At 54.1% G+C, this 115,343-nt stretch carries 108 protein-coding genes and 1 pseudogene (2 of these 109 only partly in view); 42 read left to right on the forward strand and 67 right to left on the reverse strand.

Features of this window, described 5'->3' with window-relative positions:
• The 5 genes from rpoC to tuf form a co-directional block, all read left to right on the forward strand.
• Positions 1-3,770 carry the 3' portion of a DNA-directed RNA polymerase subunit beta' gene (gene rpoC / locus SIL79_RS08080; protein WP_039034636.1) on the forward strand. It extends 442 nt beyond the left edge of the window, so only the last 3,770 of its 4,212 coding nucleotides appear in the window; its start codon lies beyond the left edge, outside the window; its stop codon occupies positions 3,768-3,770.
• 178 nt (positions 3,771-3,948) lie between these two features.
• Positions 3,949-4,323, forward strand: coding sequence for a 30S ribosomal protein S12 (rpsL, locus tag SIL79_RS08085; RefSeq protein ID WP_039034652.1), 375 nt, complete (start codon positions 3,949-3,951; stop codon positions 4,321-4,323).
• Between the two features lie 76 nt (positions 4,324-4,399).
• Positions 4,400-4,870: a 30S ribosomal protein S7 gene (rpsG, locus tag SIL79_RS08090; protein ID WP_025012041.1), complete on the forward strand. Its 471-nt coding sequence runs from the start codon at positions 4,400-4,402 to the stop codon at positions 4,868-4,870.
• 72 nt (positions 4,871-4,942) lie between these two features.
• A complete protein-coding gene (gene fusA, locus SIL79_RS08095) occupies positions 4,943-7,039 on the forward strand; it encodes an elongation factor G (protein ID WP_039034637.1) in 2,097 nt (698 codons plus the stop codon).
• Between the two features lie 80 nt (positions 7,040-7,119).
• Positions 7,120-8,304 (forward strand): elongation factor Tu, encoded by a 1,185-nt coding sequence (gene tuf / locus SIL79_RS08100; protein ID WP_233962833.1) that lies wholly within the window; start codon positions 7,120-7,122, stop codon positions 8,302-8,304.
• A gap of 148 nt (positions 8,305-8,452) precedes the next feature.
• Here tuf and SIL79_RS08105 read toward each other — a convergent pair whose 3' ends face one another.
• Positions 8,453-9,442, reverse strand: a complete 990-nt coding sequence (locus tag SIL79_RS08105; protein ID WP_233962834.1) for a hypothetical protein — start codon at positions 9,440-9,442, stop codon at positions 8,453-8,455.
• Between the two features lie 290 nt (positions 9,443-9,732).
• Here SIL79_RS08105 and SIL79_RS08110 point away from each other — a divergent pair, with 290 nt between their 5' ends.
• Positions 9,733-10,290 (forward strand): hypothetical protein, encoded by a 558-nt coding sequence (locus SIL79_RS08110; RefSeq protein WP_233962835.1) that lies wholly within the window; start codon positions 9,733-9,735, stop codon positions 10,288-10,290.
• A complete protein-coding gene (locus SIL79_RS08115) occupies positions 10,247-10,786 on the forward strand; it encodes a hypothetical protein (RefSeq protein WP_233962836.1) in 540 nt (179 codons plus the stop codon). The genes SIL79_RS08110 and SIL79_RS08115 overlap by 44 nt, the downstream gene beginning before the upstream one ends.
• Position 10,787: 1 nt before the next feature.
• Here SIL79_RS08115 and SIL79_RS08120 read toward each other — a convergent pair whose 3' ends face one another.
• From SIL79_RS08120 to exaC, 3 genes are all read right to left on the reverse strand, one after another.
• Entirely contained in the window at positions 10,788-11,252 is a 465-nt protein-coding gene (locus SIL79_RS08120; RefSeq protein ID WP_233962838.1) for a tRNA (cytidine(34)-2'-O)-methyltransferase, read from the reverse strand.
• Positions 11,253-11,383: 131 nt separating this feature from the next.
• Positions 11,384-14,248 carry a TonB-dependent receptor plug domain-containing protein gene (locus SIL79_RS08125; RefSeq protein ID WP_083399802.1) on the reverse strand — a complete coding sequence of 955 codons (2,865 nt, stop codon included), beginning with the start codon at positions 14,246-14,248 and terminating at the stop codon, positions 11,384-11,386.
• A 196-nt stretch (positions 14,249-14,444) separates the two neighbouring features.
• Entirely contained in the window at positions 14,445-15,965 is a 1,521-nt protein-coding gene (gene exaC / locus SIL79_RS08130) for an acetaldehyde dehydrogenase ExaC (protein WP_233962839.1), read from the reverse strand.
• 247 nt (positions 15,966-16,212) lie between these two features.
• On the opposite strand from exaC, the gene SIL79_RS08135 reads away from it, so the two are divergent.
• The 5 genes from SIL79_RS08135 (at position 16,213) to SIL79_RS08155 (ending at position 23,042) form a co-directional block, all read left to right on the forward strand.
• Positions 16,213-18,015: a sigma-54-dependent Fis family transcriptional regulator gene (locus tag SIL79_RS08135; RefSeq protein ID WP_233962840.1), complete on the forward strand. Its 1,803-nt coding sequence runs from the start codon at positions 16,213-16,215 to the stop codon at positions 18,013-18,015.
• Positions 18,016-18,223: 208 nt separating this feature from the next.
• A complete protein-coding gene (acuI, locus tag SIL79_RS08140; protein WP_039034720.1) occupies positions 18,224-19,207 on the forward strand; it encodes an acrylyl-CoA reductase (NADPH) in 984 nt (327 codons plus the stop codon).
• Positions 19,208-19,630: 423 nt separating this feature from the next.
• Positions 19,631-21,151 carry a flavocytochrome c gene (locus SIL79_RS08145; protein WP_319619119.1) on the forward strand — a complete coding sequence of 507 codons (1,521 nt, stop codon included), beginning with the start codon at positions 19,631-19,633 and terminating at the stop codon, positions 21,149-21,151.
• 26 nt (positions 21,152-21,177) lie between these two features.
• On the forward strand, positions 21,178-21,531 hold the full coding sequence (locus SIL79_RS08150; RefSeq protein ID WP_039034718.1) for a cytochrome c3 family protein: 354 nt from the start codon (positions 21,178-21,180) through the stop codon (positions 21,529-21,531).
• 266 nt (positions 21,532-21,797) lie between these two features.
• The gene (locus SIL79_RS08155; RefSeq protein WP_233962842.1) at positions 21,798-23,042 is read left to right on the forward strand and encodes a cupin domain-containing protein; all 1,245 of its coding nucleotides are present in this window, start codon (positions 21,798-21,800) and stop codon (positions 23,040-23,042) included.
• Positions 23,043-23,080: 38 nt separating this feature from the next.
• Here SIL79_RS08155 and SIL79_RS08160 read toward each other — a convergent pair whose 3' ends face one another.
• Positions 23,081-23,947, reverse strand: a complete 867-nt coding sequence (locus SIL79_RS08160) for a LysR family transcriptional regulator (RefSeq protein WP_162206587.1) — start codon at positions 23,945-23,947, stop codon at positions 23,081-23,083.
• A gap of 122 nt (positions 23,948-24,069) precedes the next feature.
• Between SIL79_RS08160 and SIL79_RS08165 the strand changes: the two genes are divergently transcribed.
• From SIL79_RS08165 to SIL79_RS08180, 4 genes are all read left to right on the forward strand, one after another.
• Positions 24,070-24,744 (forward strand): TetR/AcrR family transcriptional regulator, encoded by a 675-nt coding sequence (locus SIL79_RS08165; protein ID WP_039034716.1) that lies wholly within the window; start codon positions 24,070-24,072, stop codon positions 24,742-24,744.
• Between the two features lie 407 nt (positions 24,745-25,151).
• Positions 25,152-25,442, forward strand: a complete 291-nt coding sequence (locus SIL79_RS08170; protein ID WP_039034715.1) for an ArsR/SmtB family transcription factor — start codon at positions 25,152-25,154, stop codon at positions 25,440-25,442.
• A gap of 64 nt (positions 25,443-25,506) precedes the next feature.
• A complete protein-coding gene (locus SIL79_RS08175; protein WP_071476355.1) occupies positions 25,507-25,761 on the forward strand; it encodes a thioredoxin family protein in 255 nt (84 codons plus the stop codon).
• A 117-nt stretch (positions 25,762-25,878) separates the two neighbouring features.
• Positions 25,879-26,883, forward strand: a complete 1,005-nt coding sequence (locus SIL79_RS08180) for a permease (protein WP_162206588.1) — start codon at positions 25,879-25,881, stop codon at positions 26,881-26,883.
• A gap of 272 nt (positions 26,884-27,155) precedes the next feature.
• Here SIL79_RS08180 and SIL79_RS08185 read toward each other — a convergent pair whose 3' ends face one another.
• Both SIL79_RS08185 and SIL79_RS08190 read right to left on the reverse strand, forming a co-directional pair.
• Positions 27,156-28,523 (reverse strand): ATP-binding protein, encoded by a 1,368-nt coding sequence (locus SIL79_RS08185; RefSeq protein WP_039034711.1) that lies wholly within the window; start codon positions 28,521-28,523, stop codon positions 27,156-27,158.
• Positions 28,523-29,209, reverse strand: a complete 687-nt coding sequence (locus tag SIL79_RS08190) for a response regulator (RefSeq protein ID WP_039034710.1) — start codon at positions 29,207-29,209, stop codon at positions 28,523-28,525. Before SIL79_RS08190 ends, SIL79_RS08185 begins: the two co-directional genes overlap by 1 nt.
• 208 nt (positions 29,210-29,417) lie before the next feature.
• Here SIL79_RS08190 and SIL79_RS08195 point away from each other — a divergent pair, with 208 nt between their 5' ends.
• Genes SIL79_RS08195 through SIL79_RS08205 form a run of 3 tightly spaced genes read left to right on the forward strand, consistent with a single transcriptional unit; the run spans position 29,418 to position 31,222 of the window.
• Positions 29,418-29,963: a Spy/CpxP family protein refolding chaperone gene (locus tag SIL79_RS08195; RefSeq protein WP_071476356.1), complete on the forward strand. Its 546-nt coding sequence runs from the start codon at positions 29,418-29,420 to the stop codon at positions 29,961-29,963.
• 45 nt (positions 29,964-30,008) lie between these two features.
• A complete protein-coding gene (fieF, locus tag SIL79_RS08200; RefSeq protein ID WP_100143371.1) occupies positions 30,009-30,878 on the forward strand; it encodes a cation efflux pump FieF in 870 nt (289 codons plus the stop codon).
• A gap of 11 nt (positions 30,879-30,889) precedes the next feature.
• A complete protein-coding gene (locus tag SIL79_RS08205; protein WP_233962843.1) occupies positions 30,890-31,222 on the forward strand; it encodes a hypothetical protein in 333 nt (110 codons plus the stop codon).
• Between the two features lie 51 nt (positions 31,223-31,273).
• On the opposite strand, the gene glnG is transcribed toward SIL79_RS08205, so the two are convergent.
• From glnG to SIL79_RS08245, 8 genes are all read right to left on the reverse strand, one after another.
• Positions 31,274-32,677, reverse strand: a complete 1,404-nt coding sequence (gene glnG / locus SIL79_RS08210) for a nitrogen regulation protein NR(I) (protein ID WP_093983933.1) — start codon at positions 32,675-32,677, stop codon at positions 31,274-31,276.
• Between the two features lie 16 nt (positions 32,678-32,693).
• Entirely contained in the window at positions 32,694-33,752 is a 1,059-nt protein-coding gene (gene glnL / locus SIL79_RS08215) for a nitrogen regulation protein NR(II) (RefSeq protein WP_039034706.1), read from the reverse strand.
• Positions 33,753-33,867: 115 nt separating this feature from the next.
• A complete protein-coding gene (locus SIL79_RS08220; RefSeq protein WP_039034705.1) occupies positions 33,868-34,413 on the reverse strand; it encodes a DUF4124 domain-containing protein in 546 nt (181 codons plus the stop codon).
• Positions 34,414-34,484: 71 nt separating this feature from the next.
• Positions 34,485-35,642 carry an iron-containing alcohol dehydrogenase gene (locus tag SIL79_RS08225; RefSeq protein ID WP_319619120.1) on the reverse strand — a complete coding sequence of 386 codons (1,158 nt, stop codon included), beginning with the start codon at positions 35,640-35,642 and terminating at the stop codon, positions 34,485-34,487.
• Between the two features lie 12 nt (positions 35,643-35,654).
• On the reverse strand, positions 35,655-37,634 hold the full coding sequence (locus tag SIL79_RS08230; protein ID WP_319619121.1) for an FUSC family protein: 1,980 nt from the start codon (positions 37,632-37,634) through the stop codon (positions 35,655-35,657).
• A gap of 106 nt (positions 37,635-37,740) precedes the next feature.
• Positions 37,741-38,973, reverse strand: coding sequence for a cyanate transporter (locus SIL79_RS08235; protein WP_071476361.1), 1,233 nt, complete (start codon positions 38,971-38,973; stop codon positions 37,741-37,743).
• A 90-nt stretch (positions 38,974-39,063) separates the two neighbouring features.
• Positions 39,064-39,921 (reverse strand): DMT family transporter, encoded by an 858-nt coding sequence (locus tag SIL79_RS08240; protein ID WP_071476362.1) that lies wholly within the window; start codon positions 39,919-39,921, stop codon positions 39,064-39,066.
• A gap of 122 nt (positions 39,922-40,043) precedes the next feature.
• The gene (locus SIL79_RS08245) at positions 40,044-41,090 is read right to left on the reverse strand and encodes a toxin-antitoxin system YwqK family antitoxin (protein ID WP_319619122.1); all 1,047 of its coding nucleotides are present in this window, start codon (positions 41,088-41,090) and stop codon (positions 40,044-40,046) included.
• A gap of 236 nt (positions 41,091-41,326) precedes the next feature.
• Between SIL79_RS08245 and SIL79_RS08250 the strand changes: the two genes are divergently transcribed.
• Together SIL79_RS08250 and SIL79_RS08255 are read left to right on the forward strand one after the other, a co-directional pair.
• Positions 41,327-42,250 carry a C-GCAxxG-C-C family (seleno)protein gene (locus SIL79_RS08250; RefSeq protein ID WP_039034699.1) on the forward strand — a complete coding sequence of 308 codons (924 nt, stop codon included), beginning with the start codon at positions 41,327-41,329 and terminating at the stop codon, positions 42,248-42,250.
• A 9-nt stretch (positions 42,251-42,259) separates the two neighbouring features.
• On the forward strand, positions 42,260-42,757 hold the full coding sequence (locus tag SIL79_RS08255; RefSeq protein ID WP_039034698.1) for a hypothetical protein: 498 nt from the start codon (positions 42,260-42,262) through the stop codon (positions 42,755-42,757).
• A gap of 104 nt (positions 42,758-42,861) precedes the next feature.
• Here the strand turns inward: SIL79_RS08255 and glnA are convergent, their stop codons facing one another.
• Positions 42,862-44,271, reverse strand: a complete 1,410-nt coding sequence (gene glnA, locus SIL79_RS08260) for a glutamate--ammonia ligase (RefSeq protein WP_039034697.1) — start codon at positions 44,269-44,271, stop codon at positions 42,862-42,864.
• Positions 44,272-44,728: 457 nt separating this feature from the next.
• On the opposite strand from glnA, the gene typA reads away from it, so the two are divergent.
• Entirely contained in the window at positions 44,729-46,540 is a 1,812-nt protein-coding gene (gene typA / locus SIL79_RS08265; protein WP_039034696.1) for a translational GTPase TypA, read from the forward strand.
• Positions 46,541-46,625: 85 nt separating this feature from the next.
• On the opposite strand, the gene SIL79_RS08270 is transcribed toward typA, so the two are convergent.
• Positions 46,626-47,630, reverse strand: coding sequence for a helix-turn-helix domain-containing protein (locus SIL79_RS08270; protein WP_144361449.1), 1,005 nt, complete (start codon positions 47,628-47,630; stop codon positions 46,626-46,628).
• Positions 47,631-47,768: 138 nt separating this feature from the next.
• Here SIL79_RS08270 and SIL79_RS08275 point away from each other — a divergent pair.
• The 3 genes and pseudogenes from SIL79_RS08275 (at position 47,769) to SIL79_RS08285 (ending at position 50,153) form a co-directional block, all read left to right on the forward strand.
• Positions 47,769-48,532 (forward strand): annotated as a pseudogene (locus tag SIL79_RS08275) (SDR family NAD(P)-dependent oxidoreductase).
• Between the two features lie 43 nt (positions 48,533-48,575).
• Complete coding sequence (locus SIL79_RS08280) at positions 48,576-49,082, forward strand: 2,4'-dihydroxyacetophenone dioxygenase family protein (protein WP_039034693.1); 507 nt, start codon at positions 48,576-48,578, stop codon at positions 49,080-49,082.
• A 9-nt stretch (positions 49,083-49,091) separates the two neighbouring features.
• Positions 49,092-50,153 (forward strand): zinc-binding dehydrogenase, encoded by a 1,062-nt coding sequence (locus SIL79_RS08285; RefSeq protein WP_233962849.1) that lies wholly within the window; start codon positions 49,092-49,094, stop codon positions 50,151-50,153.
• 165 nt (positions 50,154-50,318) lie between these two features.
• Here the strand turns inward: SIL79_RS08285 and SIL79_RS08290 are convergent, their stop codons facing one another.
• The 7 genes from SIL79_RS08290 to SIL79_RS08320 all read right to left on the reverse strand — a co-directional run bounded on the left by SIL79_RS08290 (position 50,319) and on the right by SIL79_RS08320 (position 57,148).
• Positions 50,319-52,559, reverse strand: coding sequence for a xanthine dehydrogenase family protein molybdopterin-binding subunit (locus SIL79_RS08290; RefSeq protein ID WP_233962851.1), 2,241 nt, complete (start codon positions 52,557-52,559; stop codon positions 50,319-50,321).
• On the reverse strand, positions 52,556-53,011 hold the full coding sequence (locus tag SIL79_RS08295; protein ID WP_071476368.1) for a (2Fe-2S)-binding protein: 456 nt from the start codon (positions 53,009-53,011) through the stop codon (positions 52,556-52,558). The genes SIL79_RS08290 and SIL79_RS08295 overlap by 4 nt, the downstream gene beginning before the upstream one ends.
• 3 nt (positions 53,012-53,014) lie before the next feature.
• Complete coding sequence (locus SIL79_RS08300) at positions 53,015-53,659, reverse strand: NTP transferase domain-containing protein (protein ID WP_319619123.1); 645 nt, start codon at positions 53,657-53,659, stop codon at positions 53,015-53,017.
• Positions 53,656-54,708 carry an XdhC family protein gene (locus SIL79_RS08305; protein WP_319619124.1) on the reverse strand — a complete coding sequence of 351 codons (1,053 nt, stop codon included), beginning with the start codon at positions 54,706-54,708 and terminating at the stop codon, positions 53,656-53,658. Before SIL79_RS08305 ends, SIL79_RS08300 begins: the two co-directional genes overlap by 4 nt.
• 153 nt (positions 54,709-54,861) lie before the next feature.
• On the reverse strand, positions 54,862-56,076 hold the full coding sequence (locus tag SIL79_RS08310) for a 4Fe-4S binding protein (RefSeq protein WP_319619964.1): 1,215 nt from the start codon (positions 56,074-56,076) through the stop codon (positions 54,862-54,864).
• Between the two features lie 182 nt (positions 56,077-56,258).
• Positions 56,259-56,909: a DUF2959 domain-containing protein gene (locus tag SIL79_RS08315; RefSeq protein ID WP_039034687.1), complete on the reverse strand. Its 651-nt coding sequence runs from the start codon at positions 56,907-56,909 to the stop codon at positions 56,259-56,261.
• Between the two features lie 20 nt (positions 56,910-56,929).
• Positions 56,930-57,148 carry a hypothetical protein gene (locus SIL79_RS08320; RefSeq protein ID WP_028780047.1) on the reverse strand — a complete coding sequence of 73 codons (219 nt, stop codon included), beginning with the start codon at positions 57,146-57,148 and terminating at the stop codon, positions 56,930-56,932.
• A 221-nt stretch (positions 57,149-57,369) separates the two neighbouring features.
• Between SIL79_RS08320 and SIL79_RS08325 the strand changes: the two genes are divergently transcribed.
• The 5 genes from SIL79_RS08325 (at position 57,370) to SIL79_RS08345 (ending at position 60,871) form a co-directional block, all read left to right on the forward strand.
• A complete protein-coding gene (locus SIL79_RS08325) occupies positions 57,370-58,218 on the forward strand; it encodes a virulence factor BrkB family protein (protein WP_319619965.1) in 849 nt (282 codons plus the stop codon).
• Complete coding sequence (locus tag SIL79_RS08330; protein ID WP_319619125.1) at positions 58,169-59,161, forward strand: alpha/beta fold hydrolase; 993 nt, start codon at positions 58,169-58,171, stop codon at positions 59,159-59,161. Before SIL79_RS08325 ends, SIL79_RS08330 begins: the two co-directional genes overlap by 50 nt.
• The gene (gene dtd, locus SIL79_RS08335; RefSeq protein ID WP_319619126.1) at positions 59,158-59,595 is read left to right on the forward strand and encodes a D-aminoacyl-tRNA deacylase; all 438 of its coding nucleotides are present in this window, start codon (positions 59,158-59,160) and stop codon (positions 59,593-59,595) included. The genes SIL79_RS08330 and dtd overlap by 4 nt, the downstream gene beginning before the upstream one ends.
• 1 nt (position 59,596) lies before the next feature.
• A complete protein-coding gene (locus SIL79_RS08340) occupies positions 59,597-60,067 on the forward strand; it encodes a thioesterase domain-containing protein (protein ID WP_319619127.1) in 471 nt (156 codons plus the stop codon).
• Positions 60,068-60,277: 210 nt separating this feature from the next.
• Positions 60,278-60,871: an FMN-dependent NADH-azoreductase gene (locus SIL79_RS08345; RefSeq protein ID WP_100143384.1), complete on the forward strand. Its 594-nt coding sequence runs from the start codon at positions 60,278-60,280 to the stop codon at positions 60,869-60,871.
• Between the two features lie 55 nt (positions 60,872-60,926).
• Here the strand turns inward: SIL79_RS08345 and SIL79_RS08350 are convergent, their stop codons facing one another.
• On the reverse strand, positions 60,927-61,109 hold the full coding sequence (locus SIL79_RS08350; RefSeq protein WP_144361442.1) for a hypothetical protein: 183 nt from the start codon (positions 61,107-61,109) through the stop codon (positions 60,927-60,929).
• Positions 61,110-61,114: 5 nt separating this feature from the next.
• Entirely contained in the window at positions 61,115-61,435 is a 321-nt protein-coding gene (locus SIL79_RS08355; RefSeq protein ID WP_039034686.1) for a rhodanese-like domain-containing protein, read from the reverse strand.
• A 146-nt stretch (positions 61,436-61,581) separates the two neighbouring features.
• On the opposite strand from SIL79_RS08355, the gene SIL79_RS08360 reads away from it, so the two are divergent.
• A complete protein-coding gene (locus SIL79_RS08360) occupies positions 61,582-62,709 on the forward strand; it encodes an HD-GYP domain-containing protein (RefSeq protein WP_233962859.1) in 1,128 nt (375 codons plus the stop codon).
• An 81-nt stretch (positions 62,710-62,790) separates the two neighbouring features.
• Here the strand turns inward: SIL79_RS08360 and SIL79_RS08365 are convergent, their stop codons facing one another.
• The 24 genes from SIL79_RS08365 to SIL79_RS08480 form a co-directional block, all read right to left on the reverse strand.
• Positions 62,791-64,023: a beta-ketoacyl-ACP synthase gene (locus SIL79_RS08365; protein ID WP_144361440.1), complete on the reverse strand. Its 1,233-nt coding sequence runs from the start codon at positions 64,021-64,023 to the stop codon at positions 62,791-62,793.
• Positions 64,020-64,745, reverse strand: a complete 726-nt coding sequence (locus SIL79_RS08370; RefSeq protein ID WP_039034684.1) for a 3-ketoacyl-ACP reductase FabG2 — start codon at positions 64,743-64,745, stop codon at positions 64,020-64,022. The genes SIL79_RS08365 and SIL79_RS08370 overlap by 4 nt, the downstream gene beginning before the upstream one ends.
• Positions 64,742-65,233: an ApeP family dehydratase gene (locus SIL79_RS08375; RefSeq protein WP_039034683.1), complete on the reverse strand. Its 492-nt coding sequence runs from the start codon at positions 65,231-65,233 to the stop codon at positions 64,742-64,744. The genes SIL79_RS08370 and SIL79_RS08375 overlap by 4 nt, the downstream gene beginning before the upstream one ends.
• Positions 65,230-66,420: a beta-ketoacyl-[acyl-carrier-protein] synthase family protein gene (locus SIL79_RS08380; protein ID WP_039034682.1), complete on the reverse strand. Its 1,191-nt coding sequence runs from the start codon at positions 66,418-66,420 to the stop codon at positions 65,230-65,232. Before SIL79_RS08380 ends, SIL79_RS08375 begins: the two co-directional genes overlap by 4 nt.
• 31 nt (positions 66,421-66,451) lie before the next feature.
• Entirely contained in the window at positions 66,452-67,135 is a 684-nt protein-coding gene (locus SIL79_RS08385) for a DUF3261 domain-containing protein (RefSeq protein ID WP_319619129.1), read from the reverse strand.
• Positions 67,132-68,388: an NAD(P)/FAD-dependent oxidoreductase gene (locus tag SIL79_RS08390; protein WP_233962863.1), complete on the reverse strand. Its 1,257-nt coding sequence runs from the start codon at positions 68,386-68,388 to the stop codon at positions 67,132-67,134. The genes SIL79_RS08385 and SIL79_RS08390 overlap by 4 nt, the downstream gene beginning before the upstream one ends.
• Positions 68,385-70,742: an MMPL family transporter gene (locus SIL79_RS08395; RefSeq protein WP_319619130.1), complete on the reverse strand. Its 2,358-nt coding sequence runs from the start codon at positions 70,740-70,742 to the stop codon at positions 68,385-68,387. The genes SIL79_RS08390 and SIL79_RS08395 overlap by 4 nt, the downstream gene beginning before the upstream one ends.
• Positions 70,742-71,593, reverse strand: a complete 852-nt coding sequence (locus SIL79_RS08400; protein ID WP_319619132.1) for a LolA family protein — start codon at positions 71,591-71,593, stop codon at positions 70,742-70,744. The genes SIL79_RS08395 and SIL79_RS08400 overlap by 1 nt, the downstream gene beginning before the upstream one ends.
• Positions 71,590-72,027 carry an acyl-CoA thioesterase gene (locus SIL79_RS08405; RefSeq protein WP_039034678.1) on the reverse strand — a complete coding sequence of 146 codons (438 nt, stop codon included), beginning with the start codon at positions 72,025-72,027 and terminating at the stop codon, positions 71,590-71,592. The genes SIL79_RS08400 and SIL79_RS08405 overlap by 4 nt, the downstream gene beginning before the upstream one ends.
• A complete protein-coding gene (locus SIL79_RS08410) occupies positions 72,024-73,577 on the reverse strand; it encodes an HAL/PAL/TAL family ammonia-lyase (RefSeq protein ID WP_144361434.1) in 1,554 nt (517 codons plus the stop codon). The genes SIL79_RS08405 and SIL79_RS08410 overlap by 4 nt, the downstream gene beginning before the upstream one ends.
• Positions 73,574-75,286 (reverse strand): glycosyltransferase family 2 protein, encoded by a 1,713-nt coding sequence (locus SIL79_RS08415; protein ID WP_319619133.1) that lies wholly within the window; start codon positions 75,284-75,286, stop codon positions 73,574-73,576. The genes SIL79_RS08410 and SIL79_RS08415 overlap by 4 nt, the downstream gene beginning before the upstream one ends.
• The gene (locus SIL79_RS08420) at positions 75,283-75,645 is read right to left on the reverse strand and encodes an ApeI family dehydratase (RefSeq protein ID WP_144361432.1); all 363 of its coding nucleotides are present in this window, start codon (positions 75,643-75,645) and stop codon (positions 75,283-75,285) included. The genes SIL79_RS08415 and SIL79_RS08420 overlap by 4 nt, the downstream gene beginning before the upstream one ends.
• Complete coding sequence (locus SIL79_RS08425; protein ID WP_319619134.1) at positions 75,638-77,008, reverse strand: AMP-binding protein; 1,371 nt, start codon at positions 77,006-77,008, stop codon at positions 75,638-75,640. Before SIL79_RS08425 ends, SIL79_RS08420 begins: the two co-directional genes overlap by 8 nt.
• A gap of 10 nt (positions 77,009-77,018) precedes the next feature.
• On the reverse strand, positions 77,019-77,567 hold the full coding sequence (locus SIL79_RS08430; RefSeq protein WP_221049985.1) for a COG4648 family protein: 549 nt from the start codon (positions 77,565-77,567) through the stop codon (positions 77,019-77,021).
• A complete protein-coding gene (locus SIL79_RS08435) occupies positions 77,567-77,815 on the reverse strand; it encodes an acyl carrier protein (protein ID WP_039034673.1) in 249 nt (82 codons plus the stop codon). Before SIL79_RS08435 ends, SIL79_RS08430 begins: the two co-directional genes overlap by 1 nt.
• 9 nt (positions 77,816-77,824) lie before the next feature.
• Entirely contained in the window at positions 77,825-78,079 is a 255-nt protein-coding gene (locus tag SIL79_RS08440; protein ID WP_025010130.1) for a phosphopantetheine-binding protein, read from the reverse strand.
• A complete protein-coding gene (locus SIL79_RS08445) occupies positions 78,066-78,863 on the reverse strand; it encodes a lysophospholipid acyltransferase family protein (protein ID WP_319619135.1) in 798 nt (265 codons plus the stop codon). The genes SIL79_RS08440 and SIL79_RS08445 overlap by 14 nt, the downstream gene beginning before the upstream one ends.
• Positions 78,860-79,588 (reverse strand): beta-ketoacyl synthase chain length factor, encoded by a 729-nt coding sequence (locus tag SIL79_RS08450; protein WP_319619136.1) that lies wholly within the window; start codon positions 79,586-79,588, stop codon positions 78,860-78,862. The genes SIL79_RS08445 and SIL79_RS08450 overlap by 4 nt, the downstream gene beginning before the upstream one ends.
• A gap of 244 nt (positions 79,589-79,832) precedes the next feature.
• Positions 79,833-80,699, reverse strand: a complete 867-nt coding sequence (locus SIL79_RS08455; protein ID WP_039034670.1) for a DUF3014 domain-containing protein — start codon at positions 80,697-80,699, stop codon at positions 79,833-79,835.
• A 188-nt stretch (positions 80,700-80,887) separates the two neighbouring features.
• On the reverse strand, positions 80,888-82,963 hold the full coding sequence (gene recG, locus SIL79_RS08460; protein ID WP_039034669.1) for an ATP-dependent DNA helicase RecG: 2,076 nt from the start codon (positions 82,961-82,963) through the stop codon (positions 80,888-80,890).
• Between the two features lie 172 nt (positions 82,964-83,135).
• Positions 83,136-83,375 carry a YrhK family protein gene (locus SIL79_RS08465; protein WP_039034668.1) on the reverse strand — a complete coding sequence of 80 codons (240 nt, stop codon included), beginning with the start codon at positions 83,373-83,375 and terminating at the stop codon, positions 83,136-83,138.
• Positions 83,376-83,551: 176 nt separating this feature from the next.
• Positions 83,552-84,157, reverse strand: coding sequence for a hypothetical protein (locus SIL79_RS08470; RefSeq protein WP_319619137.1), 606 nt, complete (start codon positions 84,155-84,157; stop codon positions 83,552-83,554).
• Between the two features lie 45 nt (positions 84,158-84,202).
• Entirely contained in the window at positions 84,203-84,571 is a 369-nt protein-coding gene (locus tag SIL79_RS08475) for a nuclear transport factor 2 family protein (RefSeq protein WP_319619138.1), read from the reverse strand.
• A 45-nt stretch (positions 84,572-84,616) separates the two neighbouring features.
• Positions 84,617-85,084 (reverse strand): hypothetical protein, encoded by a 468-nt coding sequence (locus SIL79_RS08480; protein WP_319619139.1) that lies wholly within the window; start codon positions 85,082-85,084, stop codon positions 84,617-84,619.
• Positions 85,085-85,645: 561 nt separating this feature from the next.
• Between SIL79_RS08480 and SIL79_RS08485 the strand changes: the two genes are divergently transcribed.
• Complete coding sequence (locus SIL79_RS08485; RefSeq protein ID WP_039034665.1) at positions 85,646-86,167, forward strand: DUF3332 domain-containing protein; 522 nt, start codon at positions 85,646-85,648, stop codon at positions 86,165-86,167.
• Between the two features lie 149 nt (positions 86,168-86,316).
• On the opposite strand, the gene SIL79_RS08490 is transcribed toward SIL79_RS08485, so the two are convergent.
• From SIL79_RS08490 to gmk, 7 genes are all read right to left on the reverse strand, one after another.
• Positions 86,317-87,246, reverse strand: a complete 930-nt coding sequence (locus SIL79_RS08490) for a calcium/sodium antiporter (RefSeq protein ID WP_039034664.1) — start codon at positions 87,244-87,246, stop codon at positions 86,317-86,319.
• A 168-nt stretch (positions 87,247-87,414) separates the two neighbouring features.
• Complete coding sequence (locus SIL79_RS08495) at positions 87,415-89,070, reverse strand: AMP-binding protein (RefSeq protein WP_319619140.1); 1,656 nt, start codon at positions 89,068-89,070, stop codon at positions 87,415-87,417.
• Positions 89,071-89,229: 159 nt separating this feature from the next.
• A complete protein-coding gene (gene trmH, locus SIL79_RS08500) occupies positions 89,230-89,922 on the reverse strand; it encodes a tRNA (guanosine(18)-2'-O)-methyltransferase TrmH (protein WP_039034662.1) in 693 nt (230 codons plus the stop codon).
• 57 nt (positions 89,923-89,979) lie between these two features.
• A complete protein-coding gene (locus tag SIL79_RS08505; RefSeq protein WP_025888534.1) occupies positions 89,980-90,363 on the reverse strand; it encodes a RidA family protein in 384 nt (127 codons plus the stop codon).
• 22 nt (positions 90,364-90,385) lie between these two features.
• Entirely contained in the window at positions 90,386-92,494 is a 2,109-nt protein-coding gene (spoT, locus tag SIL79_RS08510) for a bifunctional GTP diphosphokinase/guanosine-3',5'-bis pyrophosphate 3'-pyrophosphohydrolase (protein WP_039034661.1), read from the reverse strand.
• 25 nt (positions 92,495-92,519) lie between these two features.
• Positions 92,520-92,801, reverse strand: a complete 282-nt coding sequence (rpoZ, locus tag SIL79_RS08515; RefSeq protein ID WP_025010112.1) for a DNA-directed RNA polymerase subunit omega — start codon at positions 92,799-92,801, stop codon at positions 92,520-92,522.
• 59 nt (positions 92,802-92,860) lie between these two features.
• The gene (gene gmk / locus SIL79_RS08520) at positions 92,861-93,484 is read right to left on the reverse strand and encodes a guanylate kinase (RefSeq protein WP_039034660.1); all 624 of its coding nucleotides are present in this window, start codon (positions 93,482-93,484) and stop codon (positions 92,861-92,863) included.
• A 223-nt stretch (positions 93,485-93,707) separates the two neighbouring features.
• On the opposite strand from gmk, the gene SIL79_RS08525 reads away from it, so the two are divergent.
• The 3 genes from SIL79_RS08525 (at position 93,708) to SIL79_RS08535 (ending at position 97,110) form a co-directional block, all read left to right on the forward strand.
• Positions 93,708-95,006: a hypothetical protein gene (locus SIL79_RS08525; protein WP_144361423.1), complete on the forward strand. Its 1,299-nt coding sequence runs from the start codon at positions 93,708-93,710 to the stop codon at positions 95,004-95,006.
• A 111-nt stretch (positions 95,007-95,117) separates the two neighbouring features.
• Positions 95,118-96,053, forward strand: coding sequence for an NTP transferase domain-containing protein (locus tag SIL79_RS08530; protein WP_251767297.1), 936 nt, complete (start codon positions 95,118-95,120; stop codon positions 96,051-96,053).
• The gene (locus SIL79_RS08535; protein ID WP_162206603.1) at positions 96,046-97,110 is read left to right on the forward strand and encodes a phosphotransferase enzyme family protein; all 1,065 of its coding nucleotides are present in this window, start codon (positions 96,046-96,048) and stop codon (positions 97,108-97,110) included. Before SIL79_RS08530 ends, SIL79_RS08535 begins: the two co-directional genes overlap by 8 nt.
• Positions 97,111-97,366: 256 nt before the next feature.
• Here the strand turns inward: SIL79_RS08535 and SIL79_RS08540 are convergent, their stop codons facing one another.
• On the reverse strand, positions 97,367-98,467 hold the full coding sequence (locus SIL79_RS08540; RefSeq protein ID WP_319619141.1) for a DNA cytosine methyltransferase: 1,101 nt from the start codon (positions 98,465-98,467) through the stop codon (positions 97,367-97,369).
• Positions 98,468-98,717: 250 nt separating this feature from the next.
• Between SIL79_RS08540 and SIL79_RS08545 the strand changes: the two genes are divergently transcribed.
• Positions 98,718-99,683 (forward strand): HNH endonuclease, encoded by a 966-nt coding sequence (locus SIL79_RS08545; protein WP_319619142.1) that lies wholly within the window; start codon positions 98,718-98,720, stop codon positions 99,681-99,683.
• A 58-nt stretch (positions 99,684-99,741) separates the two neighbouring features.
• The gene (locus tag SIL79_RS08550) at positions 99,742-100,227 is read left to right on the forward strand and encodes a very short patch repair endonuclease (protein ID WP_145839371.1); all 486 of its coding nucleotides are present in this window, start codon (positions 99,742-99,744) and stop codon (positions 100,225-100,227) included.
• 516 nt (positions 100,228-100,743) lie between these two features.
• Here SIL79_RS08550 and SIL79_RS08555 read toward each other — a convergent pair.
• Positions 100,744-101,637 carry a LysR family transcriptional regulator gene (locus tag SIL79_RS08555; protein ID WP_319619143.1) on the reverse strand — a complete coding sequence of 298 codons (894 nt, stop codon included), beginning with the start codon at positions 101,635-101,637 and terminating at the stop codon, positions 100,744-100,746.
• A gap of 173 nt (positions 101,638-101,810) precedes the next feature.
• On the opposite strand from SIL79_RS08555, the gene SIL79_RS08560 reads away from it, so the two are divergent.
• From SIL79_RS08560 to SIL79_RS08580, 5 genes are all read left to right on the forward strand, one after another.
• On the forward strand, positions 101,811-102,326 hold the full coding sequence (locus SIL79_RS08560; protein WP_243883852.1) for a DMT family transporter: 516 nt from the start codon (positions 101,811-101,813) through the stop codon (positions 102,324-102,326).
• 91 nt (positions 102,327-102,417) lie between these two features.
• Positions 102,418-102,852 carry a DMT family transporter gene (locus SIL79_RS08565; protein WP_319619145.1) on the forward strand — a complete coding sequence of 145 codons (435 nt, stop codon included), beginning with the start codon at positions 102,418-102,420 and terminating at the stop codon, positions 102,850-102,852.
• Positions 102,853-102,912: 60 nt separating this feature from the next.
• Positions 102,913-103,605 carry a pyrimidine 5'-nucleotidase gene (yjjG, locus tag SIL79_RS08570; RefSeq protein WP_319619146.1) on the forward strand — a complete coding sequence of 231 codons (693 nt, stop codon included), beginning with the start codon at positions 102,913-102,915 and terminating at the stop codon, positions 103,603-103,605.
• A gap of 220 nt (positions 103,606-103,825) precedes the next feature.
• Entirely contained in the window at positions 103,826-105,994 is a 2,169-nt protein-coding gene (locus tag SIL79_RS08575; RefSeq protein ID WP_319619147.1) for a TonB-dependent receptor plug domain-containing protein, read from the forward strand.
• A gap of 2 nt (positions 105,995-105,996) precedes the next feature.
• The gene (locus tag SIL79_RS08580; RefSeq protein WP_039034653.1) at positions 105,997-106,458 is read left to right on the forward strand and encodes a TlpA family protein disulfide reductase; all 462 of its coding nucleotides are present in this window, start codon (positions 105,997-105,999) and stop codon (positions 106,456-106,458) included.
• 158 nt (positions 106,459-106,616) lie between these two features.
• Here the strand turns inward: SIL79_RS08580 and SIL79_RS08585 are convergent, their stop codons facing one another.
• The 8 genes from SIL79_RS08585 to SIL79_RS08620 form a co-directional block, all read right to left on the reverse strand.
• On the reverse strand, positions 106,617-107,558 hold the full coding sequence (locus SIL79_RS08585; RefSeq protein WP_039035750.1) for an alpha/beta hydrolase: 942 nt from the start codon (positions 107,556-107,558) through the stop codon (positions 106,617-106,619).
• Between the two features lie 25 nt (positions 107,559-107,583).
• A complete protein-coding gene (gene caiE / locus SIL79_RS08590) occupies positions 107,584-108,174 on the reverse strand; it encodes a carnitine operon protein CaiE (RefSeq protein ID WP_039035751.1) in 591 nt (196 codons plus the stop codon).
• Between the two features lie 65 nt (positions 108,175-108,239).
• A complete protein-coding gene (gene caiD / locus SIL79_RS08595) occupies positions 108,240-109,025 on the reverse strand; it encodes a crotonobetainyl-CoA hydratase (RefSeq protein ID WP_025010097.1) in 786 nt (261 codons plus the stop codon).
• Positions 109,026-109,258: 233 nt separating this feature from the next.
• Positions 109,259-110,815, reverse strand: a complete 1,557-nt coding sequence (gene caiC / locus SIL79_RS08600; RefSeq protein WP_319619148.1) for a crotonobetaine/carnitine-CoA ligase — start codon at positions 110,813-110,815, stop codon at positions 109,259-109,261.
• Positions 110,816-110,895: 80 nt separating this feature from the next.
• The gene (gene caiB / locus SIL79_RS08605) at positions 110,896-112,122 is read right to left on the reverse strand and encodes an L-carnitine CoA-transferase (protein WP_039035753.1); all 1,227 of its coding nucleotides are present in this window, start codon (positions 112,120-112,122) and stop codon (positions 110,896-110,898) included.
• 116 nt (positions 112,123-112,238) lie between these two features.
• The gene (gene caiA, locus SIL79_RS08610; RefSeq protein WP_039035754.1) at positions 112,239-113,381 is read right to left on the reverse strand and encodes a crotonobetainyl-CoA dehydrogenase; all 1,143 of its coding nucleotides are present in this window, start codon (positions 113,379-113,381) and stop codon (positions 112,239-112,241) included.
• Positions 113,382-113,443: 62 nt separating this feature from the next.
• Positions 113,444-114,964 carry an L-carnitine/gamma-butyrobetaine antiporter gene (gene caiT, locus SIL79_RS08615; protein ID WP_039035755.1) on the reverse strand — a complete coding sequence of 507 codons (1,521 nt, stop codon included), beginning with the start codon at positions 114,962-114,964 and terminating at the stop codon, positions 113,444-113,446.
• A gap of 128 nt (positions 114,965-115,092) precedes the next feature.
• Positions 115,093-115,343: the 3' end of a hypothetical protein gene (locus SIL79_RS08620; protein ID WP_143078393.1), read on the reverse strand. Its footprint extends 856 nt past the window's final position; the window shows 251 of its 1,107 coding nt (coding positions 857-1,107); the start codon falls outside the window, past its right edge; its stop codon occupies positions 115,093-115,095.

Genomic DNA, 115,343 nt, shown 5'->3' on the forward strand with positions numbered 1-115,343 from the left:
AGCCAGGCATGACCAGCCTGGAGCGCGGTCAAATGCTGACCGAAGAAACCTACCTGGATGCGCTGGAAGAGTATGGTGACGAGTTTGAAGCCAAGATGGGTGCCGAAGCGGTTCTGGAACTGCTGCGCGCTATCGATCTGGAGAAAGAAGTTGAGCAGATGCGCGAAGAGCTGCCATCTATTAACTCTGAGACCCGTCGCAAGAAAGTCACCAAGCGTTTGAAGCTGGTTGAGGCCTTCTACCATTCAGGCAACAAGCCAGAGTGGATGATCCTCAAGGTGCTGCCGGTTCTGCCACCTGATCTGCGTCCTCTGGTTCCACTGGACGGCGGTCGTTTCGCGACTTCAGATCTGAACGATCTGTATCGCCGCGTGATCAACCGTAACAACCGTTTGAAGCGTTTGCTGGATCTGGCCGCTCCGGATATCATAGTTCGCAACGAAAAGCGTATGCTGCAGGAATCTGTTGATGCCCTGCTGGATAACGGTCGTCGCGGTCGTGCCATTACCGGTTCCAACAAGCGTCCTCTGAAGTCCTTGGCCGATATGATCAAGGGTAAGCAAGGTCGTTTCCGTCAGAACCTGCTGGGTAAGCGTGTTGACTACTCAGGCCGTTCGGTAATTACCGTGGGCCCAACTCTGCGTCTGCACCAGTGTGGTCTACCGAAGAAAATGGCGCTGGAACTGTTCAAACCATTCATTTACGGCAAGCTGGAAGGTCGTGGCCTGGCCACTACCATCAAAGCCGCCAAGAAGATGGTTGAGCGTGAAGTTGCCGAGGTTTGGGACGTACTGGATGAAGTGATCCGCGAACACCCTGTGATGCTGAACCGTGCACCAACACTGCACCGTTTGGGTATCCAGGCGTTCGAACCTGTACTGATCGAAGGTAAAGCGATTCAACTGCACCCACTGGTGTGTGCGGCCTATAACGCCGACTTCGACGGTGACCAAATGGCGGTACACGTGCCTCTGACGCTGGAAGCCCAGCTGGAAGCCCGTGCGTTGATGATGTCAACCAATAACATTCTGTCACCTGCCAACGGTGAGCCGGTTATTACTCCTTCTCAGGACGTGGTACTGGGTCTGTACTACATGAGCCGTGAGCGCGTAAATGGCCGCGGTGAAGGTATGGCCTTTGAGTCTGTTGCCGAAGCCGAGAAAGCCTATCGCACAGGTGCCGCCGAGCTGCACGCCCGGGTTAAAGTTCGTATCACCGAAACTCATATCGATGAGAACGGTGAGCGCACCCAGCAGCGTCGCATTGTCGACACCACAGTAGGTCGTGCTCTGTTGTCATTGATCCTGCCAGCCGGTATGTCTTTTGATCTGGTTAACCAGAACATGGGCAAGAAGCAGATCTCCCGTTTGCTGAACACCTGCTACCGTCAGCTGGGTCTGAAAGATACCGTTATCTTTGCTGACCAACTGATGTACACAGGTTTCCAATACGCCACTATCTCAGGTGCCTCTGTCGGTATCAACGATATGGAAATCCCGGAAGCCAAGTACAAGCTGGTTGCCGACGCAGAAGCCGAAGTTCTGGAAATCCAGGAACAGTTCCAGTCTGGTCTGGTAACTGCCGGTGAGCGTTACAACAAGGTTATCGATATCTGGGCCAGCGCCAACGAGAAAGTCTCCAAGGCGATGATGGAAAACCTGTCTTCCGAAGTGGTTATCAACCGCGACGGTGAAGAAGAGAAACAGGCTTCTTTCAACAGCATCTACATGATGGCCGACTCAGGCGCTCGTGGTAGTGCCGCTCAGATCCGTCAGTTGGCGGGTATGCGTGGTCTGATGGCCAAGCCAGACGGCTCTATCATCGAAACGCCCATCGTGGCGAACTTCCGTGAAGGTCTGAACGTACTGCAGTACTTTATTTCAACCCACGGTGCTCGTAAGGGTCTGGCGGATACCGCACTTAAGACAGCAAACTCAGGTTACCTGACTCGTCGTCTGGTGGATGTTGCCCAGGATCTGGTCGTTATCGAAGATGACTGTGGTACTCACGAAGGTCTGATCATGAAACCGCTGATTGAAGGTGGTGACGTGGTTGAGCCACTGCGTGAGCGCGTACTGGGTCGTGTTGTTGCCGAGGATGTTTACTATCCTGGTTCCGACGAAGTCCTGGCGCCACGTAACACTTTGCTGGATGAGGCATGGTGTGACAAGCTGGAAGAGTACAGCGTTGACGAAGTTAAAGTTCGCTCTGTGATCTCCTGTGATACCGACTTCGGTGTTTGTGCCAAGTGTTATGGTCGCGACCTGGCCCGTGGTCACCTGATCAACCAAGGTGAAGCAATCGGTGTTGTTGCTGCTCAGTCAATCGGTGAGCCTGGTACACAGCTGACGATGCGTACCTTCCACATCGGTGGTGCGGCATCCAGGGCTTCTGCAGAAAACAACGTTCAGGTGAAGAACGCCGGTAACCTGAAGCTGCATAACGCCAAGTTCGTTAAGAACAGCGATGGCAAGTTGGTTATCGTATCGCGCTCGTCTGAGCTGGCGATTATCGATGAACTGGGCCGTGAGAAAGAGCGCTACAAAGTGCCTTACGGTACTGTGCTCGAAACGCTGGAAGGTGCCGAAGTTAACGCTGGCCAGACCATCGCTAACTGGGATCCACATACTCACCCAATCATCACTGAAGTGGCGGGTTATGTGAAGTTTGAGCAGATGATTGACGGTGTCACCATCTCGCGTCAAACCGACGAGCTGACCGGTCTGTCTTCCATCGTGGTATTGGATGTGGCCCAGCGCCCAAGCGCCGGCAAAGAAATGCGTCCAATGATCCGCTTGGTGGATGAAAACGGTAATGACCTGACTATTCCTGGTACCGACGTACCTGCGCAGTACTTCCTGCCCAGCAATGCGATCGTAAACCTGGAAGATAATGCTCAGATCAGCGTCGGTGATGCACTGGCTCGTATTCCTCAGGAATCGTCCAAGACACGCGATATTACCGGTGGTCTGCCAAGGGTTGCTGACCTGTTCGAAGCCCGTAAGCCGAAAGAGCCTGCGATTCTGGCTGAGATCAGCGGTACCATCTCCTTCGGTAAAGAGACCAAAGGTAAGCGTCGTCTGGTTATTACTCCTGCCGAGGGCGGTAACCCATACGAAGAGATGATCCCTAAGTGGCGTAACCTGAACGTGTTCGAAGGTGAAAAAGTCGAACGCGGTGAAGTGATCGCCGATGGTCCAGAGTCTGCTCACGATATTCTGCGTTTGCGCGGTATCCACAACGTAGCCAACTACATTGTGAATGAAGTACAGGACGTATATCGTCTGCAGGGTGTGAAGATTAACGACAAGCACATCGAGGTGATCATTCGCCAGATGCTGCGTAAGTGTCTGATCACTGAAGCCGGTGATTCTGAGTTCCTCGAAGGGGAGCAGGTTGAGGTGTCCCGCGTCAAGATCGCTAACCGCGAACTGGAAGAGCAGGGCAAGATTCCGGCCAAGTTCGAACGTGAACTGCTGGGTATCACCAAAGCCTCTCTGGCGACTGAGTCCTTCATCTCTGCGGCCTCGTTCCAGGAAACCACTCGCGTACTGACCGAAGCGGCAGTAGGTGGTAAGAGTGATAACCTGCGCGGTCTGAAAGAGAACGTGATCGTAGGTCGTCTGATCCCGGCTGGTACGGGTTATGCTTACCACAACAACCGTAACCAGGCTCGCGGTGAAGTAGCGACTGAAGCACCTAGCATCAGCGCCAGCGAAGCCGAACAGAACCTGGCCGATCTGTTGAACCTGGCTGGCAGTCAGGAATAAGTAGCATAGATGTTACAAAAGGCGCCGAAAGGCGCCTTTTTCATTGGAATACGCTGCAAAAGTTGGCTATTTCTTGACAGCCAAGCCTTACCTTTCTAAAATTCCGCGTCCCACTATTGTGGGATTAGATTTTTCACACCTTATTGTTGAGTTGAAATCAACTGATTCGGAGCTATACATGGCAACTGTAAACCAGTTGGTACGTAAGCCTCGCGCACCTAAAGTCGAAAAGACTAACGTGCCTGCGTTGAACGCGTGCCCACAAAAGCGTGGTGTTTGTACTCGTGTGTACACCACTACTCCAAAAAAACCTAACTCTGCACTACGTAAAGTAGCTCGTGTGCGTCTGACCAACGGTTTCGAAGTATCTTCGTACATCGGCGGTGAAGGCCACAACCTGCAGGAACACAGTGTAATCCTGATCCGTGGTGGTCGTGTTAAAGACTTACCTGGTGTGCGTTATCACACTGTTCGTGGCGCCCTGGACTGTGCTGGTGTGACTTCACGTCGCCAAGCTCGTTCTAAGTACGGTGCTAAGCGTCCTAAGTCTTAATGGTTTTCCGTTAAGTAAGGCCAAGCTAAATATAAATTCCAGTTTTGGAAATACCTGAAGCATACGGAGAATAGTTATGCCAAGACGTCGCGTAGTAGGACAACGTAAAATCCTACCTGATCCAAAGTTTCAAAGTGAGTTGCTGGCTAAGTTCATCAACGTCATTATGCAGGACGGCAAAAAGTCGACTGCTGAAAAAATTATCTACAAAGCACTGGATGTTGTCGCCGATAAGAAAGGCGAAGAGCATCTGGTTATCCTTGAAGCAGCCCTGGAAAACGTTCGCCCAGCGGTAGAGGTTAAGTCTCGCCGTGTTGGTGGTTCTACTTACCAGGTTCCATGTGAAGTTCGTCCAGTTCGTCGTAACGCACTGGCGATGCGCTGGTTGGTTGAAGCTGCTCGTAAGCGTGGTGAAAAATCTATGGCTCTGCGCCTGGCAGGTGAACTGCTGGACGCTTCCGAAAACAAAGGTACTGCCGTTAAGAAGCGCGAAGACGTGCATCGTATGGCAGAAGCCAACAAAGCGTTTGCTCATTACCGTTGGTAATATCGGGCGCGGGCTTGCCCGCGCTTTCTCTGACATTGCTAAGATTTTTATCTTAGTCAAGAGGGTATAATCGTGGCTCGTACAACTCCAATTGAGCGTTATCGCAACATAGGTATTTGTGCTCACGTTGACGCAGGTAAAACCACTACCACAGAGCGAGTCCTGTTCTATACAGGGGTAAACCACAAGATGGGTGAAACCCATGACGGTGCGTCTACCACTGACTGGATGGTTCAGGAGCAGGAGCGGGGTATTACTATTACCTCAGCGGCTGTTACCACGTTCTGGCGCGGTATGGATGCCCAGTTTACTGAGCATCGTATCAATATCATCGATACCCCAGGTCACGTCGATTTTACTATTGAGGTAGAGCGTTCTCTGCGCGTACTTGACGGTGCTGTAGTGGTCTTTTGTGGTTCTTCTGGTGTGGAACCTCAGTCTGAGACCGTATGGCGTCAGGCCGACAAGTATCATGTCCCCCGTCTGGTGTTCGTCAATAAGATGGACCGTGCCGGTGCCGACTTTGATCGCGTAGTAGGACAGATCCGTAACCGTCTCGGTGCAACTTGTGTGCCTATTCAATTGAATATTGGTGCAGAAGAAAACTTTAGCGGGGTTATCGATCTCATCAAGATGAAAGCCATCAACTGGAATGAAGAAGACCAGGGCCTGACTTTCACTCACGAAGAGATCCCAGAGCATTTGCTTGCCAAGGCAACCGAAATGCGCGAATACCTGGTAGAGAGTGCCGCAGAGGCTTCTGATGAGCTGATGGACAAATACCTTGAAGAAGGTGAGCTCACAGAAGAAGAGATCAAAAAAGCGCTTCGTCAACGTACTATCAACAACGAAATTGTGCTGGCTACCTGTGGTAGTGCCTTTAAAAATAAAGGCGTACAGGCAGTTCTCGATGCTGTTGTTGAATACCTTCCTGCTCCGGTTGATGTTCCTGCGATTAAGGGCATCGATGACAGAGAACAGGAAGTTGAGCGTGTTTCTGATGACAATGCACCTTTCTCTGCGTTGGCATTCAAAATCGCAACAGACCCATTTGTGGGTACTTTGACCTTTATCCGGGTTTACTCAGGTGTCCTGGAGTCAGGTTCAGCCGTTTACAACTCTGTAAAAGAGAAGCGTGAGCGTATCGGCCGTATCGTGCAGATGCACGCCAACGACCGTAAAGAACTGAAAGAAGTGCGCGCAGGTGATATAGCTGCTGCTATCGGCCTGAAAGATGTGACAACCGGTGACACCCTGTGTGACCCAGACCATAAGGTAATTCTGGAGCGGATGGAATTTCCCGAGCCGGTCATTACCATTGCTGTGGAACCTCGTTCCAAAGCCGACCAGGAAAAGATGGGCATTGCGCTGCAGAAGCTGGCAATGGAAGATCCTTCTTTCCGGGTTGAGACTGATGAGGAGTCGGGTCAGACTCTGATTTCAGGTATGGGTGAGCTACACTTGGACATTATCATCGACCGTATGCGCCGTGAGTTCAGCGTTGAATGTAACGTTGGTAAACCTCAGGTGGCTTATCGTGAAACTATCCGCAGTGCTGTGGAAGTGGAAGGTAAGTTTGTGCGTCAGTCTGGTGGTCGTGGTCAATTCGGTCATGTCTGGCTGAAACTGGAGCCTCGTGAAGAGGGTGCCGGTTATGAGTTTGTCAACGAAATCGTTGGTGGTGTCGTTCCTAGGGAATACATCCCTGCGGTTGACAAAGGGATCCAAGAACAGATGAAGAACGGTGTTGTCGCCGGCTTCCCTGTATTGGACGTGAAGGTCACTCTGTTCGATGGTTCATATCATGATGTGGACTCGAACGAAATGGCGTTCAAAGTTGCAGGTTCTATGGGCTTCAAGAAGGGGGCGCTGCAAGCTAACCCTGTGTTGCTCGAGCCTTGCATGAAGGTTGAAGTGACAACCCCAGAAGACTACATGGGTGACGTAGTAGGTGATCTGAACCGTCGTCGTGGTCTTATCGAAGGTATGGATGACGGCGTCGCCGGTATCAAGATTATTCGAGCTGTGGTACCTTTGGCTGAAATGTTTGGTTATGCAACAGATTTGCGCTCAGCGACTCAGGGCCGGGCTTCATACTCCATGGAGTTTTTGAAGTACTCTGAAGCGCCGCAAAACGTTGCTAAAGCAGTTATCGAAGCTCGTACCTGATTTAGGTAACGGCATTAACTGTTATTTTGATTGATGGTGTCCGGCAAAGCCGGACTCTTCTGAAAAGAAAGGAATATATCGTGTCTAAAGCTAAATTTGAACGTTCCAAGCCCCACGTTAACGTGGGCACCATTGGTCACGTTGACCATGGTAAAACCACTCTGACTGCTGCTATCTCAACTGTACTGTCTAAGACTTACGGTGGTGAGGCTCGTGACTTCGCAGCGATCGATAACGCTCCAGAAGAGCGTGAGCGCGGTATTACCATCAATACCTCTCACATCGAGTATGACACTCCAACTCGTCACTACGCTCACGTAGACTGCCCAGGTCACGCTGACTATGTTAAAAACATGATCACCGGTGCTGCCCAGATGGACGGCGCAATCCTGGTAGTAGCTTCTACTGACGGCCCAATGCCACAGACTCGTGAGCACATCCTGCTGTCTCGTCAGGTAGGCGTACCTTACATCATCGTATTCATGAACAAGTGTGACATGGTAGACGATGAAGAGCTGCTGGAACTGGTAGAGATGGAAGTTCGTGAACTGCTGTCTGAGTACGATTTCCCAGGTGATGACCTGCCAGTAATTCAGGGTTCAGCTCTGAAAGCTCTGGAAGGCGACGCTCAGTGGGAAGCCAAGATTGTTGAACTGGCTGAAGCACTGGATACATACATCCCTGAGCCAGAGCGTGATATCGATAAGCCATTCCTGCTGCCTATCGAAGACGTATTCTCAATCTCTGGTCGCGGTACTGTAGTAACAGGTCGTGTAGAGCGCGGTATCATCAAAGTTGGTGACGAAGTAGAAATCGTGGGTATCCACGACACTACCAAGACTACCTGTACTGGTGTAGAAATGTTCCGTAAGCTGCTGGACGAAGGTCGTGCCGGTGAGAACTGCGGTATCCTGCTGCGTGGTACCAAGCGTGATGAAGTAGAGCGTGGTCAAGTACTGGCTAAGCCTGGTTCAATCACTCCACACACCAAGTTCGAATCAGAAGTTTACGTACTGTCTAAAGAAGAAGGTGGTCGTCACACTCCATTCTTCAAAGGCTACCGTCCACAGTTCTACTTCCGTACAACTGACGTGACCGGTACTATCGAACTGCCAGAAGGCGTAGAGATGGTAATGCCAGGCGACAACATCAAGATGGTTGTTACTCTGATCTGCCCAATCGCGATGGACGAAGGTCTGCGCTTCGCAATCCGTGAAGGTGGCCGTACAGTTGGTGCTGGTGTTGTAGCCAAGATCATCGCTTAATTGCGAGATAGGTTACTTTGAAAAGGAAGCTTCGGCTTCCTTTTTTGTTTTATAACCAAGTTACTTACACGCTTTGCTTCCTTTTATGCGCCAACGCTTAATTAATCCGGGATAGAGGATTTCTGCCTTAAGCAAGCTGTACCTTCATTTAAGGGCTTACAGGGTTACGAGCCTGAATTGCACATAAATTCAACCTGCGCTTGTCGTGCACTAAAAACAGCTTGTTATCCATAAAGCTCACCTGAGCCTTGGATGGTTTGATGTCACCGAGACTTTGAACCTGGGTTAGTGCCAGTTCAAAGGCGCTTTGCTCCTCGGTCAGTGAATGGCACTCGAAACGATTGTTACCCTTGGTTCTTAACCACAACTGTGGCCCACAATTGCTGAAGCGGGCGCTGCCTGGCGCCAGACGGCGAGACGACTGCAATAGAAGATCTTTTTCCTGACCACTGCCGAGCATTTTGGAAAGCTTGCCCAAGAGGCTATCCGGCAGGCCATATTTGTATTCTGCCAATATAGTATCTTGAGTGCCTGGTGCCGATTGCCCCTGACAGAGGCAGAAAATCTGTTTGTCACAGACCTGGATCGCTTCAAGCCAGAGTGGGCTGCCTGGCTTTAAGGCGGTGAGCTCAGGTTCGTCCGGCTCCTTGTATCTGTTGACCAAGTGACAGTGATCGTCTTTGATAAATAGCCAGGAAATGGCTCGGCCCTTACGGGTATTGGGGGAACTCATTCGCAGTAGCAGTTGGTTGTCATCCAGCGGGCAAAGCTGCAATGGCAGAAAGTGGAAGTGTTGCTGCTCCACAGTCATGGAAAGCACGTCCGGATTGGCAAAGGGATAGTGCTGCGCCTGATCTTCTGCCGGTGACTGCCAGATCCAGAGCCCGGTTTCATCCACCAAGGTGAGTTGTTGATGCCAGAGGCAGACCTGGGGATGCCCCTTAAATTGAGTGAGATCCAGCAACAAGTCGGGGGAGTCGGCCTCGGTAGGCCAAATGGCCAGCAGCGGCTTACCCTCAGACTCATCCCACAGAGTTAACGCCAGTAGTTCTGGGGCCAGGAAGCGGGCAGCCTCCAGTAACCAGCCTTTGTGGTTGAAATCCCACTCTCTGATGATACGGCTCTTGAGTCTGTGCATGAGATCTCCGGCAATAACAGCATTGGCATTGATTGTCGCAGAAACTGTGCAATAGATCTGCTACGAAAACAGAAATTTATCGACCTGTTTATCGGGAAACTTTGATCTGTTCCAGGCGCTATTCGACTGTGGGACTTGGCGGAGTTCAAAAGCTCCCGGGCACTAACGCCCCGGGCATTAACTCATAGTCACGACAGCGGGTAGCAGTTTGCCGGCGCGCCAGGAAAGAGGCAAAAGGCGTTTTATGTCCTAAACTTCTTTATGCCTGCTACTCAGCCACAGAGATCCCCATGACAAATAACAAGCAGCTCGAAACGCCCACGACTCTGGATGTACTCGATTCGGCCCAATGGCTGCATATCTCGGAAACGGTAAAACTCTTGTTGTTGTCGATAGCCCAGATAGAGTTGACCCTGACTGACGGTGAACACAATGTCACCGGTTTAGGGAGTCTGTTTACCGACATGGCGGAGCAATTGCGTGAGGTGAATGCCTGGTTGGAAACTCAGGAGAATACTCCGGCCGAGATCCTTGATCACGGTCGCCATCTGGCCGGTAAGGTCAATGAAGGCATAGTAGCTTTTCAGTTCTATGATCGTCTGTCACAAAGGCTCAACCATGTGGTGACCGGGCTGGCGCTGACTGAAGAAGTTCTGCGGGATGAGCATAGTCGCACCTCGGAACATGCCTGGAAAATGTTACAGCGTACGATTAAGTCGACATACTCGCTGGACTGTGAACGCAAAATGTTTGATCTTGTGCTGCAGGGAATGCCACTACACGAGGCTTTGAGCCAGTATCAAGATGAACATCTCAAGCACAGCAACAACCATATCGAACTCTTCTGACTTTCTACGCCTGTTTATTATTTCCCTGGCTCTGGCCTGGCAACCCGCCTGGGCCGGCAAGGCCTCCTTTAGCCAATTCTGTGAAGCGCTCAATGGCCATTGGCAGGGGGATGGCGCCCAAAGGGGGCAAACCCCGAAGGAGCTCAGCCTGGATGCCATCTGCAGTAAAGATAAGCGACAGTTGTTACTCAGCGTCAGTGAGGGCGTGCGCCACCCCCTGAGTGAAACCTGGTGGTTTCGAGACCAAGATCCTAGTGTGGGGCTCTGGTACTTTGACGGTGTGACCGAAGAACGCTTTCAATCCTTCACCCTTTACCATCAGGGCGGCGGATTTTCCCTGCTGGGTGAAGGGCGGTCCGGTGGACGTCCGGCGCTGATCCAACTGCTATTCGAAGCCGACAATGACGGCTGGCTCTGGCGCCAGAATCTGCACTATCTGGATGAGGACTCGGATAGCTATCAAACCTACAGAGCCATCTCACTGCAACCTCGCTGATTTATATAGCGCCGCTGAAACCCTGTTGACGCCAAGCTTCATAGCTGATGATAGCCACTGCATTGGAAAGATTCAGGCTGCGGCTGGTGGGCACCATAGGGATCCTCAGTCTGTGCTCTGCAGCAATGCTTTGCAATATTTCCTGAGGCAGGCCGCGAGTCTCGGGGCCAAACAAGAGCACATCCCCTTGCCGATATTCGAGTTCAGAATGTGGCCGACTGCCCTTGGTGGTGCAAGCCAAAATGCGTTTGCCCGCCATGGCCGCGAGAAAACGCGGGAAATCCGGGTAGCGGTTTACTCGGGTCAGATCGCCATAATCCAGCCCGGCCCGGCGCAGTTTTTTCTCTTCCAGATCAAAGCCCAAAGGCTCTATCAGGTGTAGCTCGCAGCCGTTGTTGGCACAGAGACGGATAATGTTGCCGGTATTGGGGGCAATTTCGGGTTCATAGAGGGCGATGTGGAACACGGGTTGACCTTATTGCATGCAGATGCGGGCATTATACCATTCCGCTAAGGAGTGTACTCTCTCAGTGAGAATGCAAAGTCGCTAGAAAGTAAAAAAGCCCCTTAAGGGGCTTTTTCAGGCGAGGTAATTGCTTACATCTCGTATTTGACAGTCAGGTAATAGAAGCGACCTATGTTGTCATAGCTGGCGCTGCCGGTACCTGTACCAGTGGTGCTGCCTGGCAGGTCACGGTCGAATGCGTTGTCTATCCCGAGACCGAACTCCAGACCATTGTCCATGGTGTAGGTGGCATACAAGTCGGTAACACTGTATGAACCATAGCTCATGACATTGGAGTAAGGCACGTCATAGTCGGCGTTGAACTGCGGAGTATACAGATCTACCGAGTCCAGATAACGTGTCTTCCAGTTCAGGTTCCAGGCGTCGTAGCTGTAGTTCAGTACCAACTGACCTTGCCACTGTGCTTCACCTATCGTGCCGGCATACTCTTCATAATCGGAGGAATCATCCTGGAAGGGATATTCGTTGCGCTCGATTAGATAGGTACCCAGTAGGTTGGTGCGCAGGTCACCGCCAAATAGCGGGAAGTCATAACCGATTTCGAAGTCGACCCCTGAGGCTTCCTGCTTGGCTATATTCTGCACAATCTGAGTGATGTTAGTGATCTCGTGTGAGGTGGCGTCACGGGTGAGCAAATCACAGTATTGGTTGTTGACCCCTGTGGGGGAGTCGATACAGCGATTGATAATATCCTGAGCAGCGATATTGGCGATAGCATCTGTGATTTCAATGTTCCAGTAATCCACCGTCATCACCAGACCTTCAACGAATGAAGGCTGATAAACCAGACCGACAGTGTAGCTGTCAGACTCTTCAGGCTCCAACTGGTCATTACCACCGGAAACCCCTTCGAGGGTTGCGCTGTCATAGCTGGAATCGAAATCAGTTGGTACCCCGAGTGCGGCGCAGTTGGCAGCACGAATCGCTCGTTGCTCTGGAGTTACCTTGGCCAGTTCGCTGGTTTTACAGGTGTCATCAACATTGAAGAAGTTCTGACCTTGGGCACCATAGTATTCGCTGATGTTAGGGGCGCGCAGAGCGGTAGACAGAGTCGAACGCAGGCGCAGCGAATCTATGATGGTCCAGTCCAGACCCAACTTCCAACTGGTAGCATCGCCAATGGTGGAGTAGTCAGCGTAACGGACCGCGCCATCCAGAGTCAGGTTCTGGATACCAGGTAGGTCTTCCAGCAGCGGCACAGAGATCTCGGCATAGATTTCTTTGACATCGAAATCACCGCCTTCACTCTGCAGGGCGTTAAAGAAGGTGGCGCCGGTAGCGGCAAATGGATCTTCGTTGTTCTGACTCTTTTCCTTGCGGTATTCGATACCGGAAGCGAAACCTACCATACCGGCAGGCAGCTCAAACAGGGCAGAGTTGGACATAGAGCCGCCGATTACATACTGCTCGATTTTGAATTTACCTGTAGTGGTAGTACTGAACCAGTCGGCAGCTTCGCGGGTTACCGCTCCGTCACCAAACAGATTGACGGGCACACAACCTGCGGCCTGGGCATCTGTGTCACGACAGACAATTTCGCCGCTGACAGGATCGCGAATAGCATCTACAGACTGCTGGAAATTTTTATAGATCAAGTTGTTGTAATTGGTACGGGTCTGCTCTGTCTGACCATAGATGGCATAGGCTTCCATCTCCCAATCTTCCAGCACTATACCATTTAGACCGAGCACATACCTTTGGGTGGTACGCTCATCATCTTCGGTGCGGGGACCCAGATCCGACATAAAGCGGTTGACTACCACAGAGTCTGAGCCGACCTGATCCATCAAAGCGCCAAGTTCATCGGAAACGTAGGGGTTATCACGGGTTACTGTCGTATAGTCATCTCTGAAGAAGAAGAACGCCGGTTGCCCTGAAGTGGTGGCATTGGTTCGGCTCCACTTAGCCTCGAAATAACCGTTCAGGTTATCGGTAAAGTCATAGTTGGTCTTGAAGTTGATGGTGGTACGATCAAACTCGGGCTGCAGTTCTTCCCACTGACGCAGGTTGATATAGTCACAACCCTCACCGGCACATTTTATACCGTCCGTGATTTCACCTAGACCAATAGTTTTCGGAGTACCGTCCGGGTTGAAGCTATAATAACCCGGTGTTCCGCCATAGAAGCCAACAACACCGGCATTATTGATCCCCCAGTAACCGGCATTTGGCAGCAGCTGCTTAACAGTGCTGTCATCGATAGTATTATTGAGCTCGCTCCAAGAAACCGCTGTTTGGTCACGTTCCAGCATTCCGAGGCGATCTTGCTGTGAGTATTCGACCGAGATAGCCGCGTTACCGCGATCATTATCAAAGTTGGAACCATAGGCCAGACTGAAGCGCTGGTTATTGTAGTCGCTGTCATCGGCAATACCGGCGGCAGCAGAGGCTGAGAAGCCTTCAATCTTCTTCTTCATCTTGAAGTTAACAACACCGGTAACCGCATCGGCACCGTAAATCGCCGAGGCGCCACCAGTGATGATTTCAACACTATCGACCCATTCGGTTGGAATGGTGTTCACGTCGACAGAGGATGTGCCTGGGCTACTGGCCACATGACGCTTGCCATCGACCAGTACCAGGGTTCTGGCTGCGCCCATGCCACGCAGATCCAACAAGTTCAGACCGGCAGTACCGATAGAGCTTCCCGAGTTGGCCAGTGAGTAAGTGTTTGCCAGAGCTGGCAGTTCGTTGAGTGCTTCACCTATGTTAACGGCCCCTGTTTTAATCAGAGACTCGCCCGAAATAACGGTAACCGGGCTGGGGGCAATAGCGCCCTCACGCATAATGCGTGAACCTGTTACCTGGATTTTTTCAATCTGCTGCTCATTTTGTTCCTCTGCCATGGCCGGAGAGGCCACTGCCAGAGAAGCAAAACCCGTTGCTGCAAAAAGTGAAAAGCGAATGGCGTTCGCCAGCAATTTCTCTTTTAACATACCAACTCCCTATGAAATTGTTTAGATATTGTTATTTATGTTTCTTGTTGTAGCCAAACAATACTAGTATTTGTGAAAATCTCTTTCAATAGTTGATCTGTTGATATTCTTTGTATTCGCAAATGTTAATTTAATGTATTAGTTTTGTGCAATGAAAAGCCCGACAGAAGCCGGGCTTGTTTTGACTGTGTTTGATTTAGAAGAAACCCAAGGGACTGGTGGAGTAACTCACCAGCAGATTTTTGGTATTTTGGTAGTGAGACAGCATCATTTTGTGGGTCTCCCGGCCGATACCTGACTTCTTGTATCCTCCGAAAGCGGCATGTGCCGGATAGGCATGATAGCAGTTGATCCAGACTCGTCCTGCTTGGATCCCCCGCCCCATACGCTGTGCCCGATTCATATCCCGGGTCCAGACGCCGGCACCCAAACCATACTGAGTGTCGTTGGCAATGCTGAGTGCTTCTGCTTCATCTTTGAAGGTGGTTACAGCAACGACAGGGCCAAAGATCTCCTCCTGAAATACCCGCATCCGGTTATGGCCGCTGAGTATTGTCGGGGTAACATAATAGCCCTGACTCTGGGAACCCGGCAGGCTGTTGGCCTGACCGCCAAGCAGTACCTTGGCGCCTTCATTGCGGCCAATTTCCAGATAGCTGAGTATTTTATCAAACTGCTCCTGTGACGCTTGAGCGCCGACCTGAGTGTCGGTATCCAGCGGATCTCCCTGTTTGATACCCTGGGCTCTGGCGATGACCCGCTCGATAAATTTGTCGTAGATGGACTCCTGGATCAGTACCCGGCTGGGACAGGTGCAGACTTCACCCTGGTTGAAAAAGGCCAGCAACATGCCTTCGACGGCCTTATCCAGATAGTCGTCTTCCTGTTCCAGGACATCGGCGAAATAGATGTTGGGGGATTTCCCGCCCAGCTCAACGGTCGAGGGGATCAGTGACTCAGCGGCGCACTTGAGTATGTGGTAACCCACTTCGGTTGAACCCGTGAAAGCCAACTTGGCGATGCGTTTGCTGGTGGCCAGCGCTTGACCCGCCTCGGCGCCAAAGCCGTTGACGACATTAAGCACCCCGGCAGGCAGCAAATCTTGAATCTGCTCCAGCAGTACCATGATGGAAACCGGTGTCTGCTCCGCTGGCTTGAGTACGATACAGTTGCCGGCCGCCAGTGCCGGGGCTATCTTCCAGGCCGCCATTAAGAGTGGAAAGTTCCAGGGAATGATCTGCCCAACCACGCCCAAAGGTTCGGGAAAGTGATAGCTGACCGTGGTGGCATCAATATCGGCAGCGCTGCCTTCCTGCGCGCGAATACAGCCGGCAAAGTAACGGAAGTGGTCCACCAACAGGGGTAAATCGGCATTGAGGGTTTCCCTGACCGCCTTACCGTTTTCCCAGGTTTCGGCCACTGCCAGCATCTCCAACCTCTGCTCTACTCGATCGGCAATGCGCAGTAACAGATTGGCCCGTTCGGTGACTGAAGTCTTGCCCCAACTCTCTTTGGCGGCATGGGCCGCATCCAACGCCAACTCTATATCCCGGGCGTCAGAGCGGGCGGCCTGACAGAAGACTTCGCCGGTGACCGGGGTACGGTTATCAAAGTATTGTCCGCCAACCGGCGCGAGCCACTTTCCACCAATAAAATTGTCGTACTTATCCTTGAACTGCAGCAGGGCACCCTGAGTGCCGGGTTGGGCATAAATCATGGTGAGTTTCCTCGTCTTGTTGAAAGATTTTTCTTGTATTTATCTGTTCGGCCACAGCGGCCTTGGCTCAGGTAAACGCAAAGGCCGGGCCAGTGTGAGCCTGCTTGTTCATTTATTGTGCTAACAGTATGATGAAAAACTAAATTTGCGATTGCTGTATCTTGGCGTGGTGCCGGGTACTCGAGTTGTCTATCGCGTAAACTGTGGCAAAAAGGTACACACAGGTGTACCAGAATGGAGCAGGGCTATGACACTCAAGACCCATTCCCAATCCTGGTTATCGGCTTCCTGGCAACGTTGCCAGGGGGCCGGGCTCAATCCCGCCGCCATACCCGATGAACTCAGGCTCAATACTGCAGCCCTTGATGAGCGGTGCCAGCGCCATGGCCGGCTGCTGCAAGCCGTGGAGCACAGTGCACTGCCACTGTTCAATCAACTTATGGGGCGAACCCAGAGCCGGCTCATCCTCTCGGATCCTCAAGGTTTTGTGCTGCATCACTGGGGCGTGAGCCGCTACTCACAAAAGCTTGCCAATATTGCCCTGGATACCGGGGTCAACTGGCTGGAGCAATACAAGGGGACCAATGCCATAGCCGCGGCACTCAGCGAACGCCAGTGTGTTTCGGTTATCGGTGAGCAGCACTTTATCAAGAGCCACAGATTTATGAGTTGCACCGCCAGCCCGCTGTTCTCCCCGGACGGTGAGTTGCTGGGAGCCTTGGATATCACCAGTGAGCAGCAAATCCATACCCCAAAGACAGCCATTTTGGTGTCCAGTTTGGCGCAGCAGTTGGAGCTGGCCTTATTGTGCCGACTTCCCGGCGCTGCTGTTCGATTGGATCTGGCGCCGCAGCAGGCCCTGCTGCATTCAGGTTGGCAAGGCGTGTTGGTGCTCGACCTTGATGGACGGGTGCTGGGCGCCAACCCTATGGCAAGGCAACTACTCAAAGGCATCAACCTGGGCCAAATTCACCAGGCCTTGTCCCCTCAGGTATTGAGCCGGGGCAGCGGCCGCTTGCAGCAGGGATTGGTGTTCAGAACCCAGGCGTTGGAGCAGCCTCAACATACCAAGCCTGTGGTTCGAGCGAGCCAGAGCCGAGAAAGCCAGAGCAGAGAAAGCAGCGCTGCTTTTAAAGAACCCAGGTTGGATCAAGCCTGGCAGCAGGCGCGTAAGGTGTTGGTACGAAATATCCCTTTGCTGATCCTCGGGGAAACCGGAGTGGGCAAGGAGCAGTTTGTCAAACAGCTGCATGTGCAAAGTTCCAGGCATCAGCAGCCTTTTGTGGCGGTTAACTGCGCCGCGATCCCGGCGGAGCTGGTGGAATCAGAGCTGTTTGGTTATCAGGCGGGTGCCTTTACCGGAGCTTCCAGGCAGGGATATGTCGGCAAAATACGTCAGGCGCACCAGGGTTCCCTGTTTCTGGATGAAATCGGCGAGATGCCCCTGGCGGCCCAGAGCCGTTTGCTGAGGGTGTTGCAGGAGCGCGAGGTGGTGCCCATTGGCAGTAATCAGGCACATAGCGTCGACATTCAGGTGATTGCCGCCACTCATATGGACTTACCGGCATTGGTGCAGCAGGGGGCCTTTCGCGCCGATCTCTATTACCGGCTCAATGGTTTGCAGGTCACACTGCCTGCATTGCGCCAGCGAAGCGACCTGCGGCGTCTGATCCACAAATTGCACCAGCGCTATCGAGTTCGGCCCCAAAGCCTGTGTCCTTTGCTGGAGCAGCGATTGCTGCAATATCATTGGCCGGGAAACCTACGGGAGCTGGATAACCTGATGCAGGTAGCCTGTTTGATGGCCGAAGAGTTCCCTGAACTCAACTGGCAAACGCTGCCTGAAAGTCTGCAGCAGACCTTGGTGGCTACAGAAGAGACTGTGACCGATTTGGCGCCCGCGCCGGGCAACAATCTGCACTGCCAAATTCAGATGCAAATTCGCGACACCTGGCTGGCCTGCAATGGTAACGTCAGTGAAGCGGCACGCCGTTTGGGGATTAGCCGCAACACCCTATACCGTAAGCTTAAGGCGTTGGCGCTGAAGTAGTTTTAGATGTTGGTATTTTGTTAGTAAGCTCGCAGTGGTACAGTCAATGATTGAGGCCGAGGCAACAGATTTCGATTATTGAGTGTGAACCAAGCCGCGAAATAGCCCATGAGTTGCACGCCTCGACACTCTGCGAATTATCCGATGTCTCGCCGGTGGTTTTTCCACTAGTCTTGAATCCATATTTTCAACAGCAGGAGCGGTAATCATGTTTAAGGCACTGGTATTGACCCAAAACGATAAACGGACCCAAGCCCAGATAACCCAATTGGAGGACAGCGATCTGCCTGAGGGGGATGTCCTGGTCGATGTTGCCTACAGTTCGCTGAACTACAAAGACGGCCTTGCGGTGACCGGGCTTGGCAAGATTATTCGTCAATTCCCCATGGTACCGGGTATTGACTTTGCCGGTGTGGTGCGTGAGTCGGCCCATCCTGACTATCAGCCAGGCGATGAAGTGATCCTCACCGGCTGGGGCGTTGGTGAAAACCATTGGGGCGGTATGGCCGAGAGTGCCAGAGTCAAGGGTGACTGGCTGGTGCCTATGCCACTGGGTTGCACAGCCGCCAAGTCGATGATGATAGGCACCGCCGGCCTTACGGCCATGCTGTGTGTACAAGCGTTGCAGCAAGCTGGGATCAAACCGGAAGATGGCGAGGTGCTGGTAACCGGCGCCAGTGGTGGTGTCGGCTCGGTGGCCGTGACGCTGCTGGCTAAACTCGGCTTTAAGGTTGTCGCCAGCACAGGGCGCCTGGAGCAGAATGCGGCCTGGCTCAAGCAGCTTGGCGCCAGCGATTTAATTGAGCGCAGCGAGCTTGAGCAGGATGCCAAACCACTGGATAAGCAGCGCTGGGCCGCCGTAGTGGATACCGTAGGGAACAAGGTGCTGGCCAGCGCATTATCACAGCTGAATTATGCTGGGGTTGCCGCGATTTGCGGCCTGGCGGGTGGCTTTGCCCTGCCAACCACGGTAATGCCCTTTATTCTTCGTGGCGTCAGCCTACTGGGAATCGACTCGGTGCAGTGCCCGGCCGCCAAGCGCCGTGCTGCCTGGGAGCAGATAGTGGCTTTACTGCCTGAGAGTTACTATCAAGAGGCTTGCCATGAAATCACTCTGGAGCAGGTCCCCGAGGCCGCAGCGCAAATCGTTAAAGGTGAAATCAGCGGCCGCACTCTGATTAAAGTCGGCTGATCCTCGCCTAAAGGGGCCTCTGGGCCCCCAACAGTTTGTTGTGACTTGTCCTGAATACAGTTAGGCCCCAGCAATACGGCTTCAACCCAGCTTTTATGTTTATATTCCCTCTTATTGAGTCGGTGCTTGGTTAACCTTTGCCTTCGATTAGCTTTTGAGCTTGAGAAAGAGGCAAAGTCGTAGCGGTTTATCAGTCGCTCTCACTTCCCCCCTGATTTCATGCCTGTCTTGTGGGCTGCGGCGAAGTTTGGAAACCGTTCCAAAGAATGTCACTTGTCCGGCTTTACAGTTAAAACCCAAGCCAGATGTCATTTTTAAATGTTGCCCTTTTGTTTAAAAAGCAACTGACGCTTAACTCCCGTTTTGGAATTGATTCCACCCCTAAGATGCCAGTGTCGATTAAAACGAAAAAGGTGATGACAGATGAGCAAAGTAGATCTGCTGGGACGCCGTAACTTTATTAAGGGCGTTGGCGCCGCTGCCGGAGTTGCCGTGGCTGCTCCCGTATTGGCTGTATCGGAAAAAGCCACGGATGTGATTTGGGATAAAGAAGTTGAAGTGCTGATTATCGGTTCAGGGTTCGCCGGTTTGGCAGCGGCCATTGAGGCGACCCGCAAAGGCGCCAAAGATGTGCATATCTTTGAAAAAATGCCTTATTTCGGTGGTAACTCTGCTATTAACGGTGGCTTGTTCGCCGCGCCGGGTACACCTATGCAGCAACAGGAAGGTGTCAAGGACTCAGTAGAACAGATGGTTGCCGATCAGTTGAAATCGGGCAGGGGTATCGCCGATGAGGAACTGCTGCGTCATGTGGCTTCACACGCGGTGGAAGCCTTGCAGATGACCCTGGATGCCGGCGCCGAATACCATCCTTACCTGCAACAATTGGGGGGGCACTCGGTTGCCCGTACTTATCAAACCGCGGTCAGTTGCGGTGCAGGTATTACCCAGCCTTTGTATAAAGAGTGCCAGCGGATAGGAGTCAAGACCCATAACCGCTCCAAGTTTGAGGGCTTTGTCCTCGGCAAGGATGGTCGCATCGAAGGGGTGAAGATGCGTCAGGGTTATTACTTCGGCGAAGAGGACTCTGGCAAGTTGGTGTATATCAAGTCCAAGCGCGGTGTCTTGATGGCAACCGGTGGCTTTGCCCAGAATATTGGCCTGCGAATGGCGCAGGATCCGACTCTGACCCATGAAGTGGGTTGTACCAATACTCCCGGCGCCACAGGTGAAGGTATGTTGGAGATGTTCCGTCTCGGCGCTGTGCCTGTGCATCTGGCACATATTCAGTCCGGGCCCTGGGCCTCCCCCGATGAGGGCGGTTTTGGTTATGTCTCCAACTATTCCATCTTCAACTTCCCTCATTCAATAGCGATTAACCGCATGACAGGTAAGCGCTTTATGAATGAAATTGCCGACCGCAAGACCCGAGCCGATGCCGAGTTGGCCTGTCGCGACGAGAAGGGCAATCCGCTGCCACCTATCTTGATCACCAGCTACAAGGACTCCAAACAGCACCCCAATACCGCCAAGGTGCTCAAATACAATGTGGGTTGGAAGTTTGACTCACTGGAGGCTCTGGCCAAACACTTTGAGGTGCCTTTGAAACCGCTTAAGGCACAAATCGAAGAGTACAACCGCTACGTCAAGAGCGGTGAAGACAAGCAGTTTGGCAAGAACATGACCAAGGCAAAAGATAAGTATATTGAAGCGCCTTTCACTGTGGTGCGTCTGTGGCCCAAGGTGCACTACTGCCAGGGCGGAGTCCAGGTGAACACCAAGGCTGAAGTCAAAGACAGCCTCACAGGTAAGCCGGTTGCCGGACTCTATGCCGCAGGGGAAGTGTGTGGCGGCATCCACGGCGTTAGCCGCCTGGGAAGCTGCTCTATCCCCGAATGTATGGTGATGGGTATGACTGCGGCCCGCAGCATGATGCAAGCCTGAATTGAACGGTGAGAGAGGACTCAATAATGAAGAAAGCAAACTTAGTATGGGCACTGCTGTTGGCAGGGCTAACTTCGGTATCGGTTCATGCCGTTCAGCAGCGCGATTATCATAAGGCAGTGATAGGCAAGGATTGCAAGGTATGTCACGACCAAGGGCTTAAGCAGTACCCTTCAGATGGTGCCTGCCTTAAGTGCCACGATGTCGATGAGCTGGCAAAAAAGACAGCCCGCAGTGGTGAGGAAAGATGGCAAAATCCTCATGACAACTTGCATTATGGTAAAGATCTGCCTTGTGTTGAGTGTCATGGTGAACACCAGCCTAAAAAACCTCTGTGCAGTAATTGCCATACCTTTAAATACGATAAACATAAGGAATAATGAAAGGGGTTATATGCTGCCTCAAGTTTCCTCCACCGGCAGCGTGACCCGTAAATATCTTTGATTAAAACAGTCCCTGCAATGGCTGTTTTAATTCTATGATAGGCTCACTTGATCACAAGTGGGCCTTTTTTGTTTGCTGGCTCACAACTCTTTTTCATTCTGTTATCTTTTTTGTTGCCTGTGTTCAGACAACATTTTTGGAATGGATTCCAAGTATATGCTTTGCCTGATATTTACTCTAAATATAATTGAGGTTCCAGGTGATGAATAAGAAACTAATATTAATTTCATTGCTGATTTCCAATACAGCGATGGCGGAAAAATTACCGGATTTTTTGGCCCTGGCTGATATTGAAAATGCAAGTTTTGTTTGTTTGGGTGAAACGCCAGAGTATTCCAAACAAGATCAAAAGTATGTCGATATTCTCTGGGATGAAACCTTGCGTTATTTAAATGGCTTTGCCCAGGCGCTTACCAATGGCGAGCAAGCTCATTGCCTGAACTCGGATGAGGCTATTTACGACACCAGTGTCGGCGGGCAAAAGTTCTGCGTAATGGATCGCCGCGATATGCAGCTGATGGTGAAAAATATCTATCAGGTATTGCACAATCCCCAAAGTGCCAAAACTTGTTTCGGGGCTCGCCGTGATGTCAATTGGATCTACAGCCCAGGTGGGGAACTGGAGCAAAAATCCCCCGTGGCTCAGTGGGCGAAACGCATGAGCTTTAATGAATTCTTCAAGCAGAAAGTCACCAATAAACAGGTGCAAAAGCAGGGAAAAATCTTTACTGATAACTTCTATAAAATGGTCACAGGTGATGAGGTGAAGATGCCATCGGCTTTCCCCTATGACATCAGCGCCAACGCCTTGCCCAACCTGTGGGCCGCTGCCGGTTGGTTCCCCATGTATGCCGAAGAAAGCAAGCGCAATGACAAGAACTACAATAATGTTCGTGGCGGTTATGCTTATGCAGAGATCTTCGGTCACTGGGGACTACTGAGAATTGACAGCATCAATGGTGAGAAAGTCGGCGCCGAAGTAGGTATGACAGTACAGTCGGTCGATACTCTTTACCCGTTTCACAACCATGCCATTTCTGAAATGTACTACAACATGAGGCTGCCGGCTTGCACCAATCAGTTCAAGAGCCTGGCAATCAAAGCCGATTCACCTTTGTTGGAAACTGTAAAAGAGAATGACAAGATGCGCCGGGTCCGCTTCGATGCCGGGCAACCCAATGTCGATGCCATGTGGCTTTCCGGCAGCAGCGAACGCGATCCCCTGTTGTATTTTCACCAGAACACCATCCATGCCTTCGATGTTGATGGTAGCTGCGAAGCCAAGCCGGAAGAGAGAGCGATAGTCTCGGTTTGGGCCAGAAGCAATGCCCACGACAAACGCAATGACTATGGTACAACACTCTTGTGTGAATCAGCGCAGCAGCCGGGTACGCCGGCCAAAAAGGGCGAAACCATTCAGTGCGATCTGAGTAAGCTCAAGTGGTAGTTAATCAAGATGAAAGCCGGCATTAGCCGGCTTTCATCTTATTCTACGGTCGTGTTTCTGTTTTTGAGATTGGCCTTCAACAGGGCGATGAGTTGATCGCAGGCTTCAGTCTGGCTCTTCGGATTGAGATAGAGAGATTCATTGAACACGGGCAAGGGAGGGAGATCATGCTCTATGGGATCGAGGATCTGCATCTTGTCGTTGATCCTGAATTCGGCAATCGGGGCTATGCTCAAATCATTTTCAACCGCCATGCACAAGGCTTGGGGAGAGGGGGTGGAAAGCAGCACATTGATGGGTCGCATTGACAGTTGGTGGTTGGCAAACACCTGAGCTCTGATGGGGCAGTTTTCCGGGTAAAGTGCCATGGGAATCGTTTCTCGTTTATGGGCACTGCCGTTCTTGGCGGCAACCCAATGAAAACGCCGTTCGAACAGGAGCTCTCCCTGCACCGGAGGCTGCCAATGGGTCGCCACTATCAGGTCGAATTCCCCTTGATGCAACCGCTTATACAGATTGCCGCTGACATCTGTGTCTATGACCAACTCAATACAGGTGAACTCACGAACAAATTCCAGCAGGCAGTTGTCCAGATAATAGGTAATATAATCAGTGGGAACGCCGAGGCGAATCACTTCGCGATTCTGGCAGTCTTTCAGCTCATCCAAGGCTTGGGTGTTGAGTTGCATCATCTTATAGGCGTAGTTGAGCAGGGTATTGCCGGATTCGGTCAGCACTACGCCTCGATTGTCTCGGAGCAACAAGGGTTGGCCGACACTTTCTTCCAGCTTTTTGATCTGTAAGCTTAATGCTGACGGGGTGCGGCAGACTTTTTCTGCAGCCTTGGATAAATTGCCGCATTCGGCCACAGCAATAAAACTCTCGAGCAATTCTATTTTTAACATTGGCTATTGGCGTGACTCATAATGGTATCAGTATTACTCAATATCGCAGTCGCATAAAGCTTGTTACTATTTTATTGTGAAGTTGGGAGAGTTTGTATTTAAGCTTTGCTCAGGAGTGGCCAATGGGAAAATGGGAACGACGAGGAAACTTTTTGGTTGAAGTGGCGCAACGTTGTTTAAGAGGACAGAAGACTTTCGGTTTATGTCGTTCTCATCTTGTTGAAGCCAGTCAAATATCCAAAGGCACTGTATATAATCATTTCACTACAGAAGCCGATCTCATGGTGGCAGTGGCTTGCAGTGAATATGAGTATTGGCTCAAGCAGGCCAAACAGGATGAAATACAATATAAAGACCCTCTGGAAAGGTTTATATTTCATCATTGTCAGCGGCTCTATGAAGTATTGTCGACAAATAAATTTGTCATTGAGCGGATAATGCCAAATCAAGCCCTGTTGCTATTGGCGACCGAGTTTTATCGGCATGGCTGTGAAAGACGTTTCGATGAATATATGCAGTGGAATGCCAAGACTATTTCCGCTGTGGGAGAGGTGCCAGGATTCGATCGGGTCGAGCTGGTGATGAGTTATCTGCGTGGCGCCATGATCAATACCGACGATGCCTGCAAGGCCCACGACGACCCGCAGCTCTATTACCAGTTCAGTTATGCGCTGATCCATCTGATGGGGCACTCAGATAAGCGCAGTCCCTCCAAACAACAGTTTGCCGCCTGGCTAAGCCGCCAACCCCGGCTTGAAGATGAGCCTGAAGGTCTCAGGCGTGTGGTAAATGGATGACGACCTCGATCCACCTTGGATACGATTGCTGGTCTGAATATGGCCGTTGTTAGTAAGGCTTATTTCTACCCATGACCCCTTGGCCTCGGCGCAGTTATTTACCTGGGCATGGCAGTAGCGAATGGCGTTGCGCAGCAGATTTTCAATCGTCAGCGACTCAAGCTTTGGGGCTATGGACTGTTCCAGCTCTTCCGGTATCAGGAAGTTAAGTTCCTTTTGCTCATCTCCGACCATCCCCTTTTGGCGTGCCAGGGCTAGCGCCAGTTCGTCTTATGGTGCTTGGATTGCCCCTGTCCCCTGGTTTTTTATTGGCAATGACGTGTTTTATTTCATAACTCCCTTGCTAAAAAGTGAGTTTATCGATTCACTATGGCACACAATGTGTTCTGTGTTGTGGAAGAGAATTTGTGGAACAACTAACCAAAACTAAAGCCGATATTTTCAAGGCCTTGGGACATCCAACGCGTCTATGGATAGTTGAACAACTTGCTGATGGCGAAAAATGTGTATGTGAATTTGTAGAGGCACTTGATGTTGATTTTTCAACGGTTTCCAAGCATCTATCCATACTTCGTACTAGGGGCATTGTCGGTATGGAAAAGCGTGGGAAGCAGATCTTCTATCATCTAGCTATGCCGTGTTTGCTTCATTCACTCAATTGTATTGATTGTTTACAGGATCACCAAATTCAGAAGTAGATCGCATTCCCGAAGTGGTTTCTTACCTATCATTTGGCTAAACAACCAAATGATAGGTGGTGTTATGTTTAAAATCAAAGTGTTAGGGTCTGGCTGTACTAAATGCCAAAAGCTGGCTGAAACTTGTTCTGCTGTGGCGGATTCTTTAGAGCTTGATTATCAGCTAGTTAAAGTTACAGATGTCGAAGAAATTATGGAGTACGGTGTGATGTCGACTCCGGCTTTGGTTATAGATGAACAAGTTAAGTTGACAGGTCGTCTTGCCAGTCCTGCGGAGATCAAGGCGTTAATGCTGGCACACATTGAATCTTCAGTGTAGAGCATAGCCAAGCCGGAATAAGCGGCTTCTTCTCCGGCTTTCCATCTAAGCAAGGTGCGAATAAGTCCTCGCGACACCTTTCCTAATAATGTAGCCACAGCTCAATGGTGGTAAATCATGATGCACCTCTTTTCTGACCTGGCGACTTGGATAACTTTTGGATTGTTAGGCATTCCTCCAGAGACCAAGCTGGCTGACGCAATACACTTTTTTATTGAAGATACCACTAAGATTTTCGCGCTGTTGATCCTGATGATTTATGTCATCGCCTTGGTGAGAGCCTCACTTAATGTTGAACGTGTTCGGGATTATTTAGCGGGTAAAAATCGTTTTGTCGGTTATTTTCTGGGAGCAAGTTTTGGTGCGGTGACCCCCTTTTGCTCTTGTTCAAGTATTCCGGTGTTTCTAGGTTTCACCTCCGCAGGCATTCCTGTCGGCATCACTATGGCATTTCTTATTACTTCACCCTTAATTAATGAGGTCGCCATTCTGCTGTTGGTAAGCTTATTGGGGTGGAAGTTTACGATGATTTATGTAGGTGTAGGTCTGTCTGTGGGTATACTTGCAGGGGCTTTCCTGGATGCTGTTCGTGCTGAGCGTTGGCTACAGTCCTTTGCAGCCAAGGCGTTTGAAAGAGGGAAATTACAGGCGGGTGTATCTAATAATCAACAAGAAGCATCGGCCCCACTGATGACTTTATCGGAACGACATCAATTTGCCAAAAGTGAAACCAAAGCGATTTTTTCTCGGGTATGGAAATGGGTCATTATCGGCGTTGGGCTTGGCGCGGCACTTCATGGGTTTGTTCCGGATGGTTGGATTGAAACTCACTTGGGTGATGGTCAATGGTGGTCTGTGCCTGTTGCTGTGTTAATAGGTATTCCGCTTTATTCCAATGCGACTGGGGTTATTCCTATTATGGAAAGCCTCATCATCAATGGTCTTCCTATAGGGACAACATTGGCTTTTTGTATGGCCACAGTTGCCGCCAGCTTCCCCGAATTTATCTTGCTTAAGCAGGTGATGCAATGGCGTTTGTTAGCGATTGTTTTTACGATTTTACTGATGTCATTCACCCTTATAGGGTGGGTTTTCAACGCAATTGGTCCTATGTTGGTCTAGCTCCAATATTAAAATATTGACTAAAGTAACGCTGTGCTTTGTGCCATCTCTTTCAGAAGAGATGCTTTAGCGGGGGCGCAGTGCTTCACCTAGCGAGGAAGTGTTGCGACTGGCTTTTCAGGGGCGATTATGGGCCAGCCCCTCGTATTTTTGGCCTCCCTAATAATCAGTATCTGCAGAGATAGATGTTTAATGGTTATGCAGTCACATATCAACATGATTGAGCACAATGTATGCCGCCAATCCTCTTTGGAAGGTGAGCCCGAGGGGGCTCAGGCGTGTGGCAAATGGATGACGACCTCGAGCCCACCTTGGGCGCGATTGCTTGCCAGAATATGGCCACCGTGGGCTTGCACTGCGGCATCGGCAATGGCCAGCCCCAGACCCCAACCGCCACTCTCTCTTTCCCTGGCTGAATGCGGTCGATAGAAGGGCTTGAAAATAGCCTCCAACTCAGATTCCTCAATACCCGGGCCGTCGTCAGTAATGCTTATCTCTACCCATGGCCCCTTGGTCTCGGCGCAGATATTTACCTGGGCATGGCAGTAGCGAATGGCGTTGCGCAGCAGGTTTTCAATCGCCCGCGACAGCGGTCTTGGGTAGATGGGCAACTCCAGTTCTTCCGGTATCAGGATGCAGAGCTCTTTTTGTTGCTGTTCGGCTTCAAATTCGGCATCGTCCAGTACCTGGCTCAGTGATTCAGCCAAGCCTACTTTCAGTTTGTTGTCCTGTGCCTTGAGTTTCACCCGGGAAAGTTCCAGCAGCTCGGCAATCATTTTTTCCAGTTGGTCGGCCTCGTAGGCGATACGTTCGGCTTCATCTCCGGCCATACCCTTCTTGCGTGCCAGAGCCAGTGCCAATTGCAGTCTGGTCAACGGAGTTCGCAGCTCATGGGAGATGTCGCTTATCAGTCGCTGCTGATTATTGACCATGGTTTCGATGGCGGCCGCCATGCTGTTAAAGGCCTGGGCCAGTTCGCCGATTTCGTCGTGGCGTCCGGCAGTGGCATCGTCGACCCGGCTGTTCAATTGTCCCAGCGCCAGGGCGTTGGCGCTTTGTTTCAACGAACGCAGCGGCTTGCCCAGGTGCCAGGCCAACAAACCACAGAGCAACCCTGAAAGCAGAATCGCCAGCGACAATGTCAATAACTTGTGTTCAATAAAGAAAAAGAACCAGGGCATGGGGTGGTGATCCGGCAACCGGCCATAAAGGGCATAGGGAGTGCCGTTAACCTTAAAATCGAATGGGCCGAATATCAGTTCATCGCGAAACTGGTGTGAAATTGGCGCGTTGGCTTCCTCCGCCATCAACATAAAGCGGCGCATGCCTTTGGACACTCTGTGAGTGTTGATTATCTGTCCCTGCTCATTGACCAGATAGATGCGAATTGGCTTGCCTTCCATGCTGCGTCTGCGCTCCCAATGGTGCAGAAAGCGGCCATTCAACTTGGCCGGTTCCTGTTGCAGCTCATCGGCGACCTGAGACAAGACCTCCCGCAGTTTAGGCGGCATTGGGGCCCTGTCATGGTTTTGCTGCAGCAGCGGCAGCATGCCAACAGCAAGAATGATCAGGCTGCTGCAGAGCCAAAAGCCCAGCAGCAGTTTGATAAAGAGGCGATTGGGCAGGGAAAATGATTTCATCAGGGGATCCAGATATAACCTTTGCCACGTATGGTCTTGACCCTGGGGCGACCGTCGCTGCGTTCCGGCAGTTTCTTGCGTAGGTTGGAAAGGTGCATGTCCAGGCTGCGATCAAAGGGCATCAACTTTTTGCCCAGCACGGTTTCGCTAAGCTCATCTTTGCTGATCAGTTCGCCGGCCTGATTGGCCAGGGTATAGAGCAGGCTGAACTCAGTACCGGTCAGCAGCAGTAACTGTTCATTGCAATAGGCTTCCTGACGGGCAGAGTCCAGGCTGAGATCGCCTATGGTTTGAATACCGCTCTGGGGAATGTCCTGCGGGGTGATATTGGCACGGCGTATGATGGCGCGGATCCTGGCAACCAGTTCCCTGTCATTGAAAGGCTTGGGCAGATAGTCGTCTGCGCCTATCTCCAGGCCAACCACTCTGTCTATCTCATCGCCACGGGCGGTGAGCATAAGCACGGGGGTTTGTTTCTTGCCACGCAGCTCCCTGAGCACTTCGAAGCCGTTGAGCTTGGGCAGCATCACATCCAATAGGATCAGGTCGTAATCATTGGCAATCGCCAGTTCCAGGCCGCTCTGACCATCATGGGCCAGTGTCAGCTCAAAGCCTTCCAGCTCCAGCAATTGCCCCAAGAGTTCTGCCAGGCCCAGGTCATCGTCTATCAATAAAATCCGGCTCATTTATACGCCTCACACAATTTCTCTCTGCCGAGTATACCCGCTTTTGAGTCAACTGCGGTTTAGCTGTGTAAGTCTGGGTAAAGATACGGATCTTCAACCCGGATAACCAAGCTTTACAGTGCTTTACTCAGTTTGAACCCACACTTACACATAGAGGACTAGACTGGAAGACGTCAAATACTTCCCGACCGAGAACGAGGATATCCATATGAAGACTTCAATCAAAGCAAGCTTGCTGGCCCTGATCGCCGGCACCACTCTGATGGCTGGTGCGGTACAAGCCGGTGACGGCTACGGCGATTGTCCGCACCGTGACGGCGACCGTGGTTATCACCACATGAAGGGCGAGCGTGGCTACCATCACATGAAGGGTGAGCGCGGCTATCACCACCACATGAAAGGTGACAAGGGCCATTTTGGCATGTATGGCCTGCGAGGTCTGGATCTGACCGACGCCCAGAAAACAGAGATCCAGGCGTTGATGGAACAACACAGAAGCAGCATGTCACGTCCTGACAAGGAAACCCGAGCAGCACACAGAGCCGAAATGCAGGCACTGATGACCTCAGGCAACTTCGATGAAGCCAAGGCCAAAAAGATTATCGAGCAGCGTCAGCAAGTGCGTGAACAACATATGTTGGAGCGCATGAAGTTACACAATCAAATTTATAATTTGCTGACACCTGAACAGCAAGCGAAATTCAAAGAAGGTCCTTACCGTTGTGGTGATTGTTTCGGGCCAGCGGCAAATTAAATCTGCTACTATGGGCTCAGTGACTCCCGACCGCTGAGCCCTTGAATGACACCGACTTCCCGCTACGAGTTTTGGGTTAAATTGGCGAGCCGCGCCGCAGTGGCGACCGCGATTACCCTGATCCTGATAAAACTGGCTGCCTGGCTCTGGTCCGGGTCTGCCAGTATGTTGGCTTCCCTGACCGACTCCTTTGCCGATGCCCTGGCATCCATAGTTAACTTTATTGCCATTCGCTATGCCCTGGTCCCTGCCGATCAGGAGCACAGGTATGGTCACGGCAAGGCTGAGCCTCTGGCATCTTTGGCGCAATCGGCCTTTATTATGGGGACGGCATTCCTGCTGCTGTTTCACGGCGGCGAGCGCCTGGTCAATCCCATGCCTTTGACCCATGCCACTCTAGGTATTGTGGTATCCATTATCGCCATGGTGTTGACCTTGGCTTTGGTATTACTGCAAAAACGGGCCTTGGCGGCCACCAAGAGCACAGTGGTCGAAGCCGATGCCCTGCACTATAAGTCAGATCTGTTTCTCAATGGCGCCGTGCTGTTGGCGCTGATTTTGGCGCAATATGGCTGGTGGTGGGCTGACGGCCTGTTCGCGGTATTGATCGCCCTCTACATAGGTCAACAGGCCTGGTCGCTGGGGTATCGCTCGATTCAGGCCTTGCTCGATAGGGAGCTGGATGATGAAACCCGGCTGCGCATTCGGCAATTGGCCGAGCAGGATACTCAAGTGCGTGGCATTCATGACCTGCGTACCCGTCAGGCGGGCAAGACCACCTTTATTCAACTGCATCTGGAGTTGGACAAAGAGCTGAGCCTGCAACAGGCCCACGATATTGCCGTGGCCACAGGCGAGCGGATCCGCGCCGACTTTGACCATGCCGAGGTGATTATTCACCAGGATCCTGTGTAGCGGGCACTGTCATGGCATGGATGCAACAACAGAGGTTGAATCTCGAAGGGGGTGAGCTGCACTGTCGGTATTATCCATTAAGCAGTCGTCTGGAACTTGAATGGCAGGGGCAACAGTGTTTTTGTCAGCGCCTCTATGGTTTGCCAAGACGGCAAACCATAGTCTTGAATGGTCAATACTACCGGCTGGAGATCATCTCTTTACCTCTTTGGCGCGCCGAGTTGATTGCAGCCGATGGTTCCAGTTGGCTACTCTTGCCTGATCGCAGACGCAGGGGACTGATCCGTTGGGGCTATTCCCTGAGTTTGGCGGCACTGCGTCTGGCCGCCAAAATCCTCTCTTAATAACCTGCACCCTTGGGCTTATTTGGGTCATGTCCCCATCTTTATGAGGTTTCAGTCCATCGCCAGTTCTTTGAGCTTGCGGGTCAGGGTGTTGCGGCCCCATCCCAGGCGTTTGGCGGCTTCCTGTTTGTGGCCCTGGGTATGCTCCAGCGCGGTTTCCAGCAAGATGCGCTCAAACGCGGGTTGGATTTCGGTCAGCAGATCGCTCTCGCCCTGTGACAGGCGCATATCCAGCCACAATTTCAGGGCGTTTTGCCAATCCTGGGACGGGTTTGCACTGCCTTGAGGTGCCTTGGGCTCCTTGAACAGCTCAGGCGGCAGATCCTGAGGGATAATTTCCTGGCCTGAAGCCATCACGGTCAACCAGCGGCAGGTGTTTTCCAACTGGCGCACGTTGCCGGGCCAGGGTAGTTGCTGCAGCTTGGCAGCGGTTTCCGGGGTGAGTATTTTGGCCTCTACCCCTATCTCTTTGGCGGCACTGGCCAGGAAATGGCGTGCCAACTGCGGAATATCTTCCCGCCGCTGCGACAGCGGTGGCAGATGAACTCGAATCACGTTCAGGCGGTGGAACAAGTCTTCCCGAAAGCCCCCCTTGAGTACCAGTTGTTCCAGGTCCTGATGGGTTGCGGCAATAATCCTGACATCGACCTGCACCGGAGAGTGGCCGCCGACCCGATAGAATTGGCCATCGGCCAGTACCCGCAACAGCCGGGTCTGTACGTCCAGTGGCATATCGCCTATCTCATCGAGAAACAGAGTGCCGCCATTGGCCTGCTCAAACCGCCCCTGACGCACACTGGCGGCGCCGGTGAAGGCACCTTTTTCGTGGCCGAACAGCTCGGATTCGATCAGCTCCTTGGGGATGGCCGCCATATTGAGGGCGATAAAGGGTTTGTCTTTGCGTGGGCTGTGTTTGTGCAGTGCCCCGGCAACCAACTCTTTACCCGTACCGGACTGACCGTTGATCAGCACACTGATCGATGAGCGCGACAAACGGCCTATGGCGCGAAACACCTCCTGCATTGCGGGGGCTTCGCCGATGATCTCCGGTGCCTTGACCTGAGGCTCGGCCGCTGCAGGAGCCTGCTCTGTGGCATGGTTGAGCGCCCGCTCCACCAGGGCAATCGCCTCATCTATGTCGAAGGGCTTGGGCAGATACTCGAACGCCCCGGCCTGATAGGCGCTGACGGCACTGTCGAGATCGGAATGGGCCGTCATTATGATCACCGGGATATGGGGATAATGCAGGCCGATACGTTCCAGCAGGGTCAGGCCATCGGTCCCCGGCATGCGGATATCCGAGACTATGACCTTGGGCTGGGAGATTTCCAGCGCCTGCCACAGTGACTCGGCGGCGGCAAAGCTGGCGCAGCTGAGTTTGGCGCCTTGCAGTGCCCGTTCCAGTACCCAACGAATTGAACTGTCATCATCGAGGATCCAAACCTGTTCACTCATATTGTTTCCTCTCTTGTTAGCCGCTGTGGTTGTTGATCGGCAATGTCAGGCTGAACTCTGTGTGTCCCGGGGCCGAATCGCAGTCGATACGGCCGCCGTGCAGCCTGGCAATATTGTGGGCGATGGATAGCCCCAGGCCGTTACCGTCCTTACGGCCTGTCACCATGGGGTAAAACAGGGTATCCACCAGTTCCGGGGCGATACCCGGGCCGTTGTCTATGATTGACAGCACCAGCACCAACTTGTGTCTCTGGTTACCTATGGTGACCTGATGGGCGGTGCGGGTGCGGATCATGATATCGCCGCCCTGATGCTCCAAGGCTTGTACTGCATTTTGCACTATGTTGAGGATTGCCTGTTGCAGTTGATCTTCATCCATAGGCAAGTCTGGAATGGATGGATCGTAATCCTGACGCAGATGTATCTGTTGCGGCAGGGTCACACTCACCAGATTGATCACCTTTTGCAGCACCAGATGTATGTTCTGCAGCTTGTGCTGCGATGGTTTCTGTGGCCCCAGCAATCGGTCTACCAGGGCGCGCAGCCTGTCGGCCTGCTCTATGATGAGTGTGGTGAACTCCTTGAGCTGCGGCTCGCTAAGCTCGCGGGACAACAGCTGCGCCGCACCGCGCAGTCCACCCAGCGGGTTTTTGATCTCATGGGCCAGGTTGCGCACCAGATATTGGGCCGCCTGCTGCTGGGCATCCAGAGTCAACTGCTGGTGAATACGCCGCTGCTGATCCACCTGCCTGAGTTCCAACAGGCTCAAGGGCTTGAGCTGTTCTCCCTGCTCCAGAGGGATCAGTGTCATATCTACAGTGTGGTGCTGGCCATCCAGGCTGATGAGTTGGGCGGTATTGACCGTCAGCCCCTGACGTTCCAGCACTGCGCTTTGCAGCACCCTGGGTTCAACTCCTATGGCATGCAGATGCTCTGTCAGTACCTGCTCCTGCAACCTGTGGCGGGAGACGCCCAGCAACTGCTCGGCAGCGGCGTTGGCATAGCTGGGGAGCAGGTCACTGTCGATGACCAGAACGGCAGTTGCCAGATGATTGAGCAGGATATTTGTGTCCATAGAGTTTCCCATAGCAGGATTGCACCATAATGGTGCACCAATTCGGTGCAGGCCGCAAGCCAACAACTCTGTGGACTAACTCGAAATGCAAAGTAGCTAATTCATTGAAATAAAATTAGTTACTTGGCTTGGGGCCCTTCCCGGGAGCCGGGAAGGCGGGTTGCATCAGTCCGGCTTGGTGCAGAAAAATGGTTATGGGACTACTGGATGCAAGGACTTTGCCGTTTTGTTGCACCGCCTTGAGTTGCAGCGTGTGTTCGCCGCGGTCGATGTCCTTGAGCTGGAAGAGATTGCTGCGCTGAGCATCGCTGGTGGAGATGCCATCTATGTAGAGTTGCAGAAAATGACCCGATGCCAGCTCCGGCTCTACTTCTACCTGAACCTGAAAATCACCGGCGTTATCGCGAATGGTTTCTTCATGCTGTGGTGAAAGTATCTTCAACCCATAGCCGACCTGTTCCACTTCTATGGGATCGGGCAGAGCTTTAGGCGTTTCCAGGCTTATTTGATTCTGGGTCTTGTCGGTGAATTCCACTGCCTGGGCTTGGGGGGTGGGTTCATCACTGTAATGCACCTTGCCATCTTTATCGACCCACTTATAGACAGTCGCCTGGGCAACCAGCGACAGCAGTGCCAGGCTGATTATCATCAGAGTACGCATAAAGACTTCCCTTGTTATGCAGTTGTGAACTTGTTTCAGATTAGCCTGTTTATTGGCAAAAATCACTGCCTTTAAAGGCTGGCCTGAAAAACCTGTCGGCTCAGCTCAAGGTCGACCCGGCCGTCTTCCCCCAGTTGGGTCAGGCCCTGGCGCTCAAGGTTTTCCAGCAGCGGCGTTATGGCCTCGTGGCCTATGCCATAGTCACTGAGGTGAGTCTTGACTCCCATGGATTCAAAGAACAGCCGGGTTTGCTCTATGGCTGCATCTATGCGTTGTTCTTCGCTGCCGTCGATGAGTTGCCAGACCCGTTCGGCATACTGCAGCAGCTTGGCGTGTTTGGCGGCTTTTCTCAGGCGCAGCATGGCCGGCAGCAGTATGGCGAGGGTCACGGCATGATCCAGGCCGTGGCGCACCGTCAGTTCATGACCCAGCTTATGGGTCGACCAGTCTTGCGGAACACCGGCGCCGATCAGGCCGTTGAGCGCCATGGTGGCGCTGAACATGATATTGGCGCGCACCCGATAGTTTTCGGGCTCTGCCAGCGCCTTGGGGCCTTCCTCTATCAGAGTGAGCAGCAGGCCTTCGGCAAACCTGTCCTGTACCTTGGCGTCGACCGGGTAAGTCAGGTACTGCTCGGTCACGTGCACAAAGGCATCCACCACGCCGTTGGCAACCTGTGGTTGCGGCAGGCTGAAACTCAGTTGTGGTGCCAGCACAGAGAAGCGGGGAAACACCGAGGGATGACGAAAGGAGCGCTTGAGGCCAAGAGTGCTATTGCTGATCACCGCGCAGTTATTCATCTCTGAGCCCGTGGCCGGCAGGGTCAGCACAGTACCGAGCGGCAGAGCTTGGTCAATGTGGCGACCGTCGGTTTCCAGTATCTCCCAGGGCTCTCCCTGATAGGGCACGGCGGCGGCAATAAACTTGCCCGCATCTATGATGGAACCGCCGCCGATGGCGAGAATAAAGTCCAGCTTTTGTTGCCTTATCTGCTCTACCGCCTGTAACAGCTGGTGGTACTCGGGGTTGGGGCTAATGCCGCCGAACTCGGCGCAGACACGTTGACCCAATACTAGGCCGACTTGGGTCAGGGTGCCATTGCGTTTGGCGCTTTGGCCGCCGTAGAGCAAGAGCACTCTGGCATCATTGGGCACCAGAGTGTCCAACTGCTCCAGGCTGCTACGGCCAAAGAGCAGGCGGGTTGGATTGTAAAATTCAAAATCGTACATCTTGAACTCCTGTCAGCCGTGAGTATTGCCGCCTAGGGCGTAGGGACGTTGCCAGTCAAGCCAAGCATAGAGATGGGCGATATCCTGCATTACCCAAGAGGGAATCGCTTCAGCTTGTTTGGCTGACAGCTGCGTAGGTGCATCTGTTGAATTGGGCGCTGGCCCGGACTCGGCTTGATGCATCTCTGTTGCCAAAAAGCGCTGGCGAAACAGCTGGGGCCAGGCCGCCAACTGTTGCTCTGCCAAATGCAGCGGCGGCTTTTGCTGCTGGCGTGCCACCAACACCAGGGTGCAGTGCAGCGTCAGCCCAAGCCAGAGAAAACTCTGCCAGTCCAGCAGCTCCCGCTGGCCAGTGTTGGGCTCGAGCTTCAAAAAGCCGACTTCTTGCCCCAGTTGCCTCAGCGCCGCATGGGCTTGCCAGCGCAGGGCGTTGTCGGCTTTACCTGTATTGATACTGGCAAGCCAAGCCCGTTCCAGCTCGATAAAGTGGCACACATAGCTGTCGAGCCAGCGCCGGGTCCAACTGGGAATAAACAGATGCATCGCCAGAAATGCCATCAGGGCGCCGGTAAAGGTGTCCAGCGCTCGGTAGAAGGCGATATAGGGGTCGCTTGGCAACAACAGGGTGATGGCAAACACCATCAGCATGGTGAGCCAGAATACATGGATCTCGTATCTGGCCTTGTAAAAAGTGGCAAAGGCCAGAAAGGCACTCAGGCAGGTGGCCGGTAATAACCAGCTACCGGCGCCCAGATACCAGATAAGCCCCAGTGCCAACACAGAGCCGAGCACTGTGCCATAGAAGCGGCTCCAGATCCTGGCCTGCAACTGCCCGAGCGGTGCTACCATCAGCACTATGTAGGCGGTGAGCGTCACCCAATACCCCTGCGGCAGTTGCAGTAGTTCCACCACTGCCTGACAACACAGCAGAGTGAACAGAATTCTCAGGCCGTGGTGCCATTCCCGCGAGTGTTTCACCAGGGCCTTGCGCCATTGACTGCGAACGCTTTGGGCATCGGAAGGCCAGATAAGCTCCAGGCGCTCGCGCCAGTCGGCTGCCAGCGGTCTTTGGGGATCCAGCGCCAAGGCCAGGCGGTTGGCGGCATCCAATAGCAGAGGTTGCGGCTTGTCACCCAAGGGCGGCGGCGTCGGCTTGATGCCTTTTTCCCTGTGGGTCTTGAGTTCGTTGGCAAAATTAGCCAAATACTGCTGCAGTGCCGGGTTGGCGGCATCATTTTGTTGCAGCCTGCCTATGCTCTCCAGAGTTTCTATCAGGATAAGATTCGACTCCAGTTGCCAGGCGATGTGTTGCACCTCGGCTTTATCCGGCATTTCCAGCAGCCAGTGGGCCAGTACGGCGATGGCATCATCGAGCTGTTCCCGCAAGGCCAGACGCTGGCCGACATTGGCGGCGTCCGAGTGGCTGAGTATATTGCACCAGAAGCCGAATTTGCGCTGCACACTGGCCAGCAGCTGTTCGCCTTGACGTATCGCCATCCAGGGCCCGGCGACGACGGCGCTGATGACTGCCAACCAGCTGCCGAACAGGCTGGAGAGCAACAACATCTTCCAGTCGGTACCCGACTCCAGCAGGTGCAGGCCGCAGATCAGGCAAAAGCCGGCGTTGTAGGTCAGCAGCTGAATGTATTTTCTTTGGTTTGAGCTGAGGCCATATAACAGGCCTATGGCGCCGAGTACGCTGATCCCCAGCCAAGGATGGATCAGGCTCAGCAAGGCCAGAGCGCTGCTGATACAGCAAAGGAGTGCCGACTTGCTCAGCAGCCCGGCTCGTTTGGGATAAGCCAGGTTGCGTCCCTGGACGCCGACCAGCCAGGCACAGATCAGGGCGTTGACGCCGCTGGCACTGTCGCCGAGAAACGAAAACAGCAACAGGCCCGCCATCATGGGCAGCCCTATGCGTAAGCCTTCAGGAAGATCGGCACGATCAGGCAGCCATTGCAGCAGGCGCTGGAATAGATAGGATAGATTCACGTTACTTTGCTTTGACAGCAGAATGGTACAAGAGGGACACCATTCTACCTCATTTGAGTCTGCTTGAGTGCCGGGCGGTCAACAATTTTCCACCCGGCAAATCGATTCACTGGGCCAACAGGGCGAAGTGCTGACTGTGGCGCTTGGGATCAAAGCGCCAGGCAATGGCCAGCATGCCCATAGACACAGCCGCGAGCAGCAACCAGGAAAGCGTGAAGCTGCTGGAGCTGTCCTTGAGATAACCCGCCAGCAGAGGCGACAGGGATGCCAGCAGGTAACCTATCCCCTGAACAAAGGCCGTCAGTTGTCCCGCCTGACTGTAGTCGTCCAGATGGTCCAAAGTGACAATCAGACTCAAGGGGAAGAGGCCACCAATGCCTATTCCCAGCAGCGCAGCCCATAACCAGGGCAGGGCCAGTGGCATCAACGCCAGCCCGATAAAACCGCCAATTGTAGACAGGAGTAACAGCCATAGCAGTGGCCTTCTGTCATGACTGCGAGCCGCAAGCGTCGGCAGCAACAGGCCTGCGACCACTTCCATCAGCGTCAGAAACGCCAGCAATAGCCCTGCCTGAGTGGCTTGCCAACCCAAGTCGATAAAGAAGGGCGCCAACCAAGCGAGCACACAGGTATAGGATGCTGTGCTCAGGCCAAAGAAAAGCCCCAACAGCCAGGCCCTGGGAATGCGGCTAAAGCTGCCTATACCCACACTTGGGCTAACTCCCGGTTTTCCTGAAGTCTTCTTTGCTGCTGCCTTGTTGAAGCCCAGGGGTTGCAGGCCGTGTTTGCCCCAGAACCAAAATAGCATCGCCGGCAGACTCAACAGAGCCCAGAAGGCCAGCGCCGACTGCCAATGACCAAACCTGTGCTCAAGCCAAGGGCTAATGGCAGCAGCCAGGGCCGCTCCACCCATGATGGCGGTTACGTAAATCCCCATGTAACGCTCAATATGCTGGCTATAGCTGCGCTTGATCATTCCGGGCAGCAGCGCCTGAATAAGGGCGATACCTAAGCCGGCAATGATTGCGGTCAGTAGCAGTTGCAGGCCGCTGCCGGCCCAGAGCCGAGCCAGGTTAGCCAAGCCAATCAGTAGCAGCGACAGTAGCAGGGTTTGGCGCTCTCCCAGTCTGGCGGCCAGCTTGGCACCGATAAACATAGCGACTCCCATGGTCATCACGGGCAGCATGGTCAGCAGTGCCAAGGAACTGTAACTGAGGGGCAAGGAAGTCCGGATAGCCTCCAGCAGTGGGCCTATGGCCGCCATACTGGGGCGCAGGTTGAGGCCGAGAATAATTAAGGTCAGGATCAGCCACACAGGCTGCCATTTTGATGAGCTCATAGTCCATTTCCTTATTTTGCTAAATTCAGTTAAGCCGAACCCTTGGCCCCTTTTTCAGGGGCCAAACAGGGCTCTTATGTCAGGTGAGTGTCAGCGCCGGCTGGGGCGCAGGCGATACCAGATAGCCGGGACAGGAAGTTTCATCAGCAATAGTGACGACATGATCAGGCCGATCCCCAGCCATTGATAGCTGTCCAGCTGTTCGCCGACCAAAAACACCCCGAGCGAGACGGCCACCACAGGGTTGATCAAGGCCATCATGCCCATGATTTGCGGTCCCAGATGTTTGATGGACCAGATCCAGGCCCAGTAGCTCAGCGCCGTGCTGAAGATGGCCAGCCAAGCGATGGCGGGCCAGGTCTTGGGCTCCGGTAGTGTGGGAGCCCCGGCCACTGTCCAGGCCAGCGGGATCAGCATCAAGCCGCCGAGCAACAACTGCCAGGCGGTCAATACCAGAAGATCGCCGGTTTGCCAGCGTTGCATCCAGCGGGATGATTGGGCCACCAGCAGAGTGGCACTCAGGGCGCAGAGCACACCAATCAGATCCAGCTTGGCCGAAGGGTTGAGCAACAAGATCACTCCACTCAGTCCCAGCAGCGCCAGCAAGGTCCACTTCAATGCCGGCCTTTGGCCATCAAGCAGCCAGGCCAGCAGCAGAAACATCAGTGGCAGTGTGGCCCCCAGGGTGCCAGCCACTGCGCCTGGCAGGCGGTAGGCGCCCATAAACAGCAAGGCGAAGAAGGCGCCGATATTACAAAATGCCAGCAAGAGTATTTTGCTCCAGGCGAGCGAAGGCAGCTTGGGTCGCAGCAGCAATAACAGGATCCCGGCAGGCAGGGCACGCCAGACGGCGACCCAGAAAGGGGACATATCCTGCAGGTACAGGCTGACCAGGGCATAGGTGGTCCCCCAGAAGACGGGAGCCAAGAGTGCGATTAAGTAAGGCATTTCTTTTCTTAAAGTATCTTGATGTGAAGATATTTTAGAATTCAGTGCCGGGATAAGCAAGTCGCATTTGAAAAAGAGCTGGACTCTCTGTGGGTGATAATACTAACTAATTGAATATTAATTTAATCTTGATAGGTTAGTTTACCCTGCTCATCATAGACCCGGGTATGCAGCATCTTGCCATTCGTGCCTATATCTTCCTGCAGATAGTTGCGCCCCTGTTCATCGAAGTAGCTCAGGGTCTGTGGTATGAGCTTGTCCCGGTCGAAACGTTTGCTCACCTGTAGCTGACCATTGCAGTGAAAGAGCTGTTCCTCGCCCTGCTTGGCGCCTCGACTGTAGGGGGTGCGTTTGCTCAAGGCGCCATTGTTCTCGCAATAACTGAGCCAGATGCCATCGGCGGCTATCGAAGGAAAGAAACCATAATGTTGCTCGGACTGGCGCTGGCCATTGCGCCAGAAGGTGTGCTGCACTGCGGTGCGCTGCCGACGGTCGAACAGGTAGTCCAACTTGAGCCGGCCGTTGGCGTAGTAACCTTGTTCCTTGAGTTTTCTGAGATTTTCTTCATCCAGATGCTCACTGAAGTTCTTTAATGAGCCATCGGGGAAATAGCTTTTCCAGACAGTGAATTTCTCGCCGTCCCGTTTGAACTGTTTCCTTCGCTCCCGTCCCTGCTCATAGGAGATGAATTCAATCACTGTACCCTGGTCGAAACGCTTGAAACTGTCGAGTTGGCCTTGGCTATCGTAGAGCCAGAGCTCTTGGCGCTCACCGTCTCGATACAACTCCCGGCTGCGTAATTGAGTTTGCTGGTATTGAAAGTTCAGCTGCCAACCGTGCAACTTGCCATTTTTATACCAAGCGCTTTGGTTTAGTAGACGCTCGGGCGGCGCGGATGTGCTGAAGCTGTAGCCATGCCGCAGGCCATCCTTGAACTGGGCTGCGCTATAGCTGGGGCGATCCGGCGCTCCCCAAATGGCAATGCCGCTGAAGGGTTCTCCTCGGTATCCGTCAATGCAGTCTTCGAGGTAATAACCCAGGGCGCCATTGTCATCCTTTACTTCCCGGCAGTGGATTGGCTCCAGCTTGTCAGCTTTAATCGGCAGTTGCACCTCAGAGTGACAACCAGCCAGCAGCAAGAGAGTGAGTAAAAAGAGGCTGTAATTCATAGCAGATCCTTGCTTAACGAAGTGGCTCATTGTCGCTGCCGTTACTGCTTGGCTCAAGTCTCTTGCCGATGGGCTGTTGGTTTTTTGACTCTTTAACATCGAAACCCGCCTTGGATCACATCTGCACAACAAGAGAGGGAGTAAGCTGGTATTGTGTGCAAGTCATTGATTATAAAGGGTAAGTATTGCTTAATTTGCAATTCTACAAAATATAAGTGTAAAAAGAGGTGATGAGTATGAACGTGAATCGACGTCAGGCAATGGGCCAGATAGTAGGTTTGGTTGGAGTCGCCGCCGGGAGCTCGCTGATTGCGACCACAACCCTGGCAGCAGAGTCTTGTTCCGGAGATACCAGCATAGGGATCGGCAGTGAAGGGGGCGGAGAACTGGGTACCAAGCTACTGACCTATGTGAAATTGGACCCGATGGAAGTCGCCAAACTGGCCTATGAAGGTTATGGCCGCGGTGGTTGTATGTACGGTGTGTTTGATGCCCTGGTGAAGGCTTTGGCGGCCAAGGGGCACGAGGATGCCTGTAAATTCGCTGCTATCCCTACCAACCTGGCAGCCTATGGTGGCGGCGGTATCGCAGGTTGGGGAACCCTGTGTGGCTGCTTGAATGCGGCGGCTATGGCGGTCAACGTTCTGGGTGGGGTCAACCGCACTGCGGTGATCCGCTCCGTGTATCGCTACTATGAACACACAGCCATGCCGAGAAATGATGAAGCCTTCCTCAAGGCGATTGGCGCACCGACCCGTACAGACAACGCCGGTGAGCTATTGACCGCAGATAAGATAGGCCAGTCGGTTGCCAATTCTATTCTTTGCCATACCTCGGTGACCCACTGGTCGAAAGCGAGCAAGTACGGCTCCAGTCATCAGGCGAAACTGGAGCGCTGCGCTCAGCTGACGGCCGAGATTGCCTATGTCACTACTGACTTCCTCAATAAGTCGCTGGACAATGCCCTGGACGCTGAAATGGTGGCAGAGGGTAATGCCGAGTGTAGCGGTTGTCACAGCAGCACCAAACGTGAGCCGGATACCTACATAGGGGCCGATGTTAATTCACAGATGGAATGTCAGAGCTGCCACAGCGCCCATGATATTGGCGCCGGTTTGACCGGGGTTCATGAAGGTGCGTCCTGCAGCGATTGTCACTAGGAGGCTGTTATGAAACATAAGAGTTTGATAGTGGCGTCTTTGCTGTTGTGCTTGGGTGGTTGTGATTGGTTGGACGATGATGATGACCCTGTGGTTCCGCCTACGCCGGAGCCGGGGCAGTCTGTGTCCATCAATGAAGCCGAAAGCCTCAAGGTAGCACTGAGCGCCGTGGATCCTCAAAGCCAGGCGTTGACCTTTAGTCTGACCACGGCGGAAGGTAAACCTGTCAAGGATGCCGGCAGCAACTATGTGGTGATGTATCTCAAGATGCCGGCTGAGCAGGTATCAGCCTTCTCCATGCCTTGGCACAAGGGCGCACGTTTCGAATGCAGTGAAACCGTCGACACCTGTGCTGGCACCATGGAAGCGCTGGAGACTGAAGGCCAATATCGCTTTACGCCAGAAGGGCTTGAGGAGCTGAACCAGACAGAGGGTGAACTCAAGTTGGCGGTGATCCTCACCGGAGCCAAGGCCCAGAGTGCGCCTGAACTTATCAGCGCTCCCTGAATGATTTGAGTTTCAGAGCCTTAAAATAGTAGCGCCCCAGGATTGCTCCCGGGGCGCTTTTTTTATTATCCGATGGCTTGACTCATCGGTTGATTGCAGGGCAATTAGAGGCTGTAGTACAGCTCAAATTCGACAGGGTGAGTGGTACGGCTGACACGCTCGGCCTCGGCTTGTTTCAGCTTGAGGTAAGAGTCGATAAAGTCATCGCTGAACACACCGCCGCGGGTCAGGAACTCACGGTCTGCATCCAGAGCCGCCAGGGCGACTTCCAGAGATTCGGCCACAGTCGGGATTTCCGCTGCTTCTTCGGCCGGTAGATCGTACAGATCCTTGTCCATGGCATCACCAGGGTGGATCTTGTTCTGGATACCGTCCAGACCGGCCATCAGCAGTGCTGCAAAGGCCAGGTAAGGGTTGGCCATAGGATCCGGGAAGCGGGTCTCGATACGGCGAGCCTTAGGGCTAGGTACCACAGGGATACGGATAGAAGCGGAGCGGTTGCGGGCAGAATATGCCAGCATCACAGGGGCTTCAAAGTGTGGCACCAAACGCTTGTAGGAGTTGGTGCTTGGGTTGGTGAAGGCGTTCAGGGCACGGGCGTGCTTGATGATACCGCCGATATAGTACAGGGCAGTTTCAGACAGGCCACCGTACTTGTCACCGGCAAACAGGTTAGTACCGTCTTTAGAGAGTGACTGGTGAACGTGCATGCCGCTGCCGTTGTCGCCGACAATCGGCTTGGGCATAAAGGTCGCAGTCTTGCCGTAGGCGTGAGCCATATTGTGGATCACATACTTAAGCTCTTGAATTTCATCGGCTTTCTTTGTAAGTGTGTTGAAGCGCGTGGCGATCTCATTCTGACCCGCGGTAGCCACTTCATGGTGGTGAGCTTCCACAATTTGACCCATCTCTTCCAGCACCAGACACATGGCGCTACGCAGATCCTGTGAAGAGTCTACTGGTGCTACCGGGAAGTAACCGCCCTTAACGAATGGACGGTGGCCTGTGTTGCCGTCTTCATAGCTGGTGCCTGAGTTCCATGCCGCTTCTTTGGCATCTATCTTGACGAAGGTGCCGCTCATGTCGGTACCGAAACGCACGTCATCGAACAGGAAAAATTCTGGCTCAGGGCCGATCAGCACAGTGTCGGCGATGCCGGTAGAACGCAAGTATTCTTCGGCTTTCTTGGCGATGGAGCGAGGGTCACGCTCATACCCCTGCATAGTGCCGGGTTCGAGAATATCGCAGCGGATCAGTGCTGTGGTTTCTTCGGTAAATGGGTCCAGTACAAAGCTGTCTGGATCTGGCATCAGTACCATGTCAGATTCGTTGATCCCTTTCCAACCACCGATGGATGAACCATCAAACATCTTGCCCTCTTCAAAGAAATCAGCATCTACCTGATGAGTCGGGATAGATACATGCTGTTCCTTACCTTTGGTATCGGTAAAGCGTAAATCAACAAACTTAACTTCCAACTCTTGCAGCTGTTGTAAAACTGATTCGACTGACATTATCAAGCCTCCGGTAGGGTAAAGGGGGTGCCCTTTGTCAACTCTTAGTATTTAGCGTCTGGCGCCTTGTTGGTTTCTATTAAGCCAAACTCATGCCAAGATGCTAAGATATTGAAAATAAAGGGAGTGGTAAAATCGAGGGCTGGCGAGACAAGCGGGTTTGCACTATAATGGTGCGTACTGTGTTCCAAAAAGGTGCGCTCACCATAATGGTGCGTGCGCTTATTCAGTAGGATATTCATAGGTGTTTAAAAAATAATCCTGTGCGATAGCCCCTCGCTAGAGTAGAATGGCACGCTTTTTAAAGCAACCATCCGGGGAAATAGTGTTCCCCAGCATGATGCTAGCCCAGGTTTTATAAGGCCTGGAAGGCAATCGCCAAGCAGTCATAAAGCGGTTGTACCATTCAATTTATATTGCTGCATCCCACAGAACAGAGATCGTAAGAGGCAAAACTGTGTTAGAGAATTTACGTAACATCGCCATCATAGCGCACGTTGACCATGGTAAGACTACCCTGGTAGACAAGCTGTTGGCACAGTCAGGAACCCTGGCAACCCGCGGAGAAGCCACCGAGCGGGTGATGGACTCCAACGATCTGGAGAAAGAACGTGGGATCACTATTCTGGCGAAGAACACCGCCATTAAGTGGAACGACTACCGCATTAATATAGTAGACACCCCTGGACACGCCGACTTCGGTGGTGAAGTAGAGCGGGTTCTGTCTATGGTTGACTCTGTACTGCTGCTGGTTGATGCGCAGGACGGTCCAATGCCACAGACACGCTTCGTGACCAAGAAAGCATTTGCCCAAGGCCTTAAGCCTATTGTGGTTATCAACAAGATTGACCGTCCGGGTGCCCGCCCTGATTGGGTTATCGATCAGGTATTTGACCTGTTTGACAACCTGGGTGCTACCGACGAACAGTTGGACTTCCCTATTGTGTATGCTTCTGCTCTGAACGGTTTTGCCAGCTTGGATCCCGATGAAGCCAGTGAAGATATGACACCGCTGTTCCAGACTATCGTTGAAAAAGTATCTCCTCCGGATGCCGATGCCGATGGTCCATTCCAGATGCAGATCTCTCAGCTGGACTACAACAGCTATGTAGGGGTTATCGGTGTGGGTCGTATCAAGCGCGGTAGCGTCAAGACCAACCAGCAGGTCACTATTGTTGGTGCCGACGGTAAAACCCGTAACGGCAAAGTCGGCCAGGTTCTGGGCTATATGGGCCTGGATCGCCACGAAGTGGACAGCGCCAATGCCGGTGATATCGTTGCCATCACAGGCCTGGGCGAGCTGAAGATTTCCGACACCATCTGTGCCGTCGGTCATGCCGAAGCATTGCCACCTCTGTCTGTTGATGAACCAACCATGACTATGACCTTCCAGGTCAACACCTCTCCTTTCGCAGGTAAAGAAGGTAAGTACGTGACTTCACGTAACATCCTTGAGCGTCTGCAACAGGAGCTGGTACACAACGTGGCCCTGCGTGTTGAAGAAACCGAGAGTCCGGATCGTTTCCGCGTATCCGGCCGTGGTGAACTGCACCTGTCTATCCTGATCGAAAACATGCGTCGTGAAGGTTATGAGCTGGCGGTTTCCCGTCCTGAAGTGATCATCAAAGAGATCGACGGCGAGAAGTGCGAACCATACGAGCAACTGACCGTGGATGTGGAAGAAGAGCATCAGGGTGGCGTTATCGAGAAGCTGGGTACCCGTAAGGCCGACATGCGCGACATGCAGCCAGATGGCAAGGGTCGCGTACGTATCGATTTCATGATCCCAAGCCGCGGCTTGATCGGTTTCCAGACTGAGTTTATGACGGCCACTTCGGGTACAGGTCTGCTGTATCATACCTTCGACCATTACGGTCCATACAAGGGTGGCGATATCGGCCAGCGTACCAACGGAGTATTGATCTCCAATGCGACCGGTAAGGCACTGACCTTTGCTCTGTTTGGTCTGCAGGATCGCGGTCGTCTGATGATTGGTCATGCCGCCGAGGTTTATGAAGGCCAGGTGATAGGTATTCACAGCCGCTCCAACGACCTGACAGTAAACTGCCTCAAGGGCAAGCAGTTGACCAACATGCGTGCTTCAGGTACTGACGAAGCTCAGGTACTGACTCCGCATATCCAGATGTCTCTGGAGCAAGCGCTGGAATTCATCGATGATGATGAACTGGTGGAAGTAACGCCTAAGAGCATTCGGATCCGTAAGCGTCATCTGACTGAAAACGACCGTAAGCGCGCCAGCCGCGGTTGATTGTGGTTGCGTTCGAGGTGATAGCCTCACAGTGAATAAAAAGCCCCGCTAAGCTCTAGCTTAGCGGGGCTTTTGTTTATCAAGATTAATCCTCTATTTGTCCCCTGCGATATTGCTGCTGCCATTGCTTGGGGGACAATCCCGTCCAAGTTTTAAAATGACGACTAAAAACAGCGATCTCGGCATAACCTAATTGCAGTGCCAGTTCGGTAATGGTTTGGGTGCCATAACTGAGTTGCTGTTTAGCGATATTTTGTCTGACTTCTTGCAGCAATTGACGATAGCTAAGCCCAGTCTCTTTGAGTCTTGCCTGTAACGTGCGCTCGTGTACCCCCAGCGCAGTTGATACCCTTTCAATACAACACTCTCCGGTTGGAAGTAATCGGTGAATTAAGTCTCTTGCCTGATCGGCCAGATTATCGGGATAGCGGCTCTGTAAATATTGCAGATGTGACTGAAAATGGCGGTTGAGTGCTCCCTCATCGTGATAGTTACGTCCGGTTAATTGTGTAGTTTTAAGTACTACGCCATCAAAGGATTCACGAAAGCGCACTAAGTGGGCAAAGTGCTGGGGTTCAAGTTCGCTGGGCTTACTTTGACACAAATGTAAGGGGATAGTGTTGATGTTGATATTCAGCAGGCTTGAAACAAACATTGCCAGTTGTGCCACGCTCAGTTGCATCAATTGTTCAATGCCACGGCAGTGAACATTAATTGATAAGACAAGGCGTACCATATCTCCCTGTGGTTGCAGTTGTAGCGAGATACCTGAGGCGTGCAGGTACAGATAGTCATTCATCTTTTCAAGAGCATCGGCCACGGTTGCTGTGCGGGAAATCAACATAGGTAAGTCACCGAGCACATGTAAGGTTTGCCGTTTGGCAAGCATAAGTCCGAACAGCGGCTGTTTACAGCCTAGGGCGGCGATTTCCAATAACTCGGCTAGTCGTGGATAGGCGATATAGATATTGGGATCGCGAAACTGTGCCTGACGTAATCCTGCTTGATGGATCATTTCTATGGGGTTTTCACCCAACTCCAGGACCAGTTGCTCAAATTGGGCAGCTGCACCGCTACGGACTAGGTACATGGGGCGTTGAGTTCTCTTTGGTATAAGAATCGCAATATATCAAATTTCATTCGTAATAAGTCAAGAAGATGTGCAATTAATCATCTAAATTACTATTACCTTAATAATGAAATTAATAAATATAAAAAGAGGACATCTATGCGTTTACTGAATAAAACCGCAGTGGTGACGGGGGCTGCAGGAGGCATAGGGCAAGCAATTGTCCGTAAAATACTCGCCGAGGGAGGGAGAGTCGTTGCCGCCGATTTGTCAGTTGATTCGCTCAAGGTCTTTAACGATTTTCCCACTGGTAAGTTGGTGACTTTTAGTGTCGATGTGACCGATTACAAGCAAGTTGAAGCTATGGTGGCACATGCGGTTACCCGGTTTGGTCAGCTTGATATTGTGATAAATAATGCCGGCATTGGCTCAGCCAAACCCTTGTTAGAACATGATCCTTTGGGCGATTTCGACTCAGTTACCAATGTGAATCAAAAAGGCGTATATCACGGCATTGTGGCCGGTGGACGTCAATTTCGCGCTCAAGGTACTAAAGGCGTGATCCTTAATACTTCGTCTGTCTACGCAACAATTGCCTCGGAAATGACTTTTACCTACAACGTCAGTAAAGCGGCCGTCGATATGATGACCAAATGCGCCGCGCTTGAGCTTGCCCATTGGGCGTTCGTGTTTGCGCCATTGCTCCCGGTCGTGTCGATACTCCTATGCTGCGTCAATACGAGGCACTGGGACTCTGGGAACACATTCGTAAGGAACAAATGCGTCAGGAGTTTACTCTTCCGAGCGAGATAGCCGATGTGGCGGTATTTCTGGTGAGTGACGAGGCCAATTGCATCAACGGCTGCACAGTGCATGCTTCCGACGGTTTTGAGAATTTTAAATATCCATTGCAGAAGGAGTGATAGCTCGACCCATCAACCCAATAAGAACATGAGGAAGGCAAATATGGCTTTACCGGAAGTGATTAATCATCAAGATTTTTTATTAACCCTCAATACTAACGAAGAGCAGATCATCAAAGATGCGCTGCCGGGCGTTGATGTGTATCCGTTATTTTTAGACCCTGAAAATGGTGTTTGGGTGATCCGCGCTAAGTTTAAGCCGGGTATCACCTTACCCAAGCATTTTCATACAGGCGTAGTGCATTTTTATACCTTGGCGGGTCGGTGGCACTACCTAGAATATCCGGAACAACCCCAAACAGCCGGCAGCTATCTGTATGAGCCGGGTGGTTCTATCCACACTTTCCATTGTCCCGCCGATTCTGAAGGCGCTGATGGTGTGATGGTGATTACCGGTGTCAATGTTAACTTCGATGCCGATGGTAACTTCATGTTTATCATGGATGCCGGTTGGATTGAGCAGGCTCTTCTGGCTGCCGCCAAGGCACAAGGCATCAAGCCTCGTTACATTAAACCCGGTGCGCCGGCATCTATGAGCGATACCAAATAGGAAACCATTATGAGTTTGATGAATGCAATCGTGTTGCAGGATGGCGAAGTCACTCTGCAACAGGTCGAATTACCTAAGCCACAGGCAGGCCAAGTGTTGGTACGCAGTCTTGCCTGTGGTATCTGTGGCTCGGATATTCATATTGCGCGCCACTATAACGAAGTATTCGATTTTTACCGCAAACTAGGCATGATGCCTGAGGGGGCTGATAATCATGTTCCTGTGATGCTGGGACATGAGTTTTGTGCTGAAGTGGTTGAATTTGGTCCCGAAACCCAGCAAACCCTAGCCCTAGGCACCCGAGTTACATCGGTGCCAATCCTGATGAGCCAAAATGGTGCTGGAGTAGGGGTGACTCCCGGCGTCAATGGGGCGTATTCAGAATACTTTATTCTCGATGAAGCACAGCTGCTGCCAGTGCCGGATCATCTCCCGGCTGAAGCTGTGGCGCTGACAGAGCCACTGGCTGTAGGCTTGCATGCCGTCAATCGTGGTGAAGTCGGCACCGAAGATACTGCCTTGGTCGTTGGTTGTGGGCCTATCGGTTTAGCGGTCATTTCAGCGCTGCATCTGCAGGGTGTAGGTAATATTATTGCGGCTGATCTTCAGGGCGAAAAACTGGCATTAGCCCGTGAATTCGGTGCGACTCATGTGGTTGATCCGGGTGAACAAGATGAAGTGGCATACGCTGCTGAAATTGCCGCGGGTAATCGTGTGGTGATTTTCGAGTGTGTGGGTATTCATAAACTGATCGAAGGTTTTGTGAAGCGTGCGCCGGCCAATGCGACCATAGTGGTAACGGGGATCCACACTGCTGAAGCGAACATCAACTATGCCTACGCTACAGTGAAAGAGCTGGATATGCGTTTCTCATACTACTATCAACCACATGAGTTTGCTCAGTGTTTGCAGGAATTGACCGAGAGCAGGGTGCCTTGGAATAAGTTGCTCACAGGTAAAGTTGGGATGGACGGCGTATCGGGTGCATTCAAACAGCTTATGCAGCCGAATCAACATATTAAAGTCGTGATTGAACCTTGGCGTGATGGTGAGCTGCAAACGCTCAATTAATCATCCAACACCTTAACTCGAATTCAGCCGCTAACTTATAAAGCGGCTTTTTATTTATTTTACGCTTCATTATGGTGGGGCTGGTAATCTCAAGCAGGCTCGCTAAATCGCGATGTTGATCAATTTAGATTTGCCGGGGCATGGCCCCGGCACTTTATCGACCAATCAAAGCTGCAGATACTGCTTCAGCGGCAGATCCCGGTAGCGCTTGCCGCCGGCGGCCACTATGGCGTTGGTCAGGGCCGGTGCTACCGGGGGGACGCCGGGTTCGCCCACACCGCCGGGGACCTCGGTCGAGGCGATAATTTGTGTTTCTATCTCAGGGCATTGCGGCAACCGCAGTAGTTGATAGTCGTGGAAGTTCGACTGTTGCACCTTGCCATCCTTAAAGCTGATTTCGCCCAACATCGCCAGGCTGAGGCCGAAGATGACCGCGCCTTCCAGCTGTGAATGCACTCTGTCAGGGTTAACCACAGTGCCGGCATCCAGCACTGAGATGGCCTGCAGCACCTGCAAACGCTCACCATCCAGTTTGACCTTGATGGCGACCGCCACATAGCTGACAAAGCTGCGGTGCACCGCAAACCCCCAGCCTTCGCCTGCCTTGGCCGGTGACAGTGCCATACGTTTTTCGGCGGCGTCTATGACCGTCAGATAACGATCAACATCCACAGGATGACGGCTCAGTTCTTCGCCATAGTTACCGTATTTGAAGCCCTGATTGGCAAAGTTCTCCACTCTGGGTTGCCCCAGAAGTTGCCGCCACATGGCCGGGCAACTTTGGCCGGTGCGCAGCGCCAGTTCGTCGACAAAGCTGCCGATGCCGAAGGCATGCTGAATGTTGCACACAGAGCGCAGCCAGCCTATACGGGTGTGAGCCTCGGCCTTGGCGGTCTCGCAGCGCAGCGACGGCAACTGAAATGGCAAGTCGATAAAGCCCAAATCCAGTTCTCCGTCCGAGGGTTCATCCACGCCTTCGGCAAAGGTGGAACTGATGGAAGGGAAGGCGGTGCGCGACAACAGAGCCTCCACCTTGCCATCATCACTGAGCAGCGCCTGATAATGTTGGGCGCTGATGGCGTGCAGATAGCCGTTTTGCAGCTCATCTTCCCGGCTCCAGAACACCTTCACCGGCTTGCCGCTGCGCTTAGCCAGCAGCGCCGCCTCGACGCTGAAGTCCGGCTTGGACTTACGGCCAAAGCCGCCGCCCAGCAGGGTGACATGCACCTTGACCTGCTCCTCCTTCAGCCCCAAAGCGGCCGCCACATTCTGCTGGGTACTCTGGGGCGTTTGGCTGCAGGCCCAGATTTCACAGCCATCCTTGCTGACTCTGGCGGTGGCCGCCGGCGGCTCCATCATGGCGTGAGCCAGATAGGGCACAGTGTAAGCGGCGCTGAGCGTGCGCTCTTCTGGCCAGCTTGCGGGAGGCTGGCCCAGCTCACGCCTGACTTTGCCACTCTGTTGTACTCTTTGTTTCAGGGTGGCGAGAAACGCTTGGGAGTCGTGCTTGTCGTTGGGGCTTTGCTGCCACTGGATCGCCAGTGCCTTGCGGCCTTCAAGGGCGCTCCAGCTGTTGTTGGCCAGCACAGCCACACCGCCAAGCGGCTGGAAGGCAGGCGCTCCTTTGGGAGCGGGCAGGCTGATAATATCCACCACACCGGGGAAGGCGCGGGCCTTTTTATCATCGACACTCGCCGCTTGGCTGCCGAGCACAGGCGGCCGGGCAATCGCGGCATAGAGCATGCCTTCCAGACGTATATCCTGGCCATAGATGGCGCTGCCATCCAACATGGCATCCATATCCACTATGGTGCGTGACTGACCTATCTGGGTGAACTCTTCTCTGGGTTTGAGCCTGAGTTGGTTCTCATCCGGAAGCGGCAGCTTGGACGCCGCCAGCGCCAGTTCGCCATAGCTCAGGGAGCGGCCTGACGCCTTGTGAGTCACTCTGTGAGCCTTGGCGCTGACTTCTGCGACCGGCACTTGCCAATGCTCGGCGGCAGCCTGTTCCAACATGGTGCGCGCCATGGCACCCATCTGCCGCATTCTGTCGTAGTGTTTACGTATGCTGCGACTGCCATCTGTATTCTGGCTGCCGTAACGCTTGTCGGCCAAGCCCTGCACCACCACGACTTTGTCCCAGTCGGCTTCCAGTTCATCGGCCAGCACCTGAGGTATGCCTGTTCGTATGCCCTGACCCATTTCCGAGCGATGGCAGGTGAGGTAGACCTTGTCGTCTTCACCGACGGCGATAAACAGATTCAGAGGTTGAAGCTTGTCCTGCGCCAGGCTCATGGGGCTCCAGCCCAGGGCGCTGCTGCCCAGCATCAAGGCACCACCACTGGCGCCAAAGAGTTTCAGCACATCACGACGGCTGAAGTTTTCCACTGCGGTAAATCGGCTCATGAGCTCTGCCCCCCTTTGACGGCGACATCCTTGATGGCGCTGCGGATCCGGGTATAGGTGCCGCAGCGGCAGATATTGCCGGACATAGCATCGTCTATCTGTTGGTCACTGGGGTTGGGCGTTTCACTCAAAAGCGCCGCGGCAGACATGAGCTGCCCTGTCTGACAGTAACCGCACTGGGGTACCTTGTGTTTGCTCCAGGCGGCTTTTAGCGCCGGATTATCCAGGCCTTCTATGGTGGTGATGTTCCTGCCCTCGGCACTTTTGAGACTGGTGAGGCAGGCTCTGGCGGGCTTACCATCCAGATGTATGGTGCAGGCACCGCAGAGTCCGGCGCCACAGCCGAATTTGGTGCCAGTCAGTCCCAGGAGATCCCTGAGGGCCCATAGCAAGGGCATATTGGGATCGGCCTCGACCGAAAACAGTCTGCCATTGATTTTGAGTTGCGACATTGTTCACTCCTTGTGCTGGTTGAGGCGTCTGAGATCTGTGCCCGTGTCTATGTCTATGGCGGCGCGGTGCAGCACTATCCGGCCCAGTCGTTGTTGTTGTAATTTCTCGGTCAGCAGGGCCTTGGCCCCTCGGTCACCCTGCAGTTGGCAAAGGGCGTTGAAGTCTGTGGCATTAAAGATAGCAGGCGCGCCGGGGGCATCCCGGTAAAAGGCGCTGCTGCTGAGTTGGCTGCCCAGCCAACAGTCGAGCAATTCAAGGTAATCGGCGCTAGTGAGCGCGACCTGATCGGCCAGCGCCAGTAGCAGGGCATCGGCGGAGCAGGCCTTGGCTTGCTCCGCGGCCAGGGCGATGGAGTGCCCCAACCCCTGTTGCCAGAGGGGGTTGAAACGGCAGTTGGCATGGGGCGGCAACAGCGCTTGCAGTTGCTCCTTGTGGCCGCCGAGTATGGTTAGCAGCGGTAGCAGCTCAAGCTTGGGGTACTTCTGGCTTGCCTGAGCGCGCATCTGCTCCAGCGCCTGCCAGCTGAGGCGCAGCAGCGGCGTGCCATGGCTGTCCTGTGCTGCCAGTTTGGCGTGGCCGGGCACTGAGTCATCGGCGGCGAAGCGGCTTGATGCCCCGGCGGCCAGTAACACAGGCAATAGCCTCATGGCATCAGGCCCTCAAGCCCAGTCATGGGCGCATCAAACAAAACCCCGTGGCACTGGGCCAAAATGCTGAGGGCGATGGCCCCCGGGAGTTCGCCGCCGAGTGCCAGTCCGGCGGGCGCCTCCAGTGGCATGGCAAAGTCTGCCAGCCCAAGACCGGCATGTTTGAGTACCTTATCGCGCCTGTGAGTTGGCCCTAATAGCGCCAGATAGCGTGGGCAGCTTACTTGCAGCCGTTTGAGAATGGCGCTGTCGAGCTCGACATTGTGGTGCATCACTATGGCGCCATCCTGACGCTTGAGCCAATCGGCATCCAGCTCGTTGGCGCCGAGTTTGATTATGTCACAACCGGCAAAGTCATGGCTGCGGGCGTAGGCGGCCCTGGGGTCGATAACGCTCACCTGCCAGTCCAGTTGCAAAGCCATCTGCGCCAGTGGTTTGGCATCCAGGCCGCCGCCGAAAATCGCAAGCGCAGGTTTGGGGCCCACGGGTACGGTTAACCAGCTCTGTTGCCCGTTCTGCCCAGTCTCTGGGCTCCAAATCCCGGTGCGGCGAAAGTCATTGGCGGGGAAAGGCAGAGGCTCGACATAGGTTGAGGGGGAACCCAGGGGTAAAAAGCGCGCCTCAAGGGTTGCGGGCGCTTCACCGGCTTTTGGCATCAGCAACTGCCAGAAGCCGGATTGACCGGCATTCAGAGCCTGGCGCAACTCATCGAGTGCCAGAAAATGATTCTCCCGCCCCAGAGGCAGCAGGCAGATGTTCACCAAGCCGCCACAACCCAGTTGGTAACTGGCATCCTGATCGTCGCGGGCGTCATAACAGACTTCCACCACCCTTTGTTCCGTCAGGGCCTTGTGTGCCTGATGGCGTAGATCGGCCTCCAAACAGCCGCCGCTGAGGATCCCCAGGCTCTGGCCCAGGGGATGAAACAGCATCATGGCTCCGGGTTTGCGATAAGAAGAGCCTTGTACCGAGGTGATCAGCGCCAGCACCCAGGGCTCATCTGCGCTAAGAGCCCATTGTTGCAGCAAGGTTTGCAGATGGTGCGCCATAAACTTCCCGTGTTTTTGGTGGAGAAGTTAGCATTGCATAAAATAGCACCGGGAAACAATCTTGCCGGGTGTGGCAAGTCAGGGAGGGGCAGTGGAACTCGGCGGCAAGCGCAATAAGAAGGCCCGCCTGTCGGCGAGCCTGAATGGTTGCGTCTAGTGACCTACATAGTCGATCATCTGCAGCAGTTGCATCCGAATCGCATCCGGCGTTTGGCTTTCCCAGAAGCCCGAGGTGTAGGCTATCAAGGGCAGCAGGAACAGCAGTCCAAGGACCAGCAGCATTACCGACTTGGCCGACCAGAAATGATGGCGGCTCAGGCCGAACCCCAGCGCCGCTTTCTTGGGACAGGCGGCCACGCAGCGCATGCAGGCCTGGCATTCATCGCTGTGCACTGTATTTTTGGTATGCACTATGATGCCGGCCGGACAGGCGCGGGTGCACTTGTCGCATTTCATCCCCTTGGACTCTATCAGGCAATGCTCCGGGGCGCGGCGGATTTTCAGCGGGCTGAGAAAACTCAGCAGTCCCAGCAGGGCGCCATAGGGGCAGAGGTAACGGCAAAATCCCTGACGGCGCCAGGCGACAATGGCAAGGATCAGGCCAAAGCAGGCCAGGGTGATGAGTCCCGGAGTGATGAAAAACAGCGCCATCTTGAGATCGGCTATCTTGTGATAATTACTCTCCAGGTAGCCGGGGATCCCCATAGACGGCATGCCCAGCACTATGTAGAGCAGCGCCGCCAACAACAGATACTTGAGCATACGCAGTGGCCAGTCGAGCCAGGCAGGCGGCATAAATTCGCGCTTGATAAAGCGTTTACGCAGGCGATAGAGGTACTCTCCGGCCAAACCCAGCGGGCAGGCCCAGCCACAGAAGGCCCGCTTGCACAGCAGTCCGGTCAACAACACCACCGCCAGCATCACGGCCGCCGCCGGGTGGGTTTGATCCCAGAGTCCCAGGGTGGCTATCGCCTTGAGCTCTATACCACCGGCGATGGGCAGAAACGCATCCACCACATCCGGGCGCCCAATCCAAGGCGTGATTCCGGCCTTGAGCATCAGGCTGTTGATGGTGTACTGAATCGCGACCAGAAACAGCGCCAGCGCCAACAGGTGCTGGCAGCCGCTGCGCAGGTTATTGATCCTGGGCTCGGATTGCAGCAAGCCGGGGCGCAGTTGCTGCAGCAATGCCAGGCTACCAACGGCTGTCAGCGTGGCCAGCAGCAACATGGGGCTGCTGCCAATCAGCAGCGCGGTTAAAATCAGCAGCAAGGTGAGGCCGGCGCCGAAACGGCGGCCGCTCCACCAGAGTTGGCTGACACCATAGAGGAGTGCCAGCATGAGGGTGAGCGATTCGGTCAGTGTCATGAGAATAGAGGCCAGCAACAAACGACTGCCTATTGTGAACTCAAATAAGGGCACAAGTTCTTGAGTCAAAAAAGGAAGTGTGCAGCAGATCCAAGTTTGCATTCGCAGATGGAGAAATTCGTGCACTGGCTCACAGCTGAAAAAAAGCCCCGCGGTGCGGGGCTCTCTCTATGGCTTGACGGTCAGTTACCCGACTCCATTGCCGCGATAAAGCGGTTGGACTCATCGATGGATTTATTCATCTCTTTGATAAGGCCGGAGATATCGCTCTGCAGACTGGCAAACTCACCCTTGATGGCCCCTATGGTCTGGGCGTTGAGGTTATGCTTGAGGTAGAGCATGTTGTCTTTCATTGAGGTCAGGATAGGAGGCATCTTGCTCTCGGCACGGCGCATGCTGCGGATCAGCTGTTCGTAGGAGCGGCGGGTCTCTTTCAGCTTGGCCTGGCTCTTACTGCGCAGGCTGGCCTTGCTGATCTCACCGATTTCCCCTTGCCACTCATCGAACAGGGCTTCGGCCACATCTTCCACCTTGTTGATACGGTTGCTGACATCATCGGCGGCTTCCTGAGCCGACTCATACTCGTCTTTGGCCTTGTTGTAAGCCTTTTCCAGATCGCCGCCGTCATGGTTCAGCAGCGCCTGCATCTCTTCCAGTGCCGAACTGAACTGCTCCTGTGCTTCCTGTTGCGATTCTTTGGCGTCTTTGACCCGGTCGACCATGATGTCACGTTTGTGATAGCCAACCTTTTCCATGGCGCCGTAATAGGCACTCTGGCAACCACCCAGCAGCAATCCCAGGCTGACCAGGGCGGTGGTGAGGATCTTGTTCATAAGCTTTCTCTTTTCTCTATTTATGCTTTGTATTTGGCGGCATCTATGATGCACCAGAGATGGGCGATGGCACCTATGATAGCAGGAACTACCAACCACCAGAGGGCGTAACCTGTGACTGTCACCAGAAAGAAGATCAATGCGGCCAGGATCCGCCCCTGAACCAACTGTCCCAGACCCGGGAAAAATACGCTTGCCAGCGCGGCAATCACATTGCCCGCCGATCCTTGTTGTGACATTAACTCTCTCCTTTAAATTATGGGAGAAGCGCTGAACGACGGGTCTTGGCGCATGCCTATGCATAGCGCTGGCGTCATTCTCGGCTTCCTTTGCCCTGCTGCAGTGGCAGCATCACACTTTGTAATCAGGGCATTATTGTACGAAGATAGCGACACTAGACCCAGAGGATCAAGAGAAAACCGTGAGCAACAAGATAGATACCCGCAATTTCAGTTTGTTTATGAAAGGCTGCTGGCACTTCCTGCTGCACCTGAAACAGAGATTGCAGGACGATCAAATCAATATCCGAGCCGGTCATCTGGCCTATGTGACCCTGCTGTCGCTGGTGCCCATGGTGGCCGTTACCATGTCTATGCTGTCGGCTTTCCCTGTATTCAAAGGGGTGCGGCAACTGATAGAAAATTTTATTTATCAAAACTTTTTGCCGGCCGCAGGTGATACGGTTCAGGTTTATATCAACGAGTTTGTCGGTAACGCCTCCAAGGGTACGGCCGTCGGTATCGGCGCCTTGGTGGTGGTGGCCATTTTACTGATCTCCGCCATCGACAAGGCGCTGAACTATATCTGGCGCACCAAAGAAAAACGCCAGACTGTCGTGTCTTTTTCCATGTACTGGATGATCCTGACGCTGGGCCCCGTGCTGATGGGTGCCAGCCTGGCGGCCACTTCCTACTTGGTATCGCTGAAAATATTCAATGAAGCCGATACTTATGGTGTAGGTAGTTTCTTTGTCGCGCGTTTGCCATTTCTGTTTTCTGTCGCGGCCTTCCTGCTGCTTTACACTGTGGTGCCCAACCAAAAGGTGAAGCTGCTGCATGCCCTGCTCGGGGCCATAGTGGCTGCCTTGCTGTTTGAGGCGGGCAAGAAAGGCTTTGCCCTGTATGTGACTCACTTCCCCAGCTACGAGGCGATTTACGGCGCCTTAGCGACGATTCCGATACTGTTTGTCTGGGTCTATCTATCCTGGATGATAGTTCTGATGGGAGCCGAGATCACCGCTTCTTTGCCGGAATTCCTCGATGGCGAAGAACCATTGGAGCCGCTGGATGATGACCCCGGATCGGCATAATCCGTTTGCCCGCGACTGGCTGGAGGTTGGTGGTGGCCACCGCCTGTATCTGGCGCAATTCGGCAACCCGGAAGGCATTCCGCTGCTGTATCTGCACGGCGGGCCCGGCGCCGGTTGCAGCCTTGAAGAGTTGGCGCTGTTTGATCTGCGCCGCTTTCGCTTATTGTTTCTGGATCAAAGGGGCGCAGGCTTATCGCGTTCCGAGAAAGGCCTGGCGCAGAATCACTTCCAGGGCCTGCTAGATGATCTCGAGTCGGTCAGAAAGGCGCTGCAGTTGCCGCGCTGGTGTCTGGCGGGGGGCTCGTTCGGGGCAACCTTGGGGCTGGTGTACGGCGGTTTATTCCCTGAGCGGGTCATAGCCCAGACATATTGGGGCAGCTTTATCCCCTCTGCCGAGGGCCGCGATTGGCTCTATGGTGCTGCTGGCGCCGCCAGCCGTTTCCCGGTGGACTATCATGGCTTTTCCCGCTGGCTATCCAGGAGTGAGCGCAGCACTGCGGCGCTGCTGGAAAGCTATGCCAAGGGATTTACCTGTCTCAATGCCCAGGATTATATCCGCAGTTGGCTGCGCTGGGAGCTGCATCTGTCTTTACCCGGGGGGCTGTTGCCGCCGCCAAGGGCGCCTAGGGACAGCAATATGGCCAGAATCGAACTTCACTATGCCCGCCATCACTATTTCGAAGCCATGAGTCTGTTTGATGCAGGGCTCAATAACTGGCCGAAACATACCCGCTTGCTGCAGGGGGAAAACGACTGGGTCTGTCCAACTCACTTGCTGCAGGCTCAGCTTGCGCGCCAGAGCTGCCCGATCGAGTTGCAGCTGGTGGCCGGAGGTCATCACTCGCTGGTGGATGATAAAATGCGTCACGCCGTGGTTGCAGCCCTGTGTGCTATGGGCGACACTGCGGCCTCTTGTGAAACAGAATTAAGGAGTCAGGATTGATCGCCCTGATACAGAGAGTCAGCCGTGCCAAGGTAACGGTTGCCGATGAAGTGACCGGCGCCATAGATAAAGGTTTGTTGGTGTTGTTGGGCGTTGAACGCCAGGATGATATGACGGCGATGGAAAAGCTGGCCACCAAGGTGATGAATTACCGGGTGTTCAGCGATGACAACGGCAAGATGAACCTCAATCTGACTCAGGTCGGCGGGCAGTTGTTGGTGGTGTCGCAATTTACCCTGGCGGCCGATACCAGCCGCGGTCTGCGTCCCAGTTTCTCGGGTGGTGCCAGTCCGGCTCAGGCCGAAGAGCTCTATGAAGCCTTTGTGGCATTTTGCCGCAGCAAGGGGGTGACCACAGAAACCGGCCGCTTCGCTGCCGATATGCAGGTGGAGCTGCTGAATGACGGGCCAGTGACCTTTAATCTGAGTGTTTGATATGTCTGAGCCATCACTGCTTAAGCAGCTGGAAAACACCTGGCATGGCACCATCCCCGTCAGTGCCTTTATGGGGATCCGGCCACTGGCTTTTGATGGCACAGAATTTCGTGTCGGTGCACCGCTGCCGCCCAACATCAATCTGCATCAGACCATGTTTGCCGGCAGTATCTATACCCTGTGCACTCTGTGTGGCTGGGGCATGCTCTGGCTGCAACAGCAGCGGGCCGGAGTGAGTGGTGATATAGTGCTGGCCCAGGCCGAGATCCGTTATCGGGCGCCGGTGACTGCCAATCCCGGTGAGTTGATCGAGGCCAGAGTCAGCTGGCCGGGCGTGTCACTGACGCCTTTGAGTGAAGGGCGCAGGGTCAAAGTCAGGCTGGAGGTGGAACTCTGGAGTCGCGGCCTTTGCTGTGCTTCTTTCTTGGGGGTTTACGTCAGCCAGCCCAAGCAAGAGCCGACCCTGTCCTAGCTGGGATTACCTAGGCTTACAGGTTCGGTTTTAACCTTGTAAGCCTTGAGTGATAAGCCCTAGATAACAGCCTTTCCTTTCTAAAAAATCGAATTTAATATCAAATTTTCTCCGCTTTTTTTCTATTTTGTCCATCAGTAGACTGCTCAGCATAGATTGGAGCAAAAGCTCTGACTCAAACAAATTCCTGAATCGAAGCGGAGCAGTATCATGAGCAAAGTATTAGTTTTGAAATCCAGCATTCTGGGTGGTTACTCTCAGTCCGGTCTCTTGGTCGACCATCTGATCAAGCATTGGCAGGAGCAGGGTTCCAGCATCACAGTCAGGGATCTGGCGGCCGAGCCGCTGCCGGTACTGGACGGTGAAATTGCCAGCGGCCTGCGCGGCGGCGAACAGCTGAGCGAGCGCCAGCAACAGGCGTTGGCCTTGTCTGATGAGCTGATCCAGGAACTGAAAGATCACGACACACTAGTAATAGCTGCGCCCATGTATAACTTCGGTATTCCGACTCAGTTGAAAAACTGGATTGACCTGATTGCCCGCGCCGGTGTGAGTTTCAGTTACACAGAAAATGGCCCTGTGGGTCTTATCACTGGTAAGCGTGCGGTAGTGATCACTACCCGGGGTGGGGTACACAAAGACTCGACCACAGACCATGTGGTGCCTTATCTGAAAACCGTGCTGGGCTTTATTGGAATTACCGAAGTGGAAACCGTCTACGGTGAAGCGCTGAACATGGGCCCGGATGCCAACGCTAAGGGTATTTCAGCAGCCAAATCTTCGCTGGCGGCCATCTCTGCCTGAGGCAAACATCTCTTCCACCATCAATCTGAACGCCAGTTGCTTGACTGATTTGGTTCTACTGCCCCGGAGGTGACTCCCCGGGGCTTTTTTGTGACGGCTTGTCCGGCTCGAGCGCCTCGCTGCAAAGGGGGCAAGCGGCATTAACCCCTTCGGCGGGCCACTGCTCGCGATAACGCACCCGCGCAGAGGCTTGGCCGCGATGTTGGCTTATCTGAAATCGCCCGGGCTTGCTTGTCATTTTGGTTACTCAGGCTTGCCGCAGACCAGCTCCTTGAAGGCGCCGCCGTTGAGCACGCAATCAAAGCCATTGGCTCGCAGAATGTCGCAGCCTTTTTGGGCGCGCATGCCGGCGCCGCAATAGAGCACAAAGGGTTCCTGCTTATTCGGTTGCTGCTTTAGCCAGGTATCCAGGGTATCCAGCGGCACATTCACCGCCTGTGGCAGGTGCCCTTCGGCATATTCGGCGGCCGAGCGGACATCCAGTACCCGGACTCCCTTGGCGATCATCTGATGGCACTGCTCAGGGCTCAGGCGGCCGTCTTGTGGATTGGCGTTGGTTTGCATTTTCAGACTCTCTATCAATTAGAAATTTTTTAATAAGGTTAATCTTATGGAGTTGAAAATGCAATGGCCTGGATGCAGGTCGTTTTCTCGCCAGGGCTGTTTTTTGTTCTATCCTTTGGAAAAAGGAAATGATTTGAAAATAGTGTATGGACAAGAATATGCTGTCATCCTTCTGGTTGCAGGGGCACAACGCTTCTGAGCGCCTGGAGCGCATTCACGAACATCTGCTACTCAGTTACCCTTGGGTGGATCGTATCGCCTGTGCCCTGTATCACGATTCGACCGGGCTGCTAAAAACCTTTATTAACAGCACTCACAGGGGGCAGGCCATAGTGGGTTATGAATATCCCATGTCCGACAGCCCGGTGCTCAGCCAGCTGGCCGACACAGGGCAGTATCGGGTGATAGACGATATCAAGGCCAATATCTTGCCGGAAAACAGCCATTCACGTTGGCTGCTGGAGCAGGATTACAACTCTTCCTTTACTGTGCCCCTATATGATGAACAGAGGTTTCTGGGGTTTCTGTTTTTCGATTCATACCGCGTGGCGGCCTTCGATGCCAAGGCGCAGCGGGATATGGTGCTCTATGCCAACTTGATCAACATGTCTCTGTGCACCGAACTCAGTGCGGTGCGCACTATTCTCGCCTCGGCTCAGGTGGCAAGGGACTTTGCCGACCTACGCGACTTTGAAACCGGTGCGCACCTGGATCGCATGGCGGCGTATTCGGGCCTGATCGCCGGCATAGTCGCACCCAAATATGGCCTGAGTGATGAGCAGATAGAACATATCACCCAGTTTGCGCCGCTGCATGACATAGGCAAGATAGGTATTCCGGACAAAGTGTTGTTGAAAGAGGGGCCCTTAAGCATAGATGAGCGCACTCTGATGGAGACCCATGTGGATAAGGGCGAGAGCCTGATCCGCAAGGTGCTGGGGGATTTTGGTCTGGCGCATCTGCCGGATTCGGCCATCATGCTCAACATAGTGGCCTGTCATCATGAGTATCTGGATGGCAGCGGCTATCCCCGAGGTTTGAAGGGTGAAGAGGTGCCGATTGAAGCCAGAATAGTGACTGTGGCGGATATCTTCGATGCCCTCAGCAGCGAGCGACCCTATAAGCAGGCCTGGCCACTGGACGCCTGTTTTCGTGAGTTGAGAAGCATGGTGGCCGCCGGCAAACTGGACGGCCACTGCGTCGAAGCCTTGGCGGCTTCGACCAAGCAGATCCTGGATATCATGGGGCGCTGCCGCGATGACAAGGCGGCCTGAAAGGCCCCTGCATGTGCCGATTTATCCCACTAAAGCTCTCTTGGGCTTCCTCTGGTTTTCTAAGGCTTCCCGGGGCTAAGCTCATTCCTGCCAGCGGCGGAAGATCAACGAAGTATTGATGCCGCCAAAGGCAAAGTTATTGCTCATCACCAAGTCGGTATCCAGTGCCCGGCCTTTGGCGCGAATATAATCCAGCTCGGCGCAATCCTCGGCAATATTCTCCAGGTTGATGGTGGGTGCAAACCAGCCGTCACGCATCATCATAATGCTCCACCAGGCCTCCAGCGCGCCGCAAGCGCCCAGGGTATGGCCGGTATAGCTCTTCAGCGATGAAATCGGCATCTGTTCGCCAAATACTGCGGCAGTAGCCCGGCTCTCGGCGGCATCGCCGCGGTCGGTGGCCGTACCGTGGGCGTTGACATAGCCTATCTGCTGCGGCGCTATCCTGGCATCTTTGAGTGCCAGCCGAATCGCCTTTTCCATGGTGTCGGCGTTCGGCTGCGTCACATGCAGGCCGTCTGAGTTGGTACCGAAACCCAGCACTTCGGCGTAGATGCGCGCGCCTCTGGCCTTGGCATGCTCCAGCTCTTCGAGCACCAGGGTGCAGGCACCTTCGCCTATCACCAGGCCGTCCCGGTCGCGATCGAAAGGCCTGGGGGTCAACTCGGGAGTGTCGTTGCGGGTACTGGTGGCAAACAGGGTGTCGAACACGACCGCCTCTGTGGGGCAGAGTTCTTCGCCGCCCCCGGCCAGCATCAAATCCTGCTGGCCATACTTGATGGCTTCATAGGCATAACCTATGCCCTGGCTGCCGGACGTACAGGCGCTGCTGGTGGTTATCACCCGCCCCTTGAGGCCGAAAAATACCCCGACATTGACCGCCGTGGTATGGGCCATCATGCGGATATAACTGGTGGCGGTAACGCCGCTCATATCGCCGTGTTTGAGCATGTCGCCAAAGGCGGTGATGGGTTCTGTACTGCCGGTGGAAGAACCGTAGGCTATGCCCATGGCACCTGAGGCTATCAGAGGATCATGCAACAAGCCGGCATCCTCCAGCGCCATTTCACTGGCGCGGGTGGCCATCAGAGACACCCGCCCCATGGAGCGGATCTTCTTGCGCGAATAGTGCGCCGGAGTGCTGAAGTCGCTGACCGGCGCCGCCAGACGGGTATGCAGACCGTCGAACCTGTCCCATTCATCCATGCGAACCACGGCATTTTGGCCTGCCTGCAGCTTGGCTTTGACGCTGTCCCAATCCTGGCCCAGGGCAGAAATGCCGCCCATGCCGGTAATCACCACCCTGCGGCTCATAGCATGCCTCCGTTGACCGAGATCACCTGGCGGGTGATGTAACCGGCTTCGTCAGACATCAGGAAGTTGGCCAGGGCCGCTATCTCTTCAGGCTGGCCCATGCGCCGCAACGGCACCAGTTGCTGTACCAGTTCGGGGCTGAAGGTATCAACCATTTCGGTTTCGATGATCCCGGGAGCGATGCAGTTGACCGTGATCTTGCGTTTGGCCAGCTCCAATGCCAGCGCCTTGGTGGCGCCTATGATACCGGCCTTGGAGGCGCTGTAGTTCACCTGGCCACGGTTACCGGCCAAACCGGAAACCGAAGACAGTGTAATGATGCGGCCGCCCTTGCGCCGTTGGATCATCGGCATCAGCGCCGGATGGATCACATTGTAGAAACCATCGAGATTGGTGTGGATGACGCCATCCCATTCGGCCTCTGTCATCGCCGGGAAAGCCGTATCGCGGGCGATACCGGCATTGAGAACCAGGCCGTGATAGGCACCGTTGGCTTCGATGTCGGCCTCAATGACTTGGCGGCAGGTCTGGCGCTCGGCAACATCAAACTGCAGCAGGCTGACCTTGACGCCCAAGGCTTGGATTTCGGCGGCGCTGGCCTCGGCGGCCGCTCGATTGGCATGAAAGTGCAGGGCGATATCAAAGCCGGATTGCGCCAGACGCAGGGCGATAGCCTTGCCTATGCCGCGGCTGGAACCTGTGACCAAAACTCTCTTTGTCATGCGGAATCTCCCTGCATCGCCTCCAGACTACCGGCAATATAGGCCTGGGTGTCCTGGGGCTGAAAAACGTTTACATTGGCGCTGGCGATCTCTGTTTCGCCATCAAAGATGCGGCAGTCGAACACTGCCAGTCCCGTGTCTTCCTGATAGAGGCGCTGCACCTGAGTCAGGTATTCGCGTCCGGGCAGGAATCCCGGGGTATGCATGCTGAGCTTACGGCTGCCCAGCAAAAAACCGACCCGGATAATATCACCGCGGGCCTCGGCTTCCACTCCGGCCAGTGCCGCTATGCTCTGGGCCATATATTCTATGCCGACATAATTGGGCACCAGAGCCCGGGCGTCATCGAAATAGGGGCTCTGCTCACTAATCTTCACCTTGGTCAGCAGCCTGTCTTGGCTGTGCTCGACCACGGCGTCTATCAGTATCATGGGCGCCCTGTGGGGCAGAAAATCGGCGATATCACGCTCGGTTAAAGGCTGGGTCATTCCGGGGCTCCACGGCTGAAGATCAGGCTGGCATTGCTGCCGCCAAAGGCGAAGGAGTTACTCATCAGGTGATTTAATGCGTGGCGACTGCCCTGTTTGACCAGCGGCAGTGCGGGATCCTTGCCATCCTGCTCACAGTCCCACAGATGCGGCGGCAGTTGCCCATCAGGGTTGAGGGGCGAGAGCAGCAGCCAGCAGAATACCGCTTCCAATGCCCCGGCGGCGCCCAGTGCGTGGCCGGTCAAGGGTTTGGTGGAACTGCAAGGCGGCAGTGCTTCGGCAAATACCGAGTGCATGGCGCGGCTTTCCATGGCGTCATTCTTGGGGGTGGCAGTGCCGTGCAGATTGACATAGTCGATGTCATCAGGCGTCAGCCCCGCCTGCTTGAGTGCCATCTCCATGGCAGCAATCGCACCGCTGCCCTCGGGATGGGGCGCCGAGATATGGTGGGCATCGGCCGACTCGCCGACACCGGACAGCAGCACCTGGCCGCTTCCTCTCTCCAGGGTAAACAGCGCCGCGCCTTCACCTATGTTGATGCCGTCGCGGTTGGCGCTGAAAGGATTGCAATGCCCCTTGGAGACAGACTCAAGTGCATCGAAGCCGTTGAGGGTCAATTGGCACAGGCTGTCGACCCCGCCGACTATCACCATGTCGCACAGTCCGGCATGCAACAGCCGTTTACCGGCGGCAAACACCTTGGCGCTGGAGGAGCAAGCCGTCGACAGTGTGTAACAGGGGCCGCTCAGCTTGAACCAGGCTTGCAGGAAGCGACTGGTGCCCCCCAGCTCCTGCTGAAAATAGTGGTAATCAGAGGGGAAATGACCGTGGCGATTGCGGTACTCCAGTGCTTCTTCACCCTTGGAGATCCCCGAGGTGCTGGTGCCTATGACAACCGCGATGCGCTCCTTGCCATATTTGGCCTTGGCGGCTTCCACCGCCGGGGTGATTTGCAGGGCGGCGCACAGCAACAGGGCGTTGTTACGACAGTCATAGTCGGCAAACTCGGCGGGAATGGCCGGTAATTCGCTGTCCACTACCCCGACTATGGCCGGCCGTTCAAACAACAGGTTGTCGCGGCTGACCATGCCGCGGCTGTCACCGGCGAGCAAGGCGTTAAGCACCTCGTCGGCCCGGTTGCCGAGAGGGGTACAAAAACCCGCATGATTTATGGCTGTAGTTGTCATATCTCTGTTTTGGGATCCGGCCCTGTATCCATTACAGGGGCTTAATGTTCAGTTTTAAATCGGCCTGCGGCATGTTCAAGGTCACTTCCGCATGCCAGATGTCGGGGCTGGAGTAACTTATCCGCATCAGCTCGCGATTGTCATTGTTCAGCAATACCCGGCACAGGACGGCGGCGCAATCTTCCAGTTTCACCCTGGCGCCATCCAGATAAGCGTTCAGCTTTTCCTCCGGCCAATAGATGAGTTGCAGCAAGGCCAGCAGATATTCTGCTTTAAACTCATTGCCGAGCAGTACACTCTGCTCGCTGGTCAGTGTATGTCCATCGTAGATCAAGGTAAACAGTGCTTGGCCCAGAGGTGCCAGCCCCACCACAGTCATCTGCTGCGGCTGCAGTTCCAGTTGGCTGATAAGCTCATGGCTCTGCTCCCCTCGTTGCAGGCGCACCTGCTGGCTGAGACTGAGCGTTTGCTCCAAAGTTTGAGTTTGAACCGAGTCACTGCCCTGGGGCTCATCTGGTTGCTTTGCGTCTTTGGCAGCCTTGGTATCAGAGGTTTGTCCCTTGGGCGCGGCCTGGTTCAGCGGCAGCGGCGCCAGACAATAACTGACATCCTTTGCCAGGGCAACGCAGGTTTGGCGATACAATAGCTGGCTGCAGCCACTCAGGCCAACCAGCACAGTGGCAAGCAGCAGCAAGCGGGTAACAGCGGCTGTCATAAGGCTTCCTCGACAGCGTCGCGGCAGAGGTTCACCACCAGATCCAATCTGCGCCGGGATTCACTGACAAAGGGGTTGTTGCTGTCCCAGGCGTAGCCCGCCAGGATAGAGCAGATCATCTGTTTTATTTTCGGGTTGGCGTCTTCAAAGAAGATCACCTCCTGGAATCTGCCGTCATACCAGGCTTCCACATAGGTGCGGAAGGTGTTGACCCCCAGCATCAAGGGCTCGGCATAATCCTGCTGCCAGTCTACCGCTTCCCCCTTGAGCTGGCGTACCAGACAGTTGCAGGCCAGACTGGCCGAGTGCATGGCTATGGTCACCCCGGAGGAGAATACCGGGTCGAGAAACTCACCGGCATTGCCCAGCAGGGCAAACTTGTCGCTGGCCAGGGTGCTGACATTGGCCGAATAGCCCTTCAAGGTGGCGCAGTCGCGGATCACTCTGGCGTCTTTAAGCAGCGCCTCCAGCCCTGGCTCTTCATTGACTATGGTGCGCAATTGCTGCTCCAGGCTGCCTTCGAGTCTTGCCAGCAGGTGCGGTTCGGCCACCACCCCCAGCGAACAGGTGCCGTTACTGAAGGGGATCAACCAATACCAGATATCCTTGTTGCGCGGATGCACGCTGATAAGGATCTTGTTGCGGTCAAACTCCGGGTCGCTGATATTGTCCTCAATATGGGTAAAGATGGCCGAGCGGGCCGGCAGGCTGGAGGGGCATTCCAGCTGCAGCAATCTTGGCAGTACCCGGCCAAAGCCACTGGCATCCAGCAGATATTTGGCCTGCACTGAATAGACTCGTCCATTTTCGTCTGCCACTGTCAGCCGTGGCTCTGCGCTGAGATCCACCGCGGTGACCGTCTGGCCATAACGTATCTCTACCCCTTGGGTACTGGCGGTATCGGCCAGCAGTTTGTCGAACTGGCCTCGGGGAACCTGAAAGGTGGTGCCGGGGCCCGGGGTAAACTTGTCACTGAAATCAAAGGTGGTGTAGCGGCCGTTGCGCCGAAAGGCGGCGCCGTTTTTAAACTGAAACCCGGCCTCGGCCACGGCTTCTGTCATCCCAGCCTGCTCCAGCACTGTCATGCAGCAGGGCAACAGGCTCTCTCCGATGGAAAAGCGTGGAAATTGGGCCCGCTCCAGCACCAGGGCATCTACTCCTTGTTGTTTCAGCAGACTGGCCGCGACCGAGCCGGATGGCCCGGCACCGATAATTACCACATCGACTTGTTCCACGGCATTGGCAGTGTTCACTTTGCATTCCTTGTAAGAGTTGAGGTTAGGGGAGCGAGTAACAGGGTAAAACCTATGCCCAGCGCCAGGGTTATACCAAAGGCGGCAATGGCATAGGTGTCACTCAAAGCCAGCAGGCCAAAGGCCAGCAGGGTGGAGGCGGCAGACATCAGCACCGCCAACATCACGCCTCTGGGATGCTGTTTGGCTTCGGCAAAAAACAGGCTGTAGTCCACGCCTATGCCGAACACCAACACCAGTGCCAGGGCATGAAACAGGGTCAAGCCGCTGCCGAGCCAGCCAAGGGCGCCCAGAGTCAGAATTGCCGCCAGAGTCGGCACCAGCGCCACCCAAAGGCCGCGGCGCAAACCAAAGCGCCAGCTGAAAATCACCGCCGCCAACAGCAGTGCCAGCGCCAGCATCAGCAGGGTCAACTGACGGTATTTGGCCATCAGCGCCGAGATATCGGCGACCTTGTCGACCAACTGTACGCCCGGGTTGCTGCTTGCCAACTGCTTGAGGGCGTCGAGATCGTGGATGCCACCGAGCAGCACTATGGCGGCGTGAGCCGTTATTCCGTCAGTGGGGGCGAGGTAGAGGTCACTCAGCCCTGAGGATTTAGCCCCTTCACTGGCGAGCCAGTCTGTGGCCGAGAGCGGCTGGAATTCGGCCCATTGCCTCGAGAGCGGCCCGGCCAGCTCGGCATTCAGCCCCAGGGTGTCCAAAACTGTATCTGTCTGGCGATAGATAAGCCCCTGCAGCTGATGATCTTGCTGCTGGCGTTTGATGCTCGGCAAGTAGCGGGCGATATTGACGCTGTTGCCGAGTTTGCCTTTCGCAATCAAACGCTTGAGCCCGGGCGCCAGCTGTTCGAGACGCTGCAGCATCTCCTCGGCGCTGTCACCCCGAACCAGCAGGAACTGATTGTCCGTGCCGCCACTCAGCAGTTGCCTGAGGGCATTTTCCGGCTCGCTGACCGCTGGTGGGCTGCTCTGCAGCGCCCGGATATCATCGTTGGTCTTGAGGTCAATGCCGCCAAACAGCAGCAGTAACCCCAATGGCACTAGGATTAACAGACTGCTGCGCCGACCGAGAATTTGCCAGAGATTCAGCAAGCGGCCAGCCAGCGCCAGGCGGCTGTCTCCGGCAAGCAAGGGGCTGGCGGCTATAGCCGGATACGCCAGCAGCAGTGTCAGCCAGGTGAAAATCAGCCCGCTGGCACAGAACACGGCCACCTGTTGCATGCCGGGGAAAGGCGCCAAGCCTATGCCCAGGTAGGCGCCGATACTGGTGATCAAGGCCAGGGTCACGGCCGGGAATATCAGGCCAATAACCTGCCTGGGAGAAGCCTTGGGATGTTGCAAGCGCTCGCAGTAGAAGTGAAAGCTGTAGTCGATGGCGATTCCGATAAGGCTGGTGCCGAACACCAGGGTCAGCAGATGCAGTTCGCCAAACAGTGTCAGGGTCGTGACTGTCGCCGCCAGAAATCCACTGCCCAGGGTGAGCAGTGCCACCGTCAGCGGCATCAAGGAGCGAAACGCCAGCAGCACCAGCAGGATCACTCCAAGCAGGGAGACTAATCCGATACGGTTGATCTCGCTCTTGGCCGATTCTGTGGCGGCCGCGGCATGAAACAGGGCGCCGGCCTTGAGCACTCGAATATCTTGCGGCAGAGGCGCCAAGGCCTGCTCCAGCGCCTTGAGCTGGGTTGCCTGTTGCTGCGGGTTAAAGGCGCTGCCTATGCCCTCGGCCATCACTATGGCTGCATACTGGCCTTGCGGCGTTGGTGCCAACATTATGCCATCTGCCTGGATGAGACTGCGGCCCTCGGCCAGCGACTTGAGCCAGTCGGGGAACAGCAACAGCGGATCTTCGGCAATCAGGTCGCTGCCGGCGGCGCCAAAGGCGCTATAGAGCTGTTGCTGCGCGTTTTGAATCAGAGTGGTTAATTCACCGCTAGCGAGTTGCTGCCTCTGGCTGTCACTGAGCAGCCCCATGCGATAGGGGAAATAGAAACGCCCCAGGGCGCTGAAGCTGTCGGCCTCGGCGCTGCGCACTCTCTTAAAGGCGTTTTGCTCCTTTTTCAGCGCATTTTGCAGCTGTTTGCCGGCGTTGATCGCCTGAGGCTTATCATTGGCAATCAGGCCGATATACAGCTGATTGCCCAGTTTCTGCTCCATGCGTTTCAGCGCCGCTTCGGCGAGCGGATCTTCCTGCACCTTGGGCAGCATGGCGAGAATGTCGCTCTGAATACGGCCGCCCTGTTGCCACTGCCAGACGCCAAGCAGAATGAGCAGTGTCAGCAGCCCCAGCCACAACAGCAGGCCAACCGGCGCCGAGAGCCTGGGACGAGTGGGTTCAGGGGGAGGCGACATCAGGGGGTCACCTCGGGAAAGAAGCGAGCGCGCTCGCTGTCATTGAGTGGTGATTTGTCCAGTTCAGAGAAGAATATCTGGCTGATATCGCCGTTCTTGGCCAGCAGGGTCAGAGATTCGAGATCCTGACTGCCTTCGAGCACCATTTGCGGCAGCAGAGCTGCCATTGTCTGCTCCTTGGCCTTGAGTCCCAGTTGCCAATGACCCGTTTGGTCATTGAGCAGATAGAGTTCAAACCCCTGGCTCAATACCTGAATATCACCGGAGAGCAGGGATTGCATCATGCGCGGCAGCATTTCAGCCACGGCCGCCGGGCCGGCATCGGCCTTGGTGACACTGAGTTTGCCCTGGCTGTCCTGCTGGATAAGCTCGCCCTGTTTCAGCAGCAAGAGGTTGCCAAAGGGAGTCTGCTGTTGCCAGAGCATGCCCAGCTCTCGTTGAAACAGAAATTCGCCGCTGCTGCGAAGTGGCTGTTTCAGCACCCTGAGCCAGCGCACCTGCTCAAACTGGCCTCGGCTGCTGTCGCTGAGGGCCATCTTAGTGCTTAACTGTTGCAGAGCCTGCTCTGTGGCCGCCTTGGCAAAGAGTTTATCGAATGCTTGCGCCTCCGGCCTGACTCTTCCCTTGGCTTCGGCGGCCAACACTGCCACCGGCTCTGTCTGAGTGTTATCAGCCGCCACTTTTCCCAATGCCATAGTGGTTGGCGCCACTTCTCCCAATACCATAGTGGCTGGCGCCACTTCCCCTAAAGCCATGTTGCTGCAAGCGGCGCCAAACCAAACCAGTCCCAGCAGCCCAAGCAGTAAGGCGGGCTGCCGAGTGAGCCGAAAGCCGCAGGCTGAAGGGTTCATGACTTGGCCTCGGCGGCCGCGATAAAGGGCGCCAGGCGCTCACGGAACACCGGCGGAGTCACCAAGCACAGTTCCTGGGTCTGCATATCCACTGCGGCCTGTATGGTGTAGCCCTTGGTGAGGCGCTCACCAAGGGCGGCGTCGCAAATCTGGTAGTTGATCTTCAGCCGATTTTCCCACTCAACCAGGGCGGCACTCACCCGGATCTTCTGCTCGAAACGGCTGGGTTTGACGTATTTCAGCTGCAGATCCACTATCGGCCAGGCGTAACCCGACTCCTGCATCCGCCGGTAACCGTAGTCGAACCTGTCCAGCAGCTTGCAGCGGGCTATTTCAAAATAACGCAGATAGTTGCCGTGCCAGGTAATGCCCATGGAATCGACATCGTGGAAGGGGATCTCCAGCTCTATTTCAGTGCTGAGGATGGCTTTCATCGGCACACCTCCCACTCCCCGGCTTGGATCTTGGCCAGGGTTTGCCGCAACAAGGCTTCCAGCGGCCTGTCTTCAATCAAGAGTTCAAAGTCGGCTTCCAGCTGCGCCAGGGTGGTAGCTACTGACTCGGTCAGCGACTCACGTTCCAGTTCACCGGCGAGCAGGCGCAGGCGGATCCCCTGACTCATGGCCAGCAGTGCGGCAGCGGCCACCTGCTCGGTCAGTTCCAATACCCGCAGGGCGTCACGGGCGGCAATGGTGCCCATGCTGACTTTGTCCTGGTTGTGGCACTCGGTAGAACGCGAGAACACGCTGGCGGGCATAGTGTGTTTCAGCGCCTCGGCGGTCCAGGCCGAGCAACCTATCTGCACTGCCTTGAAACCGTGGTTGATGGGGCTGCGCTCGCCCTGGCTGGCCGACAGGTTGGCAGGCAGGCCGTTGTTGAATTTGGGATCCATCACCAGAGCCATCTGCCTGTCCAGCAGATCCGCCAAATTGGCCACCGCATTCTTGAGGCTGTCCATGGCAAAGGCGATATGGCCGCCATAGAAGTGGCCGCCGTGGAGAATATGTTCCCCCTCGCCGTCCACTATCGGGTTGTCGTTGGCACTGTTGAGTTCGGTCTCGATAAACTGGCGCATAAAGGGTAGGGCATCGGCCAAGACCCCGATAATGTGCGGCGCGCAGCGAATCGAATATCTGTCCTGCAGTCGGTCAGAGTTGCGTGGGTGTTCGTGGTGGTTGAGGTCTTCACGGATCCAGGCCGCGACCTGGTTCTGCCCCGGGTGCGGCTTGGCGGCAAACAGTATCTCGTCGAAATGGTTGGAGTTGCCCTTGAGTGTCAGCGAGGCCATAGCTGTAATGCGGGCGCACAGGCGGCTCAGGTACTCGGCCCTGTCATAGGCCAGACAAGCCAGCGCCGTCATCACGGCGGTGCCGTTCATCAGTGCCAGGCCCTCTTTGGGCCTGAGCTTGAGGGCGCTGATCCCAAGTTCGGCATAGACCTCGCTGGTGGCGCGGCGCTGTCCTTGATAGAAGACCTCCCGCTCGCCAACCAGTACGGCGGCCAGATATGACAGTGGCGTGAGATCGCCGCTGGCACCCACAGAGCCTTCCTCCGGGATCACCGGCACTATGTTGAGGTTCAGCAGCAGGGCTATGCGCTCCAGCAGCTCATAGCTGACACCGGACTTACCCACGGCCAGTGAGTTGAGGCGGCAGGCCATCACGGCTCTGGCCTGGGGGATCTCCAGCACCTTGCCCATGCCGCAGCCATGAAAGCGCGACAGATGCAGCGGCAACTCGTGTACCAGATCCGGGCCGACATTGACGGTACAGGAATCGCCATAGCCTGTGGTGACCCCATAGACCACGCCTTCTTCATGGAGCAGGCTGTCGATAAAGTGGGCGCCGCGCTGGATATAGTCACGGTACTCTGCACTGGCGTTGAGGGTTACCGGCGCCCCTTTGGCGATGGCAACCACCTGCTCCAGTGTCAGTGATGTTTGGCCGAAGCCGACCGTCTTGGTGGCCTTAACTGTTGCGCTCATGAATTGTCCTTGGGGCGGTCAGCAACTTGGTCCTGCCGCCAAAAATCGAAAAAGTTAAACCACTGCAGTGGTGCCTTGCGGGCAAAATGTTCCAGTCGCTGGGCATAGAGGCCTGCTGCCTGTTGCAGCCGCTGCTGCCGCTCGGATCTCGGGCCTTTGAGGCTCTGCTCGAAGGGCTCGAGCCAGACCTTATAGCCCTGCTGCTCCCGCAGGCAAAACATGGTGTAGATGGGGCAGTCCAGCAGACCGGCCAGAATAAAGGGGCCCTGGGGGAAGGGCGCCATCTCGCCGAGGAACGGCACTTTCACCGTGCGACCCGGGCTATGGCTGGAGGTGCGATCGGCGGCTATCACCACCAATTCACCGGCCTCGACCTTGCTTTGCAGCAACATGGAGGTGGCCGGGTTGAGTTCGGTGACCTGAAGTAAGTTGAGTTCACTGTCCGGGTTCAGCTGCTTGAGCACCCGGTTGAAGTTTTCGGCATTGCGGGTCATCACCATCACATTGACCTTCACCTTGCGCTGGTGAATGGAGATGGCGCGGCACAGCTCGATATTGCCAAGGTGAGACACCAGTAACACGGCTCCCTGGCCACTTTGTAACTGCTCGGCCAACTGCTGACGGTCGCTGAACTCCACCTGTTGCAAACGAATGCGATCGCACCAGGCATCGATGCGATCCAGTGCGGCATTGCCGAAGGCGAAGAAGTGGCGCAGGCTGTCGCGCCAAGTCACCGGCTGACCGAGACTCGGGTGCTGTGGCTCCAGTGCCTGAACCCGCTTTAAAAACGCTTGTGATGCCTCGCGGGCCTGTCGCCCCGTGATAAAGAAATAACAGATCACCGGGTACATGATCGCCCGTGCCAGCCAGTGGCCGCCGAAACGATAGCTCTCGGCCAGCAGCTTGATACCCCAGTAGCTGCCCCGCTCCTTGATGTTGGACCAATGAGCGCCTTGGGGGTTGTCTTGTGCCGCTTGGGTTGGCCCCAGTTTCTGCCCCTTGAGCTTGCGCCACAGCATGGAGAAAAACAGCCTGGTGTGCAGCTTGCTGATCCGCACATTGTCGGCCAGCCCCTGAAAATGGCTGCTGCCGTCTTCCGGGTAGATCACCTTGGTGGGGATATGCTCTATGGCAACACCGCGCCAGTAGAGACGCACCATGACTTCGATATCAAAGTCCATCCGCTCGCCGAGGGCTTCGCTGCTAAGCAGGGCCTCGGTGGCCGCCAGTGGATAGACTCGAAAGCCGCACATGGAATCGCGGATATCCAGGCTCAGGGTCTCGACCCAGACCCAAAAATGGGTCAGGTAACGGCCGTAGAGCCGACCCTTGGGCACGGAATCATCATATTGCGGCAGGCCGGAGATCAGCGCCTTGGGGTTGAGCTGCGCCCTGGCGATTAGCGCCGGAATATCTTCCAGATTATGTTGGCCGTCGGCGTCCACCTGTAGGCCGTGGGAAAAACCCGCGGCCCAGGCGGCGCGCAGGCCTGTCATCACGGCGGCGCCCTTGCCGCGGTTATAAGGGTGATGCAGCAGGCTGACCCAGTCGCTGTGTTGTTCGGCCAACTGTTGCAACAGATATCGGGTCTCATCGTCGCTGCCGTCGTTGATCAAAAAGCAGGGCAGCCCCAGCGGTTTGAGGGCTTCCAGCGTCGCAGCGATATGGCCCCTGTGGTTGTAATTGGGGATGATCAGCGCCAGCTTCATTGCTTGGCCTCTGTCTTGAAGGCGATACGACCCGAGCCGAACTTCTGTTCGCCGTCGCTGTAGCTGAAGCTCAGTTTACCCTTGGCGGGGTTATTGCTGATGCTGAGGGTGACTTGCATATTCGGCAACAGCAGTTGCTGAAACTTGAGCACCTCGAGTACCGCGACTTCGGCATCATAGCCGAATGCCTGGCTGCCGAGACGCACGGCCCAGTCCAGTTGAGTCACGCCGGGCAATACCGGCTGGCCGGGAAAGTGGCCGGTAAACATAGGCAGCTCGGCCGGAATGCTCAGGCGCCAACTGGCTTCATTGTCCTGATGCCGGTGTTGAACAATGGGCGGAAGAACAGACTTAATCATGATCAAACAGCTCAAGAATATCGTTTTTGAGCAACTTGCCCTGGGCATTGAGCGGCAGCTGCTGTGGATAGCGCCAGCGCCTTGGCAGAGTCACACGTTCAAATTGGCTCAGCAGATGGGCCTTGAGGGCGTTGTTGATGCTGAGTTTGCCCTCGGCTTCGAGCTGTGCCTTACCGGCGGCGGAAAGCTCTACCGCCGCGCCCAGTTGCACTCTGGGGTTTTCCAGCAGCACCAGATGCGATTGGGTCACCCAGGGATGGGCGTTGAGCAAGGTTTCCATCTGCACCAGAGACAAGCGCTTTTCCTCTATCTTGACGATGCGGTCCAAGCGGCCTTCGAGGCAGAACTGGCCTTCGCCCAGCAGCCGAACCTTGTCTTCACAGCGGTATTGGCCGTCGTCTTCGAGATAGGGGGAGCGCAGCAGCAAAGCGCCGTCGCTGTCATTGCTCAGCTCCATGGGGGTAAAGGCCTGCCAGGGGGTATCGCTGCTCTGTTGGCGCCGATAACCTATGCCGCCGGTTTCCGTGCTGCCGTAGACCTCGATTGGCAGGCTACCGTAGCAGCGCTTGACCCCTTGGGCGGCTTCCAGGCTCAGGGGCCCGCCGGAGCTGAAGATCAGGCTGGGAGTGTGCAGCTGGCGTTCATGCTCCAGCGCATCCGGCAGCCTCGACAGCTGCGCCGGGCTGCTGATCAGGCACAGGTTGGGAAACAGGGCGGTGTAATAACTCAGGGTTTCCGGGTATTCCACCAGATCGCTGAGGAAGGGGCGACTGGCCGCCAGTGGCCAGAGAATCTTAAACAGCAAGCCATAGATATGCTGGTGGCTGACGGTGGCAATCACACTGCACTGTGGCAGGTGAGCGGCGAAGGTCTGCTCCAGCACACTGACTTCGGCATCCAGTTGCTGCAGGCGCTTGCGAACCGCCTTGGGTTGGCCGCTGGAGCCTGAGGTGAACAGCAGCAGTTCGCCGAACTCATCCCCCTCGGCCATCTGCGGCCAGGGCGAGTGGGGCAGTGACAGCTCTTTTTTCAGCTCGAGCCAGATCTTGCCCTCACACAGGGGGCGGTCTGACACTATGGCATCAAACTCCTGGGTCAGTTCGCTCAGAGTCCCCGGCTGAGTGTTGGCCGGCAGTATGATCTGCTTGCCCGACAACAGGGCGGCACAGAGGCCAACGGCGAACAGATCGCTGCTGTCGCAGGCCAGTAACCAACGCTTTTCCGACCGGGCTTGCAGGCGCTGATGCAGATGATAGACCTGGGTGGCGAACAGTGAACCCGTGACTATGTCATGGTGGTTAAAACTGATCAGTTGTTGCCCTGCTGGGCCTTGGGTAAGCCAGGTTTTCAATAACTCTGTCATAACTGTCCCTTTATGATCGCTTCAGACAAAAGTGGCGATAGAGCCATTCTCCGCCACCGAGCAGCCCCATCAGCAGATAGGCTATCAGGCCGTTGTACAGGGTCCAGGTCTCCAGGCTGGTAAACAGCGCCGTATAAGCCGCCATGCCGCCGTTGAAGACAAACAGACCACACCAGAGTTGTGTGACCCTTACCAGGTAGGGCCTGGCTTCCTCGGGCAGATCCGGCTCGGCCAACCTGGCCAGACGTTCCACCATGCTGGGACCCTTAAGCAGCGAAGAGGTAAACAGCACCAGCATGCAGGCATTGACCAGCATAGGGTAGTACAGCAGCCAGTCCTGACGCTTGGCGAGCAGGCTGCCGAGCGCCAGCAGTAACCCCAGAACGACCGGAGCGGCCAGCGCCTTGAGCTTTTGCTTCCCCAGCAGCAACCTGGCACCGAGCAAGGCCGCCAGCAAGAGTGCCAGGCCATTGCCCGGCAGATAGTTCAGCCCCAGATATACCGCCAGGGGATATCCCAGCAGCAACAGGGCCGTGACTGTCTGAGCCAGGGCACGCATCAGTCTTTAACCAGTCCCTCGATGGCGTTAACCACGTCGTTGACCGTCCGTACCGACTTGAATTCATCGGGCTGGATCTTTTTGCCGGTCAGCTGTTGCAGTTTGATCACCAGATCCACCGCATCAATGCTGTCCAGATCCAGCTCTTCATAGAGGGAAGCCTCAGGGGTTATCGTCTCGGCATCCACTTCAAACTCATCGACCAGGATCTTGCTCAGCATTTCCAATATCTGTTCACGGCTTTGCATGAGCACCTCCTACGCGCGCTGGGATTCGATAAACGCGGCAAGGCTGGCCACACTGTAAAAGTGAGCCTTGGTTGCCTCTGAGTTGGCTTCGATCTTGACGTCGAACTGCTTCTTGATCGCCAAGCCCAGCTCAAGTGCATCGATGGAATCCAGTCCCAACCCCTCACCGAATAGCGGTGCTTCGGTATCTATATCGTCGATACTGATATCCTCAAGATCGAGGCAATCTATGATTAGCTGTTTAATTTCGTTATGTAAGCTCATAATTTATATCTAATTGTTGTTTGTAATAGGTTTCCAGATCTCTGGTGAGTTGGCGTGCCATCCGGGCATCGCCACCGCTTTCGGCATCATACCTCAGATGCGCTATGCTTGCCCCGGTTTCCACTTGCATCTGTATGGTGCGTCTCGGGATTTCATACCAGGGATCCTGTTTGGTGAGCCCGGGATGAACCACCCTGAGTACCACTGGCAGAATATCGGCCCCGGCGCGCAGGGCGATATTGGCCGAACCGCGGGCAAAGGGATTGATCACTGCGCCTTTTACCGTGCGTGTGCCCTCGGGAAAGATGATCAGATTGGTGCCTCTGGCCAACACTTCACGGCAGTCCTGTAGCAGCAGATCGGCGCCGCGATTGGGAATATAGCCGGCGGCGGAGACGACTCCGCGCAAAAAAGGGTTACGCCACAGTCCCTGTTTTACTATGCAGCCGGCATTGGGCATCAGGCTGATTAACACCACCACATCTATGAGGGTGGGGTGATTGGCAATCACCACCATGCCCTTGGCCTGCTGTAATCGCTGCAGATTTACCGTGCTGACCCTGACCACGCCGGCCCAGGTCAGCATATGCACAAAGCCACGGAACATGTAGTGCACCGCTTTTTGTACTCTTTGAATGCGCACATCGCGCTCGCCGGGCCAGAATCTCAGCACAGGTAAAATGGTCAAGGAGCTCAGCAGGCCGCCGAGGCCGAAGGCGATATAACAGCTGATACCCGCAAGCCAACGGGGAAAATAGCCGATGCCGGTCGCCGGGGTTGTCATAGTGGCTCCCGGGAAGGTTCCAGCTGCCAATGCCACTGGGCCAGCTGCCCCTGAATTGCCGTGCCGTTTGCCAGTGCCTGCAGCAGGGCGCCGAAGCCCAGCGACTGCCCGGCGCCGGTCTGCTGGCTCAGGGTAACTCGGGCTATGCCGGTAACATCGGCCGGGGCCAGTTGCAGAGACAAGGCCAGCGGCAGTTCCATCTCTTGGGTAAATTCATCATAGACGGGCGGCACAGGATCATCGCCGAACACCAATAGCAGAGGGCTGGGGTCCTCGGCCAACTGGGCCCAGGCTTCCAACATGGCTTGGGAGAGGGTATCTGTGCCCGCCGCCACTGAAGTGGAAGCGCCAGTATTACCCGTGACTATGCCAAACAGACCGCTGGCGGTGTTGTGAACCGATTGGCTGAAACCCATGGGAGAGAGTGGCTGCCTGGCAATAATATCCTGCAGCAGTTCTATGGTGCGATTGAGTTCGCCATGGCGCGAGGCAAATACGCTGCGGCATTGGCTGGGAGCTTCGGCCTGGAAAGCGGCTTCCAGCATCATCTTGCTCAGGCGGCTGAAACGGCGCCGCTGCATGGCGGCAACCTGAGGTAACTTGGGGGCGAGGCGATCGCTGTCATCAAGGGCGCAGTTGCTGCTCTGCCACTGTTGCCAATCTTGCTGCTGTTGATACTCCGGAGACCAGGCTCCCCAGGAGAGAATACTGAACGCTAGTTGCACTGCTTTGCCTCTGACACAGATCTTTGTTGCTATCCCTTACGGGTCGTGAGGGAGTGAATCTGTCGGGTCGGAATGCGACCGCCGTACCGATTGCCTTTCCCCTCTGAAACACCGGTACAAAGGGCTGTATTCTACACTGAAAGTACGGGTTTTAAGAAGGGGTTTAGGTTACAGCTAAAGATCAGTTACAACTTTTCACTAACAAGGGAATCGCCCGGCGACTGCCGGGTGATTCAAATGCTGCTCAGTTGTTCAACTGGCTTTGCAGTCGCCGCAGTGCCGTTTTGATTTTGCGAGTGTTGTCGGGCCCCATACGTACCAGCATTTTCTGCGCGTTGGGCAGGGCTTCCAGCTTGGGATCGACAAACTTGTAGTTCACACTGATGGCATACAGCTCGATAGGATCTTCTATTACAGGGGTAGCCAACAGCACCTTGATGGCTTGTTGCATCCGCTCATCGAATTTGAGGTTGGGATAACCCAGCTCATCGAATGCCTGCTCCAGCAGCGGCGACAATTGACGATAGGTGTTGAGCAGCTGCTCGTCGTTGAGCCCGGTGAGGAAGTCAGCGTAAAGGTCGTATCTGTGGTAGCTATCCGGATCCAGATAAGTCTTGTTGGCAATTTCAGATACAGTGAAGGTGTCGCTCGGGCCTTTCATCGGACTGGTTTTACGAGCCAGTTCACCTTGGGCCAGATTATCGACAAACACCACGAACTGGCGTACCAGATCTTGTTCAACCAGCAGTGGCTCTATCTTCATACCATCGGCCATGGCCACGGCCTTTTCATGAACATACTCATCACTTTCGGCCAGTGAAGGCAGGGGTTGTTCCGGCTCGACTTCGGGCTGAACCACTTCAGGTTCAGGCTCGGGCATGGTTTCAGGTTCAGGCACCTGAACCTGGGTTGGCAGCGGTTCGCTGGGCGCGGGTTCAGGGAGTTCAACCTGGGTGGGTTCTGCTGTTTGCTGCGGCTCTTGTTCGCCGCTGAAATAGTAGTAGGCTCCTCCTGCAATCAGCAATACCAACACTAGCAGGATGATAACAATGCCACTGTTGCCAGAGGACTTTTCCTGCGGCGCGATTCTATCTTCTTGATTGACTTGCATTGGATTTCCTTTCATTGATACCTGTGAGGCAGCGCTTCTCCCATTCTGCAAATATTGGCCATCTTGTCCAGCTTTCGGCCATTTAGCAGCAAGATTTATTTGTGAAATATTGCCAGTAGAGCAGATCCTGTGGTGGCTGACTTGAACCCCGGCTGAACTCTCGGCAATTTTGTGACGTTTTTAGCGCACTAGGCCTGAACATATTGCTGCCGGTCGCCCAGCCAGCGCTGAATGATGGCATCGACATTCTCCGGTGCCTGGCTCATCACATGACGGGCCAGTTTCTGGATGTGGGGAATAAGCGCCTGATCCCTGACCAAATCGGCCACTTTCATATCGGCTATACCTGTCTGGCGGGTGCCCAGCACCTCACCCGGGCCGCGGATCTCCAGATCTTTTTGGGCAATCACAAAGCCGTCGTTGCTCTGACGCAATACCCCAAGCCGTTTGGTAGCCGTGTGTGACAGCGGTGCCTTGTACAGCAGGACGCAGTGGCTGGCCACGGCGCCGCGACCGACCCGGCCGCGCAACTGGTGCAACTGCGCCAGCCCCAGCCGTTCCGGGTTCTCGATGATCATCAGACTGGCGTTGGGCACATCGACCCCCACTTCAATGACAGTGGTGGCCACCAACAACTTGAGCTCGCCGCGTTTGAAGCTGTCCATGACTTGTTGTTTTTCGGCGCTCTTCATACGGCCATGTACCAGGCCTATGCTCAGCTCCGGCAGGGCGGCACGCAGTTCTTCACAGGTGTCTTCGGCTGCCTGGCATTCGAGCACTTCGGATTCCTCGATAAGGGTGCAGACCCAGTAGGCCTGGCGACCGTCATTGAGCGCCGCCTGACGTACCCTGTCGATTACCTCCTGACGCCGACTGTCACTGATGGCCACTGTGGTGACCGGGGTACGCCCCGGCGGCAACTCGTCAATGATGGAGGTATCCAAATCCGCATAGGCTGTCATCGCCAGGGTGCGAGGAATAGGGGTCGCCGTCATGATCAACTGGTGGGGATGAAAACCCTGGCTGATGCCTTTCTCTCTCAGCCCCAGGCGCTGATGCACGCCGAATCTGTGTTGCTCATCTATGATGATCAACGCCAGCTTGTGAAACTGTACCTGCTCTTGAAAGATGGCGTGGGTGCCTATCACCATGTGGGCACTGCCGGAGGCGATATCCTCCAGCGACTGGGCTCTGGCTTTGCCTTTGAGCTTACCCGCCAGCCAACCGACCTTGAGCCCCAATGGCTCCAGCCATTGGCTGAAATTAATCGCATGTTGCTCGGCCAACAGCTCAGTGGGCGCCATCATGGCCACCTGATAACCGTTTTCTATCGCCTGCAGCGCCGCCATGGCGGCCACCAGGGTCTTGCCCGAGCCGACATCGCCCTGAACCAGGCGCATCATGGGTTGTGGCTTTTCAATATCACGGCCGATATCTGCCACCACTCGCTGCTGCGCCCCCGTAGGTTTAAAGGGTAAGGCGGCGAGGAAGGGATTGAGCAAAGCGCCGGTGGCGGGCAAAGGCACAGCTTTGTCATGATTGCTTCGCTCTCTGAGCTTGAGCATAGACAGGTTATGCGCCAGCAGTTCTTCCTGTACCAGGCGTTGCTGCGCCGGGTGTTGCCCCTGTTCCAAGCGATAGATATCGACATCTGCCGGGGGCCTATGCAGGGTGCGCACCGCCTGGGCCAGACTTTGCTGATTGGGGCGCAGCGCCTCGGGCAGCAACTCTTGCAGTCCATCGTCCTGCAACAGGCTTAGAGCCTGCTCGGTCAATTTCATCCAACTGGCCTGCTTGAGCCCTTCAGTGGTGGGATAGATGGGCGTCAGGGTGTCGTTGAGGTTGGGCGGTTCGTCGCCCTTGAGTATCTTGTAATCCGGATGAATGATCTCGGCCTGGTGGTTACCTCGGCGCACTTCGCCATAGGCTCTAATGGTTAGCCCTTGTTGCATGGCATTGCGCTGGGCGGCAGAGAAATTGAAGAACCTCAGGGTCATGGTGCCGCTGTCATCACGGACATTGCAGATCAACATGCGCTTGCGGCCATTGATGATCTGGCTGGATTGGATTTCGGCTTCTATGGTGCCGTAGCTGCCGGGTGTGAGGCTGGCTATGGGGTAGATGCGGGTTCTGTCTTCATAGCGCAGCGGCAGGTGGAACAGCAGATCCTGTACCGTGTTGATTCCGAGCTTGTGCAGTTTCTCAGCCATTTTAGCGGCTACGCCTTTAAGCTCGGTGATAGCAATAAGATCCAGTCTCTGCAAACCTTTAGCACCGGATTACTGTGAATTTATACATATACTATCAGAGAAATAGCCCTTGGCAATGCGTTGCTTTTATCGGCCGGGTAAAGTGTGGTGCAATGGCGGCAGGGCTTCTGCCTGGGTGGGCGGGTGTATGGCAAAAGCCCTGATATATTTGTGACGGATTAATCTGTCAGTGCCACCAGTTCAACAGGGTGACCAAGGGCTTTATCAGTAGCTGAACGCTGCCTATTACAAACAGCCAGGCGCCGATAAGGGTGTGAACGTCAGTGAGAAAAAAGAAGCTGCCCAGTAGAAAACAGAGCGCGACTATTAGGTCGCTTAGGGTATTGAACAAGGCGTGTTTGGGAAGAGGGGTGGCGGGGGCTTTGATATCTTGCTCGGCAAAATATCGCTGCTTACTGTCGATCATGGTTCCTTCTTGGTAGTTATGATTTGCCGCGATACCTTAACGCTGCTACCTTCCGAGTGCAAATCTAATTCCCTAATTATTTGTTTTAATGAGAATAAATATATCTACATAACCATAAGATTAAGTTAACAACTTGCATCTTGGATTCGGCAGGCTTGGCAAAAGAGTAGCGTAACTTAACGGCCCAGGCCTGAACCCTGGCTAACGGTTATTTCACCGTTAAAGCCTATCAGTTCGGCGAGTGTTTGTGCGTAGGCTCTGGCTTTGTCTGTGGCCTGCTTTTGAGGTTTGAACAGGCCAAAACCGAGTCGCTCACGCTCAGAAAAACAGAGTACCACGCTGACACTTATGAGCTCTTCGTCAGTCAGGTGTTCAAGCATGTGACTTCTGGATCTTTCGTTATAGGTATTGCGTTGCACCTTTATGCGGCAGAGTTGACTGAGAGGCTTGCTTTTCCCGCCCCGGAAGACGCAGCCTTGTTGCAGATCCAAAGTTACGGGTTTGAGCTGGCGGTAGAGGTTCAGGCCCATGATGATACCGCTGAGCCCCAGCACTATGGCTATGATGGCAGCCGTAAACCAAGTGTCCTGTCTGGCGGGGTCCAAGACGAGTACTCCCAGTATTCCGGCAAGCATCAATAATAGTCCCCAAAGCGCGTATTTCAGTTGCGTTTGCCTGCTGCGCCAGATGAGTTTCAACTTGCCCGGCTCAGCCTCGAGCTCTGTCATCAGCATATGCTGCTGATATTGGCAGAGCCTGGCCTGTTGTGGGTTTTTGGTCATAAAATGGTCGCCATGAAATCAGTAGTTTGTCGTAAAACTCAGTGCTCAAGCCAGTAGGCTCGAGTGAGCCGCTATCAGTTGCCAGCCGCTTGCCCTGTGCAGCCAAACCCGGGTAAAGCGAAAACGGCCGTTGGTCGGTGCTTTGGCATAGCTGCCTTGAATATTCACCTCCGCCGACACTATCGCAGTCCCCTGATGCAGTCGTATCTCTTCGGTTAGAGTGTCTATCCGAGTGATATTGAGCAGGCCTGAGCAGTGGGCATGCAGATCCTCTGCTTTGCCGAGCACTTGCCCCAGGTGATTGGTGAATATCAGCTGAGGCGACAACAGTCTATCCAGCAAATTGATATCCGAATTCAACATGGCGCTACGCAGTTGGCTTTCCAGTTGTTGAATCTCTGAGATGTGATTCATGGTTATTCCCAAGCCCTGATGAGTGACGGCAAAGAGGCAAGAAGGTTAAAAAATACTGACTTTGGCACACTTGCTGCAGTACCAGGAGTTCTGCCATTGGTTCAGTGCCGCGCGGTATTGCTGCATTGACTTTCGCCCTCCCAAGTAGTTTTTCCATAGCCAATCGGCGCTCAGGATCAGAGTAAAACTGGAGGCAAAAAAGCACAGCACTCCAAGCCAAAAACTGCTCCAGTTGCTGCCAGCCTGAAACCCCAGGTAGCCGCCCAATAGTAGCCCGGGGAAAGCCGCCAGAAATAGCACCAAGGGCTGAGGGTCAGATGGCGGCGAGCAGCGCTTGGCCAGTTTGGTTTGCAGTTGGGCGCTACCCTTGAGTTTTTGTTTTCCATGCACAGAAAAGGGCTGGTTGTTCCACACGGGTTTGGCCGAGGCGCTGACTGAAACTTCTGTTGTGTCTTCGGCATGAATGGCTTTGAAGTGTTTGATATTGTCTGAGCCGCAATGTCTGCAATGCATTGATTGTTCTCCTTAACTTGGATTAACCGGATCCCTGATGTTGCTCGTTCAAACAACTGCCTTTGAGTAACAAGTCTGAGCTGAACGCCGAGTCATGGTAAAGCTTTTAGCCTCTGGGTTGAACCCTGAGATGCCACGCTTGCGGTATATTTAAGTGAACCCGCATTAATGGATATAACAGTGAAATTTATCGGGCGTGTTGACCCTAAAAAAGCCAAGTCATTTTAGGGCTGGACAGCGCTTTACTTCCGATATTCGTAGAGCGGAACCGGTTTTTACCTGTTTTGGTAAGCCGACCTTGGTTTCTTAAACCCCTGCGATTGAGGCTCTGGGGCTCAGGATACAGGTCTCTGCGTAAGGTAAGGGAGTTATGTTTGTTTGAGCGCCTTTATCACCAGTGTCTTACTGATTTTTCCAAAGAGAAAAACATCCAACAACCGAGTAACTTACTCTCCGAAAAACTAACCTCAAGTTGTGAGCCCCTGCATAGTTAAATTGATTAACCTGAGTAGAATCCGCGCGCCAATAACATATGCGTAAACTCTATTTGGGGAGATATTGATGAAGTTGAGTAAAGTCGGTCTTGGGGTCACTGTGTTGATCTGCTCGCAACTGGCGGGTTGTATGGGGCAGATGGGGCTTTCAGGCATGTTGACCAAAGGCAATTTGAGTGCGGTGGATAACCGTTACGGCCGCGCCGGTTTGTACCTGTTGCTGGCGCCCGTCTATGGCATTACTGCCGCCGCCGATCTGTTTATTTTCAACAGTATTGAGTTTTGGACCGGCAAGAACCCTATTACCGGCAAGTCACCGGCCTTGGTAGATATGCCGGCCGATGCAGTGTTCAAGATCAATCATAAACTGGACAAGGATCTGACCACTGCCCCGGTAAAACTGAGCCGTGCCAGCATGTCAGCCATAGATGACAATACTTTGGCGATGACGCTGAGCTATGAAGATGGCACCGAGCAGGTAATGCTGGGGCGCAAGCAGGGGGAGATGGTGGACTTCTACCTGGATCAGCAATTCATTGCCAGTGTCAGCATAGCTGAAATGGAGAGTTATGTAGCGGCTCGCTCCTGAGCGCTTTTGGGCTGTTTTGGCCCTTAACTTGATGATATCCCGGGTTTTGATTATTCATTTTTGGTGTCAAAACCCGGGATTTTTTATGCTACTGCGGCTTGGCAATAAAGCTCTTCAGAAGCATTCAATTGTCAGTGGCGTACTCAGATTCAGGCGCTGGCGTGGGTGACCAGATAGCCCATATAGCCGCAGTAACCCAGCAATAATATGGCGCCTTCGCGGCGACCGATACGAAATCCGCTCCAGGCAAAGGGCAACACCAACAGTGCCAGGGTTAGCATCACGCTGAAGTCCAGGCTGCTGAAGCCGGCAGAGCTGATGGGGTGCACCAGGGCCGTGACCCCGAGGATCCCCAGCAGGTTAAACAGGTTGGAGCCAACCACATTACCTATGGCGATATCGCTCTGGCCCTTGAGTGCGGCCAAAATCGAGGTCACTAATTCCGGCATGCTGGTGCCTATGGCAATAATGGTCAGGCCGATCACTACTTCGCTGATACCGAAGGTACGGGCCAACTCGACTGCGCCATCGACAAACAGTATGCCGCCGCCCACCAACATGCCGATACCGGCGATGATAAACAGCAGCGACAGTAGAGGGTTCTTGGGGCCTTCAATAGGTTCATCGGTATCTTCGCCCTTGCTGCTGAAATAGCTGAGCAGCAGATAGCCTACCAGTAAGCTGGTCAGCACGGCGCCGTCAATCAGGCTCAGTTCACCGTCGAGTACCAGCAGCCACATCAGAATAGAGGCGCCTATCATCAGTGGAATGTCGCGTCTGACCATCTGTGTCTGAACGCCTATCGGGCGGATCAGTGCGGTCAGGGCCAGGATCAGACCGATATTGGCGATATTGGAGCCCACCACGTTACCCAGAGCAATGCCCGGGCTACCGGCCAGTGCTGACTTAACGCTCACTGCCAGTTCGGGAGCACTGGTACCGAAGGCGACGATCGTCAGGCCGATCACCAGAGGGGCGATTCCCAGACGCAGGGCGATGACGCTGGCGCCGCGAACCAAGGCTTCGGCTCCCAGAGTCAAAATTAAGAAGCCGCCGAGAATAGAGAGTGCAATCAACATTGAAAACCGCTTTTCCTGTCAGTAAGGTGCCATACATACCGGCACCGATGAATGTATTTGGGCTGCCAGCATAAGGTTTTTCCCCCCGAAGGCAACCCCTTTTTGACAGAATATGTCATAAAAATCCCGGCCGGAGCCGGGATAATCAGATAAATCAGGATAAGGGCTTTAGATTTCGTCTTCCCAGACGACCTTGGCGCCGCGGACGCCTTCCATCCGACTGGCGTATCTGCTCTCCAACACATGGCGCTTGATTTTCAGCGTTGGGGTCAGCACATCGTTTTCTATGGTCCAGGGCTCCTTAACCACCAAAACAGCTTCCACGGTTTCATGGGACTCCAGGTTGGGGTTAACCGCATCCACAGTGGCCTTGAGCGAGGCGCGTACCTCTTCTCTGGCTTGCAACGCCGCCCCTTCAGAGAGTTGCACCAAAGCCACTGGGTGGGGTAGTCCCAGGCCGATGACGCAGATAAGCTCCACATGGGGATCCTGCGCCATCTTACGTTCAATCGGCACTGGCGCCACATACTTGCCCTTGGCGGTCTTGAAGTTATCCTTGACCCGGCCTGTGATGCTGACGCAACCGTCGGCATCTATGGCGCAGAGGTCGCCGGTGAGGAAAAAGCCCTCTTCATCGAAGGCGGCGGCTGTGGCTTCCGGCGCCTTGTAGTATTCACGCATCAATCCCGGGCTCTTCACCAGCAGTTCGCCATTGGCCGCCTGCTTGACTTCGCAGCCGATCACCGGCTTGCCGACAGTGCCTATCTTACTGGCATCGAAGGGGAAGTTGATAATTGAGTAGGCGCAGTTTTCCGTCATGCCCCAGGCTTCGCAGATATCCAACCCTATGTTGTGATACCACTCCACCAGTGACGGAGGTATGGGCGCCGAACCTGAACCGAGCAAACGACACTTATCCAGCCCCAGGCCCTTATGGATCTTGCGTTTGACCAGATGGCTGATGAGGGGGATCTTCAGTAGCAGATTGAGCCTGGCGTAGCCGACCTTATCGATAATGTTCTTTTGGAACAGGGTCCACAGCCGAGGTACCGAGAAGAATACGGTTGGCCGCATTCGCTGCACATCGGCAACAAAACTGTCGAGGCTTTCGACAAAGGCAACGCAAGAGCCGGAATAGAAGGAGGAACCCTCTATCGCCACCCGCTCTGTGATATGAGCCAGCGGCAGGTAGGACAGCAGTCTGTCTTTACCATCTGTCTTGAGATCGCGCACCACGGCATTACAGGTCCAGCCGTAACTGCCGAAGGTTTGGATGGCGCCCTTGGGCTTGCCGGTGGAACCTGAGGTGTAGATCAGCGTCATTACCTGCTCGGCCTCGGGATAAGGGGCATCCACCAGAGGTGTACCGAGATTCAACAGTTGCTGCCAGTGATATTGAGCCGGCATGGTGTCATAAGGCATCGCCAGGCGCAGAATATCACCGCCGACACCGGCTTCCTGATCGGCCCAGTGATCCAGTTTACCCAGTATGATGGCCTTACAGCCACTGTGTTCCAGCACGTAGCGTATGGTATCGGCATTGGCCGTGGGGTAGATGGGCACACTGATATAGCCGCCGTGCATCAGCGCTAGATCGGTAATGAACCACTCGGCGCAGTTTTTTGACAGCACGGCTATCTTGTCGCCGGGTTGCAGCCCCAAGTGACGCAGGCCGCCGCAGAGTTGTTGCACCTTGGCCTGTACCTGACGCCAGGTCAGATCCTGATATTGGCCGTTGATTGGCTGCCTGAGATAGATCTCATCGCCTTGAGTCTCTACCCAGTGGTCGAGCATTTCCACCGGGCTCTTGAATGATGCTTCCATGGGGTGTCCCCTTTACTGTTCTTGTTATCTGCGTAGCTGCAGCTTCCCCCACGGCGGCTGCAACGATCTGATTATCTGTTAGTTTCGCTATGCAGTGGCCAAACCAGTATGGCGACAATTGTGATCTGGTGCAATATTTAATCGGTTGTTTGAAATGCTTCACAGTTCCTGGATGGGTTCACGCATCCGTTGCCACCAGTCGGCAGCGGCGACTATCTGGCCCTGCGCGTCTATGGTCGGGTAGGGAATGCCTTTGCGCCGACAGGCTTTGGCATAAATGGGATGGCCTTGCTCAAACAACATGGTCTGGCAATAGTCATTGTCCAGCTTGCGACTGCCATAGAGGCCGGCCTCTTGCCGCTGACGCTGCGCCTCATACAGCAGCAGCGCCGACGCCACCGAGACATTGAGGGATTGCACCATGCCGACCATGGGGATCACTACCTGCTCGTCGGCGGCGGCCAGGGCTTCGGCGCTGATGCCATCACGTTCATTACCGACAATAAAGGCGGTGGGGCGGCGGTAATCCAGCTCCCGAAAGTCGCGGGCCTGAGGGCCGAAATGGGTGGCGACCAGCTGCATTCCGCGCGCCTTGCAAGCCTTGACTGCCGAGGCAAAGTCATAGTGTTTAATGGTTTTTACCCACTGCTGGCTGCCGGAGGCGGTATTGCCGGACAGGCGCATATCGGCATCGGGCCAGACCGCATGAATTTCGTGGATACCCACAGCATCGGCACTGCGCAGCGCGGCGGAAATATTGTTGCTCTTGTGGACTCTGTCCAGGATCAGGCTCAGATCCGGCTGGCGCATGTCCAGCATTTGGTTGATGCGAGCGAAGCGTTCGGGGCTCATTGGCGGGGGATCCTATATGAAAAAGGGCGCCGTAGCGCCCTGTATTGGGGAGGGAACTCAGAGTTCCATCACACCGTCCATCTCGACCAGAGAACCCTTTGGCAGCTCTTTCACGCCGATGGCGGCTCGGGCCGGGTAAGGCTGGTTGAAGTAACGGCTCATGATTTCGTTGACCGTGGCAAAGTTGCCCAGATCCAGCATATAGATATTCAGCTTGACGATATCGGCCATGGAACCGCCGGCAGCTTCACAGACGGCCTTGAGGTTGTCGAATACCCGTACAACCTGGGTTTCAAAGTCGTCACCGGCCAGTGCCATGGTGGCTGGGTCCAGCGGGATCTGCCCGGACAGGTAGACAGTGCTGCCCACTTTGACTGCCTGGGAGTAGGTGCCGATAGCGGCGGGAGCCTTGTCTGTTGCTATGATGATCTTCTCTGCCATAACGCTCTCTCTTTTTCTGTTATCAACGGTTACGGGATGTACGCAGAACCTCGGGCAGTACCCTGATTCGGCGCATAACATTTGCCATGTGGATCCGGTCGCGAACCGAGATGCGCAGGTTGATCAGATAGACGCGGCCATCGCGCTCTTCGGTGCTGAGATTGTGAATATTGGAGCCTTCGGCGGCAATGATATTGGTGATCTTCGCCAACGCGCCCTGATGGTTGACGATTTCGACCCTCAGGTTGGCCTGGAATTCGACCCCATCGACGGCATCCCATTGCACCGGAATATACTTGTCCGGCTCGCCCTGATAGCCGCGGATGTTGGCGCAGTTTTCCATGTGCACCACCAGGCCCTTGCCTGGGCTTACGTGAGCAATCACGGCATCCCCAGGAATGGGGCGGCAGCAGTTGGCGAAGGTAACCAGCATGCCTTCGGCGCCGCGGATCGGCATCAGCTTGTGCTCATCATGCTGTTTCTGCGGCTCTATCTTGTCGCCCTTGAGGCGTTGGGCTATGACTATGCTCATGGCATTGCCGAGACCTATGTCGGCCAGCAGTGATTGCAGATCGGCGTGTTTGGTGTCTTTGACTACCTTGTCTATCTGCGCCGGATCTATCTGTTCCAGCTTGGTTTCGCCCAGCGCATGGTTCAGCAGACGCCTACCCAGGGTGCTGGCTTCGTCCTGCTTGAGGTTCTTGAGCACCTGACGGATTTTGGCGCGGGCCTTGCCGGTAACCACGAAGTTGAGCCAGGCGGCGTTGGGGCGGGCGCCCTTGGCGGTGATGATCTCGACCGTTTGCCCGGAAATCAGCGGCTGACTCAAGGGGTAGGCCTGGCGGTTGACCCGGGCGCCGACACAGGTGTTGCCCACATCTGTGTGTACCTCATAGGCGAAGTCCACTGCGGTGGCGCCTACCGGCAGTTCCAGAATGCGGCCCTCGGGAGTGAATACATAGATCTCTTCCGGGAACAGCTCTGTCTTGACGTTTTCAACAAATTCAAACGAGGTGGAAGCACTCTGCTGCAGTTCCAGCAGGCTTTGCATCCATTTGCGGGCGCGCAGCTGGGTAGTGGTACCCGAGGCGCCGGTCTGGCCACTCTTGTACATCCAGTGGGCCGCAACCCCTTTATCGGCCATCTGGTCCATGTCTTCGGTACGGATCTGAATTTCCACCGGGACCGCATGGGGACCAAACAGCGAGGTATGCAACGACTGATAGCCGTTGGCCTTGGGAATGGCGATATAGTCTTTGAACCTGCCCGGACGCGGCTTGTAGAGGCCGTGCATCACCCCGAGCACCCGATAACAGGTGTCTATGGAGTCCACTATCAAGCGGAAGGCATAGATATCCATCACTTCTTGGAATTGCAGCTCTTTGCTGCGCATCTTGTTGTAGATGGAATAGAGGTTCTTTTCCCTGCCCTTGACCTTACCCTTGATACCCACATCTTCCAGGCGGGTACGAATGGCGGTTTCTATGCTTTGGATCAGTTCCTTGCGGTTACCGCGGGCGGCACGAACCACCTCTTTGAGTACCCGATAGCGCATAGGGTAATAGGCCTGAAAACCGAGATCTTCCAACTCTGTCTTGATATTGTGAATACCCAGACGGTTGGCGATGGGGGCGTAAATTTCCAGGGTTTCGCGGGCAATGCGGCGACGTTTGTCCGGCCGCAGGGCGCCCAGGGTGCGCATATTGTGGGTGCGGTCGGCCAGTTTGATGAGGATCACCCGGATATCCTGGGTCATGGCCATCATCATCTTGCGGAAGTTTTCCGCCTGGGCCTCTTTCTTGTCGCGGAATTTGATCTTGTCGAGCTTGGAGACACCTTCCACCAGTTCCGCCACCGAGGTGCCGAACAGTTCGGCCAGATCCTGATGGGTAACTTGGGTGTCTTCTATGGTGTCGTGCAGCAGGGCGGCCATCAGCGTCTCATGGTCGAGACGCATTTCGGCCAGGATGCGGGCAACCGCAACCGGATGGGTAATATAGGGTTCGCCACTGGTACGCATCTGCCCTTCATGGGCATCACGCGCCACCTGATAGGCCTGCTTGAGTAATTCTACCTGCTCCGGCTCCAGATAACTGGCGGCAGACTCCTTGAGACCTTCAAACAGATACAAGTGGCTGTTCTCCTAAGAATGTGCCTTAGAGTGAAGAGTTACCTTCTGCAATCGCTGCCACGGCAGCAATTTCAGCTGCTTCGCGCTCACGTACGCTCTGACGCTCATCGGCATCCAGAGTCGCTGAGTTAACCAGTCCCTGTTCGATTTCGCGCAGTGCGATAACAGTGGGTTTGTCGTTTTGCTCTTCAACCAAAGGATCTTTACCCTGGACGGCGATCTGACGGGCACGACGCGCCGCAACCATGATCATATCAAAACGGTTGCCGATTTGTTTAACGGCGTCTTCTACAGTAACGCGAGCCATGTGTTGAAACTCCAGTGATTTGAATGGAAAAAATGACGCAAAATTGTACACGAAGGCAATTAATCTGCCAACAGACCCTTAAGCATATCATTGTGAGTATTAATTTGACTAGCACGAGTCAGGCGTTGTGAGCGAATGATCGCGCTCAGATCCCCCAGTGCAGTCTCAAAATCGTCGTTGACTATGATGAAATCATACTCTTTATAGTGCGACATTTCTGATACTGCCTGTGCCATGCGGGAGGCGATGACTTCGCTGCTGTCCTGACCGCGACCGGTCAAGCGGCGCTCCAGCTCTTCGCGGGACGGTGGCAGAATAAAGATGCCGATGGCCTCGGGCATCAGTTTCTTCACTTGCTGGGCACCCTGCCAGTCGATATCCAGGAACACATCTATGCCCCGTTCAAGCGTTTCTTCAATGACCTTGCGGGAAGTGCCATAAAAGTTACCGAAGACTTCGGCCCACTCGAAGAAGGCTTCTTCGGCAATCAGCGCCTTGAACTCCTCCACCGACACATAATGATAGTGTTGGCCGTTAACCTCACCCGGGCGGGGCTGGCGGGTGGTGTGCGATACGGAAACTTGTTTGTCGGCCGGTTTATTGGCCAGCAGGGCTGCAATCAGTGACGATTTGCCCGCTCCACTGGGGGCCGAGACAATAAAGAGGTTTCCGCGTGCGCTCATAATATTTGGGTTCCAAGTCTTTGGTTGCAAAAAATCGGTGATTAATGAGGGAAGCTACGAACTCTGGTCTGCCGTTATTCTGGATTGAACAGGAGTTCAAGGCAGCTTCCTTAAGGGCAGCTATTATATAGGCAGGCAACGCTGCCATGCCAGTGGCGCTGACAATTGCCATCAAATTCGTTAGTCTGCCATCAATAAGTCGGCCGATTTTTTAAGGGGTTCTGTGCTGTATAAATCGCTCATCTGTATTCAGGGTTACGACAATGGTCTGCGACATGCGGCCATCAGTGGCGCCGTTTATTTTTTACTACTCGTGTTGGGGCTACTTTCCGGTGGCGGTAGTTTCATCTGGTTACCCGGGATTTTGCTGGCACCGGTATTACTGCTCAGTTGTCGTCGTCGCCTGGGTGACGGTGGCCTTAATCCCTGGTTGTCACTGATAGCTCTGCTGCCTTGGCTTATTCTGTTGTTGACCTTAGGTAGCGGCCAGGAAGGCAGTTACCTGATAGGAGCCCTGGTACTGGCTTTGGCGCTGCATACAGGTTTGGCACTGTTGCCTGGAGGGAATCGCGGCCGCGGCGCCCGCAGCCAGCGAGACTATGTGCAGGGATACTGTGGCCCTGTGCCTTTGAGCGCTGAGCGCAAAAACAAGATAAGAAGGGTCGAGCCAACCCTGGGCGGCGCTTCAGTTCTTGAACCTGAACCTGAACTTGCGCCTGGGTATGCTGCCGAGCGCGGCGCTGCTGAGTATAACGCCGTCCATGACCTCAGTCATGATGCCATCTCCTATGGACCTGGCCGCAGCCGTTATTTTGACTCGGCGCCGAGTGATGGCGATGCCTCCGAGATAAATACAGAGCCTGGCTGGCATACAGATAAGCAAGCCCGGCATAAGGTCAATAGCGCTGAGTCTGGGTTTGATGATGAGGTCGACCGCACCGGCTCTTTGTCGGTATTGCTGCTCTCCTGGCGCGATGCCGTAATGCAACTTTGGCAGCGGCTTGGCGGCTTTTCGGCCGCCCAGCGTAAGGGCTTTGCCATAGCCGCTCTGGTCACAGCGCTACTTGGCTTGGGATTGATCATATGGCTGCTGTGGCCCCAGGCTGAGCCTAATGACGCATCAGGCCGTGATGAGACGACAGAGATTGTGGCCGAAACCTCCGACAGGGTGACAGTGCGCCTGCCGGACAGCTTCAGTCTATCGCTCGATGGTGACTTGCTGCGTATGAGCTGGCTTGGTGATACTGACGCCCCAGGCCCCTTGTGGGATCTGGCTACCGCCAAGGGCGATCGCCGCTGCGCCGAGCTGGTGTTTAACAATGGCACTGGCTACCGTCCCATGTCGGTCGTTATCGGCGATAACGGCAAGGTAGAAGCGGCCTTCAGCCCTCTGGACAGTCAGGTGATTGTTCAGGATATGGCGCGGCGGGGCTCGGTTAAGCTCTGCGGTTATGACTTCAGCCTCAAGGGCAGTCAGGCGGCATTGGGTTCTGTTCCGGCCTTTCGGCAGTTTATTGAATAGGGTGTATATTGGCGTACGGTTAACCACAGCTTTGATTCATCAGAGCTGTGATTCTGTTATACTGCCTCGCTTCTTTCGGCTCGGCTTTCTTCGCGGCATATTCGACAGTTTATGGATACAAAATTAACTCTGGTGATTATGGCCGCCGGGCTGGGAAGCCGTTTTGGCGGTGATAAACAGTTGGCGGCATTGGGGCCCAATGGGGAAACCATGCTGCAATTGGCGTTACGCTCGGCCATCAAGGCAGGGTTTACCCGTGCGGTGCTGGTTATCCGTCCTGAGCTTGAAAGCGAGATCCGTCGCCAGTTAAGCGACTTCCTGCCTTCCGGGTTTGAGTGGCATCTTTGTTATCAGACGCTGGACGATCTGCCACAGCCGGTATCGGCAAGGCAGACAGGGGATATCACAAAGCGCCACAGTAACAGGCAAAAACCCTGGGGCACGGCGCATGCCCTCTGGAGTGCCAGGCATCTGGTCGATGGCCCCATGGCAGTGATCACCGCAGATGATTATTATGGCGATCATGCCTTTGTGCAGTTGGCCGAAGGGCTTAGGCAATATCCCAATGAATGGATGCTGGTGGCCTGGCCGCTGGGACTGACCTTGTCCGAGCATGGCGGGGTGAATCGTGGCCTGTGTGAGGTCAATGGGAAGGGTTACCTGACTTCGGTGCAGGAGTGGCTCGATATTCGTCCAGGCACCCATGGCCTTGAGGGAGAGCTTCAGGGTGAACGCCGGCCGATAGTCGCCGATGCCTTGGTATCCATGACCTGCTGGGGCTTTTCGGCGAATATATTTACCGCACTGGAGCAAGGGCTCAGACGCTTTTTGGCAACCCATGGTGATGACCTTAAAGCCGAGTGTTATCTGCCTGCGATAGTGCAAAATGCAATTGAGCAGCCAGACCTAGAGCCGTGTCAGCAACAGCAAAACCTTGCCACCCGCAGTGTCAGGGTGGAAACCGCCCGCGAGGCCTGGTTGGGAGTGACATATCCCCAGGATGCCGCCCGGGTGAAACAGCAATTACAGGAGTTAATGGGTGCTTGAACTTATTCGGCAGCAGGTGCTGCCTCATTTCGGGATCCCTGACAATGCCAAAATCAGCCCGCTGGGTAATGGTCATATCAACGACACCTTTCTGATCCGCAGCTCCGATGATGAACTTGTGCTGCAAAAGATCAACACTCAAGTATTCCGTGCGCCCAACGCCTTGGTTAACAATGCAGCCAAGGTCAGCGAGCATTTGAGTCAGTGTGCTGCTGAAGGCGGCTATCAACTGCAGCTGATAAGGCCTGTGATGACCCGCGAGCAGCAGTTGGCGGTGGATCTCGGTGAACAGGGATTCTGGCGCGCCATCAGTTATCTGCCTTTCAGTCAGAGCATCGAAGTGGTGCGCTCTGAGGCCGAGGCCGAACAGGCGGCGCGTGCCTTTGGCCATTTCGCGCGCGCCCTGAGCCAAGTAGACCCCCATGAACTGGAAGATGTGATCCCCAAGTTTCATCATCTGCCAGGCAGAATCGAAGCACTTTCCAAGGCGGTTGCCGAGGACCCGCTTGGGCGCCTGCAGCACTGTCGGCAGTGGGCCGAGTTGGCTTTGTCCCAGCAATCGTTGCTTGCGGAGCTTGAAGATACCTGTGCCGGTTTGCCGCTGCGGATTTGCCACAACGACACCAAGATCAACAATATGCTGTTCGACAAGCGTGATATGTCCAGCATGGCCATCATAGATCTCGACACCTGCATGAAGGGTTTCCTGATGTATGACTTCGGCGACATGGTGCGCACCTTCTGCTCGCCCGAGGCCGAAGACTCCACCGCACTCGATAAGGTCAGAGTCAGGCCCGAAGTGTTTGCCGCCATCTGCCGGGGTTACCTGGCAGAGCTGGGCGAGGTGTTGACGCCACTGGAGCGCCAGAGTCTATGGCTGGGCGCCAGAGTCATTTGTCTTATGATAGGTGTGCGTTTCCTTACCGACTATCTGTTGGGGGATAAGTATTTTCATATCCATCGCGAAGGTCACAACCTGGACAGAGCCGCCAACCAGTTCACCCTCTATCTCAGCTTATTGCAGCAGAGCGAGGCCCTAAAGGCGTGTTTAGTTTGAGGGCTCCGCTTGGTTTAAAGGAGTAGTCTGGCTTATTGGTGCCGCATTTTTTCAATTCATATGTCGGCACCAAACCATCGAACTTACCTTAGTCTGCGCTATATACCGCTAATACGTAACATAGTTTATTGATAATATGTCTGCAGTCATTGCCAGCTTTGATGAATACCTCCTTGGAATCTTGAGGTGCTTGACAGAAAACTCACTGTAGGTAGAAGTAAGTTATAGCTTCCTTCATAACGGGAGTTAACAAATCTTATATTTCAGACTGTATTGCATCTTCACATACGCCTCTTAGAGCGTCATATGCATATATAGCTATAGCTTTGGCAAAATTAACTGGAACGGCGTTACCTATCTGCTTGGCAATTTCAATTTTTGAGCCTCTGAATTTGAATGAGTCGGGAAATGTCATTATTCGTGCTGCTTCACGGTGTGTAATAGGCCTGTGCTTTTCGGGATGCAGATATCGTCCTTTCTCAGGTTTAAAAAACTCAGTTCGAATGGTGACTGATGGCCTATCCCACCATAGCCTTCCGAAAAGATCAGTACCTCCTGAAGGTTTATTGAGCCAACATTTTGGAGTAATCTCTGGTGCATTTTTCATTAAGTCAAAGCGATTTCCCCCGGGAGGTACTGCTTGATACCGTTTGAGACTTGTTAAAGTTGGGGTACGTCCGAAATGTAGATCGTACGGAGGATCTGTATCTCTAATTTGTGTCCCGTACGGCTCATCCAAATCAGCAATCACTGAGCGCACATTTTCCCATTTCTGTAGGTTTGGATCAGAATTAGGGGTCGCTGAATGACTGGGTTTTGGTGGAAAGTCCGGTAGAGTTGATTCGGAAAAATACGTAGAGTTATACCCGATTACAATAGCCCGCTTTCGCGTTTGGGGGACGCCATAGTCTGCAGTATTTAAGACATCATAATGCAAATAGAAGCCTTCAGATTTTGCTCTTTTTTTAATATCTTGGAATTCATCACTCTTCAATAGTCCGGGGACGTTTTCCATTATGAACATTTTTGCTCCGGATCGGACTACTATATCCAAGTATGGCTCCCAAAGAGCACGTCTTGAGTCACCCTCTCGCTTTTTATTGAGAAGACTAAAGCCCTGACAAGGTGGCCCACCGATAACAATATCTGCATTTGGAATGCTGGCTTGCTTTTCCAGCCATTCTTCAATGTTGACGGCTATGCAGTGGTTTCCGGGAAAGTTAGCGTTGTAGGTGTTTACAGCATGTTGATTGTTATCGATAGCTAACACACATTCGTAATCAATGTCACTTCTGCATAAAAAACCGGCGCTTAAGCCGCCAGCACCACAAAATAAATCGATAACCTTAACGCTCATTTCTAGTATGTCCTTTGAAACTATGGCTGACATTTTACCCCAGCTTAAGCCGTTGCCCAAGCAGAAAGTGCTGTATGTTTATACATGCATTTTAATTAGAGAGACTCTCTATAAGGTGATATATGATGATTTTTTACTGAGACAAGATTGAAATTGTAGGCTGGATTAGTGATGCTTTATCCGGCATGGTTAAAACTTTTCCACACGATATCAAACCTCTACAAAACTTAAGAAGTCAAAGGTGGTAAGCATGGCGAGGCGTTCTACACGAAAGGAGGCGGAAACGCTTAGGGCGAAAGCGGTGAATCTCCTTACAAATTTTCAAAACGTACTTGTAACGGGTGAGTTACGAGAACAGGTACTGGCCTTGCTGCCAGTTACTGAAACGTTTCGTGACCTCGGCAGTTCACTAATAAAAGATGAGAAGGCGAATTCTGCAAGAGAAAGAATCCTGGTTTATATGAGGCAGTACCCTCAGACCTTAATCGCTGGTTCGGAGCTTTCGATTGTGGCGGGGATTAGTGAGTACCCGAGGCGCATTAGAGAGCTTCGAGTGGAATCTGGATGGCCAATAATCAGTGGGAAATCTCTTAAGAATATTATTGCCGAGGACGGTCATGTATGGGGCTTGAAGGATTCTGATATCAAAACTGATAATTACTTTTTACTCGAGGACAAGCAAGACCGTGATGCGGCTTATAGATGGAATACAGCGAACCAGATAAGAAAGGAAAAAACTTCTGTAAAAGATAAGCTTTTGAAATACTTAAAAGAAAATGTTGGGAAACAGGTCTCCGGTGAAGAGCTTCAGTACTTGGCATCCGATAAGTCTGAATGGGCAAGGCGGGTACGTGAGTTGAGGACCGAGGACGGTTGGCAAATTCTTACCAAAGCATCGGGTGCGGCGCATTTACCTGTTGGAGTATACGTTCTTGCAACTGATGAGCAAGCAGAGGCCCATGACCGAAAAATCCCTGATTCGGTGAGGGTCAAAGTCCTAGAAAGAGATCAGTTCTCATGTAAGTGTTGTGGGTGGAATTTATCTAGAATGCATCCGGCAGATAAACGCAGTATGTTAGAGCTTCATCATCTCATCCATCATGTTTTGGGGGGAAAGAACATCGTGGAGAACTTGATTACACTTTGCAATGTTTGCCATGATGAAGTCCATGCTAACAGGATTTCTGAGTCTGAACTTAGAGCATTATTAAGCTGATATGAGGTTCAGGAGTTAAGAATACTAAAATGTTACTAGACGGTGTTTTCAAGTTTGAATGATTGGCAAAGGAGCAGAGAGCAAAAGCCAACAAATGTCCCGCATCAAGGGCGGTGATACTCGCCCTGAGATGTGGCTGAGAAAGCGGCTCCACGCATTGGGATACCGCTTTCGTTTGCATGAAAAACGCTTGCCGGGAAAGCCGGATCTGGTCTTGCCCAAGTATCACGCCATTATTTTGGTTAATGGCTGTTTCTGGCATATGCATCAGTGCCGTTATTTTCAATTTCCCAGATCATCGTCCATTCAAAATAGAGGGCCTGAGTGGTGGCGGAGCAAACTCTTGGGCAACAGAGCCAGGGACTTGGCGGCACAGGACAAGCTGCGTGAGCTCGGTTGGCGGGTTCTGGTGCTGTGGGAGTGTGCTATCAAGGGTAAGGAAAGGCGGCCCGAAGCCGAAGTCATTCAGACAGTTATTCAGTGGTTACATTCAGATATCCATTATCTTGAAATACCTCCTGTTGAAACAGTACAAAAATCCTGATTTTGGCTTCAAAACCCTCTCAATCCTGGTTGTTTTCTTCACACATTTTCCCCTGTTCTTTACTGCAAAAAGTCGATCATGACGTTGACATGGGTCGGCAAGTGTTCGCACCTTCCTTTGCTGTGCTTAAGATCAAATGCTTATCTAAAACTCTTGTCATTCGGGTAAAGGCAATTTCTTTTCAAGTCTAATTCAGGCAGAATTTCGCACTTGAATTTGAAGGGCTATTGTCTTTAGCCCAATAGGATAGGACGTCTTTGTCTGCCCCTCATTCGTTGGCGGCGGGCATGAGAACAAGGACTGGAAATGGAACTCCCATTACAGGTAGTGCAGGACCTGGCCCCGGTTGAGCGACTGAGTAATACCATGAAGAAGCAGGCTGATGCCTGCTTTTTTAATCCAAATGTTCAGGCCGAAACTTTCCCCTTCCTCACATCACAGCCAAGGGCAAGCTGGACGCTGCTCGTGAATTCGTCACCTGCACCTCGGGCAAGGCCACTGCCTTTCATGCTGCCATCACGGTAGCTTCGCGGTTAAAAAATCTATCATGGCGCTGACCTTGGCCGGCAGGTGCTTGCGCCTGGGGTAGACGCAGTAAATAGCGTGTTGGGGCAGCCGATACTCGGGCATCAGGGCGACCAGGCGGCCCTTGGCGATATCGCCTCTTACAATAAAGTCCGGCATGTTGGCTATCCCCAGGCCTTGGAGAATCGCGCTGTGAATCGCATCGCTGTTATTGACCTCGAAGTTGCCTTTGGGCTCGATTCTGACTTCGCCGCCCGATTGCTGCTGGGGGCCTTGAAAGCGCCATTCGCTGCCACCGCGAAACAGCGAATAGAACAAACAGTTGTGTTGGCCGAGTTGCTCCGGCGTTTGCGGCGTGCCATGGCGCTTTAGGTACTCGGGAGAGGCCACCAGGAAGCTCTCGCATGGCGCGATGCGCTTGGCGACCAGGCTGGAATCTGCCAGTTCACCAATGCGCAGCGCCAGATCAAAACCTTCGGCAATCAGATCGGTATGGCTGTCGCTCAACTCAAGTTGCAGGCGAATATCAGGAAAACGCTGCAGAAATTCAGCCATCAGCGGCGCCACATAGCGGCGGCCATACACCATGGGCACAGACATTCTCAGCAACCCCTTGGGGCTGTGTTGCAGCTCGCCTATGACGTCTTCCGCCTCCCTGGCGAAACGCACCGCATGACGCACAGAGTCATAGTAGCGCTCGCCTGCTTCCGTCAGGCTGAGCGAACGTGTGGTGCGGTACAGGAGTTGCACCCCGAGGCGTGTTTCGAGCTGGCTTATCCGCTTGCTGATCGCCGACTTACTGCTGCCGAGCTGCTTGGCAGCGGCCGAGAAGCTGCCGGACTCCACCACAGCGACAAACACCGGCAGGGCATTGAAGTGATCCATCTTGATAGTTGAGTTTTTGGAAACTGTATTGCGACATTATCGGTAATTATCCTAAATGGCAAAACAATGTAGAGTGGCGTCTGCTTGAAGGACGGCGACAGACGCCCTGCCGAGCCCGAATAATGCCCGCCATTGGCTGGCCAAGATTGATTCGCACACGCCGGAGAAGAGAGATGCAAGGCAGCCGCAACCGAGAATCCAATATGCCGCTATCCTGGGGAGCCGCTCTGGTGGCATTCGTTGCCGGTGGCTTACTGGCGCTGATGATCCAGCTTAACAGCCAGTTGGCCTCGGCCGGCTCACCCCTGCTGGCTTCCTGGATAGCCCATGGTACCGGGGCGTTGACCGCCCTGTTGTTATGGCTATTTATGGGAAGGCGAAAGGCAGCCCCATCGCCAGGGGGGCCTGAGCAGAATAAGCAGCCAAAGCGCACCTTGCCACTTTGGGCCTGGCTTGGCGGTCTGCCCGGCGCCATGACCGTGATTCTGGCGGCCATCTGTGTCAACTCTCCCCTGGGGCTGGGCGGAACCCTGGCATTTCTGCTGCTGGGGCAGTTACTGTTCGGCGCCATCAGTGATTCTCGAGGCTGGTGGTTGTTGCCAAAGCGGCAACTGCATCCACTCGAGTGGCCGGCATTACTGCTGGTACTGGCCGGGGCGCTGTTGCTGATATTTTCCGCTCACGCTTAATTTTTACCTGGGGATAAGATGATGTTGTCACTGTTTTTGTTGTTGGCGCTGGCCAACGGCGTCATGGTCAGCCTGAGCCGCAGTTTTAACGGTGCACTGGCGGCAAATAAAGGCGCTGCAGGCATCGTTGCTGAACCACCTATTGGGTTTTTTACTGCTGACCTTGGTATTGGCGGTTTATACCCTGTTTCAGGGCGGCACAGTATGGCAGCTGCAGGCTACGCCGGCTTACACTTGGCTCGGCGGCGTGATAGGCGCCTTGTTTGTCGCGACCAGCAGCTGGGCTCTGGCCAGGCTTGGTGCCATGGCCTGTGCCCTGTTGGTGATTTCCGGACAGATGCTGACCGGTGTCTGGCTCGACAGCCTTTCCCGTGAGTTGGGCTGGCAGGCCTGGCTGGGGGCGGCGCTGATCCTGGCTGGTGTGATACTGCAGCGCCTGGCGGCCAAGGCGCAAACCCGCCTGGCGGCAGCGGGTTGGACGCCGCCGACACCAGAGCGTAAAATCCGCAGCTTGTGTCCTGCATAACACTGTGTTTTCGGGTTATGGTTTTGGGTTTAAAGAAGAATGGAGAAACAGGAGAGAAGCATGCCGTACTCTAACAGTCAGGCTTATCAGTGGGTATTGTTCGATGCCGATGAAACCCTGTTTCAGTTCGATGCGCCGCGGGGGCTCAAGCTGATGTTCTCCCGTCATGGGGTGGATTTCAGCGATGCCGACTATGCCGAGTATCAGCAAACCAATATGCCGCTGTGGGTGGCCTATCAGGACGGCAAGATTAGCGCCAGCGAGTTGCAACTGACCCGTTTCAGTCATTGGGCCAAACGTCTCGGGCGCACACCTTTTGAACTCAATAGCGCCTTTATGACGGCAATGGCCGATATCTGTGAGCCACTTCCCGGGGCTGCTGAACTGCTTGATAGCCTCAAGGGGCGTGCCAGGTTGGGGATTATCACCAATGGTTTTACCGAGCTGCAGCAGGTGCGGTTGCAAAAGACCGGCTTTGCCGAACACTTTGAACTGTTGGTGATTTCAGAAGAGGTTGGTCTGGCCAAGCCGGATCCGGGTATTTTCGAACATGCGCTGACCAAGATGCAGCAACCCGAGCGTAAGCGGGTATTGATGGTGGGTGACAACCCTCATTCGGATATTCTTGGTGGCCTTAAGGCCGGTCTGGATACCTGTTGGCTCAATGTGAAAGGCGAGGCGGCTCCCGAAGGGATAACGCCTCATATCGAGGTACGTTCATTGAGTGAACTGCAAAAACAGTTATGTAATTGATCGCAGCTTCTACTACAAGATTGTCAAATCGAAGGCCCGCCACTATGCGGGCCTTGCGCATTTCTGCGTAGCCGATAAAACCGCCGCCCGCCAGTTACTACTTTTAAGGGGTGTAGATACACCTTTAAAACGACTGTTAAAAAACATGATCTTCATCAAGTGATAATCATTATCATTCGTATAATATTACGCAACTTTGTTGATTTTGGGAGATATCTGAGTGAAACCGACTTATCTGGCAGTTGTATTGGCGGCCCTGTTGAGCCCGCATTTGATGGCGGCAGAAGCAGAAAAAACGCAGGATCCGGCAGCGGAAAACATAGAACGCTTGAGTGTGGTAGGGGTTAGGCAGCGGCTGGAGCAAGCCGGCACTTTGGCCAACACTATAATGAAGACGGAAGTCGTTGACGCCAGCATCATAGAAAACAAGAATGCCGTTAATTTGTCGGAAGCCATAGATAACTCTCCCGGGGTAAAAGTCTCCAACGAATGCTCCATGTGCGGTGTAAAACGCATCATGCTCAACGGCATGAAAGGGGAGCAGACCACGATTCTGGTGGATGGTTTGCCGGTGCATACCATGATTTCCGGTTATTACGCCGTCGATGCCATTCCCACAACCGGGATTGAACGCATCGAAGTGGCCCGCGGCGCCGGTGCTTCACTGATCGCCCCTGAGGCGATCGGCGGTACTATCAATATTATCAGTTATGAGCCCACCGAAAACGGCGCCGAGTTGGATGTCGCCGCAGGTGAAAACGGTTATCGCAAAGTGGGCTTTCTCGGCAAGGGCGTCAGTGAAGACGGCCGCACCCGGGCAACGCTGGTGGCTCAGTATGACGACAGAGATCAGTTCGACGCCGATGACAACAAGGTCAACGAGGCGCCACTGCAGGAAAACCGCAGCGTAACCGCCAGAATTTCCCAGGATATCGGCGACTTTGATAATCTGGTGCTGCGCATGGCTAATATTCAGTCGGAGATCTTCGGTGGCCCCATGCTGGGCAGCAGCTTTGCCGATGGCACTGCCTCCAGCATAGGCAATGTACTCTCAGGTTTTGATGATAAGCCCAGTGAGCCGCAACAGCTGTTTGAAGATGGTGATATCCGTAATCCCTATACCGGCAAGGCTTGGGAAACTACCGAATGGATCAAGACAGAGCGTAACGAGGCATCGCTGGCCTGGCTGAAGGAATTCAACGACGACTGGAACATGCACCTGGCGGTAAGCTATGCCGAGCACAAACAGGACTCCTTCTACGAAGGGTTTGACTATACCGCCGATGACAAGATGTGGTTCTTCGACGCCAGATTCAACTACCTACTTAACGACAGCCATCTGTTGACCTTGGGTGCCGATCTGCGTACCGAAGAGATGCGCTCTCACTCCCGCGCCGGCAGCGCCAACCCTGACTATGTCTCCGACTCTTTTGACTATGATGTCAAGGGCCTGTACCTGCAGGATACCTGGCAGGTGACCGATGACCTCGAAGTTGCCATGGCACTGCGTTATGACAGCATCACTGCCGACTTTACCGACCCCAGTAAACCGGGCACAGAGCTGGATGAGTCGATACTCTCGCCCAGAGTCGATATTCGCCTGCGTCATAATGAGCTGTGGACCTCGCGTCTGTCTGCCGGTCGTGGCTATCGGGCACCGCTGTCTTTCTTCGAGACTGATCACGGCATTCTGGATGGTTCACTGGGGTTTGATATCGACATCGATGAACTGGAGCGTTCCAACTCGGTGAACTATGCCCTGAGCTACGAAGGTGACAGACTCACCTCCACCGCCTCTGTGGCCTGGACCGAAGTCGAGCATCTGGCGGCGTTGACCACCAACGACCAAGGGATCCCATTGCTGACCCAGTTGGATGAGAAGGCCAGTGTGGTGACCACAGACATCGCTCTGGGTTATCGTCTGACCGATGACCTGACGGTAAACCTTACCGGCGAGCACTTCGACTATGATTCGGTATTCAAGTCTTCCTATGCCGTGGCACCTATCGAGGAGCGAGTGACCCTGAGCGTGGATTGGGATGTCAACGATTGGGAATTTTTCGCCAACCTGGTGTGGATTGGCAGCCGCGATCTGTCGCAGTATGGCTATGAAGGTTATAACCGCCTGGATGCCAACGGTAAGGTGGATCCCGACTCGAAGAAACGTACTGATGCGCCGTCCTACTTTACCCTGGACTTGCGTGCCAGCTATCAGTTCAACGACAACCTGTCTTTCTATACCGGGGTCAGCAACCTGTTTGACTACACCCAGGCCGGTGACGAAGAAAGCCCCTTGTTCTATGACGCCGAAGGCGCCTTCGATGTGGGTTACATCTATGGCCCGCTGCGTGGCAGAGAGATCTATGCCGGCATGAAACTGGTGTTCTGATTATGAAGCGCCTGGCCCTGGGATTATTGCTGCTGTGTGCCATGCCGTTACAGGCCTCACAGCTGACTCGTGACTATCAGTTTCAGCCCCTTCGCGGGCAGGAACAACAGACGCTGGCACATCTCGAGGGCCAGAGTGCTGTGCTGATGTTCTTTGAGCCCGAGTGCCCCTGGTGTGTCAAGCAGGCGGCGGTGCTGAAAAAGTTACATCAGCAGTGCCCAGGTCATCTGCAGCCGGTGGCGCTCGGCGTCAATGGTAATCAACTGGCCCTGAAACGGGCGCTGTTTCGCCTCAACTTTCCGTTTGAGGCCTATAGAGCGCCAATGGAGTTGGTCAGAGACATGGGCGGCATTCCGGCAACCCCTATCTTGTTGCTGCTGGACAGCAAGGGCAGGTTAATTAAGGGCTATCGTGGTTTGACCGGGGAAGCCGAACTGCAGGCGCAGCTCTGCCCGGCGGCCTGAGTGAGCCAAATTCAAACCTGAACCCATCGAAATAAAAATGCCCGGCATCGAGCCGGGCATTTTGTTGTCAATCTTAAACCCCTCCCATGGAGGTGGTGATGTCTGGTGGCTGTTTGGGTGCCCAATTTCAGGGCTGTCAAACTCAGGTGCTTTAATCGTTAATCCTTGACCGCCAGCAGCTCTCTTACTTGGGCGCCGACATCGCGCTGGAATTCATCGGCCTGATCGAACACTCCCAACATCTTGATAAAGCCGTGAATCGTGCCCGGGTAGCGCTGATAGTGTACGGCTACGCCGGAAGTCGCCAACTTGTCGGCGTACAGACGGCTGTCGTCGCACAGGGGATCGCATTCGGCGCAGTAGAGCAAGGTTGCAGGCAGCTTGCTGTGGTCGGTTGCCAGCAAAGGTGAGCAATAGGGATGAATGGCATCGGCCGGGCTGCGCAGATAGTGGTTCCAGTAGTACTTCATGCTGTCCTTGTGCAGCAAAAAACCTGTGGCGTATTTCTCGGCCGAGGCCGTGTGCCAGCCGTACTGCACCGGCGGATAAACCAGCACCTGGCAGGCGAGATCTGCCGAGTCTTCATCACGGCACCTCAATGCCACCGCTGCGGCGAGATTGGCACCGGCGCTGTCGCCAAAGATACCGATTCGCTTGGGATCCAGCCCCAGTCTCTCGGCGTGTTTGAACACCCACAGGGTTGCCGCGTAGCTGTCATCCATGGGGATGGGGAACTTGTGCTCCGGCGCCTTTTGATAGTTGACGGCAATCACCACCACGCCGCAATTCTTGGCCAGTGCCCGGCTGAAGGGGTCATTGATCTCAATGTTGGACACCATCCAGCCGCTGCCGTGAAAGTAGATCAGCGCCGGCTGGGGTTGTTCGCTGTGTTTCGGGCGGTAAATCCTAACCGGCAGGTCGGCGGTAGGGCCGGGAATAAATCTGTGTTCAACGGCGGCCATCTCTTCCGGTGGCCTGGCCGGGGGAATATCGCTGTGTTCCTGATGACGACCGGCCTCGGGCGCCAGATCTTCATAGGGGGTAAAGCCTGCGGCATAGGTTTGCTGCAGGAAGGTTTCAACCTGGGGATTGAGTGGCATACGGGTACTCCATTCAGCAAGGGGATCAGGCCTTGTAGGTCACCTCTGTGACCCCTTTGAGCCTGGGACGGTTGGCTTCGGCTTGTGTCAGCGGCCTCACTTCCCGAAGGGAGTTGTGGCAGCGCGGCACCAGCGCCTGATATTCCCGGGTATTGAGGCGTTTCCAGTGTAGATCCTGCTCTGTGACATCGCGGATATATCGGGCGGGAGAGCCTGCCAGTAACTGCCGCGGTTGGCCCTGAAAGCCGGCTTTGATAAAGCTCATGGCGCCGACTATGCTGTCTGGCCCTATCTCGGCGCTATCCATGATCACGCTGTTCATGCCTATCAGGGCATTGCGGCCTATGATGCAGCCGTGCAGCACGGCGCCATGGCCGATATGACCATCTTCGGCGACTATGGTGTCCTGATCGCAATAGCCGTGCATGATGCAGCCATCCTGCAGGTTGCTGCCGGCCTTGAGGATCAGCCGACCATAATCACCGCGAAGGGAAGCGTGAGGGCCAACGTAGACATTGGCGCCGACTATTACATCGCCTATCAGTACGGCACTGGGGTGAACAAAGGCGCTGGGGTCGACAACAGGGATCAGACCTTCAAATGCATAACAGGTCATGGTATTTATCCTGGTGGGTTGCAGGGGTGGGACATCCTTGTCCCGGTTGGCGTGCTTTCCTTAAATCATTTGCCTTTCCAGACAGGATCGCGTTTTTCGGCAAAGGCCTGTGGCCCTTCCAGCGCGTCTTCTGAATGCAATACGGAAGGATAGTGTTTCAACTGGCCGCTGCGGATAAAGCGATAGGCTTCTTCCACCGGCATTTCGCTGGTGGTGCGATAAACTTCTTTCAGAGCGGCGATGGCCAGAGGAGCACTCTGGGTGATCTCCTGCGCCAACTCTCGGGCGGTTTCCATCAGTTGGCTGTTGTCCACTACCCGGTTGACTATGCCCCAGCGCAGCGCTTCCTGGGCATCCATGCGGCGGCCGGTCATCATCATCTCGTTGACGATCGCAGGTGGGATCAGCTTAGGCAGACGCAGCATGCCGCCGCTATCCGGTACTATGCCCAGTTTGGCTTCAGGCAGGGCGAAGCTGGCGTTGTCGCTGCAGACTATCATGTCGGCGGCCAGGGCCAGTTCGAAACCACCACCGAAGGCATAACCGTTGACGGCGGCGATAACAGGCTTGTCCAGATCGAACAGCTCAGTCAGACCGGCAAAACCACCAGGACCAAAGTCGGCATCCGGGGCTTCGCCCTCGGCGGCGGCTTTCAGATCCCAGCCGGCAGAGAAGAAGCGCTCACCGGCCCCGGTGATAATTGCCACCCGCAGTTCCGGATCATCACGAAAAGCGATAAAGGCTTCACCCATGGCAAAACTGGTCTTGGCATCTATGGCGTTGGCCTTGGGGCGATCCAGGGTGATTTCCAGAATATGGCCATTGCGGCGTATGTGTAACGATTCGTTCATGCTAATACTCCATCTGGATTAAAATATCACTGAGTATGTGCGAAATACAGTTAACGCTTATCGCCAGCCTAAGGCCACAATCATCTATGGCTTAAGCAGATATTACCCAGCTATTACATTTATTGGTAATAAGCAACTTACCAAATACTTTTTGGTTTTTACGGTTTGCTTTTTAAGCCTTCGATATATTGAAGGCTTAAAATTTTAATTCGGTTTATTTGTTTGGCTGGTTGTTAGCAAAGACTCTTCTTTTTTATTTTTCCCGAACAAGTTCTCGGTAAACTCTTTCTGATTTCAAGAAAAGAAGGCACTTTAAATTTAGCCATATGTTCTTCGCAATATTCGAAGAACTCCTCTTCGGTAATTGTCTGGTTTTCATGCAAGACAATAAAAGCCTTGATGGCTTGATCTCGAATTGAGTCTTTCACCCCAATAATGGCGACATCGGCAATTTTGGGGTGCTCGGAAATAATGTTTTCCAGTTCGACACAGGAGATATTTTCGCCGCAGCGTTTGATCATGTTGCAGCTGCGATCGATAAAATAGAAGAAACCTTCCTCATCGACGTAGCCTGAGTCGCCTGTATGCAGCCAACCGTCGGCCGAGAGTGTCTTGGCGGTCTCTTCCGGCAATTTGTAGTATTCACGAAACAGTGTCTTACCCGGTTCGCCCTTGATGCAGATCTCCCCGGTCTCGCCGGGAGGTAGTGGGCGCCCTTGTTGATCGCGGATCTCTACCTGATAGCCCATGCCGACCCGGCCGATGGAGGGCCAGCGCCGCTTGTCACCTGGGCGGTCGCCTATGACGCCGACTATGGTTTCTGTCATGCCGTATGAGGTAAACAGACGCACGTTAAAGCGTTCGACAAAGTCGTCTTTTTCTTGATCCGACAGGTTGAGGTAGAACAATACTTCACGCAGGCAATGCTGTTTCTCCCAGGGCATTTGCGGCTGCATCATCAGGGTGCGGATCATCAGCGGGATACATTCTGTGACTGTGGCACGATACTTACAGATTTGCCCCCAGAAGGCGCGGGCGCTGAATTTTTCCAGCATCACAAAGGTGGCTCCCGCCGAAAAGGCCGCCATGGCTGCGGTGCACTGGCAGTCGATATGATAGGCGGGCATGGGGGTCAGGTAGATATCATCGTCTCTGAGGGCACATTGCCAGGCGGTATAGTAACCGGCGAATCTGAGATTGTAGTGGGTAATTACCACCCCCTTGGGGCGGGAAGTGGTACCCGAGGTAAACAGGATTTCGGCAACATCGCTGCTGCTTAATGGCGCTCTGTGTTGCAGCTCGTCGGGTTGTGCCAGCCTTAGGCGGTGAAAATTGAGAATATTGGCCGGCTCGGTGGCAGGATCATCGGCAATCAGCAGTATCTGCTGTAGTGGAGAGCCGGGATCTTGCTGCAAACAGCTATAGAGTGATTGAAAATCGCTGCTGGTAACCACCAGCGAGATAGCACATTTGTCCAGAATGTAGGCGGTTTCTTCCAGCAGCAGATGAGTATTTATCGGCACCATGATGGCACCTATCTTGGCCAGACCGAACCAGCAGAAGATGAACTCGGCACAGTTGTTGATATGCAGAGCCACCTTTTCACCTTTGGTGACGCCCAGCGAATGAAACAGGTTGGCGGTGCGGTTGATCTCTTTATTGAGTCCGGCATAACTGTATTCCTGGGCCAGCCCTTGAAGGTTTTCGACGATAAGCGCCGTTTTCTCTCCATAGTTGAGGGCCAGATCATCCCAAGTTTGACGTAAATCTTGTCCAGCTATTATATCCATTTGACACCTTGCTCAATAAAACGTTTTCAGCGGGGTATACTGCGAAGGCTTGAACACAAGCCTTCGCGCGACTTCAGGAGTTATTTGTCTCCTTTGATTTTGGCCAGCCCTTTATTCACTAACTCCTGGATAGCGGCTTCGTCGTAGCCGATATCTTTGAGAATGGCATCGGTATCCATGCCGTGGCTTGGCATGCCGCGCCAGATCTGGCCTGGGTTGTTCTTGAATTTGGGCATCACATTGGGGCCCTTGCAGGTGCGGCCGTCCATAGTTTGCCACTCGGTGATCGACTCACGCGCAATGTACTGAGGGTTGGACTCCAGGTCTTCGGCGCTGAGTACCTTGGCACAGGCAATTTTCAGTTCAGCGAAGCGTTCGCGCACCTGTTCAATGGTGCGTTGGCCTATGTAACGTTCCAGCGCATCTTCAATTTCCTGTCCATGTGGGCATTCGATACGGTGGATAAGCTGAGTGCCTTCCGGTATGGCTTCTGTGTGCAGCAGGTGGCCAAGACCTATGTCTTTGAACAGCTCTTCAATCTGGGTGACGCCGACCATTTCCATCACTATGTAGCCGTCTTCACACTTGTACAGGCCACAACCGGCATAGTAAGGGTCACGGCCTTTGTACTGGCGTGGTGCCATCTTGCCGCCGTTGAAGTAGTCCATCATGAAATATTGGCCCATGCGTAACATAACTTCATACATGGCCACATCGATGCTTTCGCCAACACCTGTTTGCTGCGCCTTATACAGGGCTGCCAGTGCAGATGTGGTTACTGTCATACCTGAAAAATAATCAGCTGTATAAGGGAAGGATGCCATGGGTTGGTCGACATCGCCGTTTTGCATCAGATAGCCGCTGAAGGCCTGGGCAATGGTGTTATACGCGGCCAGGTGAGTGTATTCCTCGGTGCCGTATTGACCAAACCCAGATAAGTGAGCGATAACTAACTTTTTGTTGCGTTCCCATAAGACTTCATCAGTGATACCGCGACGGGCAAAGGCCGGGCCCTTACTGGCTTCGATAAAGATGTCTGTGGTTTCCATCAGCTTGAGGAAGGCTTCGCGTCCTTCATCCTTGAAGATATTCAGCGACAAGGCGTGCAGGTTGCGGCGAGACAGTTCTGGATAGTTGGGTTGTACTCGGATAGTGTCTGTGTAAGCCACGTTTTCAATCCAGATGACCTCGGCACCCCATTCCGCAAACAGTTGCCCGGCAAATGGGCCGGCAATCTCGATACCGGAAAACACCACTTTGAGACCGGAGAGCGGACCGAATGTAGGCATAGATAAGTGTTGTGACATGATCTGTTCCTTCTAGCAATTCTTGGCATAGATGGCGCTGTGTGCAGCGTCATATCGACCAGCCGGTTTCACCGGGAGCAGGGAGATTGGCAAGCCCGGCCGGTACTCAAGGGCAACTATTTGTTGCGGTACTCTTTCAGCACTGCGCGACCCAGTGTCAGGATCTGCATTTCGTCTGAACCACCAGAGACTCTGTCTACCCGCAGATCGCGCCAGAAGCGGCTGATGCGGTGTTCACCGGCGATGGCGTAGCCACCGAAGACCTGCATGGCATGGTCGACTACCCGGAAGGCGGCGTTGGCGCAGTAGTACTTACACATGGCCGCGTCACCAGAGGTCATCATGCCGTTGTCGGCTTTCCAGGCAGTGTGATAGATCATGTTGCGCATGTTGTTCAGCTCGATGGCCATATGGGCAAACTTCTCCTGGATCAGCTGAGTGCGGCCAATGGTTTCACCGAACTGTACCCTTTGGTTGGCATACTTGGCGGCGTCTTCGAAGGCGCAGTAAGCCGTACCATAGTTGGTGCAGGCCACCAGGAAGCGTTCGTCATCGAACTCTTCTTTTACCCGCAGGAAGCCGTTACCTTCAGTGCCGAAGAAGTCTTTCTCTTCCAGCTCCACATCGATGAACTGCACTTCACAGCAGCTGTCCATCTTCAGACCGAGTTTGGGGAGCTTGCTGACTTTGATACCTGGTTTGGTCATGTCGACGAAGAACTCGGAGAACACAGGTTTCTCAGAGGCTGAGTCTTTGGCCATCACAACCAGGAATGGGCAACCGGCGGCACTGGTGATAAAGCACTTGGTGCCATTGAGGTAAATCTTGCCATCGCGGCGAGTATAGGTAGTCAGCAGACTACCAACATCGGAACCGGCAGACGGCTCGGTGATGGCGGAGTTCCACATCTGTTTACCTGTACCCAGGAAGGCCATGATCTTGTCGATCTGTTCTTGGGTGCCGTGTTTCAGTACCGTGGTAAAGCCGGCCAACTGGAACAGGACATAGGTGGGGGCACCGAGGCGGCCCAACTCTTCCCAGATAACCGCCAAGGTCATCAGTCCGGCTTCCATGCCGCCGAAATCTTCCGGCAGTAACAGGCTATCTATGCCCATATCAGCCAGTTCTTTTACAAATCTTTCTGGATATTGACTATTTTCATCGCACTCAGAGAAATATTGTTCCCAATTTTCTCTTTCCATTAAGTCACGAACACCTTTAACGAATAGTTCCTGCTCATCTGTTAAACGATAATCCATGAAAACTCCCCTATATAAATATATTTAATCAAGTTAAGGTGTGAGGTGAATCTATAATTAGATTAACTCTTCCAATTATTTTTTCGTGAATCTTTCAAGAATGAGATAATGATCATTATGTTCACGAAAATGAGAGGCGCACCGCCGGCAATAATCGCTGTTTGCAATGGTTTTAATCCACCAAGTGCCAACAAAACAATACCGATAACACCGACCAATACAGACCAACCTACACGAACCCAAACCGGTGGTTCATTATCCGCATCGACGCCTTTACAGGTTGACATGGCCAAGGTGTAAGAACAGGCGTTAATTAATGTCACTGTTGCCAAGAAACACAGAATAAAGAACATCCACATGGTGATGGTGCTCATTGGCAAAGCGGCCCAGGTTTCAATAATGGCCCTGGCGGCACCATATTGTTCAATCAAGGCAGGCATATTGACGATATTTTCATTCATCAGATTAAGTGTATTACTGCCTAGAATGGTCCACAGCAACCAGGTAGAAGCTGTCAGGCCGCCCACCATCGCCAGACACAGCTGACGCACGGTTCTGCCGCGGGAGATCTTGGCCAGGAAGATACACATCTGGATGCCGTAAACTACCCACCAGGCCCAGTAGAACACTGTCCAGTCTTGAGGGAAGCTGCTGTCGCTGACGGAAGCTGTGTAGAACAGCATGCGGCCCATGTTCATCAGCAATACCCCGATGGAATCGGTAAAGTAGTTTACTGTGAAGGTGGTGGCGCCAATGATGAGTACCCAGGCGAGGATGATGATGCTCAGGTAGCTGCGCAGGTCACTGGCAATCTTGATCCCTTTTTGTAGACCAAAGGCCACACAAATAGCATTGAAGATGATCCAGGCTGAGATGATGGTGGCATCCACTTCAATGGTGCGCGGAATACCGAACAGATATTGAATACACTCGGTAACCAGAGGCGTTGCCAGACCCAGGCTGGTACCCATGGCCAGGATTAGCGCTACGACATAGATGTTATCTATGATGGTGCCTATGATGCCTTCACACTTCTTGCCCATGATGGGATAAAGCGTACCGCTGGGGCGTACCACGTCCATTTTCTTTACGAACAGGAAGTAACCCAGAGCGACAGAGAAGAAGGCATAACCGGCCCATGGCAGTGGTCCCCAGTGGAACAAACTATAGGCCAGACCAAATTCTTTGGCTTGGACTGTCAGAGGTTCCATTTCAAATGGGGGATAACTGACATAGTAGTAGATCTCCAATGAACCCCAGAACAGCACGGCGGCTGAGGTACAGGAGGCAAACATCAGGAAGATCCAGCTTCCGGTACTGAATTCAGGTTCTTCATTACCGAGACGGTTATTGGCATAAGGACCGAATAGTAACCAGAGCCAGCCGGCCAGCATGACTATCATGTACCATTCAAATGCCCAGCCCCAGCTATGGGTTAAGTAATGGAAGACTGCACTGATAACTTCATTGGCTGCATCAAGGTCTCTCACGGTAAAGTAGGAGAGAAGGATCACCACCAATAATGAAGGGAAAAATATTTTCGCTTCAATACCGGCCTTTTTGATCTTTTTATTTTCACTCATCAAAATTCTCCATGCCCAAAAAGTCTTTAACTGATTTTCAGGAAAGGTGAGCCCGTAAGGTTTAATAAAAAACCTCAGATTAATATAAAATGATTTGGGTTTGAGCTACTGGTTAAATAGCTCAGTTATTAAAACCAATATTGCAGGTGAATGTTGAATCGACCATTCCACTCCTTATCGCTGTCCTCTAGACCCAGACTATTGTCACCTAGCCAGAGAACATTTTTGGCATGATAATAGTCGACATATACAAAGAATTGTTTGTATGAAAGAGATACCCCAGTACTGTTAAGTACAGAGTCATCAAAGTGTGATTCGTCAGGGGTTAAAATACTGAAGTCGTTATAGAAGGTGAATTGACCACCCCATTGGGTATCAA

This window comes from Shewanella indica (assembly GCF_033842865.1).
In the GTDB taxonomy this organism is placed as follows: domain Bacteria; phylum Pseudomonadota; class Gammaproteobacteria; order Enterobacterales; family Shewanellaceae; genus Shewanella; species Shewanella indica.

Bases quoted from the DNA above. Each gene is read 5' to 3' on its own strand.
- SIL79_RS08375 (WP_039034683.1), bottom strand. From the start codon at position 65,233: ATGACCCAGCCTTTAACCGAGCGTGATATCGCCGATTTTCTGCCCCAC.
- caiA (WP_039035754.1), bottom strand. From the start codon at position 113,381: ATGGATTATCGTTTAACAGATGAGCAGGAACTATTCGTTAAAGGTGTT.
- SIL79_RS08285 (WP_233962849.1), top strand. From the start codon at position 49,092: ATGAGTTTGATGAATGCAATCGTGTTGCAGGATGGCGAAGTCACTCTG.
- gmk (WP_039034660.1), bottom strand. From the start codon at position 93,484: ATGAGCGCACGCGGAAACCTCTTTATTGTCTCGGCCCCCAGTGGAGCG.
- SIL79_RS08155 (WP_233962842.1), top strand. From the start codon at position 21,798: ATGAATAAGAAACTAATATTAATTTCATTGCTGATTTCCAATACAGCG.
- SIL79_RS08385 (WP_319619129.1), bottom strand. From the start codon at position 67,135: ATGACAGCCGCTGTTACCCGCTTGCTGCTGCTTGCCACTGTGCTGGTT.
- SIL79_RS08245 (WP_319619122.1), bottom strand. From the start codon at position 41,090: ATGAATTACAGCCTCTTTTTACTCACTCTCTTGCTGCTGGCTGGTTGT.
- SIL79_RS08445 (WP_319619135.1), bottom strand. From the start codon at position 78,863: ATGACAACCCCGGCGACCGGCATCGGCTATTTTCCCCGTTGGCTTGCG.
- SIL79_RS08395 (WP_319619130.1), bottom strand. From the start codon at position 70,742: ATGTCGCCTCCCCCTGAACCCACTCGTCCCAGGCTCTCGGCGCCGGTT.
- SIL79_RS08190 (WP_039034710.1), bottom strand. From the start codon at position 29,209: ATGAGCCGGATTTTATTGATAGACGATGACCTGGGCCTGGCAGAACTC.
- SIL79_RS08185 (WP_039034711.1), bottom strand. From the start codon at position 28,523: ATGAAATCATTTTCCCTGCCCAATCGCCTCTTTATCAAACTGCTGCTG.
- SIL79_RS08180 (WP_162206588.1), top strand. From the start codon at position 25,879: ATGATGCACCTCTTTTCTGACCTGGCGACTTGGATAACTTTTGGATTG.
- SIL79_RS08280 (WP_039034693.1), top strand. From the start codon at position 48,576: ATGGCTTTACCGGAAGTGATTAATCATCAAGATTTTTTATTAACCCTC.
- SIL79_RS08320 (WP_028780047.1), bottom strand. From the start codon at position 57,148: ATGTCACAACAAGGATCGGCGGGCAATGTGATTGCCGCGCTGGCAAGC.
- SIL79_RS08400 (WP_319619132.1), bottom strand. From the start codon at position 71,593: ATGAACCCTTCAGCCTGCGGCTTTCGGCTCACTCGGCAGCCCGCCTTA.
- SIL79_RS08490 (WP_039034664.1), bottom strand. From the start codon at position 87,246: ATGTTGATTGCACTCTCTATTCTCGGCGGCTTCTTAATTTTGACTCTG.
- SIL79_RS08585 (WP_039035750.1), bottom strand. From the start codon at position 107,558: ATGCCACTCAATCCCCAGGTTGAAACCTTCCTGCAGCAAACCTATGCC.
- SIL79_RS08330 (WP_319619125.1), top strand. From the start codon at position 58,169: ATGGCGAAGAACCATTGGAGCCGCTGGATGATGACCCCGGATCGGCAT.
- SIL79_RS08145 (WP_319619119.1), top strand. From the start codon at position 19,631: ATGAGCAAAGTAGATCTGCTGGGACGCCGTAACTTTATTAAGGGCGTT.
- SIL79_RS08315 (WP_039034687.1), bottom strand. From the start codon at position 56,909: ATGAACAAGATCCTCACCACCGCCCTGGTCAGCCTGGGATTGCTGCTG.
- SIL79_RS08470 (WP_319619137.1), bottom strand. From the start codon at position 84,157: ATGACCAAAAACCCACAACAGGCCAGGCTCTGCCAATATCAGCAGCAT.
- SIL79_RS08340 (WP_319619127.1), top strand. From the start codon at position 59,597: ATGTCTGAGCCATCACTGCTTAAGCAGCTGGAAAACACCTGGCATGGC.
- glnG (WP_093983933.1), bottom strand. From the start codon at position 32,677: ATGAGTGAACAGGTTTGGATCCTCGATGATGACAGTTCAATTCGTTGG.
- SIL79_RS08415 (WP_319619133.1), bottom strand. From the start codon at position 75,286: ATGAAGCTGGCGCTGATCATCCCCAATTACAACCACAGGGGCCATATC.
- SIL79_RS08205 (WP_233962843.1), top strand. From the start codon at position 30,890: ATGGCATGGATGCAACAACAGAGGTTGAATCTCGAAGGGGGTGAGCTG.
- SIL79_RS08345 (WP_100143384.1), top strand. From the start codon at position 60,278: ATGAGCAAAGTATTAGTTTTGAAATCCAGCATTCTGGGTGGTTACTCT.
- SIL79_RS08305 (WP_319619124.1), bottom strand. From the start codon at position 54,708: ATGGCGCACCATCTGCAAACCTTGCTGCAACAATGGGCTCTTAGCGCA.
- rpoZ (WP_025010112.1), bottom strand. From the start codon at position 92,801: ATGGCTCGCGTTACTGTAGAAGACGCCGTTAAACAAATCGGCAACCGT.
- SIL79_RS08430 (WP_221049985.1), bottom strand. From the start codon at position 77,567: ATGCGTGCCCTGGCTCAGACAGTCACGGCCCTGTTGCTGCTGGGATAT.
- SIL79_RS08435 (WP_039034673.1), bottom strand. From the start codon at position 77,815: ATGCAAAGCCGTGAACAGATATTGGAAATGCTGAGCAAGATCCTGGTC.
- SIL79_RS08370 (WP_039034684.1), bottom strand. From the start codon at position 64,745: ATGACAAAGAGAGTTTTGGTCACAGGTTCCAGCCGCGGCATAGGCAAG.
- SIL79_RS08150 (WP_039034718.1), top strand. From the start codon at position 21,178: ATGAAGAAAGCAAACTTAGTATGGGCACTGCTGTTGGCAGGGCTAACT.
- SIL79_RS08355 (WP_039034686.1), bottom strand. From the start codon at position 61,435: ATGCAAACCAACGCCAATCCACAAGACGGCCGCCTGAGCCCTGAGCAG.
- SIL79_RS08160 (WP_162206587.1), bottom strand. From the start codon at position 23,947: ATGTTAAAAATAGAATTGCTCGAGAGTTTTATTGCTGTGGCCGAATGC.
- SIL79_RS08135 (WP_233962840.1), top strand. From the start codon at position 16,213: ATGACACTCAAGACCCATTCCCAATCCTGGTTATCGGCTTCCTGGCAA.
- SIL79_RS08405 (WP_039034678.1), bottom strand. From the start codon at position 72,027: ATGAAAGCCATCCTCAGCACTGAAATAGAGCTGGAGATCCCCTTCCAC.
- caiB (WP_039035753.1), bottom strand. From the start codon at position 112,122: ATGTCACAACACTTATCTATGCCTACATTCGGTCCGCTCTCCGGTCTC.
- glnA (WP_039034697.1), bottom strand. From the start codon at position 44,271: ATGTCAGTCGAATCAGTTTTACAACAGCTGCAAGAGTTGGAAGTTAAG.
- SIL79_RS08300 (WP_319619123.1), bottom strand. From the start codon at position 53,659: ATGAGGCTATTGCCTGTGTTACTGGCCGCCGGGGCATCAAGCCGCTTC.
- SIL79_RS08105 (WP_233962834.1), bottom strand. From the start codon at position 9,442: ATGCACAGACTCAAGAGCCGTATCATCAGAGAGTGGGATTTCAACCAC.
- SIL79_RS08465 (WP_039034668.1), bottom strand. From the start codon at position 83,375: ATGATCGACAGTAAGCAGCGATATTTTGCCGAGCAAGATATCAAAGCC.
- SIL79_RS08440 (WP_025010130.1), bottom strand. From the start codon at position 78,079: ATGAGCTTACATAACGAAATTAAACAGCTAATCATAGATTGCCTCGAT.
- rpsL (WP_039034652.1), top strand. From the start codon at position 3,949: ATGGCAACTGTAAACCAGTTGGTACGTAAGCCTCGCGCACCTAAAGTC.
- SIL79_RS08365 (WP_144361440.1), bottom strand. From the start codon at position 64,023: ATGAGCCGCAGGGTGGTGATTACCGGCATGGGCGGCATTTCTGCCCTG.
- SIL79_RS08580 (WP_039034653.1), top strand. From the start codon at position 105,997: ATGAAGCGCCTGGCCCTGGGATTATTGCTGCTGTGTGCCATGCCGTTA.
- SIL79_RS08410 (WP_144361434.1), bottom strand. From the start codon at position 73,577: ATGAGCGCAACAGTTAAGGCCACCAAGACGGTCGGCTTCGGCCAAACA.
- SIL79_RS08115 (WP_233962836.1), top strand. From the start codon at position 10,247: ATGAACATCTCAAGCACAGCAACAACCATATCGAACTCTTCTGACTTT.
- SIL79_RS08350 (WP_144361442.1), bottom strand. From the start codon at position 61,109: ATGACAAGCAAGCCCGGGCGATTTCAGATAAGCCAACATCGCGGCCAA.
- SIL79_RS08420 (WP_144361432.1), bottom strand. From the start codon at position 75,645: ATGATTAAGTCTGTTCTTCCGCCCATTGTTCAACACCGGCATCAGGAC.
- SIL79_RS08560 (WP_243883852.1), top strand. From the start codon at position 101,811: ATGCAAGGCAGCCGCAACCGAGAATCCAATATGCCGCTATCCTGGGGA.
- caiC (WP_319619148.1), bottom strand. From the start codon at position 110,815: ATGGATATAATAGCTGGACAAGATTTACGTCAAACTTGGGATGATCTG.
- SIL79_RS08270 (WP_144361449.1), bottom strand. From the start codon at position 47,630: ATGTACCTAGTCCGTAGCGGTGCAGCTGCCCAATTTGAGCAACTGGTC.
- SIL79_RS08380 (WP_039034682.1), bottom strand. From the start codon at position 66,420: ATGACAACTACAGCCATAAATCATGCGGGTTTTTGTACCCCTCTCGGC.
- SIL79_RS08505 (WP_025888534.1), bottom strand. From the start codon at position 90,363: ATGGCAGAGAAGATCATCATAGCAACAGACAAGGCTCCCGCCGCTATC.
- caiE (WP_039035751.1), bottom strand. From the start codon at position 108,174: ATGACCTGTTATGCATTTGAAGGTCTGATCCCTGTTGTCGACCCCAGC.
- SIL79_RS08220 (WP_039034705.1), bottom strand. From the start codon at position 34,413: ATGCGTACTCTGATGATAATCAGCCTGGCACTGCTGTCGCTGGTTGCC.
- caiT (WP_039035755.1), bottom strand. From the start codon at position 114,964: ATGAGTGAAAATAAAAAGATCAAAAAGGCCGGTATTGAAGCGAAAATA.
- SIL79_RS08125 (WP_083399802.1), bottom strand. From the start codon at position 14,248: ATGTTAAAAGAGAAATTGCTGGCGAACGCCATTCGCTTTTCACTTTTT.
- SIL79_RS08250 (WP_039034699.1), top strand. From the start codon at position 41,327: ATGAACGTGAATCGACGTCAGGCAATGGGCCAGATAGTAGGTTTGGTT.
- SIL79_RS08325 (WP_319619965.1), top strand. From the start codon at position 57,370: ATGAAAGGCTGCTGGCACTTCCTGCTGCACCTGAAACAGAGATTGCAG.
- SIL79_RS08540 (WP_319619141.1), bottom strand. From the start codon at position 98,467: ATGAGCGTTAAGGTTATCGATTTATTTTGTGGTGCTGGCGGCTTAAGC.
- SIL79_RS08110 (WP_233962835.1), top strand. From the start codon at position 9,733: ATGACAAATAACAAGCAGCTCGAAACGCCCACGACTCTGGATGTACTC.
- rpsG (WP_025012041.1), top strand. From the start codon at position 4,400: ATGCCAAGACGTCGCGTAGTAGGACAACGTAAAATCCTACCTGATCCA.
- acuI (WP_039034720.1), top strand. From the start codon at position 18,224: ATGTTTAAGGCACTGGTATTGACCCAAAACGATAAACGGACCCAAGCC.
- SIL79_RS08255 (WP_039034698.1), top strand. From the start codon at position 42,260: ATGAAACATAAGAGTTTGATAGTGGCGTCTTTGCTGTTGTGCTTGGGT.
- SIL79_RS08455 (WP_039034670.1), bottom strand. From the start codon at position 80,699: ATGCAAGTCAATCAAGAAGATAGAATCGCGCCGCAGGAAAAGTCCTCT.
- SIL79_RS08545 (WP_319619142.1), top strand. From the start codon at position 98,718: ATGGCGAGGCGTTCTACACGAAAGGAGGCGGAAACGCTTAGGGCGAAA.
- SIL79_RS08175 (WP_071476355.1), top strand. From the start codon at position 25,507: ATGTTTAAAATCAAAGTGTTAGGGTCTGGCTGTACTAAATGCCAAAAG.
- SIL79_RS08555 (WP_319619143.1), bottom strand. From the start codon at position 101,637: ATGGATCACTTCAATGCCCTGCCGGTGTTTGTCGCTGTGGTGGAGTCC.
- SIL79_RS08290 (WP_233962851.1), bottom strand. From the start codon at position 52,559: ATGAGCCGATTTACCGCAGTGGAAAACTTCAGCCGTCGTGATGTGCTG.
- caiD (WP_025010097.1), bottom strand. From the start codon at position 109,025: ATGAACGAATCGTTACACATACGCCGCAATGGCCATATTCTGGAAATC.
- SIL79_RS08195 (WP_071476356.1), top strand. From the start codon at position 29,418: ATGAAGACTTCAATCAAAGCAAGCTTGCTGGCCCTGATCGCCGGCACC.
- SIL79_RS08550 (WP_145839371.1), top strand. From the start codon at position 99,742: ATGATTGGCAAAGGAGCAGAGAGCAAAAGCCAACAAATGTCCCGCATC.
- SIL79_RS08165 (WP_039034716.1), top strand. From the start codon at position 24,070: ATGGGAAAATGGGAACGACGAGGAAACTTTTTGGTTGAAGTGGCGCAA.
- SIL79_RS08240 (WP_071476362.1), bottom strand. From the start codon at position 39,921: ATGCCTTACTTAATCGCACTCTTGGCTCCCGTCTTCTGGGGGACCACC.
- fieF (WP_100143371.1), top strand. From the start codon at position 30,009: ATGACACCGACTTCCCGCTACGAGTTTTGGGTTAAATTGGCGAGCCGC.
- SIL79_RS08235 (WP_071476361.1), bottom strand. From the start codon at position 38,973: ATGAGCTCATCAAAATGGCAGCCTGTGTGGCTGATCCTGACCTTAATT.
- trmH (WP_039034662.1), bottom strand. From the start codon at position 89,922: ATGAGCCCCGAACGCTTCGCTCGCATCAACCAAATGCTGGACATGCGC.
- SIL79_RS08475 (WP_319619138.1), bottom strand. From the start codon at position 84,571: ATGAATCACATCTCAGAGATTCAACAACTGGAAAGCCAACTGCGTAGC.
- SIL79_RS08530 (WP_251767297.1), top strand. From the start codon at position 95,118: ATGGATACAAAATTAACTCTGGTGATTATGGCCGCCGGGCTGGGAAGC.
- SIL79_RS08485 (WP_039034665.1), top strand. From the start codon at position 85,646: ATGAAGTTGAGTAAAGTCGGTCTTGGGGTCACTGTGTTGATCTGCTCG.
- SIL79_RS08225 (WP_319619120.1), bottom strand. From the start codon at position 35,642: ATGTACGATTTTGAATTTTACAATCCAACCCGCCTGCTCTTTGGCCGT.
- SIL79_RS08310 (WP_319619964.1), bottom strand. From the start codon at position 56,076: ATGACACTGACCGAATCGCTCACCCTCATGCTGGCACTCCTCTATGGT.
- SIL79_RS08425 (WP_319619134.1), bottom strand. From the start codon at position 77,008: ATGACAGAGTTATTGAAAACCTGGCTTACCCAAGGCCCAGCAGGGCAA.
- SIL79_RS08495 (WP_319619140.1), bottom strand. From the start codon at position 89,070: ATGGAAGCATCATTCAAGAGCCCGGTGGAAATGCTCGACCACTGGGTA.
- exaC (WP_233962839.1), bottom strand. From the start codon at position 15,965: ATGATTTATGCCCAACCCGGCACTCAGGGTGCCCTGCTGCAGTTCAAG.
- SIL79_RS08295 (WP_071476368.1), bottom strand. From the start codon at position 53,011: ATGTCGCAACTCAAAATCAATGGCAGACTGTTTTCGGTCGAGGCCGAT.
- SIL79_RS08480 (WP_319619139.1), bottom strand. From the start codon at position 85,084: ATGCATTGCAGACATTGCGGCTCAGACAATATCAAACACTTCAAAGCC.
- yjjG (WP_319619146.1), top strand. From the start codon at position 102,913: ATGCCGTACTCTAACAGTCAGGCTTATCAGTGGGTATTGTTCGATGCC.
- SIL79_RS08360 (WP_233962859.1), top strand. From the start codon at position 61,582: ATGGACAAGAATATGCTGTCATCCTTCTGGTTGCAGGGGCACAACGCT.
- glnL (WP_039034706.1), bottom strand. From the start codon at position 33,752: ATGGACACAAATATCCTGCTCAATCATCTGGCAACTGCCGTTCTGGTC.